This is a genomic window from Furfurilactobacillus curtus, from assembly GCF_045862785.1.
Classification (GTDB): Bacteria; Bacillota; Bacilli; order Lactobacillales; family Lactobacillaceae; genus Furfurilactobacillus; species Furfurilactobacillus curtus.
In genome coordinates this window covers 230685-320276 of the sequence record NZ_BQXO01000003.1, presented here as the reverse complement: position 1 = coordinate 320276, position 89592 = coordinate 230685, and the positions used below count along the sequence as shown (strand labels likewise).

Annotated in this window: 74 protein-coding genes, 1 pseudogene and 1 riboswitch (1 of these 76 cut by a window edge); of the genes and pseudogenes, 61 read left to right on the top strand and 14 right to left on the bottom strand. The window is 44.2% G+C overall.

What is annotated here, in order from left to right; translation table 11 throughout:
• The 3 genes from ACKTR2_RS07290 to ACKTR2_RS07280 all read left to right on the top strand — a co-directional run.
• Positions 1–4739, top strand: a 4739-nt coding sequence (locus ACKTR2_RS07290) for a beta strand repeat-containing protein (RefSeq protein ID WP_407884017.1), incomplete at its 5' end; no start/stop codon positions are given.
• Between the two features lie 207 nt (positions 4740–4946).
• Positions 4947–5597, top strand: a complete 651-nt coding sequence (locus ACKTR2_RS07285) for a hypothetical protein (RefSeq protein WP_407884015.1) — start codon at positions 4947–4949, stop codon at positions 5595–5597.
• A 258-nt stretch (positions 5598–5855) separates the two neighbouring features.
• Complete coding sequence (locus ACKTR2_RS07280; RefSeq protein WP_407884029.1) at positions 5856–6713, top strand: metal ABC transporter solute-binding protein; 858 nt, start codon at positions 5856–5858, stop codon at positions 6711–6713.
• A 634-nt stretch (positions 6714–7347) separates the two neighbouring features.
• Here ACKTR2_RS07280 and msrA read toward each other — a convergent pair.
• The 4 genes from msrA to ACKTR2_RS07260 form a co-directional block, all read right to left on the bottom strand.
• Positions 7348–8169: a peptide-methionine (S)-S-oxide reductase MsrA gene (gene msrA / locus ACKTR2_RS07275; protein ID WP_407884013.1), complete on the bottom strand. Its 822-nt coding sequence runs from the start codon at positions 8167–8169 to the stop codon at positions 7348–7350.
• Between the two features lie 87 nt (positions 8170–8256).
• Positions 8257–9675: a flippase gene (locus tag ACKTR2_RS07270; protein ID WP_407884012.1), complete on the bottom strand. Its 1419-nt coding sequence runs from the start codon at positions 9673–9675 to the stop codon at positions 8257–8259.
• Positions 9676–9698: 23 nt separating this feature from the next.
• Positions 9699–10568, bottom strand: coding sequence for a LicD family protein (locus tag ACKTR2_RS07265; RefSeq protein WP_407884010.1), 870 nt, complete (start codon positions 10566–10568; stop codon positions 9699–9701).
• 106 nt (positions 10569–10674) lie between these two features.
• Positions 10675–12765, bottom strand: coding sequence for a glycosyltransferase family 39 protein (locus tag ACKTR2_RS07260; protein WP_407884008.1), 2091 nt, complete (start codon positions 12763–12765; stop codon positions 10675–10677).
• Positions 12766–12976: 211 nt separating this feature from the next.
• A riboswitch (FMN riboswitch) is annotated at positions 12977–13095 on the top strand.
• A gap of 117 nt (positions 13096–13212) precedes the next feature.
• On the opposite strand from ACKTR2_RS07260, the gene ACKTR2_RS07255 reads away from it, so the two are divergent.
• Together ACKTR2_RS07255 and ACKTR2_RS07250 are read left to right on the top strand one after the other, a co-directional pair.
• On the top strand, positions 13213–13812 hold the full coding sequence (locus ACKTR2_RS07255; RefSeq protein ID WP_407884006.1) for an ECF transporter S component: 600 nt from the start codon (positions 13213–13215) through the stop codon (positions 13810–13812).
• A 368-nt stretch (positions 13813–14180) separates the two neighbouring features.
• Positions 14181–15158: a glycosyltransferase family 2 protein gene (locus ACKTR2_RS07250; protein WP_407884004.1), complete on the top strand. Its 978-nt coding sequence runs from the start codon at positions 14181–14183 to the stop codon at positions 15156–15158.
• Positions 15159–15279: 121 nt separating this feature from the next.
• Here ACKTR2_RS07250 and ACKTR2_RS07245 read toward each other — a convergent pair whose 3' ends face one another.
• On the bottom strand, positions 15280–17334 hold the full coding sequence (locus ACKTR2_RS07245) for a glycosyltransferase family 39 protein (protein ID WP_407884002.1): 2055 nt from the start codon (positions 17332–17334) through the stop codon (positions 15280–15282).
• A 128-nt stretch (positions 17335–17462) separates the two neighbouring features.
• Between ACKTR2_RS07245 and ACKTR2_RS07240 the strand changes: the two genes are divergently transcribed.
• Both ACKTR2_RS07240 and ACKTR2_RS07235 read left to right on the top strand, forming a co-directional pair.
• Positions 17463–18752, top strand: coding sequence for a hypothetical protein (locus ACKTR2_RS07240; RefSeq protein ID WP_407884000.1), 1290 nt, complete (start codon positions 17463–17465; stop codon positions 18750–18752).
• On the top strand, positions 18739–19860 hold the full coding sequence (locus ACKTR2_RS07235; RefSeq protein ID WP_407883998.1) for an acyltransferase: 1122 nt from the start codon (positions 18739–18741) through the stop codon (positions 19858–19860). The genes ACKTR2_RS07240 and ACKTR2_RS07235 overlap by 14 nt, the downstream gene beginning before the upstream one ends.
• A gap of 68 nt (positions 19861–19928) precedes the next feature.
• Here ACKTR2_RS07235 and ACKTR2_RS07230 read toward each other — a convergent pair whose 3' ends face one another.
• Complete coding sequence (locus ACKTR2_RS07230; RefSeq protein WP_407883996.1) at positions 19929–21509, bottom strand: hypothetical protein; 1581 nt, start codon at positions 21507–21509, stop codon at positions 19929–19931.
• A 281-nt stretch (positions 21510–21790) separates the two neighbouring features.
• Between ACKTR2_RS07230 and tmk the strand changes: the two genes are divergently transcribed.
• The 11 genes from tmk (at position 21791) to tsaD (ending at position 30111) form a co-directional block, all read left to right on the top strand.
• Positions 21791–22435 carry a dTMP kinase gene (tmk, locus tag ACKTR2_RS07225; RefSeq protein ID WP_407883994.1) on the top strand — a complete coding sequence of 215 codons (645 nt, stop codon included), beginning with the start codon at positions 21791–21793 and terminating at the stop codon, positions 22433–22435.
• A gap of 34 nt (positions 22436–22469) precedes the next feature.
• Complete coding sequence (locus ACKTR2_RS07220; RefSeq protein WP_407883992.1) at positions 22470–22799, top strand: cyclic-di-AMP receptor; 330 nt, start codon at positions 22470–22472, stop codon at positions 22797–22799.
• Between the two features lie 32 nt (positions 22800–22831).
• Positions 22832–23854 carry a DNA polymerase III subunit delta' gene (gene holB, locus ACKTR2_RS07215; RefSeq protein WP_407883990.1) on the top strand — a complete coding sequence of 341 codons (1023 nt, stop codon included), beginning with the start codon at positions 22832–22834 and terminating at the stop codon, positions 23852–23854.
• Positions 23855–23884: 30 nt separating this feature from the next.
• Positions 23885–24235, top strand: a complete 351-nt coding sequence (locus ACKTR2_RS07210; RefSeq protein WP_407883988.1) for a DNA replication initiation control protein YabA — start codon at positions 23885–23887, stop codon at positions 24233–24235.
• 15 nt (positions 24236–24250) lie between these two features.
• Positions 24251–25141 carry a 16S rRNA (cytidine(1402)-2'-O)-methyltransferase gene (gene rsmI, locus ACKTR2_RS07205; RefSeq protein ID WP_407883986.1) on the top strand — a complete coding sequence of 297 codons (891 nt, stop codon included), beginning with the start codon at positions 24251–24253 and terminating at the stop codon, positions 25139–25141.
• Positions 25141–25929 carry an acyl-[acyl-carrier-protein] thioesterase gene (locus ACKTR2_RS07200; protein WP_407883985.1) on the top strand — a complete coding sequence of 263 codons (789 nt, stop codon included), beginning with the start codon at positions 25141–25143 and terminating at the stop codon, positions 25927–25929. Before rsmI ends, ACKTR2_RS07200 begins: the two co-directional genes overlap by 1 nt.
• 70 nt (positions 25930–25999) lie before the next feature.
• A complete protein-coding gene (gene galE / locus ACKTR2_RS07195; protein WP_407883984.1) occupies positions 26000–26992 on the top strand; it encodes a UDP-glucose 4-epimerase GalE in 993 nt (330 codons plus the stop codon).
• A 305-nt stretch (positions 26993–27297) separates the two neighbouring features.
• Positions 27298–28020, top strand: a complete 723-nt coding sequence (gene tsaB / locus ACKTR2_RS07190) for a tRNA (adenosine(37)-N6)-threonylcarbamoyltransferase complex dimerization subunit type 1 TsaB (RefSeq protein ID WP_407883982.1) — start codon at positions 27298–27300, stop codon at positions 28018–28020.
• Positions 28004–28609, top strand: coding sequence for a ribosomal protein S18-alanine N-acetyltransferase (gene rimI, locus ACKTR2_RS07185; protein WP_407883980.1), 606 nt, complete (start codon positions 28004–28006; stop codon positions 28607–28609). The genes tsaB and rimI (ACKTR2_RS07185) overlap by 17 nt, the downstream gene beginning before the upstream one ends.
• Positions 28596–29081, top strand: coding sequence for a ribosomal protein S18-alanine N-acetyltransferase (rimI, locus tag ACKTR2_RS07180; RefSeq protein WP_407883978.1), 486 nt, complete (start codon positions 28596–28598; stop codon positions 29079–29081). The genes rimI (ACKTR2_RS07185) and rimI (ACKTR2_RS07180) overlap by 14 nt, the downstream gene beginning before the upstream one ends.
• Entirely contained in the window at positions 29065–30111 is a 1047-nt protein-coding gene (tsaD, locus tag ACKTR2_RS07175; protein ID WP_407883976.1) for a tRNA (adenosine(37)-N6)-threonylcarbamoyltransferase complex transferase subunit TsaD, read from the top strand. Before rimI (ACKTR2_RS07180) ends, tsaD begins: the two co-directional genes overlap by 17 nt.
• A 151-nt stretch (positions 30112–30262) precedes the next feature.
• Here tsaD and ACKTR2_RS10660 read toward each other — a convergent pair whose 3' ends face one another.
• Both ACKTR2_RS10660 and ACKTR2_RS10655 read right to left on the bottom strand, forming a co-directional pair.
• Positions 30263–31498 carry an ABC-F family ATP-binding cassette domain-containing protein gene (locus ACKTR2_RS10660; RefSeq protein WP_456237531.1) on the bottom strand — a complete coding sequence of 412 codons (1236 nt, stop codon included), beginning with the start codon at positions 31496–31498 and terminating at the stop codon, positions 30263–30265.
• A gap of 180 nt (positions 31499–31678) precedes the next feature.
• Positions 31679–32119, bottom strand: a pseudogene (locus tag ACKTR2_RS10655) (ATP-binding cassette domain-containing protein); the annotation flags it as partial.
• Between the two features lie 465 nt (positions 32120–32584).
• Here ACKTR2_RS10655 and ACKTR2_RS07165 point away from each other — a divergent pair.
• From ACKTR2_RS07165 to ACKTR2_RS07145, 5 genes are all read left to right on the top strand, one after another.
• Entirely contained in the window at positions 32585–33244 is a 660-nt protein-coding gene (locus tag ACKTR2_RS07165) for a redox-sensing transcriptional repressor Rex (RefSeq protein WP_407883972.1), read from the top strand.
• Positions 33245–33520: 276 nt separating this feature from the next.
• On the top strand, positions 33521–33805 hold the full coding sequence (groES, locus tag ACKTR2_RS07160; protein WP_407883971.1) for a co-chaperone GroES: 285 nt from the start codon (positions 33521–33523) through the stop codon (positions 33803–33805).
• A 60-nt stretch (positions 33806–33865) separates the two neighbouring features.
• The gene (groL, locus tag ACKTR2_RS07155) at positions 33866–35497 is read left to right on the top strand and encodes a chaperonin GroEL (RefSeq protein WP_407883969.1); all 1632 of its coding nucleotides are present in this window, start codon (positions 33866–33868) and stop codon (positions 35495–35497) included.
• A gap of 394 nt (positions 35498–35891) precedes the next feature.
• Complete coding sequence (locus tag ACKTR2_RS07150) at positions 35892–37727, top strand: APC family permease (protein WP_407883967.1); 1836 nt, start codon at positions 35892–35894, stop codon at positions 37725–37727.
• 266 nt (positions 37728–37993) lie between these two features.
• Positions 37994–38884, top strand: coding sequence for a phosphate ABC transporter substrate-binding protein PstS family protein (locus ACKTR2_RS07145; protein ID WP_407883965.1), 891 nt, complete (start codon positions 37994–37996; stop codon positions 38882–38884).
• A gap of 58 nt (positions 38885–38942) precedes the next feature.
• Here ACKTR2_RS07145 and ACKTR2_RS07140 read toward each other — a convergent pair whose 3' ends face one another.
• Positions 38943–39587: a YigZ family protein gene (locus ACKTR2_RS07140; protein WP_407883963.1), complete on the bottom strand. Its 645-nt coding sequence runs from the start codon at positions 39585–39587 to the stop codon at positions 38943–38945.
• Between the two features lie 82 nt (positions 39588–39669).
• On the opposite strand from ACKTR2_RS07140, the gene ACKTR2_RS07135 reads away from it, so the two are divergent.
• The 29 genes from ACKTR2_RS07135 (at position 39670) to whiA (ending at position 74174) form a co-directional block, all read left to right on the top strand.
• On the top strand, positions 39670–41004 hold the full coding sequence (locus ACKTR2_RS07135) for a DEAD/DEAH box helicase (RefSeq protein ID WP_407883961.1): 1335 nt from the start codon (positions 39670–39672) through the stop codon (positions 41002–41004).
• Positions 40989–41681 (top strand): ComF family protein, encoded by a 693-nt coding sequence (locus ACKTR2_RS07130; protein WP_407883960.1) that lies wholly within the window; start codon positions 40989–40991, stop codon positions 41679–41681. Before ACKTR2_RS07135 ends, ACKTR2_RS07130 begins: the two co-directional genes overlap by 16 nt.
• 343 nt (positions 41682–42024) lie before the next feature.
• Complete coding sequence (gene hpf, locus ACKTR2_RS07125) at positions 42025–42585, top strand: ribosome hibernation-promoting factor, HPF/YfiA family (RefSeq protein ID WP_407883958.1); 561 nt, start codon at positions 42025–42027, stop codon at positions 42583–42585.
• 200 nt (positions 42586–42785) lie between these two features.
• The gene (gene secA / locus ACKTR2_RS07120; protein WP_407883956.1) at positions 42786–45149 is read left to right on the top strand and encodes a preprotein translocase subunit SecA; all 2364 of its coding nucleotides are present in this window, start codon (positions 42786–42788) and stop codon (positions 45147–45149) included.
• Positions 45150–45245: 96 nt separating this feature from the next.
• A protein-coding gene (gene prfB / locus ACKTR2_RS07115) for a peptide chain release factor 2 (RefSeq protein WP_407883954.1) occupies positions 45246–46362 on the top strand; the annotation gives its coding sequence in 2 pieces (ribosomal slippage) (positions 45246–45317 and positions 45319–46362; 1116 coding nt in all).
• 212 nt (positions 46363–46574) lie between these two features.
• The gene (locus ACKTR2_RS07110) at positions 46575–47267 is read left to right on the top strand and encodes a response regulator transcription factor (protein WP_407883952.1); all 693 of its coding nucleotides are present in this window, start codon (positions 46575–46577) and stop codon (positions 47265–47267) included.
• Positions 47268–47270: 3 nt separating this feature from the next.
• Positions 47271–48650 carry a sensor histidine kinase gene (locus ACKTR2_RS07105; RefSeq protein WP_407883951.1) on the top strand — a complete coding sequence of 460 codons (1380 nt, stop codon included), beginning with the start codon at positions 47271–47273 and terminating at the stop codon, positions 48648–48650.
• Positions 48651–48853: 203 nt separating this feature from the next.
• Positions 48854–49729, top strand: a complete 876-nt coding sequence (locus ACKTR2_RS07100) for a phosphate ABC transporter substrate-binding protein PstS family protein (RefSeq protein WP_407883949.1) — start codon at positions 48854–48856, stop codon at positions 49727–49729.
• Positions 49730–49750: 21 nt separating this feature from the next.
• Entirely contained in the window at positions 49751–50668 is a 918-nt protein-coding gene (gene pstC / locus ACKTR2_RS07095) for a phosphate ABC transporter permease subunit PstC (protein ID WP_407883947.1), read from the top strand.
• Positions 50668–51555 carry a phosphate ABC transporter permease PstA gene (gene pstA, locus ACKTR2_RS07090; RefSeq protein WP_407883945.1) on the top strand — a complete coding sequence of 296 codons (888 nt, stop codon included), beginning with the start codon at positions 50668–50670 and terminating at the stop codon, positions 51553–51555. The genes pstC and pstA overlap by 1 nt, the downstream gene beginning before the upstream one ends.
• Positions 51556–51576: 21 nt before the next feature.
• On the top strand, positions 51577–52395 hold the full coding sequence (gene pstB / locus ACKTR2_RS07085; RefSeq protein ID WP_407884028.1) for a phosphate ABC transporter ATP-binding protein PstB: 819 nt from the start codon (positions 51577–51579) through the stop codon (positions 52393–52395).
• 50 nt (positions 52396–52445) lie between these two features.
• Entirely contained in the window at positions 52446–53204 is a 759-nt protein-coding gene (gene pstB, locus ACKTR2_RS07080) for a phosphate ABC transporter ATP-binding protein PstB (protein WP_407883943.1), read from the top strand.
• 40 nt (positions 53205–53244) lie between these two features.
• Entirely contained in the window at positions 53245–53931 is a 687-nt protein-coding gene (gene phoU / locus ACKTR2_RS07075) for a phosphate signaling complex protein PhoU (RefSeq protein ID WP_407883941.1), read from the top strand.
• 536 nt (positions 53932–54467) lie between these two features.
• A complete protein-coding gene (locus tag ACKTR2_RS07070; RefSeq protein WP_407883939.1) occupies positions 54468–54815 on the top strand; it encodes a PspC domain-containing protein in 348 nt (115 codons plus the stop codon).
• 7 nt (positions 54816–54822) lie between these two features.
• The gene (locus tag ACKTR2_RS07065; RefSeq protein WP_407883937.1) at positions 54823–55173 is read left to right on the top strand and encodes a phage holin family protein; all 351 of its coding nucleotides are present in this window, start codon (positions 54823–54825) and stop codon (positions 55171–55173) included.
• 14 nt (positions 55174–55187) lie between these two features.
• Positions 55188–56192: an HPr(Ser) kinase/phosphatase gene (gene hprK / locus ACKTR2_RS07060; RefSeq protein ID WP_407883935.1), complete on the top strand. Its 1005-nt coding sequence runs from the start codon at positions 55188–55190 to the stop codon at positions 56190–56192.
• Positions 56193–56194: 2 nt separating this feature from the next.
• Positions 56195–57025, top strand: coding sequence for a prolipoprotein diacylglyceryl transferase (lgt, locus tag ACKTR2_RS07055; RefSeq protein ID WP_407883933.1), 831 nt, complete (start codon positions 56195–56197; stop codon positions 57023–57025).
• Positions 57026–57073: 48 nt separating this feature from the next.
• Positions 57074–58090 carry an NAD(P)H-dependent glycerol-3-phosphate dehydrogenase gene (locus tag ACKTR2_RS07050; protein ID WP_407883931.1) on the top strand — a complete coding sequence of 339 codons (1017 nt, stop codon included), beginning with the start codon at positions 57074–57076 and terminating at the stop codon, positions 58088–58090.
• 56 nt (positions 58091–58146) lie between these two features.
• Entirely contained in the window at positions 58147–59034 is an 888-nt protein-coding gene (galU, locus tag ACKTR2_RS07045; RefSeq protein ID WP_407883929.1) for a UTP--glucose-1-phosphate uridylyltransferase GalU, read from the top strand.
• A gap of 273 nt (positions 59035–59307) precedes the next feature.
• On the top strand, positions 59308–60249 hold the full coding sequence (gene trxB, locus ACKTR2_RS07040; RefSeq protein WP_407883927.1) for a thioredoxin-disulfide reductase: 942 nt from the start codon (positions 59308–59310) through the stop codon (positions 60247–60249).
• 353 nt (positions 60250–60602) lie between these two features.
• Positions 60603–62330, top strand: a complete 1728-nt coding sequence (locus ACKTR2_RS07035; protein WP_407884027.1) for a phospho-sugar mutase — start codon at positions 60603–60605, stop codon at positions 62328–62330.
• A gap of 216 nt (positions 62331–62546) precedes the next feature.
• Positions 62547–64547, top strand: coding sequence for an excinuclease ABC subunit UvrB (gene uvrB / locus ACKTR2_RS07030; RefSeq protein WP_407883925.1), 2001 nt, complete (start codon positions 62547–62549; stop codon positions 64545–64547).
• 49 nt (positions 64548–64596) lie between these two features.
• On the top strand, positions 64597–67464 hold the full coding sequence (uvrA, locus tag ACKTR2_RS07025) for an excinuclease ABC subunit UvrA (RefSeq protein WP_407883923.1): 2868 nt from the start codon (positions 64597–64599) through the stop codon (positions 67462–67464).
• 287 nt (positions 67465–67751) lie between these two features.
• Positions 67752–69092 carry an APC family permease gene (locus ACKTR2_RS07020; RefSeq protein WP_407883921.1) on the top strand — a complete coding sequence of 447 codons (1341 nt, stop codon included), beginning with the start codon at positions 67752–67754 and terminating at the stop codon, positions 69090–69092.
• Between the two features lie 243 nt (positions 69093–69335).
• Complete coding sequence (locus tag ACKTR2_RS07015; RefSeq protein ID WP_407883919.1) at positions 69336–70478, top strand: YibE/F family protein; 1143 nt, start codon at positions 69336–69338, stop codon at positions 70476–70478.
• Positions 70465–71268 (top strand): YibE/F family protein, encoded by an 804-nt coding sequence (locus ACKTR2_RS07010; RefSeq protein WP_407883917.1) that lies wholly within the window; start codon positions 70465–70467, stop codon positions 71266–71268. The genes ACKTR2_RS07015 and ACKTR2_RS07010 overlap by 14 nt, the downstream gene beginning before the upstream one ends.
• A 50-nt stretch (positions 71269–71318) precedes the next feature.
• Entirely contained in the window at positions 71319–72209 is an 891-nt protein-coding gene (gene rapZ, locus ACKTR2_RS07005) for an RNase adapter RapZ (RefSeq protein ID WP_407883915.1), read from the top strand.
• Positions 72206–73213, top strand: coding sequence for a gluconeogenesis factor YvcK family protein (locus ACKTR2_RS07000; protein ID WP_407883913.1), 1008 nt, complete (start codon positions 72206–72208; stop codon positions 73211–73213). The genes rapZ and ACKTR2_RS07000 overlap by 4 nt, the downstream gene beginning before the upstream one ends.
• 16 nt (positions 73214–73229) lie before the next feature.
• Positions 73230–74174 carry a DNA-binding protein WhiA gene (whiA, locus tag ACKTR2_RS06995; RefSeq protein ID WP_407883911.1) on the top strand — a complete coding sequence of 315 codons (945 nt, stop codon included), beginning with the start codon at positions 73230–73232 and terminating at the stop codon, positions 74172–74174.
• Between the two features lie 108 nt (positions 74175–74282).
• On the opposite strand, the gene ACKTR2_RS06990 is transcribed toward whiA, so the two are convergent.
• Complete coding sequence (locus tag ACKTR2_RS06990) at positions 74283–75194, bottom strand: SDR family oxidoreductase (RefSeq protein ID WP_407883909.1); 912 nt, start codon at positions 75192–75194, stop codon at positions 74283–74285.
• A 118-nt stretch (positions 75195–75312) separates the two neighbouring features.
• On the opposite strand from ACKTR2_RS06990, the gene ACKTR2_RS06985 reads away from it, so the two are divergent.
• Complete coding sequence (locus tag ACKTR2_RS06985; RefSeq protein WP_407883907.1) at positions 75313–75888, top strand: TetR/AcrR family transcriptional regulator; 576 nt, start codon at positions 75313–75315, stop codon at positions 75886–75888.
• 214 nt (positions 75889–76102) lie between these two features.
• Here the strand turns inward: ACKTR2_RS06985 and clpP are convergent, their stop codons facing one another.
• Positions 76103–76696: an ATP-dependent Clp endopeptidase proteolytic subunit ClpP gene (gene clpP / locus ACKTR2_RS06980; RefSeq protein WP_407883905.1), complete on the bottom strand. Its 594-nt coding sequence runs from the start codon at positions 76694–76696 to the stop codon at positions 76103–76105.
• A 190-nt stretch (positions 76697–76886) separates the two neighbouring features.
• On the opposite strand from clpP, the gene ACKTR2_RS06975 reads away from it, so the two are divergent.
• Together ACKTR2_RS06975 and ACKTR2_RS06970 are read left to right on the top strand one after the other, a co-directional pair.
• Positions 76887–77804: a prenyltransferase gene (locus tag ACKTR2_RS06975; protein ID WP_407883903.1), complete on the top strand. Its 918-nt coding sequence runs from the start codon at positions 76887–76889 to the stop codon at positions 77802–77804.
• Between the two features lie 593 nt (positions 77805–78397).
• On the top strand, positions 78398–79828 hold the full coding sequence (locus tag ACKTR2_RS06970) for a Na+/H+ antiporter NhaC family protein (RefSeq protein ID WP_407883901.1): 1431 nt from the start codon (positions 78398–78400) through the stop codon (positions 79826–79828).
• Between the two features lie 95 nt (positions 79829–79923).
• Here ACKTR2_RS06970 and ACKTR2_RS06965 read toward each other — a convergent pair whose 3' ends face one another.
• Entirely contained in the window at positions 79924–80877 is a 954-nt protein-coding gene (locus ACKTR2_RS06965) for an aldo/keto reductase (protein ID WP_407883899.1), read from the bottom strand.
• A 305-nt stretch (positions 80878–81182) separates the two neighbouring features.
• Between ACKTR2_RS06965 and ACKTR2_RS06960 the strand changes: the two genes are divergently transcribed.
• The 5 genes from ACKTR2_RS06960 (at position 81183) to ACKTR2_RS06940 (ending at position 86175) form a co-directional block, all read left to right on the top strand.
• A complete protein-coding gene (locus tag ACKTR2_RS06960) occupies positions 81183–81335 on the top strand; it encodes a hypothetical protein (RefSeq protein ID WP_407883897.1) in 153 nt (50 codons plus the stop codon).
• Between the two features lie 262 nt (positions 81336–81597).
• On the top strand, positions 81598–82812 hold the full coding sequence (locus tag ACKTR2_RS06955) for a YhgE/Pip domain-containing protein (protein ID WP_407883895.1): 1215 nt from the start codon (positions 81598–81600) through the stop codon (positions 82810–82812).
• A gap of 185 nt (positions 82813–82997) precedes the next feature.
• A complete protein-coding gene (locus tag ACKTR2_RS06950) occupies positions 82998–83186 on the top strand; it encodes a hypothetical protein (protein ID WP_407883893.1) in 189 nt (62 codons plus the stop codon).
• A complete protein-coding gene (locus tag ACKTR2_RS06945; protein WP_407883891.1) occupies positions 83186–84649 on the top strand; it encodes a multicopper oxidase family protein in 1464 nt (487 codons plus the stop codon). Before ACKTR2_RS06950 ends, ACKTR2_RS06945 begins: the two co-directional genes overlap by 1 nt.
• 125 nt (positions 84650–84774) lie before the next feature.
• Positions 84775–86175: an MFS transporter gene (locus tag ACKTR2_RS06940; RefSeq protein ID WP_407884025.1), complete on the top strand. Its 1401-nt coding sequence runs from the start codon at positions 84775–84777 to the stop codon at positions 86173–86175.
• Between the two features lie 220 nt (positions 86176–86395).
• On the opposite strand, the gene ACKTR2_RS06935 is transcribed toward ACKTR2_RS06940, so the two are convergent.
• Positions 86396–86854: a Fur family transcriptional regulator gene (locus ACKTR2_RS06935; RefSeq protein ID WP_407883889.1), complete on the bottom strand. Its 459-nt coding sequence runs from the start codon at positions 86852–86854 to the stop codon at positions 86396–86398.
• Between the two features lie 299 nt (positions 86855–87153).
• Here ACKTR2_RS06935 and ACKTR2_RS06930 point away from each other — a divergent pair, with 299 nt between their 5' ends.
• Positions 87154–89469, top strand: a complete 2316-nt coding sequence (locus ACKTR2_RS06930) for a glycoside hydrolase family 65 protein (RefSeq protein WP_407883887.1) — start codon at positions 87154–87156, stop codon at positions 89467–89469.
• Between the two features lie 116 nt (positions 89470–89585).
• Here the strand turns inward: ACKTR2_RS06930 and pnuC are convergent, their stop codons facing one another.
• A protein-coding gene (pnuC, locus tag ACKTR2_RS06925; protein WP_407883885.1) for a nicotinamide riboside transporter PnuC crosses the window boundary here: on the bottom strand, positions 89586–89592 show its 3' end. The gene runs 761 nt beyond the window's last position; only the last 7 of its 768 coding nucleotides appear in the window; the start codon falls outside the window, past its right edge; it ends in the stop codon at positions 89586–89588.

Here is an 89592-nt window from a genome sequence, read left to right as displayed (position 1 = left end):
CAGGTAAGTACAAAGTCGTATTGACACAGGCAGGGCTAGAGAAACTTGCAGCAGCTAATGATAACTACGACTTTAGTCACGTTGAACCAACCGATGTGACGGGGCAGTATGTTATCAATAAAGCTCAAGCGACAATTACTGGTAACAATCTGACCCACATTTACGATGGCAATACGGTTCAGCCAACTGCGACAGTGACTGGCGCAGTTAATGGGGAAACGATCACCTATGATCCACTGACTGTGGTTGGACCAAATGTAGGTCAATACAACTTCACCCCAACTGCTAGTGATACTGCGGTGAATAAGAATTACAACTTTACCTACAAATTAGGCACAGTAACGATCACGCAGGCGGCGTTGACACAGACTGATGTTGATTTGACCAGTGGATCGAAGACTTATGATGGTCAAGCCATTACCGATGCAACCACGGTTGTGTTACCAACTGGTTTGACAGTCCCCGAATTAACACAGAATACTGATTATTTGGTGACCGGTACAGATGAACAGTTAATCAATGCAGGTAATTACACCATTACGCTGACGCAAGCGGGATTAGACAAACTTGCGAAAGCAAACACCAACTATGACTTTAGCCACGTTGAACCAAATCAAGTGACGGCTCAGTATGTTGTCAATAAGGCCACAGCCACCATTGCCGGTGTTACAGATAGTAAAACCTATGATGGGCAAACTGCTCAACCACTCGCGACGATAACCGGTGCGGTCAATGGTGAAAAACTTGTTTACACGATTGGCGAAGTTGGACCAAATGCGGGCACGTATGACTTTACGCCGACAGCGGACAAGGATGCAGCTGTTAACCAAAACTATGATATTACGGTGACTGGCGCTCAATACACGATCAATAAAGCTACGGCTACGATTACGGGCGATAATGTGACCCACGTTTACGATGGCAACACGGTTCAGCCAACCGCCACGATAACTGGTGCGGTCAATGGTGAAACACTTAGCTATGATCCACTTGCCGCCGTTGGACCGAATGTAGGTCATTACAACTTCGCCCCAACTGCGAGTGATGTAGCGGTGAATCAGAATTATAACTTTGTGTATAACCCAGGCACGGTAACCATCACGCCAGCTCCGTTAACGCAGGCAGATGTTAGCTTAACCGGTGGCGAAAAGACGTATGATGCCGCGGCTATTACCAATGCAGCTACGGTAACATTGCCAACGGGGTTAACAGTACCGACTTTAATTCAAGGTACCGACTATGATGTGACTGGGCTGGATGCTAATTTGAAAAACGCCGGCTCGTACACCATTACATTGACGCAAGCCGGTTTAGACAAACTAGCTGCCGTAAATGATAACTACGACTTTAGTCAAATTAATCCGGCACTTGTTAAAACAAACTATGTTGTTCATAAGGCAACGGCGACATTGACTGGTAATAGTCAAACCAGTGTCTTTAACGGGCAGCAAGTCACACCAATGGCTACGGTAACTGGCGCAGTCGACGGTGAAACGATCACCTATGCGCCTATTCAGGCAGTCGGTCCAGATGTGGGAACGTATTACTTTATCCCTCAAGCGACTAATGATGCAGTCAATGCTAACTATGATATTAAGGTTGTTGCCGGGACGATTGTAATTCAGCCAGCCATAGTGACCGCTGTCACGCTAGTAGGTAGTACGAAGACCTATGATGGACAGACAATCACGAAAGCCGCCAGTGTCAAATTACCATCTGGCTTAGTCGCACCTGAACTAATGCAAGGCGTTGATTATACTGTTACTGGATTAGATCCAGACTTGACGAATGCAGGCAGCTATACGGTGACATTAACGGCCGCTGGCTTAGCCAAATTAATGGCGGCTAACAGTAATTATGACTTTAGTAAGATCACTGCTAACCAAGTTACGACCACTGCTGTCATTAACAAGGCCAATGCAACGATCGCCGGTAACGATGTCACCCATGTTTATGATGGCAATACTGTAACACCAACGGCGACGGTAACTGGTGCGGTCAATGGTGAGACAATTCGGTATAATGCGCTAGATCCAGTTGGTCCTAATGTTGGTCAATATGCCTTCACCCCAACTGCCAGCGATAATGCGGTGAATCAGAATTATAACTTTACCTATGAAGCAGGGAAGGTAACGATCACCCAAGCGCCGCTACCCCAAGCTGAGGTTGCCTTAAAAGCTGGCGCTAAGATTTATGATGGTCAAAGCATTAATAATGCGGCTACAGGAACCTTACCAGCTGGTTTGACGGCGCCTGAATTAACACAAGGTATTGATTATCTAGTGTCGGGTGCTGACGACCGTTTGACCAATGCCGGTACTTACAAAGTCACGTTGACACAAGCCGGCTTAAACAAACTAGCTGCTGCCAACACGAATTACGACTTTAGCGGCATTGACCCAGCCAAAGTAACTGACACGTATACCGTTAGCAAAGCCCATGCCACCATCACTGGCATTACGGATAGTAAAACTTATGATGGTGGGGTTGGCCAACCAACGGCCATGGTCACTGGGGTGGTGGCTGGTGAGCAACTCGTTTACACGATTGCCTCAGTTGGGCCAAATGCGGGAACGTATGACTGTGTACCAACGGTAGGTGAAGATGCCGTTAACCAGAATTACGAAATTACGGTGGCTGGTGGCCAATATACGATTAACAAGGCCAATGCAACGATCGCCGGTAACGATGTCACCCATGTTTACGATGGCAATACTGTAACACCAACGGCTACCGTAACTGGTGCGGTCAATGGCGAAACCATTCAATATGGTGCATTAGATCCGGTGGGTCCTAATGTTGGTCAATATGCCTTCACGCCAACTGCCAGCGATAATGCAGTGAATCAGAATTATAACTTCACTTATGAAACAGGTACGGTGACGATCACTCAAGCAGCACTAACCCAGGCTGACGTGACCTTGCAAGGTGGCTCGAAGACTTACAATGGACAATCAATTACCAACGCCGCCACGATTACCTTACCAACTGGTCTGACGGTACCGGAATTAACCCAAGGCACTGATTATCTAGTGTCTGGCGCCGACGACCGTTTGACCAATGCTGGCACATACAACGTCACCTTGACGCAAGCTGGATTAGATAAGCTGGCGGAAGCTAATGCTAACTATGACTTTAGCCAGATCAATCCAGCCCAAGTTAAGGGGCACTATGTCGTCAATAAGGCGTTAGCAACCTTAACGACCGATTCAGCTACCAAAGTGGAAGGTAACCATGATCCGCAATTGACGGCGACTGTGACTGGTCTAATCGGTCAGGATCAGTTGAATTACACGGTTAGTCGAGTAGCCGGTGAAAATCCGGGTCAATATCAACTAACGGTGGCAATGGGCGATAATCCAAACTACGATGTGCGGATAACTAACAGCGGCTCGTTGACGATCTTGGCCGCGGTCACAGTGAACTATGTCGATCAAGATGGCAACTCGATTGCTCCGGATCAACGTCAGACACTGACTGGTCAGGTCGGAAGTACGCTGACAATCACAGCACCAACGATCGCCGGGTACACGTTGATGCCAGGTCAACCAACGCGTTACGTGGTGACGAATATGACTGGTCAGACGGTGACCTTGCAGTATCGCCAGAATGCGTCGGTTACGGCTCATTACTATTTGGTTGGCACAACTCAGCAGCTAGCGGACAGTGAGACGCAAACGAGTGGCGTTGGGTTAGCTTATACGACCAAGGCCAAAGCGATTGCGGGATATACGCTGGTCGCTACGCCAAGTAATGCGACAGGACTGTATGCTGGTGAGCCAACGGACGTTAACTACTACTACACCGTTGATTACACGGTCGTTGCGCAAACCCCAGATGGCACTGCTTTGCCGGTTGGGTCAATCTCGGGAACCGGGACGCCAGGGGAAGCCATTACCGGTTTGCCGACGTTATCAGGTTACACGTTGACCCAGACACCGGTGGTTCCGGATCAGCCGGGTCAGGTTGTTGCGATTTATACACCAAATACCGAACAGCTACAGGTTAATTACTGGCTCAACGGCAGTAAAACAGCGATTTTACCAAGCCAAACGGTCAGTGGTCCATTTGACAGCGCTTATCAAATAACGCCGTTAGATATTCCAGGCTATACATTAGTTTCAACGCCAGCTAATGCCAGCGGTACGTTTGGACTGGAAAATGTAGATGTTACGTACTATTACGAACTTAATTACACGTTGCAACCCGTCGATGAAAATCGTCGTCCAATTGATGGAGCGTCCTCAGTTAGCGGGCATGGCATACCAGGACAAAGCATTGATTTATCAACATTACCGTCCATTCCTGGTTACACACTAGTCAGCCAGACGGTGAACGTTCCTGATCAACCTGGAGTAGTTAATGTTCAATACGTTAAAAACAGTGAGCCAATTGATCCTGGCGATGGTGGTCAACCAGTAGGACCAAGTAAGCCTGTTGATCCAAATGAGCCAGTCGGGTCTAATCAATTCGGCAACGGTGGTAGCACAACACCTGGTCAGAATGGGTCTAGCACGGTTTCAACAGGCCATGAAGTGGATCAAATAGGTTCGACTAATCAGGAGCAAAGTGATGTGTCACAGCTGACCAACTTGCCGAAAACGGCAGCGCGTCAGCAAATTAACTGGGCATTACTGGGTGCTAGCTTCATGTTTAGTGGCTTTGCGTTCATTCTGCTAGGCAAACCACGTCGCAAACAGAATCGTCGATCAACCAGAGTAAGCGGCAGTCGGCATTAATACGTCTGTTGTTTGGTCAAAAGTCGAAGTGATTTAAGTAAGTGAGCACCTTTAAGCGGTCGTTATTTCCCAAATTTTTTTGGAAATAGCGGCCGCTTTTTGGCGTTCAATATCAGACTGAGTTGTTGCATTAACTAGCGCTTATCAAACAGTTACTGGTTTAGTATGATAGTTAATGAAGATGATCTTAATTTAATGAGGTAATGAATGATGCGAAGTCAACAACAGAATCAACGACGTACCTGGATATGGGTTTCACTCGCAATTGTCTTAGTCGTGGCTGGAATCTTGATCGGGGTTTTTTTAGGCCGTGAGGGCAATTCATCGAAAACAAGTGCACCGGCAACGTCACAACGTCGCTCAACATCTGCTAGTTCGGTTACCAGTCAAAAGAACTCGGCTTCATCTGAATCATCAACTGCTGAGTCGAGCAGTCCATCTTCAACTGAAAGTGTGACAGCTGGTCCATATTCTGTATCGACGGAAGAGTTGAATGCGATTCGTACCTGGGATTTTCATGGCGTTAATGTGCCACGATCAGTGAATTTGTCATTTAATGACGACTCTGGGGCGGGCACGATTACGATTGTTGGGGCCGGTGGCGGCAGCTTTGGTGCTACCTATGTGGAGATCCCAACAAAAACAATTCGCGTCTTTTCCGCTAGCACGAATGCGATTCGGTCGGTTAAGGTAAATAGTGAATTGCAATTTAATGCAACTACTGCGGATACATTGTCATCTGCGGGTTCTTTATACGCTTTTAAAAATAAGCAAGGCGGCATTTCTTTGGCGACACCGAATTATGCTGGAAATGTTACCAACGATGAAATGGACGTCATGATCGAATTAACCAATTGAATTTTGCATTGATAAAACAGTGACCCAAGTTCAAGGTCACTGTTTTTTTTAGACAGTTTGATTTATACAAGACGCATGTTTATTAAGTTACTCAAAATTTCTCATTAACGTTTCTTTTTTTCTTGCTAGACGGATGAGAGTTCGGTATAGTCTAAAACGTAATCGTTACTGTTTGGGCAAAAGAAAGAAGGCACTAATGTGAAGCATTTCGGACGAATCATTGGTTTAACATTATTAGCAGCCATTGCAGCGGTTGTGATGACAGCGTGTGGAACTAAAAAAGCAGTCACAGACACGACGAGTTCCAAGCCGATTCATGTCGCCGCTAGTGTAGATTTTTATGGGCAAGTTGCACAGGCAGTCTTAGGCGACCACGGGACTGTCAACTCGATTATTAATAGTCCTAGCGTGGATCCTCATAATTTCGAGCCGACGACCAAGGATGGTCAAACGGTGTCGAAAGCCAATGTGGTCTTAGCCAATGGGATCGGTTATGACAATTGGATGACTAAGTTGGCTAAAAGTAATGGAAATGGCAAGCAAACCGTCGTTAAAGTTGGTGAAAATGTCTTGAACAAACGCGTTGGCGACAATGAGCACGTGTGGTACCAACCAGAAACAATGCCGAAATTAGCTAATTATTTGGCCGATAAGTTTGGCAAGATTGCGCCTAAATATAAAAAAGATTATCAACGTAACGCGCAACATTACATTAAGTCCTTACAACCTTTGCAAACCGAAATTGATCAATTGAAAGCCAAGAGCAATGGTCAAAAGGTGGATGTCAGTGAACCGGTGTTTGATTATGCATTGGACGCCCTCGGCTATCAACGCAATAACCACAAGTTTGAACTGGCCGTTGAGAATGGGACCGATCCTTCACCGAAAGAGATTCGTTCGATGGAAACTGACATTAAGCAGCACAAAATTGCCTTCTTTGTGAATAATAGTCAGGCCAGTGATAAAACCGTCAGCGCGATGGTGGCACTAGCTAAGAAAAACCAGGTACCAGTACTGAACGTAACCGAAACATTACCAAAAGGAAAAACCTATGAAGCATGGATGATGGATCAGTATCAGGCCTTGGCAAAAATCCAAAACCAAATTCACCAATAAGGGCTTAATTTTGTTTGTTTAATTCGCTTTTATTACCAGTACATTTAAGGTAACTTAGGCACGGGATACGGAAAATGAAAGTGATCGTCATTAGTAGGGTTGCCGGTGGGTCGTCGTTTGCGATCCCGATTGCGGCGACTAAATGAAACCAAATCCATTATCATGATTGAACGTGGACCAGATATTTCTTGATGTTTGGGAAGCCGGCAAGGAACTTACGGGACACGTCCCTGCAACCGTCTGGATTCCGTTAAGCCAGCTACGAGATCGATTGTTCAGCTGAGTTATCGGCTTGCTCAACTAGTCTATCTGACCCTATCACCCAGGGCTCACCAATTATAACGCTGCTAGTATTGAGGCCAGAATAATTGATGAATTAGGTGAATAAGGTCGAGAGTTTACTGGACTTAAAAGGGTTTGGGACATAACTTATAAAAGGCGTTGCGATTTGTTGTTTTTGTGCACCATGTCTCCATGGTCAAAACGTGCGACAAACGTCTGAAAGCTATACCTAGCAATAAAGTGAGCACCTTCCAAAGTATGGAAGATGCTCATTTTTTCGCTAGCGCTCGCTCTCAATTCGGCGTTATGTCACACTCTTTTTTGATTGTTGCTTAGATTCATTTGGTCCGGTTCACACCCGATGCGTTAGTCGATACGTTTTGTTTTGAAGCCGTTGAAAGGCCAAAAAACGCTTTCGTTCCCGTTCGATGGCACGGTAACGCTGAGGTTGCTTTCGATAGAAGTCTTGATGAAAGTTTTCCGCCGGCCAGAACGTTTGCGCAGGCTGAATTTCCACGACGATTGGGTGATGGTACCGGCCACTGTCGATGACACGCTGTTTGCTAGCCTCAGCAATGGCGCGTTGCTGGTCATTTTGCACGAAAATAATTGGTCGATAGCTGATCCCGCGGTCATTGACTTGCCCTTCGGCATCAGTTGGATCGATGAGTTGCCAGTAAATGTCGACCAACTGGGCGTATGTGATTTGGCGGGTATCAAAGATGATTTCTACCGCTTCAACATGCCCTGTTGTTTGGCTCATCACTTGCTCATAGGTCGGGTGATTAACATGACCGCCGGTATAACCAGAGACGACCGAAATAATGCCAGGTCGTTGATCAAATGGCGAGACCATGCACCAAAAACAACCACCAGCAAAAATAGCTCGTTGCTGGTAGGGAAGATCGTCGGCTTGATGCGCGGATAAATCAAACGTTGCGACGGGACGTGTGGGTTCCACGAGTTGCTGATAGAAATCAGTGACATCTGGTGATAAATTATTGCGAACGGCTAATGGTCGGAGGGTAACTTCTAAATTAGCGAGAGCCTGTTTAGCTGATTGACCTTGCTCAATCGCATTTTTCGCGACCACCAATTGTTGACGTTCAAAGTCGCGTGTTCCGGACGTTAAAATGAGGTTGTATAAGCTACTTAATGACGCTTGATCGGACATAAATTGCTCACCTCCCAGTCAGCTTTTCTTAATTGCTGACATTGTAACCGGTTTGGAGGAAAGTGGCGATCATTTAGATTGAGATGATTAATGTGAACGTAGGTGAGATAAGACTTGGGTAACGCTGTCAGTGCGAAGGGCAAGCAAACCAAGTCCATAAACAAGCGCGCCAATGCTAATCTCCAGCACAAAGTACGGGAGTGTTGCCGGTAGATGGTGCTGGCAAATGATGACAATGACATTCATTACGGCTGCCGCCACTAAGAATTTCCACAGGTTATGAAACAGTAGTGTGAATTTTAACTGATGACGAACGAGTAAAAGCTCCACACCGGTTACAAACACTTCAGTTCCCACAGTTGCATATGCTGCGCCGTAAACGCCAAACCAATGGATGAAACCGAGGTTTAAAAAGACATTCAGTAAGGCCCCAAATGAAACAGCTAGTGTGTAATCTCGTACCCGATTGACCGGAATGAGATATTGTTTTCCAATCGCATTATTCCACGCGATTAGGACAATACAAGGTGCCTGAATCATCAATAAAATGCCGGTTAAGCCAAAGCGCGGTGTTAGCAGCCAGTTAACGATTGGACTGGCGACCGCGTATAGTCCGAAGGCGATCGGGATCGCAATTGCTGAGACATACTGGAAGGAGCGATACAAGCTGCGATGCACAGCATTTAAATCGTGTTGGGCAAAAAGATTGGAGATATGTGGGAGGACGACAGCCGATAGTGAAGTGACGACAATCAAAGCAATGTTAATGATCCGGTCAGAATAATCCATAAAGCCGGAAGCTTGTACGGAGACCATGTGTTTTAAGAAGGTTTTATTCATTAAAATGTACAGTTGCATGGAGGCAGTAGGGACGAAGAGGATTAATGAAGGCCGCAAATGACGCCAAATTTGGAGGCGTTGATGGGGTACATGGGTTAGTAAGTCGTGTAGATAAGGCCATAGTGATAGGTTGCCCAATAAACCGCTCAAGGCTAAAACCAAGATGTAAATCCACAGATCCTGGGGTTGTTTAACCCACGTAAAGATTACGATCAATGAAATAATTCGGACAAAGGCGTCACGCACAACGGTTTTTCGAAAGTCTTCTAACCCCATGAAGAACCAGGAGATATCTACTGCACTACCGATAAGGGTAATTGATTGCAACAAGAAGTAGCTTTGGTATTGCGGTTGAAACCACACAAAAACATAGAAGGCAAGCAACGCCGCCATTGAAATGACGAATTGAATGCCTTCTATTTCCCAAAATAATTGTGAACGCTTTGTGGCGTTGTCCCGCACCATCGCAATTTCCCGGGTGCCATACAGGCTAATTCCTAGCGAACCCAGTAATGCGAAGTAACTCATAATAGAACTTGTATAAGCATTGATTCCGACGCCGGTTGGGCCGAGATGGCGAGCCAAGTAAGGGATGGTCACCAGTGGAATGATAAGGACCAATAATTGATAGGTCACATTATAAAGATAATTTTTTAGAACACGCATCAACTTGTTAAGACGATTAAATCTTACTCCTTCACACTTGATAGTTCATGGTGGATGACAGCTGGTTGAACCACGATTTCAGTGGATGAAATGTGGTTGAGCACGTGAAAGGACTTTACATGATCGGGATGTTGATCGGCAGCCGCTGGGTCTTGTGTAATATCACCATACATTCGTTTTAAGATGCTGTCGGCACCAACTGGAATACGGGCTTGACCATCACCAAAGGGGACGGATTTAAACGCCGCCAGTTCATCAGCCGTTGCCCATTCGTGACCCCAATCAAACCAAGAAGCATAGTTACCATAAACGCGGGTCTTAGATGAATGAGAACTGGTCATGACATAATGACGCATTGCTTTTAAGGTGCGGGTTGGAATCACAGAAAGGACGGTTGTTAGTAAACCATACAAAAGCTTGCCTAAACGATTATCGATATAAAGGTTGATATAGCGAGAATGAACCAGACGGTCTAATAAATGAAAGCTGATTTTTTTCAAGGTTCGCCCAATCACTGAATTGGGCACGGCATCATATGGCACGATATCGAGGAATACGGTCCGCGATGAAAAAGGATAGTCCTCTTCAATCTGCGTTTGTTTATCAATGAGCTTGCACCAAGTGATGCCATAATCCGCATGGGTCATATCACTCAAGATTTCATAACGTGAGTCCTGACCAAACCGCTCCTGCACAGCTTGAATGAACTGTTCTAGATCAGATCTCAGCATGCCGATGTCAAGATCATCATCCCAAGGAACGATGCCAGCATATTTAACCGCGCCCACCATTGAACCACCAGTTAACCAGTAGTTAATGTGCTCTTCATCACAAATCTTAATGACGAGATTGAGTAAGTTATATTCGTATTGTTGAAGTAACTTTAAGTCCAAAGAGCTCACCTTTCCATTTCATCTCAACGCCGACTAGACCTAGATAAAGTATGGATTAAAAACTAATTGTAACCCGAACTGATATCAAAGTAATTTTAACACTTTTTTATAGAATATAATCAGGAAATCGATATCTCAGACAAATTAGTATAGACCAGGCGTAAAGTGACGCTACTAGTAGTAATAGAGTGACTTTATGAATGATTGGCCGGTTAATAATTTTAACAAAACTAAATTGTAGAGAAACTTGTTGTGTAGCAGGTTTGAGCGATCTAACTTGTGGTAAAGATCGGTATTGACCAGATTTTAAGACCGTCAGTTTTCGTGTCGAACCTGTCGGATTGTTAATGACAAGGGTTTGTTTTCCAGAAGAGAAATGGTGCAGTTTTTGCCAAGCGTGATCTTTGGCCGACCATGTTAATCTTTGAAGACCGGTATGGCTTTTAAAAAGGATCTTTAATGAAGCGGGTTTATTAATGATTTGATTGGTGCTTTGAATGCGCAATGCATTTGCTGATGCAGGCAAATTAATTACTTGGGTGACTGTTTGGCCGGGATGAATGACCAAAGTACCATAGCCTTTTTCCTGCTGAACGACAGGCTGATTAAGCGCGGCGGGTCGCGTAAACGACCAACTCGTTTTTAATCCTAAGAAGGCACAAATAGTCAAGACACCTAACACGGTCCAGCGTAACTGGGATTGACGTTTGGGCGTGAGCGTAATCACCGGTTCTGTGGCGATATCAGTCAACCCAGCCGCTGCCAAGCCAATGATTAGTGGTAATACGATTAAACTGTAGCGAGCTTCGACTTCCCAAAAAAATATGTGAAAAGTATAAATACCTAAAAACATTAGCAAGCTGAAGCGGGTGAATAACGTAAATGGCTTGCGCTGTGTGATTAATCGCCAACATTCCACCACGAAACCTAGCCACATGACCGAATACAAGGCTGCTAGCCAAGTGTTTAGCAGACGCTTTTGACTACCAAATAAATAGCTATACCAAGCGTCATAATGCTGGACTTGTTGAAATAAATCAGTGGCATCCAAGGGGCCGTACCCCCACATCAGATTGGTTTTGAAAATGAATTGTTTAGCCAAGCCAACTGGCCCCATTTTAGTCAGACGCTGACGAATGATTGTATTCACTAATTTCTGTTTTTTTGTATAGGTTGGCTGAGCTTGAATGAGATGCGTATCTTGTTGATTTGTAGCACCTTTAGTGGCTGAATTTAGTCCCATCATAGTCCAGGTTAATACCGGCATCTTTTTAGTTGATGGTTGAGTATAACCAAAATGTTGTTTCAGAGTCGGAGTGGTTGAATACGCTAAACCAGCACAAATTAAAATAGTTAATGACAGGGTTATTTTAGTGCGAAGTGGGCGCTTGGCAGTCATTAAAATCCAGATGATGGCGATTACGGTGACAATGTTGTTGCCTTTGATCCAAAAGCCAGCCGCTAATAAAATTCCCAGGCTGATCGCGTTTAAACTAATTGATCGCGGTGTTTTGGCTTGTAATAGTCGAATCGATAACCAGATGGCCAATAACGGAAAGACGTAAGCCAGACCATCTGTATAATAAAATAAAGCAAAAGCATAGAACGGGAAGTAACCAGCACTGATCAGTAGCGTAAGTGTGGCAATCGTTGATGAAGCGTAGTGCTTAACGACTTTGTATAATGCTAAAAAGCCTAAGTCAGCCCACGCAAACATGACTAAATTAATGAATACCCATTGGTTGATATGGAATAAGTGGGCAATTTTGAAAATGATGAACTGAAGAATGGTCACCGGAACATTATTTTCTGCTAAGTTATGGAAATAAGCGATCCAGGTTCGACTCCCGTGGAGCATATTGATTGCCTGAATGCGAATATCCATCCCGTCGTAAATGTTATCACCAAAGATGGTAAAAGCTGACCACAGTTGAATTAAGAGAGAAGCACTGATGATAGTGCCCAAAATCCAGCGACGCTGACGAACGTTCAAATTGGTCATCCAACGGCTAACGACGATCAGTGTTAAAAAAATCGTTAGGGTTAGTAGAAGGATTAGTGGACGACCCAAAAACATTTTTTGATGAAAGCTATCTGGTAATTGTGAGCTATTTAAAATGACGATCGCGATGGCTAATAATGCTGCGCTACCAGCTAAAATTTGGTCGACACGTTGTTGAAAAGTATGAGTTTGCATAGTTTGTCCTGAATTTGTTTAAATTATGTGAAGAAAGTTTCAGTGTTGAGTATAGAGGTTCATCTGGATTTTTGGCAACTCTAATTCACGTAATTTACGAGCACTGTTTTGTCACAATTTTTAATGCATGAGGCTATTAATAAAACGCTTTCATTTGGAGAGGGTTTACATTTAGTAAGTATGTGATATACTTAGCGAGTAATTTAATATGGTTAGTCTTCAGGGCGAGGTGAAATTCCTGACCGGCGGTAAAAGTCCGCGACTCCCATTTGGGATAGATTCGGTGTAATTCCGAAACCGACAGTAAAGTCTGGTATAAAGAAGATTAGGCGCAGTGCGTGCACTGGGCTATTCTGTCTGCGTTTCTGAAGTGAAATGTGGGCAGATTTTTTGTTTATGACGCTCTGAAAATGGCCAAAACTCATTTATTTTCAGGAGGCCTTTTTCATGGGAAGTACTCGTTTACGGCGGTCGATTAGCGTGGCGATTCTTGGTGCGTTATCTGCCATTTTGATGTTCTTACAGTTTCCAATCTTACCTGCTGCACCGTATATGCAACTTGACTTGAGTTTACTGGTGATCATGCTGGGATCAATCTTATTTGGCGCCCGCGATGGGGCGTTGATTTCGTTGATTGCCGTCCTGATTCACATGTTCGTCCGGGGGATGAATCCGCTATATGTGATTGGCGATTCAATTGCATTTGTGGCTAGTTTAGCTTATGTGTTACCACTGTATGGCATGTTGCACGTACACTCGTTAAAAAAGTCATGGCGGGTGGTGATTGGCATTGTGTTAGCAACGGTGTCCTTGACCGTGGTTATGGCAATGTTCAACGGTTGGATTATGTTTCCGATTTATATCCAAGCTGGCGGATTGCCACAATCAACGAATATCATGGCATTGATCACTAGTGTCGTCGTACCATTCAATTTGATTAAGGGTGTCATCATTGGTTTGTCATTCTGGTTAGTTTACTGGCGTCTAGAACCGTGGATGAATCGGCAACAAGCTAGTGTAGCCTTTAAATCGAAGCATACACATTAGTTCATTTCGACTGAGGATATGTTTCAAAAATAATCAATTTTAGTTGAGCGCGGGACTCGGGTCAGTCTGCGATAAGCTCTCTGTGGTTGTCAGATGCAATAATATAATTCATCTGACAATTATGAAGAGTTTATCGCACAAGAAGACCCATGGTCCCGCGTTTTGGCTATTTAGATTTGAAGTGCAGTTTAGATTCTGTTTTTTTCTGAGACTCGATTTTTGTTGGGCCCGGTTAATTAGTAATGACGAATTGCATGACGTTTACTATGTAAAATTGTCTTTTAAGGTTCTGTCAAATCTGCTAGCGTGATATTATTAATCTTGTTGTTACTTACATAACGAGTTATGAAAACTAAGGTAGTTTAAAGATGGCAGAACAAGTACTGGAACTAAGCGAAAAAAGGACACCTAAGCTTGTTATTGTTGTTCCTTGTTACAACGAAGAACCTGTGTTATCAAAAACATTTCAGGTGTTAGAAACGATTTTAAATGATTTAATGGTTAATAGGATGGTCAATGACACGAGTCGATTATTATTCGTAGACGATGGTAGTAAAGATGCTACCTGGCCAATGATTGACGCAGAGCATCATCAGCAGCCGTTGGTGACGGGAGTCAAGCTGAGTCGTAATTTTGGCCATCAAGGGGCCTTACTTGCTGGTTTAACAACTGCCAGTCAAGATGCAGATCTGATGGTGACCATTGATGCTGATTTACAGGATGATCCCCACGCCATTATTGAGATGGTATCTAAAAGTGAAAACGCCGACATTGTTTACGGTGTTCGAAGTTCACGAACAACAGATACATGGTTTAAGCGGTGGAGTGCGGGACAATTTTATCAGGTTATGCATGCGTTAGGGGTAGAAATGATCCCCAACTCTGCTGATTTTCGTCTGATGTCAAAGCGAGCGGTTCAGGCATTGCTATCCATGCCTGAGCGAAATGTGTTTCTACGCGGGATGGTCCCGTTAGTGGGCTTTCCCAGTGCGGAAGTGGAATATGCGCGTCAGCCACGACAAGCAGGAACCTCTAAATATCCGTTACGAAAAATGTTAAGCTTTGCTTTTGATGGAATTACCTCATTCTCCACCGTTCCAATTCGTTTGATCATGAACTTAGGTATTATGATTGTGATCATTGGGATAGGATTGCTTGTTTATTCATTGATCCAACAAATGATGGGACACGTCGTCGCTGGTTGGTCGTCATTAATGATTTCAATTTGGGTAATTGGCGGTATCCAGTTAATCTGTCTGAGTACGATTGGTGAATATATTGGTAAGATTTTTTCCGAAGTTAAGCGGCGCCCGCGGTTTATTATTGAAACGGATACTTATCATTAATAGTTAAGCGTTGCAACGAGTACGTTTAATTTCAGTAATTAAGTAAACATAAAACGATCATCATTTTTCAACTTGAAGAATGATGATCGTTTTATGTTTGACTGATTTAAGGCGAATTAAGTTACTCGATGGATTTGATCGTTTTCCACCAGAGGAAGCCACCAAGGAGAATTGCCAAAAGCGTAATGAGGTAAATAAGCAAGCCTATTGTCCGCGAATAAAGCGGCTGAGGGAATTCTGCATTAATGACATATTTAAGATATTGATGAGGGTGACCACTAATTGAGTCTGGTGCCAGAGGAATGATCGAACTATTGATTACTGGAATTTGAATTGAATGATTTGTCTGGTTTTTAACGACAAGTTGAGCTTGACCAGCTCGAATCGTACTCGTTTTTTCTTCCCGATTGGTTAAAAGACGATCATGACCGTGAGATAGATAAACGGAGATAGATGGTCCTAATTTTTCAAGATCGTTAGTAATCAGTTGATTAGCAGGATGGTTAAGCTGAACTGGCGTTTTAATTTGTTGATGAGGTGATAGCGTCAACGAGCGAGCTTGAAAATAACCAGGGATTGCCTGCTGTGCCACTAATTGAGTAGTTGGTGAAGGAACGGATTCAAAGCGATTATGGAAAGGAATGTAAGCATTGGCGATCACTAGCCCGACTACGACACAGGCAACGAGCCAATGGCTGTATTTTTGTTCTAACCGCCATTGTGGGAAGGTTAGCTGTGCCATATAGCGTAGTCCGTTGGCAGAAAGTGCAATTAAAAAAGGGCTTGTCAAGAAAGCGTAGCGTGATTCGACCTCCCAGAATAAAACATGCAGGAAGAAGATGCCTAATAATGACAGCTGAAATAAACTAGCTAAGAATGGTGTCTGACGCCAACTTAAAGTGATCCCAATTAAGGCAGTGATTAACAGGTTGAGGTAAACCACTTGAGTACCGTTGGCTAAGAGCGCCCGAACTGTTCGTTCATGATGGAGATATTGTTGTGGAATTTTTTGAAAGGTGTCGGGCCAAAATAAGGCACCTTGTGTGCCGGTCGACCACATGGTGGTAATTTTAGTCAATAGCTGATGGATTAAACCGGTAACGCCAAGCTGTTGAATACGATGGCGTAATGCGATTTGAACGGCTTTTTGGTTGGCAGTTGATGAACCTAAGCGACTCGTTTGATTGATATCTGTTTGTGAAAAAGTTCCTTTTGAAGCTGGATTAAGGCCCATTAATGTCCAAGATAGCATTGGAAACGTGAGCGCTGTTTGCTGCCGATAGCCAGTTTGTTCAGCTAAGTGATGACATAATTTGCTACCACCAATGAGTAGACTTAGGCTAAGTACAGAGATTAAGAGCACCTGCCCAACTTTTCTAAGCGTTAGGTGTGTGAAGCATAACCAAGCGATCAGCCCAGCAATACCGAACACGATAGTATTGCCTTTAATGAGATACGCACAGGTAAATGTGATTAAGGTGGCCACTAACCACCAAACTTTATGACCGGTGGCTGTTCGGGCATTGCTAATGAAAGTTGCTAGCAACAATATATATGGTAAAACAAGTGCATCAGTATAGAAGTCTAATCCGTAAAGATAGAATGGGACAAACAAAAAACTACAAATCACAATTAGTAAGCCAGTTAGTGCACCAAAGTATTTACGGGCTAGGCGCCATAATAACCAAATGGTTAGATCAATGTGCGCAAATAACCAACCGTTTAAAAAAATACCGAAACCAATGCCATGAGTGGCATGACAGGCAGTCATCAAGCCAGCTAAAATTAGAGTGATATTAACATTATTGGGATACCAAGAGAAATATGTAAACCAATGATGTGATCCCGTCGCTAAAGCAGCGGCTTGCAGTCGAATAGCCGCTGGATCGAGCGAACCCAACCCCACAACGTTAAGCATGAGCCAGATTTGGAGACCTAATATGAGCCCACCTGTCAGTAGGGTTAGGCGAAAAATCATCCCTTGATGTCGGGTTAACCACCGAGTGAGTCCCCAGAGTAGAAAGACTAATGTTGAACTGGCAATTAATAAACAAGTTGGTGATAACCATTGGATCGGAACCTGGCGGTCAATTGGGTGTAGCAAGGCCACTAACAGAATTATCGCTAGGGCAAGCCAAGTAATAATTGAGATGAGTTGAACAGCTTTTCGTTGCATGAATTTATCCTTTAAAAATAATGACGTTAGGTTGAAGCCTTGTGCTAAGTCAGCCTACAGAAAAAGAATACTCGCAACTTTAAGTTTATGCTATCCTGAATAAAGATTTAGTGAAGGTGTGTGCAATTGTGACTAAAAAGTTCAGTCGAGAGACTCGAGTATTTATCGTCTTATTGATCTGTGTCGCTGTAATCGAGCTCGTGTGTGCAGGTTTGTTTTGGGGAAAATTTGATTTACTTACATATAATTTTCCTTGGTCTCAAGTTGTTGTTAAGAATTGGGCAGGTATGTATCGCCCTAGATTTCAAAATGCCTATTTAGTTAATTATCCACCGCTTATTCCGACATTATTGTGGCCGTTTGGAAAGTTAATTCATCATTTTGGCGTTGCGTTGGTAGGCCAATCTCCGTTACGGACCACATTGGCGTTTCTACTGATTAAGTTACTTCCCTTGATTTTTCATTGGTTGACGGCTATTTTCGTCTACTGGAAAAGTTCGGATAAGTTACATGGTTTGTGGTTAAGTGTGCTCATTTTGGTCAACCCGGCGATTTGGTTCAATGCTGCTTTTTGGGGACAAATGGATTCGGTGTTGGTTTTTTTGATTGTAATTAGTTTTTACTACCTGCAACAACGTCAATATTTGGTGGCCACGCTATGGTTTTCGGTGGGGTGCCTAGCCAAATTACAATTCATTTATTTGGTGCCTATTTTCGGACTTGTTTTACTAACCCAGCTCCCGAGGCGATTGATATTAGGATACGTCAGTTTGGTGATCGGCGTTAATATTGTTAGTTGGTTGCCTTTCATGATTAACATGCATAGTGTGTTATTGCCTTTCAAAGTTATTCTCGGCGGTGCGAACCAATATGATGGGATCGTTGTTAATGCGTTTAATTTTTGGTCCGCAGCGTTAAAGGCTCGAGTCTGGTATAAGCAATTGCTAATCACGGATCATATCCTTGGCCCAGTTACGTATAACATGGTGGGTCAAGCAATTTTAGTACTCATCATCTTGGGTTTAATTGGTTTGTTTTGGGGCATGTGGCGACACCGCTTGCCGGAAATTCCATTGTCGGTCATTGGGCTTATCTATACCGGCGCAATCTTCTTTTTCACCATGGGACAACATGAACGGTACCAAATTCCGATGTTAGCTTTTGAGTTATTATGGTTGATGAGCAATCGTGAGTCAATGCGGTTACAGTCGATAAAATGGGCTTGGTTTGCCGGCTTAACGAGTATGATTTTTATTAATGAAGCATTCCTTTATTTTGCAATGTATGTCAACATGAACCTGGTTCTATGTTACCGTTTGATTCGTCTTGGCGGCATTATTAACACGCTAGTGTTTATTGGGCTACTGGCTAGCCTAATTTGTCAGTATCGGAGGCCAAATCAAAATGGAACAGATTGATCGAACAAAAGTCTCTAAAAGAATTGTTGGTCTAGATTTAATCCGCGTGATTGCCATTTTCTTGGTCTTGTTAAGTCACGCGATTCCTGCTAACACGCATCCAAATACATTGTCAGTGGGTGGGCAGATCATTAATGCAACTTTTGTCAGCATTGGTCACCTCGGCGTACCTATTTTCTTCATGCTATCTGGTTATTTTTTGATTGACCGTGATTATGAGACAACCAGTGCAATTAACTGGTTTTATCGCCATAAAGTTGCTCCGATGGCGATTTGTTTTGTCTTGTGGATTTCGATCTATCAACTCTTTTTGTGGGGCGTTTTGCACCGATCGTTAACATTGATGGGCTGGCTGGAAGATTTGCTGTTTTTTTCACGCCAAGGTGGTAATCCTAATGGGCTGGGAATTTATATTTGGAATGCTTGGTTTATGCCAGCCATTCTAGGACTTTACCTAGCGGTTCCCTTTATCTCTCGAGCCGTGTATCATTTTCCCCGAAGAGGACTGTGGTGGATCTACTTGTTGGTCGTCAGCCAAACGATGGTCATGCCAACGGCGACGCTGTTACTTAATGCTTTTGGTAAGCCAGGGTTTTCTATTTCTCAACTAGATCTTAGTTACTTTGGCGGCATCAGCGCGACTTATTTTTTTGCCGGCTATTTGATCAAAACCAGTCAGCGACAATGGTCAAAGTGGTTATTGATGATTAGCGGTGTAACCTTAGCGGTAGCAATTTGGCTGACTCAGTATCAATTTCAATTTACAGATTATGCAAAATATACGGGTGGCCAATTAGAAATGCCATACCAATTCTTATTGTTGTTACCGTGTGCGGCGGCTTTTGTACAGTTAGCTGCTCGTTGGCATCAATCAACTCATCAATGGTTGAATCAAGGAATGGCTTATTTGTCTGGATTATCTTTTGGTGTCTTCTTGTGTCATCGGCTGATCAGCATTGCACTTGATAAAACGGGGTGGTTGACAGGACAATCATTGACTAAACAAACCTTGCTGAACATGCTGATTCTATTGGCTGGTGGTTACTTAATCGCGATGATCATCCATAAAATTCCTTGGTTAGACCGCTGGTTATTGTTGAACCACTAGACTAAATCAAATTAACGCTGGAATAACCCAATTTCTTTATGCCCAGACGATGGTAGTACAGTGGAACGCTATTTTTTAAGCAGGATGAAAATCCTGTTTTTTTTATCGCCGACGACTGATCCGTTATTTTGAATTGGCAACGTTTTGCTAATGTTTACGATATGATAATGTTGTAAAATCGAGCGTGGAATTTGTCGATCAATTTGGGCGATCGATGTGGGGCGCTGCAAGTCAGTTCGGTAACCTGACCAGCCAAGGTCGTAAACAAGATATTGACTTTGTGCGGTCATAACTGAATGATTTAGACTTTCTCTTTGAATAGGAAAACGTTTGGGATTCAAGTTAGTTTCTTCAAAATATTTAATTTGATGTGAAAGTTTCGTGTACCGACCAACGCCAATATCTAGTGTATTGAAATAAATCAAACTGGCTGGTCGATGCTCATGTTGACTAATGTAGTTGCCGAAGTCTTGTGGCGCATATGGTTGTTTTGTCATCACAAACGGGGCGCTCATGGCAATTTTGTTAGTTGCAAACGGGGCAATGCCAAATAAGGTCACTAAAACAAAAAGCTCAGCTGTCGCCCAACGTTTTGATTGCAGCTGCCTGTTAAGCGCAATTGGTAAAGAACATAATCCTATGGCAGCTGTCGTCAGGAACATATAAGGATAACCGTGCAAAGACCAGTAACTTAATAACAAGTTAAAGGTCATCGTTAAGCTAATGATTAAAAGCAAGGCGTGTGTATTAGGATCCTGTGCTAAAAAGATGCAGGTCAAGGCTCCTACAATTAAGATAAGAGGCTGGTTAATCATGGCAGTAATGATCATTTGTAACACAAGCATTAAATGAGCACCAAGACTAATTGAACTGGTATTTGAATATGCGGTGATATTAGTTAAAAAATAGATATGCCATAATTGGGACAAGCCATGCTGCCACTGGAAATAAATTAACACGATAAAGCAAACTAATAAGCTGCCTAGCAACATTGAACCGAGCTGAAATAACAATTGGCGGGTCTGGTGACGTTGCGCGTAAGTAATTAATATGATGATCCCAAATGCGAACCATGGTGCAATTAACGTATATTTAATCCAAAAAACAATCCCACCACTAACGCCAATTATAAAGGCTTGTCTGAAAGATAGCTGTTGTTGCTTTAGCAAAAAAATAACATAGTAAAGACTTAGAAGTAGCCAAAAAATGGCGAACTCTTCTGGACTCCCACCAGTTTCAAATGATGTTGAACCAACCAATAAAAAAGGCAGCAATAGAGCCAAGCTAGCTGATTTCCAATCTGCAATTGTCGGATAATAAAGGTGGATAATGGCGAACTCGACGACCCAAATACCGATTAAATTGAGGAGCTCAATAACAAATAATCCAAGATAGCCTTGTGTAGCAAGTACATTGGCCAAAAGGTAATAGAGATACAATAGTGGACCACGCTGTTCAAATAGGTCCTTAAAGGGTAGCCGCCCACTTAACCAGCCTTGACCGATAGTAAGCATTGCGTTGGTATCAGGCCACCAATTTCCCCGGCGTAATGGACTACTGCCTAGAAAAACAAGACAAAATAACGTCAGGCAGATGACTGCCATTAATAGTGAGATTAGATGAGGCTTTATTCGCAATTGTTTGGTCATGATTAATTCTCTCCGAATTGAAAGCCATCCATGTAATGATGGCTGATAGACAGCTATTTTATAAGTTTGAATTAAGCCTAGCATAAAGCTAAATAAATGCGGAAATAATATGACACCTTTAAGTGATTATAAACTAGGCTAATGGGGGCTTTAGGTGAGTGTGAATTGTGTTTATGTGGCTTAATAAGGGCTTGCCAGCTCACATTGATTCTGGTTAGACAGGTCTTCATATCTAAAGTACAATATCAGTATTGAAGTTATGAGAATGGAGTAGATTAACAGTGGAGACGAGCGCATTTATTACTTTTGAGGGGCCAGACGGGGCCGGTAAAACCAGTGTTTTGAATGCGCTGATTGAACATTATGTCGTTAAACTAGGTGATCGTTTACTAAGTACACGAGAACCAGGTGGCAACAAAATTTCTGAAGCGATTCGTGCCATTATTATGGATACAGACAACCTTGAAATGGATGCGCGAACCGAAGCGTTATTATTTGCGGCGGCGCGACGACAACATTTGATGCAGACTGTGCGACCGGCATTAATGGCTGGTAAGATTGTTTTTTCTGATCGCTATGTGGATAGTTCCATTGCCTATCAAGGAGCTGGACGACAAATCGGTGAAGTAGCAGTCGCAGAAATGAACCATTTTGCCACTGAAGGTTTGACACCAGATTTGACCATCTACTTCGACATTCCATCAGAAGTAGGTTTGGCACGGATTCATCAGTATCGGGCAGATCAGGTGAATCGGTTGGACAACGAAGCCTTGGCTTTTCATCAACGTGTTCGGCATGCTTTTCTGCAGATGGTTGAGGCACAACCAAAACGAATCGTTTTAGTGGATGCAAATCAACCGTTTGATCAGGTGGTCATCCAAACAGAACGAGTATTGGCCGAACGTTTCCCAACAGTATTTAGTTAAGGTATAAAGCCAGTAAACTAAGGAGTGTGTGGTTATGAAAATGATTGTCGCGATTGTGCAGGACAAAGATAGTAACCGGTTGAGTAATCAATTCATTGAACAAAACATTCGGGCGACCAAGTTATCGTCTACCGGTGGTTTTTTACGTTCGGGTAACACAACTTTTCTAATTGGAATTGAAGATGATCGTGTTGATGAAGTGTTGAATTTGATCAAGGAAACGTCTCATACACGCGACCAGTTTATGACACCACCTGTCAACATGGATGTGTCTATGGACCAGACGGCCTCGTATCCAGTCGAAGTGACGGTGGGTGGAGCGACTTGCTTTGTCTTGCCTGTGGAGGCATTCCAACAGTTTTAAATAGTAAACCTTAGAAATTGCGATGAGGTCTTATGCAAATTAAAAATGAAGTCTTGAAGAATGCTGAACAGCGACAACCCGTCCTGGTTCAGCATTTTCAAAATGTAATTAAACATCGAGAATTGGCACACGCTTACTTATTTGCTGGACCAAGTGGCAGTGGTAAAGCCGAATTGGCCATGTGGATTGCAATGCGACTTTTTTGTATTAATGTCCAAGATGGTGAACCTTGTGGTGTTTGTGAAGAATGTCAGCGGATCACGGCTCATGAACATCCGGATGTCGTGATTGTTGAGCCGGATGGCAATGCGATCAAGGTTGACCAAGTACGCTTTCTTAAAGCCGAATTTTCAAAGAGTGGTGTTGAGGGTAGCCGTAAAGTATTTATTGTTGCGGGGACTGAGACGATGACAGCTAGCGCGGCGAACAGCTTGTTGAAATTTTTAGAAGAACCAGCAGGCGACATGACAGCATTGTTATTGACCACAAATCCACAACTCGTTTTGCCGACGGTTATTTCGCGAACCCAAGTCATCGAAATGCAACCTTTAAGCGAGGATCAGGTGCGCGTCCAATTTAGTAGAGTGGGGCTACCGGCGGATTTAATTGGTCTTACCTTACAGTTGACTCACGATCCCAATGAAGTGGCTGACTGGTTAGTAGATGATTGGTTACAACAAGCAGTTGCTAGCGTCTGGCAATGGTTTAGTCAGGTAGCTAAGCCGGATTTAAATGCCTTCGTTTTGGTTAGCACAACCTTGGTCCCCTTAGCTAAGGACCGGCCGCATCAACGTTTATTGTTAGATATGATGCTAAGTGGTTTTCGCGATTTATTGATGACTAATGTTGCTGATAAAAAATTTACACCACGATTTGCCAAGCACGACAAGGAGTTAGCAATTCTTGCAAGTCAGTATAACGAAACTAATCTTCTGGAAATAACTGATTTAGGGTTACAATCAAAACAGCTTCTTGAACGGAACGTCAACTTTCAAAACATCGCCGAATCGTTGACATTACAGGTTATTGACCGACTGTCAGAAGCAATCACCTAGTAAACTAATCATTTTGATGGAGGGATCTTTGTGGACAAGCGACAATCAATGCTGAGTGATTTCGATCATCTAGAAGAACAGGCGGATGCCATTTTAGGACAGCTAGCCGCGTTAAAAGCACAAGTGACGGCTCTTTCAGAAGAAAATGCGGAATTAACGGTAGAAAACCAACATTTACGTGAATTGTTAAATGAAGAAGATGACACACATGATGAACAACAGCGACTATCCAAGTCTTTGCGGAATTTGGAACGATTGTATGAAGCTGGCTTTCATGTTTGTCGTGAATTTTATGGTCAACGGCGAGAAGCAACGGAATCTTGCGCATTTTGTTTGGAACTGATTTATGGTGAACGTGAGCGGGCCAATAAGGCGAGTTAGGGGATTAAGGGATTTATGACGGCAACTAGCCAACAAAGTTTTAGCATTCATTCTGTTGGGACACTGTACTTGGTGCCAACGCCGATTGGCAATTTACAGGATATGACATTTCGCGCGGTTGAAACGTTGAAACAAGTCGACTTAATCGCGGCGGAAGATACGCGAAATACACAAAAATTATTAAATAATTTTGAAATTAATACGAAGCAAATTAGTTTTCATGAGCACAATACGAATGAGCGCATTCCAGAGCTACTCGATTGGCTTTCACAGGGTCAAGACATTGCTCAGGTCAGTGATGCAGGAATGCCATCGATTAGCGATCCAGGAGAAAAGTTAGTGGCTGCTGCGATCGATAGTGGTATTCCAGTGGTGCCATTGCCCGGCGCTAACGCTGGTTTGACGGCCTTAATCGCGAGCGGTTTGGCACCGCAGCCGTTTTATTTTTATGGCTTCTTGAACCGCAAAACAACGACTCAGGCGGACGAATTGGCTGAGCTAGCACAGCATTCCGAGACGATTATTTTATACGAGGCGCCGCATCGATTGAAAAAAACGCTCCTGGCTATTCAGGCAGCTGTCGGTGACGAACGACCAGTAGTGTTATGTCGCGAGTTAACGAAGCGATATGAAGAATTTGTTCGTGGAACGGTTAGCGAAGTGCTGGTTTGGCTGGCCGAGCACCAACCACGGGGGGAATTTGTGATTTTACTGGGTGGAAATCCGCAGCCAATCACTAATGAAGTGAGCGACCCGTTACTTGGCTTATCCATTACAGACCACGTGGACATGCTGATTGGACAAGGATTAAAACCAAATGAGGCCATTAAACAAGTCGCCAAAGCGCGGGAACTTAAAAAGCAGGCCGTTTACGCTGTGTATCACCATCTGAATGAGGATAATTAATGACCAAGGAAAATCAATTTACTGAAATTCATCAGGTAACTTACTATGAAACAGATTTAACTGGACAAGTGACGCTAGCCATGCTGGTCGATATGGCTGTTCTAGCTTCTTATGATCAGGCAGAAGCATTAGGTGTCGGCACTCAAACAATGCTTAAGCAGGGGCTAGGCTGGGTGATTACCCAGTATGAAATGCAAATCATTCGTTTGCCAAGGGATCGCGAACAATTAAGCATTACAACAGAAGCTGTTTCGAATGATCGATACTTTGCAAACCGGCAATTTTTCGTGCGCGATATTGATGGCAACTTATTGGTGCATATTAAAGCGGTCTATGTCGTCATGGATTTAATGGCGCGAAAAATGATCGCAATCCCTGAAGCAATTATTGCGCCTTATCAAGCGCCAAATGTCAAACGAATTCCACGTCTGGCAAGGCCTCAGAAGATTACCACTGACGAGACTTTGATCACAAATGACTATCATGTTCGCTATTTTGATCTGGATACTAACCATCACGTTAACAATGCTCGTTATTTTGATTGGCTACTCGATCCGTTGGGCGAAGACTTTTTGACCAATCATCGTCTACAGCATGTGACGATTCGGTTTGAGAATGAAGTCCGCTATGGGCATACGATCACAAGTGCTGTGACCACGCCACAAATAGTTGATGGTGCGATTGCCACTAAACATCGAATTATGGGGAATGATGAAGCAAAGGATCAGACGTACGCTGAAGCTGAATTAACATGGCTTGTTGCGGAAACAGTGGACGAACCTGTTTGAGAAACCGTTTTCGTCAATAATTTGGTGTGCTAAGATAGAGTTGTTATTTCAATGTCGGGAGGAAAATTAAATGTCCATTTTAGTCGCAGGTGGGGCCGGTTATGTTGGTTCACATATGGTTGATCGGTTAATTGAAAAAGGAACCGATGTAGTTGTGATTGACAATCTGTCCACGGGTCATCGGGCAGCTATTAATCCAGCGGCTCATTTTTATGAAGGGGATACGCGTGATCGAGACTTTTTGACCGAGGTCTTCACAAAGGAAAATATTGATGGTGTAATCCACATGGATGCGTTCTCAATCGTTCCTGAGTCCATGAAAGACCCGCTCAAGTACTTTGACAACAACGTTTATGGCATGATTACCCTCTTGGAAGTGATGCATGAACAAGGCGTTAAACGGATGGTCTTCTCCTCGACGGCAGCAACGTATGGTGTGCCTGAACGAATTCCAATTCATGAAGATGATCGTAAGGAACCAATTAACCCTTATGGTGAAAGTAAGCTGATCATGGAACACATGATTCACTGGTGTGATGTGGCTTATGGGATCAAGTGGGTCGCTTTGCGATATTTCAATGCGGCAGGCGCCAAACCAGATGGCTCAATCGGAGAAGATCACCATCCGGAAACCCATTTATTGCCAATTATTTTGCATACTGCACTTGGCGACCGGGATCATATTGATATGTTTGGTGATGATTACGATACACCTGATGGTACGAATGTTCGCGACTATGTTCATGTCTTTGATTTGGCTGACGCGCACATCTTAGCACTCCAATATTTGGCAGAAGGTAATGAGAGCCGTGCCTTTAACTTAGGTTCATCTACTGGTTTTTCGGTTAAACAAATGGTTGAGGCAGCGCGCGATGTTACCGGTCGTGAGATTCCTGCCAAGATTGGCCCACGGCGGTCTGGGGATCCGGATTCCTTAGTTGCCGATTCAGCGGATGCTCGGAACATTTTAGGTTGGCAGCCTCAGTATGATGACGTTCATGAAATCATTAAGACAGCCTGGGCATGGACCCAAAAGCATCCTCGTGGTTATGAAGATAAGTAGCCTTTACTATAACGAAATTGTTAGCTGAGTTTTAACATAAAACGTCTTGTCGAGCAGTACGCTGCTTGGCAGGACGTTTTATGTTAGCCGCTCGTCATTGAACGGCGAAGCAAGATGCTGATTCAGGTGATTTTGATTTGACTGAGTTAAGTGATGCGCCTGACCGTTATCAAAAGTTGTTGTGATTAACCTACGTCTCACGCAGACTCTGATTGTGTCTAACTAGGGCAAACGCTGGTTTTGTGTTAAGATAATGGCTGTTTAAGAAACTATGTAAATGGAAAGTTAATTGATGAAGGAGATCCATGAAGGTATTAGCATTTGATACGTCCAACCGGCCAATGAGCGTGGCTTTATTAAATGACGATCAGGTGGTGGCAAAGCAAACGACGGCCACGCAACTTAATCATAGTGTCCAGCTGATGCCAACGATCTCGGCGTTAATGGCTGAACAAGGCTGGCGCCCGCAGGATTTAGATCGGGTGGTTGTCGCGGATGGTCCGGGTTCTTATACGGGATTACGGATTGCGGTGACAACTGCTAAAACACTGGCGGCCACGTTAAGCCTTGAACTGGTCGGTGTTTCGAGTTTAGCGGTTATTGCAGCTGGTGCGCCAGCAACTGAACAATTGATTAGCCCGATTTTTGATGCGCGGAACACGCAGCTGTACGCTGGCGTTTATCGATTGATTGATGGACAATTGACTTCAGTAGTTGCCGATCAACATACGGATATTGCAAGTTGGCAGACGACGCTACATCAGTTAGGCGAGCCAGTCACCCTAATTGGTGAAACCAGCCGCTATCAAACAACCCTCGATGAGGCGCTTGGCGATCAAGTAACTTACGTGTCCGGTGATGCCAATTTACCTGATGCCGGGCGCCTCGGGTTATTAGCGCGGCATCTGCCACCAGTGCAAGATGTGGATCAATTCATTCCAAATTATTTGCGGCTCTCGCCTGCTGAAGCCCAGTGGGCCGCTGCTCACCCAGGAGAAAAGCACACGGATTATGTTGAAGAAGTGTAAAACTGCATTGGAACAATGGTATCGGCACCACTTTGCCCGAGAAGTGCAGGAACAGCAAGCTGAGGATCTGGATATCAAGAACCATCATTTGACGATTCGTGACACCCAGTATTTTTTAGGACGCGCTCAGTTTCCTGATGTGCCGGAAATCGTCGAAGTGGAACGGGAAGTGTATGATGGTAAGACACCATGGGATGCTCAGGCGTTTGCTAACGAATTAAAACGAAAACAAGATCGTTTGTATTTGGTCATTCGTAAAAATGATCATTTATTGGCTTTCGCGGGCTGTTCTTTCGATCTACAGCGGCAAGATGCTCACATTACCAATATTGCGGTCTTACCTGATTGGCAAGGCAATGGTCTGGGTGAATTTTTGATGCGTACGTTAGTTCGTAAAGCTCGCCATATGGGGATGCGACAAGTAACCCTTGAAGTTCGGAAGAGCAATTTGCGTGCCCAACAGCTTTATCAAAAATTGGGTTTTAAACAGACTGGCATTAAACGTGGTTATTACTTTGGGGATCATGAGGACGCCTTGGACATGCGATTATCGCTCAGTCCGGCGGTTGAAAATCATGACCAAAGCTAGGGCACAATTGACTGTATTTAAACCAACTGATCCATTAGCTGACGCAAAAACAATTTTTGAGCTCGCTCAGGCGGCTTACACAACGGGGGCACCATGGCCACTGGCCGTGATTGCCGAAAATCTTGTAGCGCCGACGAGTCAATATTGGCTCGCCCAAGTGGCTAATCAACCGGTGGGATTTCTCAGCGGTGGTTTCGTGATTGATGAAGCCGAGTTGACTAATGTTGGCGTGGTTAAGGATTGGCAAGGTCATGGGATTGGTCGACAGCTTATTTTGCAGTGGCTGACAACACTACCTAAAAATACGGTTGTTACGCTCGAGGTTCGAGTGCACAATCGAGCAGCAATCGGCTTGTATCAAAGTTTGGGATTCAGCAAAATTGCAACGCGAAAGCGCTATTATAATCGACCGGTTGAAGATGCACAGATTATGCAACTCATCCGAAAGGAGCATCATGTTGGAGACAAATGAACGTGAATTGATTTTGGCTTTTGAAACTAGTTGTGACGAAACCAGTGTGGCGGTTGTCGAAAATGGCAACCGCATTTTAAGCAATTTTGTAGCCACCCAGATCAAGAGCCACCAACGCTTTGGCGGTGTTGTTCCTGAGGTGGCTAGCCGCCACCACATTGAGGAAATTACGATCGGCATTCAAAAAGCGCTTATTGAAGCACAAGTCACACCAGCCGAGCTGACGGCGGTTGCCGTAACTTATGGACCCGGATTGGTAGGATCATTACTAATTGGGGTGACTGCTGCGAAAACATTTGCTTTTGCTCATGAGCTACCGTTAATTCCGGTTAATCATATGGCTGGTCATATTTATGCGGCTCGCTATGTGGAGCCATTGGTGTTTCCATTATTAGCGTTACTTGTTTCCGGTGGTCACACCCAAATCGTGTACATGAAAGCGGCCAATGAATTTGAAATCATTGGTGACACGAGAGATGACGCAGCTGGTGAAGCTTATGATAAGGTTGGCCGCGTGCTTGGCATCGCGTATCCTGCTGGTAAAGAGTTGGATCGTCTGGCTCATTTAGGTCAAGATACATTTAAATTTCCACGGGCGATGATTCACGAAGCCAACTACGACTTTAGCTTTAGTGGTCTTAAAAGTGCGTTTATTAACACGGTTCACAATGCGGATCAACGTGGCGAAACGCTAAATCGAGAAAACCTAGCGGCGAGCTTTCAGGCCAGTGTGGTGGATGTGTTGGTAGGCAAGGTGATAGCGGCTGTGCAACGTTATCCCGTGCAACAATTAGTTTTAGCAGGCGGTGTGGCCGCCAACCATGGTCTTCGCGAAGCTTTGAGCGAGCAATTGCCTAAAGTGGTGCCCAACACACGATTAGTGGCGGCACCATTGGCTCTGTGTGGCGATAATGCTGCTATGGTTGGGGCCGCGGCACATGTGGCATTGGCACAAGGTGTTCGAGCAGACATGACCTTAAACGCTGATCCAAGTCTAGAATTTCCTTGGGCAGCTGGTGTGGAAGCATAGTCATCGCCGTTTCTTGCAAAAAAGGATGAAACCACGGATTTACTCCGAGATTTCATCCTTTTTTGGTCGAATGAGTGATTGAATCATTTGAGTCTAAAAACTTCGTAACTGGTAAAATTTGTGAATCACTAGACATCTGTTGAACGGGTGCTTAATCTAAATGATGATTTTGGTTAAATTGTTCCAACGTCTCACTGGCCACTGTCCACTGTTGTTCGATTGTTTCATTTTCTTGATTAAGGGCGTCTAGTTTATGCTGTAAATCGGTCAGCTTCCCGATATCAGCTGCGTTTTCAGGCGCTTGCATTGTGGTGGTGACCTGACGTATTTCGGCATCTAGTTGGTCAATCTGTTCTTCCAATGTGTCGACTAAGCGTTGATGCTTTCGCTGCTCACGTAGGTCGGCTTTGCTAGCTTGGTAGGCCGTGTTAGCAGCGTTAGTCGTGGGTTGTTGATTAAGCTCACTTGGGGTTTGCTGACTCAAGGCAGCTTGATAGTCATCATAATCACCCTCGAACCAGCGCGTACCACTAGCAGATAGTTCAACGACTTCGGTTGCGACTTGATTAATGAAGTAACGGTCATGTGAGACGAATAAGACGGTGCCCATAAACTCATTGAGCGCTTCTTCAAGCACTTCTCGTGAATCGATGTCTAAGTGATTGGTGGGTTCATCTAGAATCAAGAAATTGTCGTGATCGAGTGACAGCTTGGTTAAGGACAACCGCGCTCGTTCACCCCCACTTAATGCGCTAACAGGTTTAGCAACATCATCACCAGTGAACAGAAAACTGCCTAATAGTGTTCGAATTTCACGTTCTGCCATGGTTGGATGGTCATCCCAAATTTCATTTAAAACGGTCTTTTCATCATGGAGAACGGCTTGTTCCTGATCGTAGTAACCAATGGTGACATTGGCTCCAATTTTGATCGTGCCTGCTAAAGCTGGTCGCTGCGATAAAATTGTTTTTAAAAGCGTCGACTTACCAACGCCATTTGGTCCGACAATACCGACTGCATGCTGTTTAATGACGTTAAGGTCAATATGATTCGCTAATGGCATCTCGGCAGTATAGCCAATCTGCAAATCAGCAACTTTCAAGACTTCTTTGCCACTGTCATGCTCAGGCTGGAAGCGAATGCGAATTGAACGATCATCATCCTTTGGTGCTTCTAGGCGATCCATTTTGGCTAATTGTTTGCGACGGGCCTGTGCTCGTTTTGTTGTAGAGGCGCGCACGATATTTTTATTAACAAAGTCTTCCAATGCACTAATTTGGGCTTGCTGTTTGTCAAACGCACGTTGTTGTGTTTTGATACGCGCTGCTTTTTGTTGTAGATAAGCAGAATAATTTCCTTTGTAGTGAGTGAGGGTGCCTTGGTTCATGTCATAAATAGTCGTAACCACATGGTCCAGAAAGTATCGATCATGAGAGACAATCAGGACAGCTCCGGGATATCCCTTAAGATAATCTTCCAGCCAAGATAGGGTTTGAATATCTAAGTGGTTGGTCGGTTCGTCTAAAATCAGTAAGTCTGGTTGCTGCAATAAGTACTTTGCTAAGGCTAGCTGTGTTTTTTGACCACCTGAAAATTGCGTGACGTTGCGATCATACGTATCTTCATCAAAGTGAAAGGCATGTAAGACACCGCGGATCAGGGCTTGATAGCCATAACCATTGTGGTCGCTAAAATTTTGTTGTAGTTGATCATATTCGCTTAAATAACGGTGGTAAGTCGTACTTTGATGATCTGCTGTGGGATCCGCAATCAGCGCTTCTAATTCGTGTAATCGATGTTCTTGTTGACGCTGTAAACTAAATACAGTGAGCATCTCGTTCCAGACAGTATTATTTGAAGTTAGCCCGGCATCTTGGGGGAGGTATCCCACCGTAACTGCTTTACCAGTGGAGATGGTGCCAGCATCAGGTTCATTTAAGCCTGCAATCATTTTTAATAAGGTTGATTTGCCAGCGCCATTGCGACCAACTAAGCCGACACGTGCGTGATCTTCAACCGTCATAGAGACATTTTCAAATAAGGTATCGGCGCCGAAACGACGTGCGACTGCTTGTACTTGGAGAACATACATAGTCGAAAACTCCTTCACTCATCAAACGATTTCATAACTACCATTCTAACATGTCGAGCAATGAAGCGGCATGGGTTACCAAGCGGCTGCGCTGATTGAGCTTGTGAAACAAGTGGTTGGTAAAGGATTAATGACGATGATTATAAAAGTTCGTGATTTTAATTAATATCAACAGTACGAAGTTTTAGGAAAAAGACAGTCGATTCAAAAGCTTTCAGATCAAGGTAAATCAGGATTTTATTAAGCCAAACGGCAAGAAACTTTGTGAAAGAAACAGATAAAAGAATGAAATTTACTTCACAATAAGTGACCCTATGCTATAATTGGTCTACACATTAGTTTCACAAGCGATACTAATCGAACAAAAAGGAGTGAACCGTCGTGGCCGAACAACGAATTCCACGTGCGACAGCAAAACGGCTGCCGATCTATTACCGTTATTTAAACATTTTATTGGATGCGGATAAGACCCGCGTTTCTTCAACCCAGTTATCGGAGGCGGTTAAAGTCGACTCTGCAACTATTCGTCGCGACTTTTCATACTTTGGTGCCCTCGGCAAAAGAGGCTACGGTTATGATGTTGCAAAGCTCATTGAGTTCTTTAAAAAGATTCTGAATCAAGATCAATTGACCAATGTTGCATTAGTTGGGGTGGGGAATTTAGGCCATGCATTATTGAACTTTAATTTTCATCAAAACAGCAATGTTCGTATCAGCGCAGCCTTTGATGTTAACGACAATATCGTAAACACAGTTCAAAGTGGTGTGCCAATTTATCCATTATCAGAAATGGGCCGTCAATTGCAGGATCAGCAAATCTCGATCGCCATCGTAACCGTTCCAGAACGTACAGCACAGGATGTGACGGAACAATTGGTTAAGGCCGGAATCAAGGGGATTCTGAACTTTACGCCACGTCGCTTGTCTGTACCTGACTCAGTGCGGGTTCAAAACGTTGATTTGACTAATGAATTACAGACACTCATTTATTTCATTGATCATTATGCTGAGATTCTACCAACTGAGGGTGAACAAGGATAAACAGTTGTGATTATTAGCTGAATACAAAAGGATGAACGTCGGTTGCTTTGCGAAGTGACTGACGTTTTTTTAAGCATCGCCCAGCTTAATCCTTATGCCTTGTTGACAGCTATCAATTAGCAGTGTGGGTCCGGGGCTGCTAATTTTTTTGACTAAGTTTGACCAAAAGCCTTGCATTCAGAATCGGGGATGGTTATTATAGACCTTGTTGTTAGCACTTAGACATTAAGAGTGCTAAAAGCGTTTATTTCAACGAAAATTATTGGAGGGATTAACGTGTTAAAACCATTAGGAGATCGTGTTATTTTACAAGCTTCTGAAGAAGAAGAACAAACCGTTGGCGGTATTGTCTTGGCAAGTAATGCGCAAGAAAAACCAACGACTGGAAAAGTTATCTCTGTCGGTGCTGGCCGTGTATTGGACAACGGTGACTCTGTTGCACCATCCGTTAAGGAAGGCGACACAGTAATGTTTGACAAGTACGCCGGGACCCAAGTGACTTATGACGGTGCAGATTACCTAGTTCTCCATGAAAAAGATATTGTCGCAATTGTTGAATAATTTTCGACCTAAATTGCGTAAATAAAGACGAAATAAAAAATAGTTGAGGTGGAAATTCACATGGCTAAAGATCTAAAGTTTTCTGAAGATGCCCGCAGCTCAATGCTTGCTGGGGTTGATAAATTAGCGAACACGGTTAAAACCACACTTGGACCAAAAGGTCGCAACGTTGTACTTGAACAAAGTTATGGTTCACCAACCATCACTAATGATGGTGTAACGATTGCTAAAGCAGTTGAATTGGCTGACCATTTCGAAAACATGGGTGCAAAGTTGGTTGCTGAAGTTGCTTCTAAGACTAATGACATCGCTGGTGACGGGACGACAACTGCTACGGTGCTCACACAATCCATCGTAAACGAAGGCATGAAGAATGTGACTGCCGGTGCCAACCCAGTTGGGATCCGGACAGGGATTGAAAAAGCGACCAATGCAGCCGTTGATGCTTTACACAAGATGAGCCACGACGTCAAAACTAAGTCAGACATTGCTCAGATTGCTTCGATTTCGGCTGCAGATCCAGAAGTTGGTGAATTGATTGCTGACGCAATGGAAAAGGTTGGCAATGATGGCGTTATCACCATTGAAGAATCTAAGGGGATCGAGACTACTTCGGATGTAGTTGAAGGGATGCAGTTTGACCGTGGATACATGAGTCAATACATGGTTACCGATAATGACAAGATGGAAGCTGACTTGGATAACCCATACATCTTGATCACGGATAAGAAGATTGCTAACATCCAAGACATTTTGCCATTACTGCAATCAGTTGTTGAACAGGGCCGTGCTTTACTGATCATCGCTGATGACATTACTGGTGAAGCATTGCCAACGTTAGTCTTGAACAAGATGCGTGGTACGTTTAACGTCGTTGCTGTTAAGGCCCCTGGCTTTGGTGATCGGCGCAAAGCGCAGTTGGAAGATATTGCTGCTTTGACTGGTGGTACTGTGATTACTGACGACCTCGGCTTGAACTTGAAAGACACGACTGTCGAACAGTTGGGTCAAGCTGGTAAAGTTACTGTTACCAAAGATAACACGACGATCGTTGAAGGCGCTGGTAACAAGGCCGACGTTGACGAACGGGTTGCCAACATTCGAACTGAGTTAGAAGCAACGACTTCAGACTTCGACAAAGAAAAGTTACAAGAACGTTTAGCTAAGTTATCTGGTGGGGTTGCCCGAATTAACGTCGGTGCTGCAACTGAGACCGAATTGAAGGAACGTCGTTACCGGATTGAAGATGCGTTGAATGCGACGCGAGCCGCAGTTGAAGAAGGCTTCGTTTCTGGTGGTGGTACTGCATTAGTTAACGTTATCGAAGCAGTCGCTGCATTGGAAGAAGAAGGCGACGTTCAAACGGGAATTAATATTGTTCTGCGTGCGCTTGAAGAACCAGTGCGTCAGATTGCTGAAAACGCTGGTAAAGAGGGCTCAGTGATCGTTGAAAAGCTGAAGTCACAGAAACCAGGGATTGGTTACAATGCTGCAACTGATGACTGGGTGGACATGGTTGATGCTGGGATCGTGGACCCAACCAAAGTAACACGGTCAGCCTTGCAAAATGCTGCGTCCGTTTCCTCCTTATTATTAACGACCGAAGCCGTTGTGGCTGAAGAACCAAAGCAGGATAACGGTGCTGATGCAGCAGCTGCTGCTCAAGCTGCTCAAATGGGCGGTATGATGTAGGCTAAAACGCCAACCGTTGATTGATTAAGACTGTTTAATAAACAAGGTGCTCACCAATTTTAGTTGGTTGAGCACCTTGTTTGCATTTATCACGTAATCTGTTTAATTTGGACTAGCTCTTGTCTAACACCTTTTAATTTAGTCGAAAGGGAATATCTAATTACGATTGTTTCTATTGCTTATCAGTGTTCGACAACAATGACTTGTTTGACACTAATTTTTCACATGGCCTTTATGCAAAATCTAGTGTAAGATAAGTTAGCTGAAAGCCGCAGAATATTGCTGGCTTTTTTGACGTTTGTGGGCGAGAAATTTGTGACGCAAATGTCGTTGTCAGTAACTTTAATTTATAGAAGGTAGGTGCAATGTTGTACCTGCCAAAGGGAGTTTCAAAATGTGGCGGTATTTAAAGCGATTGCTCATTGGTAAACCGCTAAAAACTTTGGATGAAGGCGGTCAGGCACTGACCAAATTTAAGGCCTTGGCGTTGCTTTCATCAGATGCATTGTCCTCTGTTGCGTACGGGACTGAACAGATCACCACGGTGTTGGTCACATTATCGGCAGCAGCTATTTGGTTTTCTTTACCAATTGCCGGCATTGTCCTCATTTTGTTGTTGGCGATCACGTTGTCTTATCAACAGATCATTCACGCATACCCATCAGGTGGGGGCGCCTATGTGGTTGCGACGACTAATTGGGGCCGTCCAGCTGGGCTAGTGGCTGGTGGATCCTTATTGGTGGACTACATGCTGACCGTGGCCGTTTCGGTAACATCAGGTACCGAAGCGATCACCTCAGCAATTCCAGCCTTATATCATCATCAAGTAGCAATCTCGATTGTTATCGTGTTATTTGTGATGACGCTGAATTTGCGTGGTATGAGTGAATCAGCCAACTTCTTGACGATTCCGGTATATTTCTTTGTGGTCATGATTTTAATCATGATTATCGTGGGAATTTATAATATTGTGACTGGTCAAATTACCTATCATGCCACTGCGGCAGTCGGGGCTCCCGTCCAAGGAATGACGGCGTTACTCTTTATTAAAGCCTTTAGTTCAGGTTCGTCTTCATTGACTGGGGTGGAAGCAATCAGTAATGCGGTGCCAAACTTCAAGAAACCAAAAACGAATAATGCAGCGGCGACATTAGCCATCATGGCCACGATTCTTGCGTTCTTCTTCGGGGGGATCACCTTTATCAACTACTGGTTAGGGATTAAGCCGATGGCGACTCAAACCGTGCTTTCACAAATTGGTGTCGGCATTTTTGGTCACGGCTTGATGTATTACTTGTTACAAACAGCCACTGCGATGATTTTGGCCGTTGCAGCTAACACTGGGTTTTCAGCGTTTCCAATTCTGGCCTTTAACTTGGCTAAGGATAAGAACCTGCCACATGCCTACATGGACCGCGGTGATCGACTAGGCTATTCCAACGGAATTATCACCTTGGCCGCCGGTGCGATTGCATTAATCGTGATTTTTAATGCTCAGACGACGTTGCTAATTCCGCTTTATGCGGTCGGGGTCTTTGTCCCATTTGCGTTATCACAATCAGGCATGATTATTCATTGGCGTCGAGAGAAGACTGGCTTTTGGCAAGGGAAAGCCTTTATTAACTTTGTCGGGGCATTCATATCTGCAGCCATTGCGATTTTCTTATTTGTGACTCGTTTTGGCAATGTTTGGCCTTACCCGCTGGTGATGGCCTTGCTTATGTGGGTTTTTCATAAAATTCATCAGCATTACAAAACGGTTGCTGAACAATTAAGGGTTGCCGAAAATATTGAAACAGCTCCTCATCACTACGATGGTGCGACCGTGATCGTTTTGGTTTCTAACGTTACTCGAGTTACCAAAAATGCGATTGACTATGCTGAATCAATTGGAGACTACGTCATTGCGATGCACGTGTCCTTCGATCAAAATCCAAATAAGGAAAAAGAAACCGTCACGGAATTTAAACGGGATTTTCCTAACGTCCGTTTCGTTGATATTCACTCATCGTATCGCTCCGTTTCTGGGCCGGTTTTGCGTTTCTGTGATGTTATTGCCAAACGAGCGGCTGAGCGTAATTATACGACGACTGTTTTGGTCCCGCAGTTTGTACCACGACGACCCTGGCAAAACATTTTGCATAACCAAACAAGTTTACGGTTAAGGTCTGTATTGAATTCACGCGAAAACATCATCGTTTCAACCTACAACTATCATTTAAAACAGTAAGCATTTGCCTGATTAAATCAGGCAATAAGTTTGGTGCTGGGGATGCTTATCAAAAAGCGAGCGGGACATCAGCCGGTAAACGACTTATGTTCCGCTTTTTGGTGGTTTAGCACTTGTTTTTGTCTCAACCGCCTATTTAGCGATATTTACGTATTGTTTACGTAAACAATACAGCTTCATCATGATCATTTTACATTGCCTCAGTATGCTTAATGTACCGAGTCAGTTGTCGCTGATTTCGGCAATAAGAGAGAAGAGGTTGAACCATGAAAAAAGCAGTTTTAGCGAGTGTACTTGGGTTAAGCTTAGTTATGACGTTAGCAGGGTGCGCATCAGACAAAAAGAGTAGTGCAGCCCAAGCTGATCAAAAGCTGTCGGGGAAAGTGGTTGCAGTTGGATCAACCGCTTTACAACCATTAGTTGAACAAGCTGGTCAAACCTTTCAAGAAAAAAATAGCGGTGTTACCATCAATGTCCAAGGTGGCGGTTCTGGCGCCGGCTTAGGTCAAGTTCAAAAAGGAGCAGTTAACATCGGCAATTCAGATTTATTTGCCGAAGAACAAAAAGGACTTGATCGGACAGGGATGAAGGACCATAAGTTTGCGGTTGTTGGGATGGCTCCAGTTGTTAATAAAGATGCCGACGTGAAAGATATTAGCAAACAACAGTTGATTGATATTTTTACCGGTAAAATCACGAACTGGAAAGAAGTTGGTGGGGCTGACCAAAAGATTGTGGTTATTAATCGGGCCAAAGGATCAGGCACCCGAGCAACATTTGAAAAATATGGGCTCGATGGTGCTCAAGCAATGCAAAGCCAGGAACAAGATTCTAATGGAACCGTTCAAAAGATCGTTGCTACGACGCCTGGGGCCGTTAGCTACTTAGCCTTTTCCTATGTCAAAGACACGTTACAACCGTTGTCAATTGATCGTGTCGCCCCAACCGATGCCAACGTTGCAACAAACAAATGGCATATTTGGTCGTATGAACACATGTACACCAAAGGCAAAGAAAGTGCGACGACTAAGGCCTTCCTGACCTACATGACGAGTTCGTCGGTTCAAAAGGGATTAGTGAAAAAATTAGGCTATATTCCATTGACGAGTATGCAAGTCAATCGAACTGTTGACGGCGCGGTGCAAGATCGTAAATAAATCGCTTTAATTTAAACCAAAAAACTGATCATGTGACTTCGGTGAAGAAATCACATGATCAGTTTTTTGATTGATAAGGGATCCACGCGGTGGTTGGCATTGTCTCGAGAATTTGTGCGCGACCGTTGGTTTGATTCATTAAATCAGTTTCAAAAGTGTCGTCGGACGATTCGAGTAGAAGTGTTAAGGTAACGGCTGCGCCATAATCGACATGATCAATGTTGACGACCCGCTCAGTGAGCCAATTCATCAGCGGCTCAGCTTGATCATAGTTGAGGGAGATTTGATACGCAGTTAATGATTGTCGTTGCAAACGCGGGGCTTGATTGACTACGAGACTAGCTGAGCTACCGTATGCACGAATCAGGCCACCAGCGCCTAGTTTGATGCCGCCAAAAAAGCGCGTGACAATGATAATGACGTTGTGCAAATTGTCATTCGTTATAACATTTAACACTGGGGAAGCAGCTGTGCCACTTGGCTCACCATCATCGCTTTGCCGGGTAATTTCATTGTGGTCGCCTAAGACATAAGCGTACACGTGATGGGTTGCTTTAGGCAGTGATGACTTAACCTCGTTAATGACTTGATTGGCGGCAACTTCAGAGGAAATTGGTGCAATGGTAGCTATGAAACGTGATTTCTTAATCGTTTGTTCGATGGTTGTTTGTTGAGCAACGGTGATTAAAGTGGGTTGATCCATTGAGATTTTCTCCATCAAATTAAGTTTGTTTTCCGTATGTCATTAGGTAGCCAATAGTCTGAAATTGGGAGGAAAACTTGATATGCAAGCTGGATTATTATACGGGCGCCAGTTGACCGCCATTGATTTGCCCCAAGATGCTGATGTGACAAGATTTAACCACCGTCCAAGTATGATCGAACATGGTCGCTGGATTATTTGTCAACGTTGCCATGAACGCTCATTGAAACAACAAGTTCGTTTACCGGCAGGCGGCTATTATTGTCCCGCTTGTTTCTTATTAGGCGCTGTTCATAGTCAGCAACCGTTGTTTTCGTTACCGGAGCCTAATTATTTCACACCGGTAGCTCAACCGCTATCGTGGCGCGGAACATTGACCCGGTTACAAAAACAATGTGCGACTCAAATTAACGATGTGTTTCGGCAAAATCAGCAGCATCTATTATGGGCGGTAACAGGAGCAGGTAAGACAGAAATGCTTTTTTTAGGACTAGCTGATGCGATTCGTATGGGTAAGCGAGTTGCGATTGCTTCACCACGAGTGGATGTTTGTTTAGAACTGTATCCGCGCCTGCAGGCAGCCTTCACTGAGGTGCCCATTGCATTATTGTACGGCCATCAGACGGAACCGTATCAATATCGACAGGTCACCATCTGCACGACCCATCAGCTATTGCGATTTTACCACGCCTTTGACGTACTGATTGTTGATGAGGTGGATGCTTTTCCGTTTGCACAAAATCCCCGTTTGGGTTTTGCAGTTCAACAAGCCGTAAAGCCACAATCAGCTTTACTCTATCTAACAGCCACGCCCAGTCGCCAACTTTTGTGGGAAGTTCACCGGGGGAAATTGTCGATTAGCTATTTGCCGCTGCGATTTCATGGTCATCTGTTACCAGAAATTCGTTTGCGATTGGCTTTACGTTGGCGAGCTAATTTAAAACGAGGAAAATTACCTAGGCAGCTGTTGATGGCGATTAAGCAATGTTGTGAACAGCACCGCCGTTTTTTACTATTTGTTCCCCACGTGAGCCAATTGGCACCGATAGCAGCGGTTATTCGGCAAAAATTGCCAATGGCCGAGTTTGCGACCGTTCATGCTAGTGATGAGCAACGAGCGGTCAAAGTAGTGCAAATGCGCGAGCAAAAGCTTGATTTTTTGATTACCACCACGATTTTAGAGCGCGGGGTAACTCTACCAGAAATTGACGTTTTTGTCTTAGGTGCCGATGATGATGTGTTTTCAAGCGCAGCACTGGTCCAAATGGCCGGACGCGCTGGTCGCAGTGCAAAAGATCCGACCGGGCGCGTTATTTTCTGGATTGCCGAGCAAACGCTCGCACTCAAACGAGCGCGTCAACAGATTCGGCTCGTGAACCGAAAGGGGCGGCGATTACCAGAATGTCAGTCTGCTTGATGTGTCAGCGGCCAATTCAAACACTAGTTTCCTTGCAGATGTTGCTGCACTGGCAAAAATTGGTTCAGCCGACTATCTGTGATACCTGTTGGCAGCAATTCACTCAAATTAATCACCAACCACTTTGTCCGCAATGTGGCCGTGTGCAAGATTCGCCAGTGATTTGTTATGATTGTCGGCGCTGGCAACAAGTGTTAGCGGAGCCGATGATCAAAAATCGGGGATTATTTATTTATGATACAGCGATGCATGATTTTATGGTGCAGTATAAGTTTCGTAGTGCATTACATTTAGCTGCCGTTTTTACCGAAAAAATTGCCCAAACGATTGCGCAACAAGCGGTGGACTTAGTGGTTCCCATGCCGGTTGCAGAAACAACTTTTACGCAACGGGGGTTCAACCAGACGATAGCACTGCTAGCCCAATGCCCTAACGTTGTTTCAGCTTTAGCCGTGATCGACCAGGCAAAAGGCCATCAGGTTAGGCGCAACCGGCAAAATCGAATGAGCGTGCAGCAACCATTCGGGTTAGTGGCTGATCTCCGTTCAAAATTACGCAATAAGCGCGTGCTAATCTTTGATGATGTATACACAACCGGTCGCACCATGCAATTTGCTGTCCAAGCAATCAGACCCGCTCAACCCCTATCAATCACAGCTCTGACGCTGGCACGATGAACTTGCTCTTTGAAGATGAGATGGACTCGGTCTCATACGCTTTTGTAAACGCGCTCGCCAGACCTGAGCCCTGTGCACAACGGACAATTGCAACCATGCAAAACCTGCCTAACTGCGATTGTCCGTTGTTACGCGGGCTCACTCGGTCTGGCTCACGTTATGAGAACGATATTAATTGAGTGTTCATCTTTGGTTGGGTATAATGGGGTTACAGATAGCGATAGAGTGGTCCTAACGTTATCGGATCAATTGCCACAAAAAAAGACAATTGAATTGGCGACGCGACATTCGCGTTTAAGCCTCCGCGAAAGCGGGAACTTAGTTCGGAAGGGAGCGAAGTTTTATGTTAGATGTACAGACTCGTGGAGAAAACATCTCAGTAACCGATGCACTCAGAGACTATGTTGAAAAAAAGGTCACCAAGTTGGAACGGTACCTGGATCCTAACGTAAATGCGGTTGCCCATGCAAATTTACGGGTGTACCCAAATAAAACAGCGAAAGCTGAAGTTACCATCCCACTTCCATATTTGACGTTACGCGCTGAAGAAACATCGGATGATCTATACAAGAGTATTGATACGATGTCCGATCGGCTTGAACGACAGATTAGAAAGTACAAGACTAAGGTAAACCGTAAGTCCCGTGAGAAAGGTTACAAAGGCTTAGACTTCCGTCCAGAAGAAGAAGCTGCGATGACGGCGCAACCAGAGACTAGATTTGACGTAGTTCGAACCAAGAGCTTGCAACTAAAGCCAATGGATAATGAAGAAGCTATTTTACAAATGGACCTGTTAGGTCATGACTTCTTTATTTACGAAGATGCAGAGACGAATGATGTCAATGTCGTTTATCGGCGCAATGATGGTCGGTATGGTCTGCTGCAAGCAGGCGCTAATGAATAATTCAAATAAATTAGGAGCTGCGGTTGATTGCCGTGGCTTTTTTTATGTTAATGAATAAGAAAGAATTGCTTGCGTCGCTCAACGCATTTACCTCTGATTTTAAATTGTGTCACTTTTCATTCGCCGACGAAAATGATAAACTTAGAATTTGATATACTGCATTATTTGTAACGTTTAATGAGGGAAGGAAAAGTTACAACATGCCAAATGTCTTACAGAGATGGGTTGAATCTGACACCCGTAAAATCCGGCGGCTCGGCCATGTGGCTGATCAAGTGATGGCCTATGAGGATGAGTACGCAAAATTAAGTGATGAAGAATTACAAGCTAAAACACCAGCGTTTCAAGAACGTATTAAAAATGGTGAATCTTTAGATGATTTATTGCCAGAAGCCTTTGCTGTTGCCCGTGAAGGGGCCAAGCGGGTCTTAGGCTTATTTCCATTCCGGGTTCAAATCATGGGGGGGATTGTTCTCCATCGTGGTGATATTGCCGAAATGAAGACTGGTGAAGGAAAAACATTAACGGCGACGATGCCCGTATACCTCAATGCATTGGGTGGCAAGGGTGTTCACGTGGTGACAGTTAATGAATATTTGTCAGCTCGTGATGCCACAGAAATGGGTGAGCTCTATAATTGGCTTGGCCTGACAGTGGGGATCAATTCATCAGAGAAATCGTCTGAAGAAAAACGGGCGGCTTACAATGCTGATATTACCTATTCCACCAATGGGGAAATTGGTTTTGATTATCTGCGTGACAACATGGTTGTGTACAAAGAGGATCAAGTTCAGCGCGGCCTTAACTTTGCCATCATCGATGAAGTTGACTCAATTTTAATTGATGAGTCGCGGACCCCATTGATTATCTCTGGTGGTGCCACGACCAGCTCTAGCTTGTATGAACGAGCGGATCGCTTTGCCAAAACACTGCGAGAAAAGAGCGATTTTAAGGTCGATTTGGAATCCAAGACAGTGTCTTTGACGGATGAAGGGAATCGAAAAGCTGAAGAATACTTTGATTTAGATAACCTATATGATACGGAAAACACTGCGTTAACGCATCATATTGACCAAGCTTTACGGGCTAACTACATCATGTTCAATAATATTGATTATGTGGTGCAGGAAGGCGAAGTCATGATCGTGGATTCATTTACTGGACGGATCATGGAAGGCCGTCGCTTCTCTGATGGCCTACACCAGGCCTTGGAAGCGAAAGAACACGTTGAGATTCAAGAAGAGTCGAAGACGATGGCTAACATTACGTACCAAAACTTATTCCGGATGTATAGCAAACTTTCAGGGATGACTGGGACGGCGAAAACCGAACAGGAAGAATTTCGTGAAATTTACAATATGGAAGTTGTGACGATTCCGACGAACCGCCCAGTCGCACGTAAAGATGAGCCTGATTTACTTTATCCAAGTTTGAAGAGTAAGTTCAAAGCGGTTGTTGAAGAAATTCAGCGCTTGCATGAAAAAGGTCAACCCATGCTAATTGGGACGGTGGCTGTGGAAACATCTGAATACCTATCTCATCAATTGGACGGGTTAAAGATTCCCCACAATGTATTAAACGCGAAGAACCATGCTCGTGAAGCCGAAATTATTATGAACGCGGGACAAAAGGGCGCGGTTACCATTGCGACGAACATGGCCGGACGTGGGACTGATATCAAATTAGGACCTGAAGTCAAAGAACTAGGTGGTTTAGCGGTCATTGGGACTGAACGGCATGAGTCGCGACGGATTGATAATCAATTGCGGGGCCGTTCTGGTCGTCAAGGTGATCCGGGCTTTTCACAATTTTATTTGTCCTTAGAAGACGACTTGATGTTGCGATTTGGTTCTGAACGGGTCAAAGCCATTTTGCAGCGGATGAATGTGGAAGATGACGATGCGGTGATTAAGAGCCGTTTGATCACCCGCCAAGTTGAGTCAGCGCAAAAACGAGTTGAAGGGAATAACTACGATTCGCGGAAAAACGTGCTTCAATATGACGATGTGATGCGTGAACAACGGGAAGTCATCTATAAGCAGCGTCAATTAATCATTACCGAAGCGGATGACTTGAAGTGGGTCATGATGCCGATGATCGAGCGGACCGTTAACCGGATCGTCGATATGCATACCAACGGGGACCAAAAGAATTGGGAACTGGACAATATCGTCGATTTTGCCACAGCGGCGATGGTTAACGAAGATGTTATTACGACAGAAATGTTAGCGGGAAAGACTGCCGACGAGATTAAGGCCCTCTTGATGGAACAGGCCAACCGGGTCTTTGAAGAAAAGCAACAACAACTCTACGATCCTAATCAGATGCTTGAATTTGAAAAAGTGGTCATTCTACGTTGTGTGGACTCACATTGGACCGATCATATCGACACATTGGATCAATTGCGTCAGTCGATTCAGTTACGTGGTTACGGTCAATTGAACCCGTTAATTGAGTATCAAAGTAATGCGTTTACGATGTTTGGGGAAATGATCTTTGATATTGAATATGATGCGACGCGTCTGTTCATGAAGAGTGAAATTCGCCAGAATATGGAACGTTAATTTAAGCATATGAGGCAACCGGAGACTAGATTACTTGAGGCTCCGGTTGTTGTGCAATTAAGGGTCAAAAATTCATAGAAATAAGGAGTGGTTGGAATGGAATTAGCCGAAGCTCGGCAAAAATTAGCTGACATGCAACAACAAATCACGAACTTTAGGGGGTCACTTTGACCTCGAAGCCTTGAATGAAAGCATTTCAGAAAACGAAGCTAAAATGGCTGAACCAGATTTTTGGAACGACAACGTCGCTGCTCAAAAATTGATCGATGCGAATAACGCGTTAAAAGCGAAACATGACACATTTATGGAGTTACAAGAAGCAGTTGAAAATTTGGCGGTTACCATCGAGTTATTAGAGGAAGATGACGACCCTGAAATGGCTGCTCAACTAGATACTGACGTGGCGGATACTGCCAGACGGCTGCAGGCGTACCGGTTAACTCAACTGCTTGATGAACCTTACGACGCAAACAATGCAATTTTAGAAATTCACCCTGGTGCGGGGGGAACTGAATCCCAAGATTGGGGTCAAAACTTGCTACGTATGTATACGCGGTGGGCTGAACAGCATGGGTTTAGCGTCGATATTGAAGATTATCAGGCTGGCGATGTTGCCGGTTTGGATAGTGCGACGGTGTTGATTTCAGGTACGAATGCCTATGGCTATCTACGTAGTGAAAAAGGCGTTCATCGATTTGTCCGCATCTCGCCCTTTGATTCGGCTGGGCGTCGCCACACCTCATTTGTGAGTGTGGATGTGATGCCAGAGCTAGATGATTCAGTGGAAGTTGATTTAAATCCGGATGATATTCGGATGGAGGTCTTTCGTTCCAGCGGAGCTGGTGGGCAGCACATTAACAAGACATCATCGGCCGTGCGACTGATCCATGAGCCGACTGGTATCGTGGTTTCGTCACAAGCACAGCGGTCACAATTTCAAAACAAAGCGACGGCGATGGCGATGTTGAAAGCGAAACTCTACGAACGTGAGGAGCAAAAGAAGGCCGAAGAAAAGGCCAAACTTGAGGGAACTCAGATGGAAATTGGCTGGGGGTCGCAAATTCGTTCGTATGTTTTCCAACCCTACACCATGGTGAAAGACCACCGTACTAATTATGAAACGGGTAATGCGCAGGCAGTGCTTGATGGTGACCTTGATCCATTTATTGATGCCTACTTGCAGTGGAATTTAAAGCAAAAGAATCCTGAATAGCTTGATTGAGAGAGCGGGACACGAGTCACTTGACTTGTGATCCCGTATTTTTGACGATTTAGGTTGGAAGTGATATTTAGATTTTAGCTTTGTCCTAAACGCTTTTTGTTGACCCGTTAATGCTCAGGATCATCCCAGGCTGGTTCCACTCTGAGTTTATTGCTATACTCTCTGCAGAAGCACGCATGGCACCAATAAGAGAGGATCAAAGCATGAAACGAATTTTAGTGGTTGATGATGAACCAAGTATTGTGACGTTGCTGCAATATAACTTGGAACAGGCAGGTTATGCAGTTGATACTGCCGCCACAGGAGCGGATGCCTTAACTAAAATCACCGCCAACGCATATTTTTGTGTGTTGCTCGATTTAATGCTCCCTGAGTTAGATGGTATGGAAGTCACCAAGCGCGCGCGACAGGCGGGTAATGACACACCTATTATTATTGTCACAGCCAAAGGAGAAGAATTTGATCGCGTTTTTGGACTGGAAATTGGAGCCGATGATTATGTCACCAAACCATTTTCGCCGCGAGAGATCTTGGCGCGGATTAAGGCCGTTACGCGACGCAGTGAACGTGTTACACCAACAGAACAGCAACTCGTTCGGAAAATCACAATCGGAGATTTGTCGGTTGATGAAGATCGCTTGCGGGTTACACGATCTGGTGAATCAATTGTTTTAACGCCAAAAGAATTTGAATTATTAGATTATTTAATCCATCGGCAAGGCCGTGTCTTAGATCGGGAAACTTTGTTAAACGGCGTGTGGGGATTTGACTACGCTGGCGACACGCGGATGGTAGACATGCATATCAGTCATCTGCGTGAGAAAATTGAAGCCGATCCTAAGCACCCGCGATATTTAAAAACGGTGCGGGGCTTTGGGTATCAATTTGGAGATTAAATCATGCGAACGTTTAAATTACGATTATTGGTAATTGCCGGACTGATGAACTTTATCTTGCTGGCAAGTTTATTGGCCACCATTAATGATGGGCAGTCCAGTCAACGTGGCTGGGTGATCGCCGGCCTGGTTATCGGAGCCATGTTAATTGAATTGGGGATTATTTGGCGATTAGTGGCTGCCCAAGAACACGTCGTACATGACCTAACAACCCAAGTTATGAAACTAACCGCGCCGGACCAAACGCATCGTATCCTACTGCCCGCCGATCATGCCTATGCAGATTTGGGCCAAGCAATCAATATGGCTGCGGAAGCGTTGCGTCATCAAAGTCATGTCTTTCAGCGTCAAGAAAATGAACTAGATAATTTATTGAAATATCTACCGGTGGGGGTAATGGTCATTGATCGACGTCGGCAAACTCAGTTAATGAATCCAATGGCCGTCCAATTACTTGAAACCGAGCAATTGCCATTACCACATTTGTATACGCAAGATATTAAACAATTTGATTTAACTGCCCAAATTGAGGCGGCGTTACGAGAGCAAGCTAATCGTCGCCAGACTTTAACCCTCACATTACCGGCCACCAAACGAACGTTAGAGGTTTCAACGATTTTTACAGAACCGCGACCCTATCATCCACAAGTGTTGGTTCTGCTTTATGATTTAACCGAGGTTGCACGGATTGAGCAGATGCAGGTTGATTTTGTGGCGAATGCTTCTCATGAATTAAAAACCCCGTTAACTGCAATCACGGGCTTTTCAGAGACTTTATTAGCTGGGGCGGATATGGATCCACAAAAACGTCGCGAGTTTTTGACAATCATTAATGATCAAGCACATCAGCTGATGCTATTGATCGAGGATGTTTTGTCTGTTTCACGATTGCAGAACCCAACCAAACGAGCATTGGTCATGACAAAAGTTGACATTAAGACGTTGATTGATCAACAGATCCAGTTACAAAGTCAATCGATTCGCCGCCGTTCATTAACTGTGGTGAATGCCATTTCGCCACAGTTCAAAGTTCAAACTGATGCGGCTAAATTTGATCAGATTGCAAACAACTTGCTGTCAAACGCGATTAAGTATAATCATGATGCTGGCCAGATTACCATTAATGCCACGGCAACGCCAACTGGCTGGCAGCTGACCGTTACTGACACCGGTCAAGGAATGACTGTTGAGCAACAAGAGCGAATTTTTGAACGTTTTTATCGAGGAGATCCTTCACGCAATAAACAACGAATTCCTGGTACAGGGCTGGGGCTAGCAATTGTCAAAGAGTTGACAGAGTTATTAGGTGGGCACATCGTCGTTAGTAGCCGACCTGAGGCGGGGACAACCATGACGGTTCAATTTCCAGAAAAAATTAAGTAATAATTTCCCAGTGATTTTAGCGTTTGCGCTAGCATTTAGTCAGAAATGACAAAGCTAGCCCAGACGCTTTTTCATATTTACAAAACCTTTACATAACGTCCTTAGCTTCTTTACATTGGCCCGCTAGACTTAGTTAGAGTTGATGGGGAGCAATACGTTGGCGCCAAACGTGTTCATTTCCGCATTGATTTCAGGAGGGTACTATGAATAAACGACAGTTTTGGCTGGTTGTGTTAGTCGTTGGCATTGCAGGACTTTTAACCGCCGGCTACCAGACACGCCAGCGCGCCATGCGCGACGGTTCAATTACCGTCGTTGGTTCGACCGCGTTACAACCATTAGTCGAAGCCGCCGGTGAACAATATGCAGGCGATCACTTAGGCGTATTTATCAATGTCCAAGGTGGTGGCTCGGGAACAGGACTGAGTCAGATTCAGTCCGGTGCAGTAGCCATTGGGAATTCTGATGTCTTTGCGGAAGAACAAAGCGGGATTCAGTCAAAACAACTCGTCGATCACCGTGTCGCGGTGGTGGGGATCGTGCCAATTATTAATCCTAAGGTTGGTGTGACTAATTTGACAACGACGCAACTGCAACGAATTTTTGATGGTACCTATACGAATTGGCGCCAACTTGGTGGTACCAACGTTCCTATTACCATCATTAACCGAGCGCAAGGTTCTGGAACACGGGCGACGTTTGAACGTTGGGCCTTGGCTGGGCATCAGGTTAAAACGGCGCAGGCCCAAGATTCGTCGGGAATGGTTCGCTCGATTGTCAGTTCTACGCCAGGCGCCATTAGTTATGTTGCTTTTTCCTACGCAGATAAATCAGTGAAGAAGGTCGCTTTAAATGGTGTTAGCCCAACCAATCGCAATGTCACCACTGGTAAATGGCCAGTGTGGTCTTATGAACATATGTACACAAAAGGGCAACCCACCGGTGTGACTAAATCCTTCCTCAACTATATCCAATCACCGCGGATTCAAACCACGCTGGTTCAGCAACTAGGGTACATTAGTATGTCTCAGATGCAAATCAAACGCAGTGTTAGTGGTGAAGTGACACCGGTTCGCTGACAAATAAGGGGTAAGAGTGAAATGGATAAAATCAAAACAGCCTTACAACAGACTTCTCAAGCGACACGAACCGAACGCCGCGGGCGAGTGATTAGCTTTTTAGCTTTATTGTTAATTCTGGTGGTGGTGGTTGCCATTTTCTGGTTCGTGGCGGCCAAGGGGTTAGCAACTTTTTTTGAAAATCATGTTAACCCATGGGACTTTTTAACTGGAAAAACATGGGATCCATCGGTCTCGGTTCACGGAAAACCCCAAGTTGGTGCGTTACCGATGATTGTTGGCTCATTTTTAATCACGCTATTATCAGCCGTCGTTGCCACCCCATTTGCAATCGGAACGGCTGTATTCATGAATGAGATTGCACCGAAAAATGGCGCCAAGATTCTCCAACCAGTCACTGAATTGTTGGTTGGCATTCCATCAGTGGTTTATGGATTTATCGGCTTAAGTGTGGTTGTTCCGTTTGTCCGTCACACATTTGGTGGCAGTGGTTTTGGTATTCTATCGGGAACATTTGTCTTATTTGTCATGATTCTCCCAACAGTAACCTCAATGACTGCAGATACGTTAAAATCAGTCCCTCGTTACTATCGTGAAGCGTCATTGGCGCTAGGTGCGACCCGTTGGCAAACGATTTACAAGGTCGTTTTACGGGCAGCCACGCCGGGGATCTTAACGGCAATTGTCTTTGGCATGGCGAGAGCTTTCGGTGAGGCGCTGGCAGTTCAAATGGTTGTTGGGAATGCAACGTTATTGCCACATAACCTTGTTTCACCGTCATCGACATTAACGTCTGTGCTGACGGAAGGAATTGGTAATACAGTAATGGGTAGTTTGCAAAACAACGCCTTGTGGTCACTGGCTTTGGTCTTACTCGTTATGTCACTGGTCTTTAACGTTGTTATCCGTTTGATTGGTCGGAAAGGGGCACTTCGCTAATGAATGCAAAGACAGCAGATAAAGTGGCCACTGGCATTTTTTATGGTATTGCGGGAACTGTGATCCTTATCTTGATTTTCTTACTGGGCTATATTCTATTAGCCGGTTTTCCCAAACTCACTTGGCAATTTCTCACGACACCGGCCAAAGCTTTTAGTGCTGGCGGGGGCATTGGCATTCAGCTCTTTAACTCATTTTATTTACTCATCTTAGCGATGCTCATCTCATTTCCAATCGCATTAGGCGCAGGCATTTATTTGAATGAATATGCGCAGAAAAATTGGGTGACGACATTGATTCGCTCCGCAATCGAAATTTTGAGTTCGCTGCCATCCGTGGTCGTTGGTTTATTTGGCTTCTTACTCTTCGTCGTTCGGTTCAAAATGGGCTTTTCAATTCTTTCTGGTGCTTTAGCGCTAACATTCTTCAACTTACCACTGCTGACTCGCAGTATCGAAGGCTCCTTGGCAGCAATTCCCAACTTGCAGCGAGAGGCGGGATTAGCATTAGGGCTATCGCGATGGGAAACGGTAACTCACATCATTTTGCCCGTAGCGGTACCCAGTATTTTAACTGGTGTTATCTTGAGCGCAGGTCGCGTTTTTGGTGAAGCTGCCGCTTTGATTTATACATCTGGCCAATCAGCGCCAGCTTTAAATTTTGCGGATTGGAATCCATTTAACATCGCCAGTCCATTGAACCCAATGCGTCCTGCCGAAACGTTAGCCGTTCATATCTGGAAAATTAACTCAGAAGGCATCATGCCAGATGCCAGCGCTGTTTCAGCCGGCTCTTCAGCGGTTCTAGTGTTGGCAGTGCTACTATTCAATGTTTTAGCTCGTTGGGTGGGCCAACGCGTCTATCGACACTTAACGGCGGCGGATTGATACGAGGAGGAAATGGTTATGATGACCGAACCATCAGCATCTACAACGCAAGCACCTGAGCGAAACATTTTTCAATTTGATGAGCAACAACATGAAATCGCACTCTCAACACACAATTTACATGTTTATTATGGTGACAATGAAGCACTCAGCGAGGGCGATCTACAGTTTGAACGCTACAAAATCACAGCCTTAATTGGCGCGTCAGGTTCAGGGAAATCAACTTTTTTGCGATCGCTTAACCGGATGAACGATGGTGTTGCCCGGGTTGACGGACAAATTATGTATCGTGGCTTAGACATTAATAGTAATCAAATTGATGTGTACGAGATGCGGCGGCACATTGGGATGGTGTTTCAACGACCAAATCCATTTGCTAAGTCGATCTACGACAACATCACGTTTGCATTAAAGCAACGTGGCTTACGAGATCGTCATCAACTTGATGAAATTGTCGAAACGTCCTTACGGCAAGCCGCGATGTGGGATCAAGTCAAAGATGAGTTGCATAAGAGCGCCCTTGCTTTATCGGGCGGGCAACAACAGCGTTTGTGTATTGCTCGCGCAGTTGCGATGAAACCGGACATTTTATTGCTAGACGAACCGGCAAGTGCGTTAGATCCCGTGGCGACCTCACAGATTGAAGATACGTTACTGAAATTAAAAGAACACTATACGATTATTATCGTCACGCATAACATGCAACAAGCCGCCAGAATTAGCGACTTCACTGCTTTCTTTCATCTAGGCAAGGTATTGGAATATGATGAAGCGCGTAAAATCTTCACCCGCCCTAAGGTTGCCATCACTAACGACTATATTTCCGGTAACTTTGGCTAAGTTGTAACTGACTTGATTGAAATTGCAGGTGGTCATGAGAGGAGAATGACATGGCAACACCCATCATTGAGACTGATAATTTACATTTATTTTATGGGCAAAAAGAGGCACTAAAGGGAATTAATTTGTCTTTTCAAGAAAAGGGCATTTCGGCTCTAATTGGTCCGTCAGGTTGTGGTAAGTCGACTTTTTTACGTAGTTTGAATCGAATGAATGACCTCATCGATGGGGTGACGATTACCGGCAATGTCCTTTTTAAAGATCAAAATATTTATGCGCCCGGGGAAGATATTGTGGCGCTCCGAAAACAAGTTGGTATGGTCTTTCAACAACCCAATCCGTTTCCCTTTTCGATTTATGAAAATGTGGTTTATGGGTTACGCTTAGCGGGCGTGCGTGACAAACAGGTTTTGGATGAAGCCGTGGAAAATAGTCTTAAACAAGCGGCCATCTGGGATGAAGTTAAAGATGATCTCCACAAGAACGCGTTGGCACTTTCCGGTGGGCAACAACAGCGAATTTGTATTGCGCGGGTCTTAGCCGTTTCTCCGGATGTCCTTCTACTGGACGAACCGACCAGTGCGTTAGATCCGGTTTCAAGCCACGTGATCGAAGAAACTTTATTAAAGTTAAGGTATGACTACACAATCATCATGGTGACGCATAACCTGCAGCAAGCGTCACGGATTGCAGACCGCACCGCCTTCTTTTTACAAGGTGAACTCATTGAGGTTAACGACACAAAAACGATGTTTATGGAACCAGCGCGACAGGAGACTCAAGATTATATTTCAGGGCGGTTTGGTTAAGGCGGAACCCCCTAAATAAGGGGATAGAGGTGCAAAAACGATGAGACGACTATTTGATGATGAACTAAATGATCTAGACACTGGGTTTACAGAGTTAGGGATGTTAGTTTCAGAAGCGATTGGAAAGGCAGTAACGGCGTTTGTTAACCACGATCGCACCGTTGCTCAAGCTGTCATCGATAATGATCATCAGATTAATGATCGAGAGGTTAGCTTAGAAAAAAAATCGTTTGAAATGATTGCGTTATATCAACCTGTGACAACAGATCTACGGGAGATTGTCACCATTTTGAAAGCTGTATCAGATTTAGAACGAATGGGTGATTATGCGCGTAGTGTTGCTCAATCAACGATTCGAGTGAAAGGCAATAAACGCGTGGCTGTCATTGAACAACATATTTCTGAAATGGGCCGGATTGTTCAGCAAATGGTCGCTGATGTTTTAGATGCTTATGTGAAAGATGACGATCAGCGGGCTCGACAAATTGCCTTAGTGGATGCTAGAGCTGGCGATTATTACCAATTGATTTATCGAGAGAGTATCGATCAAATGCGACAGGATCCTGAAGTAGTTGTGGGTAGTACAGATTACATGGCTGTCGCTCAATTTTTGAAACGGATTGGTGATTACGTGACCAATATTTGTGAATGGATTGTCTATTTACAAACCGGAAAGATCGTAGAATTAAATCCGCGTAATACAACTGACACACCAACCGACGAGTAATCGATTTTGATCAAATTTAACAATCTGTAAACTAACAAGCTACCGACCATTAATTTTGGCGGTGGCTTTTTATTAAATATCGCCAGGCTTGTAGGCTTCTTTTCGTTCAATTAAAATATTTGATAATTTGATCAGGAGCCCATATTAAGTTTGATGCCGATGTGAGACGATTTAGATGGGTGAGTCGTGGACTTTATGTAGGACGCATACCTTGTTAAAACACGTTCGCCAGACCTGATCCTAGTGCCCAACCAACAACCATAACTGGGTGAAAACCACCCGAGTGATCTTGTCCGTTGGCGTTCGGGATCACGCGGGTCTGGTTCACATTCTGGTCAAAACGCGCTTGTCATCACGGAAACCTGGGCCCAACCAGAAACCCTGCTCGGGCCAAGAACGCCCGCTCATGATTTCCCGTTGGTGCTTGTCTTCACCCGTGATGGCTCACGCTCTAGTTTTGAAAAATTGGTCAGATGACTTTTAATGCGATAAAATTAGGACATTCAAATTTATGAGGAAACATTGAGGTGATTAACGTGGCGCGAGAAAAATTAACAAAGTCAGCAACTGATCGGTGGATCGGTGGTGTCTTCGGCGGTTTGGGTCGCTTTCTTCATATCAATCCAACCATTTTACGGATTGGCTACTTGCTGCTAGCTTTATTTTTACCTCCACATGGACTAATAACCTTGCTAGCGGTTGTTCTTTACGGCGTTTTACTTTGGTGGATGCCAAGTGATCAACGTACGAGTGATGCTAGCGTCTTTAACTTATTTGGCGATTTATTTAGTGGGCAAAATCGACCTAAGGACTCTCCACGGCCTCGGGGTCGTAAAGAGATTCATGCTGAAGAACACGACGTCCACGACCACCGAGAAAGGTAGGAATGGCATGAAATTTTGGCAACGAATTTTGATTGATGCCTTGTTATTCTTGGCAATTGCCGGCTTTTTTAGAAACAGTTTTCAAGTTTCAAGTGTTTGGTACGCTTTAGTGGCCAGTCTTGTTTTAGCAATTTTAAATGCCGCCATCAAACCATTTTTAGTGATCCTGTCCCTACCGATTACGTTTCTAACATTGGGCTTGTTTTCAATTGTGATTAACGCCGCCATGTTGGAACTAACCAGCTTTTTTGTTGGCGCACAGAATTTTCAAATTGCGAATTTTGGCATGGCAATGTTAGCGGCAGTGATTATGTCGATCTGTAACGCAATCATTTCTAGTTATTTTAATGCAGAATAAGGAGGCGGTTTGTTATGGCAGATAGTGTAACGGTTCGTGAATTGGTCGAAAATGCCCGCCTCACCGTTTATGACGGGGCTGATTACCTTGATGAACGGCGGATTACAACCCCGGATATTTCGCGGCCGGGTTTGGAGATGACCGGATATTTTAATTATTATCCTCCGGAAAGAATTCAGTTGTTAGGCATCACGGAAACCTCATTTTCTAAAAAAATGAGTCACGATGAATTGCTCATGATTATGCGAAAAATGGCAGATCCAAAAACGCCATGTTTTGTTGTATCAACGAATATTGAACCGCCGGCAGAACTTATCCAAGCGGCGGATGAAGCACATATTCCTGTTCTTGGTAGCAAACAAACTTCATCGCGAATTTTGTCGAATATGTCGATTTACCTTAGTGGTGTTTTAGCAAAACGACAATCAATTCACGGTGTATTGATCGATATCTATGGTTTAGGGGTCTTGATTACCGGTGACTCAGGCGTTGGTAAATCAGAAACAGCATTGGAATTGATTCGTCGTGGTCATCGATTAATTGCCGATGATCGGGTAGACGTTTTCCAACAAGATGAACAAACTCTCGTCGGGGAAGCACCAAAGATTTTAAACCACTTGATGGAAATTCGCGGGATTGGGATTATTGATGTCATGAATCTTTATGGTGCTGGTGCTGTAAGAAGTTCGGCAAAAATCCAACTCATTGTGCACTTACAAAATTGGACCACAGATGCACAATTTGATCGACTTGGGAACGCCGAAGATGAACGACAAATTTTTGATGTGCAAGTGCCAATGATTTCAATCCCCGTTAAAACAGGACGTAATTTGGCAATTATTATTGAATCGGCAGCGATGAATTTCCGTGCTCGTTCGATGGGCTATGATGCGACCAAGACGTTTGACCACAATTTAAATCAGTTGATTCAGGAAAATTCTAAACGAGATGAAGCTGCTGCCGGGGATCTACCAACATCCGCTCAGCCCCAAGATGATCAGAAAGCCCAAGGTCACTAAAGATGCAGCAATTAATAATGGGAGCATTGAACCCAATTGCGTTACAATTAGGGCCTTTACAGATTCATTGGTATGGCGTCATTATCACAACTGGCGTATTTATTGCCTTGTGGCTTTCCGTTCGTGAGTCTAAACGGCGAGGCATTGATCCTGATGATCTGTATGATTTTTTGTTATGGGCCTTGCCAGCTGCGCTGATCGCGGCGAGGACTTACTATGTGGTGTTTCAGTGGTCTTACTACAAAGATCATTTAAACGAAGTCATCGCCATTTGGGATGGCGGTATTGCGATCTACGGCGCGCTGATTGGGGCCGCCATCGTGGTGGTTTGGTTTACCCATTCTCGTGGAATCCCGACATTTCTATTTTTAGATGTGTTGGCCCCGACCGTCATTATGGCCCAAGGAATTGGCCGCTGGGGCAATTTTATGAACCAAGAGGCATTTGGCAAAATAACCACCTTGGCCCATTTACAAGCACTCCATTTACCAGATTTTATTATTACCCAGATGAATATTGAGGGTGCTTATCGAACTCCTACTTTTTTGTATGAATCGCTATGGGATTTAATTGGTTTTGTTTTGTTGATGGCCACCCGACATCGAGAAGGCTTATATCGTCAAGGTGAGGTCTTCTTCATGTACGTTATTTGGTATTCGTTTGGTCGCTTCTTCGTTGAAGGGATGCGGACAGATAGCCTAATGCTAGGGCCAGCTCGTGTGTCCCAATGGCTATCTGTGGTGCTGTTTGTTGGCGCATGGTGCTGGCTGATTATTCGCCGACGCCGCCAAGTCCCACTGTATTTAGCAGGCATCAAATCAACTGTAAAGTAACTTTTTTAGGAACCGTGTGGCAAGTGATCACATTAAAAGGAGGAAGTTATGGCATCACGAATCGCAGTGTTAGGCGCCGGCTCTTGGGGTAGCGTGCTGGCCAATTTATTGACCGAGAATGGGCAAAATGTCACGCTTTGGTCACATAAACCTGCTCAAGTTCAAGAATTAAATGAGCGTCATACAAACGCCGCTTACATGCCAAACTTTGAGTATCAACATCAATTAAAAGCAACAACTGACATGAAAACTGCGATAACTGGTGCAGAGGTTGTTTTGTTCGCAGTCCCAACTAAGGCTATTCGTGAGGTTAGCGTCCAAGCTGCCAAAATTTTAGTTAGCAATGAGCAAGCAGTCACTGTCGTTCATGCGACAAAGGGCCTCGAACAGAACACGTATAAGCGTGTTTCAGAGATGTTAGCTGAAGAAATTCCGGCGGCTCAACGTAATGCAATCGTGGTATTGTCGGGGCCAAGTCATGCAGAAGATGTGGCTAAAAAGGATATCACGTTGATTACCGCGGCTTGTGAAAATGAGGATGCGGCAAGAAAAATTCAAAAACTCTTTATGAATGCATATTTCAGGGTTTATACTAATACTGATGTAATTGGTGCTGAATTTGGTGCAGCGTTGAAGAACATTATCGCGATTGGTGCAGGGGCCTTACATGGTCTTGGCTACGGCGATAATGCGAAAGCTGCCTTAATTACTCGAGGACTGGCAGAGATTAGTCGGCTCGGACAGACATTTGGTGCTAATCCATTGACCTTCATTGGCTTGTCAGGAGTTGGCGATCTGATTGTTACAGCGACAAGTGTTAATTCACGCAATTGGCGAGCTGGTAATGAGCTAGGTCAGGGGCAGACGCTGGACGAGGTCATTGAGACCATGGGCATGGTTATTGAAGGTGTGGCAACGACGAAAGCCGCTCACGAATTGGCGATTAAGCGACATGTTGAAATGCCAATTACCGATGCCATTTACGATGTTTTGTATAATGGTGCGGAGGTTCGTTCTGTGATTACGGGTCTCATGCAACGCGACGGGCGTGCTGAACTCGGTTAATATCGCCAGTCAAAACCGGTCGATCATCGACCAAAACACGAAAGGAATTTGTTGTTATGCAAAAAGTTAGGAAAGCCATCATCCCTGCAGCGGGTTACGGTACGCGGTTTTTACCAGAGACGAAGGCAATCGCTAAGGAAATGCTGCCAATTGTTGATAAGCCAACGATTCAATTTATCGTTGAAGAAGCCCACAAAGCTGGCATTGAGGAAATCTGTGTCGTGACTGGGCGGGGCAAACGCTCGATCGAAGATCACTTCGATTCTGCACCTGAATTGGAAGCAGATTTGGCGAATAAAGGTAAAGATGCCATGTTGGAGGCAGTTCAATCGAGCAATGACAGCAATCTTTATTTCATTCGGCAAAACCATATGCGCGGTTTAGGGGACGCGGTCCTGACTGCCAAAGACTTTATTGGTGACGAACCCTTTGTTGTGTTACTTGGTGATGATTTAATGGAAGACCAAGTGCCATTGACTAAACAATTGATTGATCGGTATAACGAAACAGGTGAATCAACCTTAGCTGTCATGCGGGTTCCCCATGAAGAGACTAACAAGTATGGGGTAATTAACCCAGCTCAAGAAGTTAGCGACGGTCTGTTTGAGGTAAAGAACTTCGTTGAAAAGCCTAAGCCTGAGGATGCGCCATCTAACTTAGCAATCATTGGTCGTTACTTGTTAACACCACAAATTTTTGATGCATTGGAACAAACACCTTATGGCAAAGGCAATGAGCTACAGTTAACGGATGCCATTGATTTGTTGAATAAAACGCAACACGTGTATGCGCATGAATTCAAGGGTGATCGCTTTGATGTCGGTTATAAATTTGGTTTGATTCGGACCAACATTGAATTTGGTTTACGTCATCCAGATGTGAAGGATGAACTGCGGGATTATGTCTTACAGTTAGCTGAGGACATTAAAGCGAACAAGCGTTAATTCAAGCGAGATTTAATTTAATTAATACGCCCCTTCTACGAAAAAGGAAGAGACGTATTTTTCATAAAATGATGTAAACATGCACGCCAGACCTGCTTCCTGTGCCCAACCAACAAGCACGATTGGGCCAAAATCACCCATTCATGCCTGTCCGTTGATGCTCAGGATCAAAGCGGACTGGCTCACGTGCTAAACAAAATGATTGTGTTACTTACAAAAAGATAGTAAGATGGATGCACTGATGAGCAGGTAGCTGCGGAAAGGAAGCACAGTATGGCAAATAATTATGATGTCATTGTGATTGGCGCTGGCCCTGGCGGCATGACGGCAGCGTTGTATGCCTCAAGAGCAAATTTATCCGTTTTACTGCTTGATCGAGGCATTTATGGTGGTCAAATGAATAATACGGCCGCGATTGAAAATTATCCGGGCTTTAAATCCATTCAAGGACCAGATTTGGCGAGTGCAATGTATGAAGGTGCCACTCAATTCGGAGCTGAGTACGGTTATGGTGCGGTTGAATCGATCACAGACCATGGTGATACCAAGACCGTCAAAACGGACACAGATGAGTACACTGCTAAGGCGATTGTCATTGGAACAGGTTCGCAGTATCGCAAACTTGGCATTCCAGGTGAAACTGAATTTTCGGGACGCGGTGTTTCCTACTGTGCGGTATGTGATGGCGCATTTTTCCGCAATAAGCATGTGGTGGTCGTAGGTGGTGGTGATAGTGCCATCGAAGAAGGCATCTATCTGACGCAATTAGCTGATAAAGTGACGGTGGTACATCGACGGGATCACTTACGTGCTCAACAGGTTGCACAGGATCGAGCGTTTGCGAATGAAAAGATGGAGTTTGTCTGGAACACCGAAGTGACCAAAATTGTCGGTGACGATATGAAGGTAACTGGTGTGGAACTCAGTAACAATCAAACGGGTGAAACCACCACAATGTCCGCAGATGGTGTCTTTATCTACGTCGGTAATTTACCGATGACAGCACCATTTAATGGATTAAGTATCACTGATGAAATTGGTTGGATTCCAACGGACGGCGAAATGCATACAAAAGTACCGGGAATCTTTGCGATTGGTGATGTTCGCCAAAAAGATTTGCGCCAGATTACCACAGCAGTTGGGGATGGTGGGGTGGCTGGTCAACAAGTCTTCAAATATTTGGAAGACTTGAAAGCCAAACACGCCGTTGTTTAATAACTGGCTGCATTTAAAATGATTATCAATTTAATTTAGCGGGGAACATCGTGTGTTTACCACGGTGTTCTTTTTTTCGGGCAAAATTTATTTGTCGATCTCCATGACTCTGATTCTTGAACCTAACCAGCCAGCGTTAGTCTCCCGGTTTATTCCTTGATATTACGAATATATTTAATGTGTTTGATCCGAAAAGTAATTAGCTTTTACAGCTGTCCCAAATGATTGATTGGCCGACGTTTGTAGCTTAAGCCCAGATCGTAATAGAATTGTCTGGCTTGTTTCGCGCGAGGGACTTAATGCGGTATACTGAAAACGCATACGAAAACAACATCATGAATGGAGATGCGATTGTGGACTGGAAAGAAACTTATCAGACTTGGACGGCTCAGACCGATCTGGAAGCTCATTTAAAAGCGGAATTAACTGCCTTGGCAGGCAAAGATGAAGAATTAGAAGATGCCTTTTACCAACCAATGAGTTTTGGGACGGCTGGCATGCGTGGCGTGATGGGTCCTGGTATTAATCGGATGAACATCTACACGGTACGGCAAGCAACAGAAGGCTTAGCAACTTATATGGATACTTTGGGTGAAGATGTTAAGAAGCGTGGTGTGGCCATTAGTTTCGATTCACGGCATCACTCCACGGAATTTGCTCATGAAGCGGCACGTGTTTTAGGCCAACATGGCATCAAAACCTACATCTTTGAAGGCTTACGCCCGACACCCGAATTATCTTTTACAGTTCGGCATCTACACACGTTTGCGGGAATTATGATCACAGCTAGTCACAATCCCAAGCAATTTAACGGTTACAAGATTTATGGTGAAGATGGCGCCCAAATGCCACCCAAGGATTCCGATTTAATTACCCAGTACATTCGTCAGGTGACCGATTTGTTTGAAATTGCGACCGCTGATGAGACCAACTTAATGACTACTGGCTTGGAAACCGTTATTGGTGAAGACGTTGATCAGGCCTATTTGGATAACGTTGCCACAGTGACCATTAATCACGATTTGGCCAGTGAAGAGGGTAAGGATATGACATTTGTCTTTACGCCGCTCCATGGAACCGGTCGAATGCCTGGGGAGCGTGCTTTGCGTAACGCTGGATTCCAAAACTTTATCACGGTCCCGAGTCAAGCAGAGCCAGATGGCGATTTTCCGACGGTTGATTTTCCTAATCCTGAATTTCCTGAAGCCTTTGATGAGGCCATTAAATTAGGTAAAGCACATCAAGCAGATATTCTAATTGCGACCGATCCTGATGCTGACCGGCTGGGGACAGCCGTTCGTCAACCTAACGGAGATTACCAACTGCTAACCGGTAATCAGATTGCCGCGTTGATGTTGCATTACATTTTAGCGGCCAATCAACAGGCTGGTACGCTACCATCCAATGGGGTGGCGGTAAAATCGATTGTTTCAACGGAATTTGCCACGAAAATTGCCGCCAGCTATAATATCGATACCATCAATGTATTGACTGGCTTTAAATTTATTGCCGAACAAATTCAACATTTTGAAGATACCGGCGATCATACCTTTATGTTTGGTTTCGAAGAGAGCTATGGCTACTTAATTAAGCCATTTGTTCGTGATAAGGATGCCATTCAGGCCTTAACGCTACTCGCCGAAATTGCGGCCTATTATCGTCAACAAGGACAGACCCTCTATGATGGTTTAGAGGCGCTCTATGCCGAATACGGTTATTTCCGGGAACAGACATTGCAGCAAACATTTGAAGGTATTACTGGTCCACAAAAGATCGAAGCAATTATCAATAAATTCCGTACGCAAGCTCCCAAGCACTTTGCCGGGATTGACGTTGCTGCAACAGACGATATTGCTAGTGGAATCAAGACTTACGCAGATGGCCATACCGAAGCACTGGCGTTACCTAAAGCTGAAGTTTTGAAATATTGGTTAGTTGATGGCACTTGGATTGCGGTCCGCCCATCTGGTACGGAACCTAAAATTAAGTTCTATATCGGCACGAATGGTGCGACGTTATCAGCAGCTAATCAGAAGCTGCAAAATTTTGTCGATGCAATCAATGCATTTGTCGCTGATTGAGTCGATCAGTTAAAATAGCTTTGCGAGGTCAAACGACTGTCGCAAAGCTATTTTTAGCAGTGAAGTGAAAATTTCACTGTTTTGAGATCCGGATCGCGTGCGAAAGTATGTTCGGTATGCTAGAATAGTTTCGCTATGTTACCATGAACAACTTAATTGTGAATTATCAATAAAGTAGAAGAAATACAACCACTCACGCAAGGGGGATGGACAGCCATGATTGAACGACAAGCCGATCGGAAGTTTGATCTTGTTTCAAAATATCAACCAACAGGTGATCAACCACAAGCGATTGAACAATTGACTGATGGGATTGAATCTGGGAAAAAAGCGCAGATTTTACTGGGGGCCACGGGGACCGGGAAAACATTTACGATTAGCAACGTGATTGCTAATGTGAACAAGCCTACCTTAGTTTTGTCGCATAATAAAACGCTGGCTGGTCAACTCTATGGTGAATTTAAGGAGTTTTTCCCCAACAACGCAGTGGAATATTTTGTTTCCTATTATGATTATTATCAGCCTGAGGCTTACGTGCCATCCTCTGATACGTACATTGAGAAAGATTCGTCCATTAATGATGAAATTGATAAACTACGTAATGCGGCAACTAGTTCACTCTTAGAAAGAAACGACACGATTGTCGTTGCCTCTGTGTCCTCGATCTTTGGTTTAGGCGATCCTCATCAGTATAAGGATCACGTCATTTCGTTACGTGTGGGTCAGACCATTGAACGTAACGACTTCATGCGTAAATTGGTGGATATTCAGTTTGAACGTAACGATATTGACTTTCAACGTGGTCGGTTTCGAGTGCACGGAGATGTAGTCGAAGTATTCCCTGCGTCAGAAGATCAACGCGCTTTGCGGATTGAATTCTTTGGTGATGAAATTGATCGAATGCGTGAAGTTGATGCCTTGACCGGTGAAGTGGTGGGCGATCGGGATCACGTCACGATTTTTCCGGCAACCCACTTTATGACTAATGATGCCATTATGGATCATGCAATTGAAACAATTGGTAATGAATTGGATGATCGGTTAAAGGTCCTAAAAGACCAAGGCAAACTACTGGAAGCCCAGCGTCTCGAACAACGCACCACCTATGATATGGAAATGATGCGTGAAATGGGTTACACCAGCGGAATCGAAAACTATTCACGGCATATGGACGGTCGGCAACCAGGTGAACCGCCATTTACGCTGTTGGATTTCTTTCCGAAAGACTTTTTGCTGGTTGTGGATGAAAGCCACGTAACCATGCCTCAAGTTCGCGGTATGTATAAGGGGGATCGCTCTCGGAAGCAAATGCTAGTCGATTATGGTTTTCGTCTGCCCAGTGCTTTAGATAACCGGCCGCTTAAGATTGATGAATTTGAGCAACATGTGAATCAAGTCGTATACATGTCCGCCACACCAGGAGATTACGAACATGAACAAACGGATACGGTTGTCCAACAAATTATCCGACCAACTGGATTGCTGGATCCGACGATTGAAGTTCGTCCGATTATGGGCCAAATTGACGATTTGGTCGGAGAAATTAACAAAAGAATCGAACAACATGAGCGAACATTTGTGACCACGATGACCAAGAAAATGGCCGAAGACTTGACTGATTATCTAAAAGACCTCGGCATTCGTGTGCGATATCTTCACAGTGATGTGAAAACCCTGGAGCGGACACAGATTATTCGTGATTTACGACTAGGTAAATTTGACGTGCTTGTTGGGATTAATTTGTTACGAGAAGGAATCGATGTACCTGAAGTCTCACTAGTTGCGATCTTAGATGCAGATAAGGAAGGTTTTCTTCGTAATGAACGATCGTTGATCCAAACAATCGGTCGAGCGGCCCGGAATGCTCACGGTAGCGTCATTATGTATGCTGATTCGATTACCGGGTCGATGCAAGCGGCTATCGATGAGACCAAACGGCGGCGAACAATTCAAGAACGATATAATGAAGAACATCACATCACACCAACGACAATTGTGAAGGCCATCCGCGATAACATTACGGTCGTTACGCCAAGTGGAAAAGGGCAAAAGGAAAGCTCACTTAGCGAAGATGATTTTGACAACATGAGTAAGACCGATCAAAATGCGATGCTGGCAGGCTTAAATAAGCAGATGCAAGAAGCCGCCAAGAAACTTGATTTTGAAGAGGCAGCGACATTGCGTGACACCATCATGGAATTGAAAGCTAAACAATAGTGTGGTAAGCAACCAACAGTGAATTTTTAACGAGGCGGGACACGTATACATGGCAAATGACAAAATTGTGATTCATGGAGCACGAGCTCATAACTTAAAAAATATTGACGTGACCATTCCCCGAGACAAATTAGTGGTAATCACCGGGTTATCCGGATCAGGAAAGAGCTCGTTAGCGTTTGATACGTTATATGCGGAAGGGCAACGGCGGTACGTTGAAAGTTTATCCGCGTATGCGCGCCAATTTTTAGGCCAAATGGATAAGCCTGATGTTGATTCAATTGACGGGTTGAGTCCGGCTATTTCGATTGACCAAAAAACAACGAGTAAAAATCCGCGATCAACAGTTGGTACGGTCACTGAGATCAACGACTATCTGCGTTTGTTATGGGCCCGAGTTGGGACGCCGGTTTGTCCAAATGATGGTACGATCATTACCAGTCAATCGGTTGAACAGATGGTTGATCAAGTGCTGGCTTTGCCTGAACGAACCCGGCTTCAAATTTTGTCGCCAGTCGTGCGCCGTAAAAAGGGACAACACGCTAAGATCTTTGAAAAGATTAAACGTGAGGGTTTTGTTCGCGTTCAAGTGGACGATGCAACGTACGATGTTGACGAGGTGCCAGAGTTAGATAAAAACAAATATCACAATATCAATATTGTGATCGATCGGGTGATTGTTCGTCCTGATAGTGACAGTCGCAGTCGGTTATTTGATTCGTTTGAAGCTGCGTTGCGGCTAAGCGACGGCTATGCGACCGCCGACATAATTGATGGACAACCACTCCAATTTTCCGAACATTATTCTTGTCCAGTCTGTGGTTTCACGGTTGGTGAACTAGAACCGCGACTCTTCTCATTTAATGCCCCAGTAGGCGCTTGCCCTGATTGCGAAGGACTAGGTGTGAAACTTGAGGTGGACGAAGACTTAGTTGTCCCAGATAAGACAAAGACCTTAGCAGAAGGGGCAATTGAACCGTGGAATCCAATCAGTTCCATGTATTATCCTAGTATGTTGGCTCAATTTGCTGAACAAAACCAGATTGATATGGACACGCCTTTTGCTGATTTACCCAAAAAACAGCGTGATTTAGTCCTCTATGGCTCTAAGAAGTCTTTTCATTTTCACTATGAGAACGATTTCGGTGGCGTCCGCGATGTAGACGCAGAATTTGAAGGCGTAATCAACAATATTTCGCGGCGTTACCGTGAAACAAATTCTGATTTTACTCGTGACCAAATGCGCCAGTATATGACAGAATTGACTTGTCAGACGTGTCACGGCTATCGGCTCAACCGACAAGCCTTATCGGTTAAGGTAAATGGCCGACACATTGGTGAAGTATCCGCCATGGCAATTGGTGACGAAGTGCCATTTTTTAAACAGCTTGAGTTAAGTGAACAAAATCGCGTGATCGCTGAACCGATTGTCAAAGAGATCAGTGATCGTTTATCGTTTCTGGAAAATGTCGGTTTAGATTATCTAACAATGAGTCGCTCAGCGCGTACCTTATCTGGGGGCGAAGCGCAACGGATTCGTTTGGCGACCCAGATTGGATCTAATTTATCGGGTGTATTGTATATCCTTGATGAGCCATCAATTGGCTTACATCAACGCGATAATGATCGATTGATCAGCTCGTTAAAGAAGATGCGTGATTTGGGTAATACGTTAATCGTCGTTGAACATGATGAAGATACGATGCGCGCCGCCGATTATTTGATCGATATTGGCCCTGGTGCCGGCGAAAATGGCGGCCAGGTGATGGCTGCAGGGACCCCCAAGCAAGTTGAACGCAGTCGCAAGTCCTTAACCGGGAAATACTTATCCGGCAAAGACTTCATTCCCGTTCCATTAAAACGTCGAGCTGGCAATGGTAAGGCGATAGTCCTAAAAGGAGCTGCTGAGAACAATTTACAAGATATTGACGTGCGCTTTCCGTTGGGTGAATTAACCGTCGTGACCGGGGTCTCTGGTTCTGGCAAATCGACATTGGTTAATTCTATTTTAGAAAAAGTATTGGCTCAGAAATTGAATCATAATTCTGCTAAGCCTGGTAAGTACAAGAGTATTGCTGGCGTGAATAACATTGAAAAAATTGTCGACATTGATCAGTCGCCAATCGGACGGACGCCGCGCTCTAATCCAGCCACGTATACTGGGGTCTTCGACGATATTCGCGATTTGTTTGCTCAAACAAATGAGGCCAAACTCCGCGGATATCAAAAAGGGCGTTTTTCGTTTAACACAAAAGGCGGCCGGTGTGAGGCGTGTCACGGGGATGGCATTTTGAAGATTGAAATGAATTTCCTACCTGACGTTTATGTGCCATGTGAAGTTTGTCATGGATCACGTTACAATTCGGAAACCCTTGAAGTGACTTATAAAGGTAAAAATATTGCGGATGTGTTGAACATGACAGTGTCCGAAGCGTTGGCCTTCTTTGGCGCCATTCCTAAGATCACACGGAAGCTACAAACGATTGTTGATGTTGGACTAGGTTACGTTCACCTTGGTCAATCAGCAACCACCTTGTCTGGTGGAGAAGCGCAGCGGATGAAGTTGGCGTCAGAGTTACACAAGAAGGCGAACGGACGCAATTTCTATATTCTAGACGAACCGACGACTGGTTTACACACCGACGACATCAAACGCCTATTAGGTGTGCTTCATCGATTAGTTGATAATGGCAACACGGTTTTAATCATTGAGCATAATTTAGATGTGATTAAAACAGCAGATCACTTGATTGATTTAGGCCCAGAAGGTGGTGCCGGTGGTGGATCAGTGATTGCAACGGGAACGCCAGAAGAATTGGCTGAGGTTTCAAATAGTTATACAGGACAGTATTTGAAACCTGTTTTGAGGCGTGATTTAGAGCGTACTCGTGAAGCTATGGCCAAAACTAAAAATTAAGGGTGCAGCTGAATTAAGTTATTTTAAGACTGTTTTTCGAGTATGGTAAGATCAGGCGATGAATGACAAGCTAATAAGAGCGAACTTCGAATAGTGATGATCCATCACTGCTTGAAGTTCGCTCTATTACGTTGTGCGATCCGCATGTGTGGTCCCACTTTTATTGATTCGATTGATGGTTTTTATCTTTACCCAGTTCGCACATATGCTTGCATCGGGCGTTTAGTCTCTGATAAACTTATTTTGATTAAGTTTATATAAGCATTTAGGGAGAGAATACTAATAAAATGCCATCATCTACGCAACTACGACGTTCTTTGGGGCTTTGGTCGGCCCTAGCGTTGGTCATCGGTACCGTCATTGGATCTGGAATTTTTTTCAAGCAGGCCTCGGTATTGCAACTGACGGGTTCAACCGATTTGGCCATGTTAGCCTGGCTGTTGGGCGGATTAATTACACTAGCAGATGGATTGACGTTATCTGAAATCGGTTCACAAATTCCAACGACTGGTGGGTTATATCAATATATGGCCCATATTTATGGTGAGTTTTGGGGATTCTTATCCGGATGGATGCAGGTAATTGTTTATGCACCGGCCATCGTTGGCTCGATTGCTGGCTATCTAGGACTGTTGGCCGTAAACTTTTTTGGATTATCCGCCAGTTGGAAAGCCCCGATCGCGATTGGGACGATTGCCTTGATTGCGGCCTTAAATATGTTAGCTAATCGTTACGGGGCTACTTTTGCCATCGTGACTACCATCTGTAAGTTGTTACCAATCATTGCGATTATCTTTTTTGGGTTATTTTTTGGTCATGAGCAAGCTTTTGGGGCAACAGTGTCTGGAATCCATCATAGTGTTGGTAATTTTGGTGTAGCCGTTTTAGGAACAATTTTCGCTTATGACGGGTGGATCTTGATCACCAATTTGGGTGGCGAGATTAAACGACCAGAAAAGCTGTTACCATTGGCCATTATTTTGGGAATTCTGATTATTATTGCGCTGTACTTAGGCGTTACTTGGGGAATTTTTTCCTCATTGGCGGCCAATAAGATTAATGCGTTGGGACAGAATGCGACCGCTTATTTTGCTTTAAATGCGTTTGGCTCAATTGGCGGACGACTGGTCAATATTGGCATTATGATTTCTATCATTGGTGCCTTGAATGGTAAAATGATGTCCTTTCCCCGAATTTACTACGCAATGGCAGTTAAACGGCAGTTACCTTTTGCTAAACGATTTAGCCATTTGAACCGGGCCACACAGACACCTGTGTTTGCGACGGCAACGTTGTGGGTGATGACTAGCGCAATGATTTTGTTGGTTGATACGGATCGATTATCAGAACTTTGTATTTTTGTGATGTACAGTTTCTATATTGCGGCCTTTGTCGGCGTTTTTGTTTTGCGGCATCGGCAAGGTGGCCGGCCAAGCGGATTCAGTGTACCTTGGTACCCGTTGGTGCCAATTCTGGCCATTATTGGTACTGGTTTTGTCGTAATTAGCGAGCTGGTTTTTGACATTGTTGGCACCGTTACCTCGATGGGGTTTATCGCTTTGGGGGTGCCACTGTATTATTGGCTTAAACGTCACTATCAGGGAAAAACGTTTGATTCAACTTTATGATTGACAATTTGGAGTGGGGCATAAGTCGTCGGTAAGTGATGCGCAATAAAACGCGGCATTACGGGGCTTATGGCCTGCATTTTAGTTATATAGATTTGAAAATAAAATTTACTTTTTGCTTTTGACCAGTTGGTTGCTTGGTTGAAGGACTTTAATTTTGGTAACAAAAGCGGTCGTATGGATAATCGTCGTTTAGCTTGGTGGTAGAATGGGAGCCATCTTAAGCGAGGTGAGGCCGGAATAATGAAAGAAGAGCAGGCTCATTTTAATTGGCGGCGTTGGTGGCTAGTCGGCCTTGTGATTTTAATTGGTGGCATTGGCGTGATTGCGGTGCATTTTGATGCGCGGCTATATCAGCAACCCTTGGCACGAATTACACGGGTGACGAATCATCGGCCGGTTAAACAAACCGATGAATTTGAAAATCAGGATAGTCAAACTAATCAGCAATTAACTGCGGTGTTGATTAATACACAACATCGTGGTCAAAAATTACACATAACTAATACATTCAGTCGATCAGCGGCGATGGATCAAGCCTATCATGTTGGTAATCAAGTTTTTGTAACCTTACCCACTCATCATAATCCGAGTGTGATTAAGGGAATTAAACGCGACACGACTGTGGCATTCTTAGTCTGGATCATTTTCAGCTTTTTGTTGATCTTTATGCCTCGCGCCGGCGGGTTGGCAGTGTTGTCTGTCTTATTGAATGCGGGATTATTTTTTGGGGCAATTGAACTGGATTTAACTTTAAAAAATGCTAATGTCTTTGTGATTTTCAGTTTTGTTGCCATCATTTTTGCTTTTTTGACGTTGTGGTTAGTCTTGGGTTGGCGCAGACAAATGTTGATTACATTTGTTGCAACCTGTTCAGGCACCGCCTTAGCCATGCTTATTAGTCTGAGTGTCTTTGCTTTGACTCATGAGCGTGGTATGCATTACGAAGGGTTACAGTATGTGACGACCCTACCAAGGCCCCTATTCTTAGCGGAAACCTTGCTAGGCTCTTTAGGCGCGGTAATGGATGAGTCAACCGATATTGTCGCGACCCTCTTTGAATTACGCCGTGAGCGCCCCAGCATTTCCGCACGACAACTATTTATTTCAGGCCGTAATGTTGGTCGATCAATCATGGGTCCGCTGATTAATGTCTTGTTACTGATTTTTGTCGCAGAAACATTTCCTATGACCTTATTGTTTTTAAAGAATGGTAATAATTGGGGCTATACGTACATGATGAATATGTCATTAGGTGTTATTCAAACCTTAATCAGTGGTTTAGGGATCGTCTTAGCGATTCCGGTGGCGAGCTTTGTGGCCAGTCGATTAATGTCTCGAATAATTCCGGCCAAAGACAAGGGGGGGCATGATGACAACATTTAGTGGATTAGCCTTGATCTTACTCTTAGCGATGTGGCTGGTGGGTGGCAAACAAGGATTTTTAGCATTTATCAGTTTAGGTTTCAACTTTGCTTTGCTGTTTATGACCATTGTCCTCATTCAATTTCATCTGCCGCCGTTGCCAGTTACTCTCGTGATGGGGGTGATTATTTTAGCGGTCACGATTTTCTTTGGTAATGAAGATGATTATAGTACGACAACCGCCTTTTATGCTGCCGTGGTGGTCATGGTATTGTTGATGTTACTAATTATTCCAGTCGAGCACTGGGCTAGTGTTGCTGGTTTTGGTGAGGAAGACAGCGATGATTTAGAGGGGATGTCCTTGCTGATTGGTATTTCGTTTGTAAAAGTCAGTATTGCCACTGTGATTCTCAGCACACTAGGAGCCATTGCTGAAGCCGCGATGGCGATTTCGTCTGGTCTATCAGAAATTGAAGAGCAACAACCCTCAATTACGGGCAAACGCCTGTTTAACGATGGGATTAACGTGGGTAAACAGATCATCGGCACAACTTTCAACACGTTATTCTTTGGTTTTTTTGGTGGCTTTCTAGCACTGTTCATCTGGTTTGCGGGTCTGCACTATTCATGGGGCATGATGCTTAATGATAAAGTGTTCGTCGCCCAATTGACGACGGTCTTATTATCATTTGTTGGTGTGTTAGCGACTGTTCCCATTACTGCAGCTGTTGCAGGCTGGCGATGGGATCATCGCTCAGTGGAAGTAAAGCGAACTTTAAGCGTACAGCCCAATCAGGAAAAGGAAAAATGACACACCCGGTATGTTATAATGTTAGAAACAGTGAAAGGGAAGGATAACGCATGGCCCAACAGCTAGACTTAGTGATTATTACAGGAATGAGTGGTGCTGGTAAAACGGTTGCCATGCAAAGCTTTGAAGACTTAGATTATTTTGTGATGGATAATATGCCACCGAAATTGTTGCCAAAATTTTGGGAATTAGTGAGACAATCCGGTAAGGTTAACAAGGTCGCGTTAGTTGTTGATTTACGTTCTCGCGAGTTTTTTGATGACTTACAAGAAATGCTGGCGATTTCGGCCAGCACAGGATCGGTGCGCACTTCGGTTCTGTTTTTGGACGCGTCTGATGGTGAATTAGTGGCCCGTTATAAAGAAACTCGGCGCGCGCATCCACTGGCAATGGAAGGTCGCGTGCTTGATGGCATTCGTCAAGAACGGGCATTATTATCAGAATTAAAAGAACGCGCCGATCTGGTGATTAATACTGATGCTCTGACACCGCGGCAATTACGAGAAGAGATTTTTAGCCAATATGCAGATGAACAGGGACCAGCCAATGAATTTCATATCGAAATTCTGTCTTTTGGTTATAAGTATGGGTTACCAATCGACGCGGATATTGTAATGGATGTACGTTTTTTGCCTAATCCGTATTACGTGGCTGCGCTGAAACCACTAACTGGCCTAGATCAGCCAGTTTATGACTACGTGATGGCTCAACCGGCGACCACGCCTTTTTACCAGCAATGGTTAAGCTTATTACAACTTGTTATGCCAGACTATCAACGGGAAGGCAAGACGAGTTTAACCATTGCGATCGGGTGTACGGGAGGTCAACATCGTTCAGTGGCGATCGCTGCTCGGCTTGGCAAGGATTTGGCCGCGGATCATCGCGTTCACGTCAGTCACCGAGATATCAATAAACGAAAGGAAACGGTGAATCGATCATGACGCAAGCTAATCAACGCCGGCCCCGCGTCGTTGTCATTGGTGGCGGCACAGGTCTACCAGTGGTATTGGATTCCTTACACAAGCAAGATGTTGATGTAACAGCGGTGGTGACAGTTGCTGATGATGGTGGTTCTTCAGGAATTATTCGCAATTATATTAACGTCGTGCCACCTGGTGATATTCGTAATGTGATGGTGTCCTTATCGAGCTTATCTCCGTTAGCCTTGCGGGTTTTTCAATATCGTTTTGAAGCTAATGACAACTTTTTCTCTGGTCACGCGATTGGTAACTTAATTATTGCCGCGCTGACAGAAATGGAGCACGGAGTATTTGGGGCGGTTCAAGAGTTGTCACAGATGATGGCCGTGGATGGTCACGTTTATCCAGTCGCCAATGAGCCGTTAGTGCTGCATGCGGAATTTGCCGACGGGGCAACGGTTGCTGGGGAAGCGGAGATTACGGCGGCTCATCGCCAAATTAAACGCGTCTGGGTGACCCCACAGCCTGACGCTGGTACCACTGTTGCAACAGCAATGCCAGCGGTTGTTGACGCCATTTTGGCTGCGGATTTAATTGTCCTAGGTCCGGGTAGTTTATTTACGAGTATCTTACCGAATCTGATGGTCAGTAACGTCGGCCAAGCCATTAAGACCACGACGGCTGAAGTCGTCTATATTTGTAATATCATGACCCAAAAGGGTGAGACGGATCACTTTACCGACGCTGATCATGTGCGGGTGTTAAATGAACATGTCGGTGCCAATTTTGTGGATACAGTATTAGTGAACACGGCTAAGGTACCAGAAGATTATATGGATTGGAAACGGTGGAACGAGGTTTCCACGCAAGTGACGTCTGACCCGGAGGCGCTGGAAAAGATGGGGACAAAGGCAATACGTGCCAATTTGTTGAAGCTGCGTGATGCGGGAGCCTTTCACGACGGTGCCAAAGTTGTGGCTGAGTTAATGAAGTTATTAAAGCAAAAAGATCTGAGTGAAATTTAGGAGCGGTGGTAGCCAAATGTCATACGCAAGTGATGTCAAAAAGGAACTGACCGGGTTAACGGTGCATGCTGCCAATGGCAAGGCGGAATTGATGGCATTAATTCGCATGAACGGAGCCGTTAACCTAGTGAATCATGCGTTTATCTTAAATGTACAGACAGAAAATCCGGCAATCGCACGGCGAATTTATTCGCTTTTAAAACAATTTTATCGATTAGAAGCAGAATTGATTGTGCGGAAAAATGTCAAGTTGAAGAAGAATAATATGTACGTTGTTCGGTTACGAACGGGAACTCAGCAAGTGTTACATGATTTACATGTGATGGGAACCGCGGGTATTGAAGAAGTGGTGCCTGAGGGGACACTAAATGATGATAGCGAATTTCGTTCATATTTACGTGGCGCCTTTTTGGCCGGTGGGTCTGTCAACAATCCTGACACAAGTCGCTATCATCTAGAGATTTACTCTTTATATGAAGAGCAAAATGAACAAATATGTGATTTTATGAATCGCTATGAACTCAATGCCCGGATGACAAATCGGCGCAGTGGCTTTATCACATACCTTAAAGAAGGCGAGAAAATTTCCGATTTCTTGACTTTAATTGGGGCCACCAACGCGATGTTGAAGTTTGAAGATGTGCGGATCATGCGAGATATGCGCAATTCGGTTAATCGATTAGTGAACTGTGAAACGGCCAACATGGAAAAGGTGGCAACGGCTAGTTCAAAGCAAATCGAGAATATTGAGTACATTCAAGCTCGGGTAGGATTAGGGCAACTTCCTGATAAACTGCAAGTGATGGCCGAAACACGGCTTGCCAATCGAGAAGTGAGTTTAAAGGAATTAGGCGATTTAATTCCGGGAGGCCCGATTTCCAAGTCAGGCGTTAATCACCGACTACGTAAAATAAATGAGTATGCTCAAAAACTACGTGACAACAATGACCTCTCAGCCTAGATTTACTAAGGCAATACTAGTTGCTACCAATCAGAAAAGGCACCATTTCCACAAAATTGGAAATGGTGCCTTTTAATCAATCTGGACAAGTCATTCATGTGTTTTTATTTAGTGCGCAGTCAGATGGGCGACGTTTTCAGGATTATTTAAGAATGTTGCGAGATCAGCTAAGAGACCAGGATGAGTCGGATGCCAATTGAGCGCGTTTTGAGTCCAGTCACTACTAGTTGGATTATCTTGCTGAATTCCATTAGTAAACCAGCCAAAGTAAGCCTCAGCATCGGCTGGTGTTAAAGCGGTAATCGGAAGTTTCAAGGATTGACCAATCGTGGTTGCGATCGCTTTAACCGTAATCCCAGTTTCAGCGGCTGCGTTGTAAACGGCGCCAGCTTCGCCATGTTCTAACGCAGCAACAAATAAATCAGCAGCATCCAATCGATGAACCGATGGCCATCGCGTCGTTCCTTCGCCGACGTAAGCTGCTTGACCGTGTTGGACGGCTAACCCAGCAAGTAATGTGCCAAAGCCCTGCCGATGCTCATCGTGAACCGTTGGCGACAAACGAACAGCCATGCCTCGGACACCTTCCTGAGCTGATTGGCGTGCCAAACTCTCTGACACGGCCCGACCAGTTAACGGAGCAGTGTCCTGTTCTGTTGCACTGCGTCCTAAATCAGTAACCATTAAAGTTCCTGACGTGTTCACAAATGGTTTATTACTGCCAGCTAATGCAGCAAGCATGGCTTTAACTGCAGCAAGATCTTGTGCCACTGCTTCGTCGTAGTGGTTGAAGTCATTATTATAGCCTAGGTGGAGAACGCCATCAGCCTGTTGCGCGGCTTCAGCTAGGGTTGTTAAATCATCCAAAGTTCCGCGTAATGAGGTAGCGCCTAAGCCAGCTAATACTTGATCACCGTGTGTTGATCGAGATAAACCAGTAACCTCATGTCCGTGTGCAATGAGCTTTTTTACAACAGCCGATCCGATAAAGCCTGTACCACCAGTCACAAATAATTTCATTTTCATGTACCTTCTTTGATTTAATTTTAAATGATAAGTTTATCGGCAATGATTATAAACGATAGATCTATCATAATCAAGCATTGACTTTCAAATAAATCCTAATTATATTCAAAACATGAAAAAGAAAAGTCAGAAAAAGTATGAGGCGATTTTGGATGCGACGGCTCAATTAATCCTCAGTAAAGATGTTGGCGATGTTTCCACAACCGCAATTGCGCAGGCCGTGGGAATTCCTCAATCTAGTATTTATACCTACTTTGATAACCGAGCTGCATTATTAGCCGCATTATTTCTTCGAGAAATAAAAGCATTATATCAAGCTGATTATGACGTTGCTTTGAATCAACCAATCGCTTCGTTATTGCAGCATTATTTGACGAACTTATTTAAATTCGCGTTAGAACACCCAGATAGCATGACCGTGATTGAAAAGCTAAAGTCTGAAATGTGGATTGATGTAAAGACAGTTGCACAAGTTGAAGAGTGGGTGAGCCAAACGCCAATTCAGCAGCTACTCGCAGCTAATTTACATAATGGGACTTTTAGATCGGTTGATATTTCATTGGTGCGCAATTTGTTGTTTTCGACGATCAAGATACATGCCGATAATATTTTAAACGGAGTGTACACCCAAAACGAGCGACCGTTTAGTGAAGTGTGCGAGTTATTAATCGCAGCCTTAATGAAATGAAGTTAGCTGTGGAACGCTGATTGACAGCACTGACTAAAGCACAAAACCCGTGTTTCCTGAAAATGGAAACACGGGTTTTGTGCGTGTGGCGAGCTACACCAGCCCGTTACCTGTGCCTAGCCTAGCCCGATCAATTGGCAAAGATCGCCAACTGCTCAGGCTTAGCTAGTGCTCGATAACACCCGGCAGGTTTCGCTCTGAATTATTAAATGAATTACTTCATTTCACTGGAGTTCGTCATGATGTGATCAATCAAGCCGTAGTCTAAAGCCTGTTGAGCCGTCATGTAATTGTCGCGTTCTGTATCACGGTTAATGGTTTCGATGTTCTGACCCGTCTTTTCAGCCAGTAATTCGTTAATCATCTTCCGCGTCTTCAGAATTTCTTCTGCGACGATTTCAATTTCAGTCTGTTGACCTTGTGCACCACCAGAAGGTTGGTGAATTAGGATCTCTGAGTGTGGCAGAGCGAATCGCTTGCCCTTAGTCCCAGAGGTGGCCAGAATGGAAGCCATTGAAGCGGCCATTCCCATGACAATTGTTTGAACGTCGGATTTAACGAAGTTCATTGTGTCATAGATCGCCATCCCAGAAGTAATGACACCACCAGGAGAGTTAATGTACATGTAAATATCTTTATCTGAGTCTTGGGCATCTAGGAACAACAACTGAGCGATAATGGCATTGGCCATGTCGTCTTCAATTGGCCCAGAAACCATGATGATCCGGTCCTTTAACAACCGGGAGTAAATGTCATAGGCGCGTTCACCGCGGCTGGACTGTTCAATAACAGTTGGAATTAAAGCCATGATTGAGGCCTCCTTGTAATTTGCGTTGTGAGTTAGTCAGCGTTAGCACTTGAATGCTTGCTCTGCTAATCAACGTAACTGTAGTTTAAACCTTTGGTCAAAAAAGGTCAAACAAAATGCGAACAAACTAACTAATTTTTTTTGATTAGTTGTGGTAGCCTTAATACATCAAGGGTTGAGGAGTAAATTGATGAATAAAAAATGGTTAACTTGGTCGGTATTTGTCGAATTGACGGAAATTTATACCGCGCCGTTGAATATTGTCTGGTTTGTCTTAGGAGCAGCGATTGCACAATATCATTATGGGGTCGTCAATTGGATTAATGTTTTGTTGTGTCTGATTGATGTCTTTATCTTTGACTTGGCAGTGAATGTTTCGGATAACTATTATGATTATGTCCATGCTACAGATCGAGAAGGATATGCGTTACATACGAATCCGCTAGGCCGGCTTAAATTGCCATTGAAAGGTGTCTGGTGGTTAGGAACCATCCTGTACTTAATCTCAGCGATTCCAGGATTAGTTCTGGTCACGCGCACTGGCTGGCCGGTCCTGATTTTTGGGCTCATTGGTTACACCATTGGTATTTTTTATACAGCCGGACCGTGGCCTTTAAATGCTATGCCAATCTGTGAAGCGGTAGTGGCGTTGTCGATTTCTTATTTGATTCAACTAACCTGTGTCTACGTTAGTATCTTCGGGCAGCGTCCATTTAATTTCAGCGTGATCGCGACGACATTTACTTTATGTCTACCACTGACTCTAATTTTCTTTTTGGTGCAGCTCGCCAATAACACCGCTGATTTAGATGAAGATATTAAAAATCATCGACACACACTAGCTTATTTTATTGGTCGTGGTAACGCGGTTAGTCTGATGCGAGTGTTGTTGGTCCTTGGGTCCATTTGGCCACTTGTTAACTTTTTCGGACACTTGGCACCATGGGAAACATTATTGAGTTTGCTTTTATTACCAGTCATGTGGCGGGGAATGCAACCGTTTTTTGCGGTACAAGATAAACGCAAGACCTATATGAGTGTCATCAAGAGTACTTCATTGTTCTTTTTAGGTTATACGTTGTTGTTTGCTGCCGGAGTCTGGTTATAAATTTTGCAGGAACCCGCCCAATTAGCCTTGTCCGTTGTTGCTCGGCCTCAAAACGGTCTGGTTCACACTCTTTCTTAAACGTGCTCGCCAGACCTGAGTCCTGCGCCCAACCAACAACCACAACCGGGCAAAATACGCCCAATTGCGCTTGTCCGTTGTTGCTCGGGCTCACACTCTGATTAATAAAAAAACATTGACAAGGAATTAAAAAGCTGGTATCTTTCTAATCAACATTTAATCATTTGTTTTCATTCCAAGTAGGGACTCGTCTGGGCGTCAGGAAGTCGGTGGTTGCTGCGAACCGATCAGGGCTAGTTTACGAAATACTTGAAAACCACAATGAACGGGCAACTCTGGACCGTTATCCCAGTGAGAGTGAGGCTTTTTGGTGGCGCCATCAAAGAACCTAAGCTGGGTGGTACCACGGTTAAAAAATCGTCCCTGTTATGCAATTGCATAACAGGGACGATTTTTTTGTGAAAAGGGGGCTGCCAAAATGAATGTTGGGCATTGTGGGGGTAATCCGCGATATTAGCGCTTTACAATCAAAATTAATGGTTGGAAGCTAGTTAGTCAAAAGCGGGGTTAATCAAATGAAAGAACAAACAGCCTTTAAAGTAGGTCGCAACGAAGCACTCATTGTTTTAATCATCATGTTAATTATTATGGGAACTGGGGTCATTGCCTTTGGTTTATCACCACAAGTTCCGGTGATGCTGGTGATGGGATTATTAATGGCTTGGGGGGTAATCCATCGCCTGCCTTGGTCACATATTAACGATGGTATTAAAGATGGTATTCAAACTGGAATCGTGCCGATTTTTATTTTTATTCTTGTCGGTGCCTTAATTAGTACCTGGATCGCAGCAGGAATCATTCCATCATTGATGGTGTTTGGCTTTCATCTGATCAGCGTGCAATGGTTTGTACCCTCGGTTTTTGTGGTATGTGCGTTAGTTGGGAGTGCGGTTGGGAGCGCCTTTACTGTCATTTCTACAGTGGGAATTGCTTTCTTCGGTATGGGGGTCACGATGCACGTTAATCCGGCTTTGGTCGCTGGTGCCATCATTTCTGGAGCGGTTTTTGGTGATAAATCATCACCATTATCTGAATCTACTAATCTAACCGCTGCGGTGGTGGACGCGGATCTGTTCAAACACATTATGAATTTAATGTGGTCCACGATTCCAGCATTTGTGATTTCACTGATTGTTTTTGGCATTATGGGCAGTGGTGAAAAAGGGACGAGTTTGGCCAGTATCAATCGGGTCATTAATGTTTTAGGTGCGCATTTTACCATCTCTGCATGGGCCATTGTCCCGATTGCTTGTATGTTTATCTGTGCTTGGCGTCGGGTACCAGCAATTCCAACGTTATTCTTAAACATTGGCGTTTCACTAGTAATGTTGCTCATTGAACATCCAGGGACGAAACTCACACAGATCGCAGCTATTATTGAGACCGGTTTCGTGTCGCACACTGGCAATAAGGAAGTCGATTTACTGTTATCTCGTGGTGGGATCGCCAGCATGATGGGGACTGTCTCATTAATTGTCCTGACCTTGTCGTTAGGGGGGATGCTCATGGAGTTTGGCTTGATTGATGCAGTAATGATTCCATTTTCTAAGCATCTAAATACGGATGGTAAGCGAATTACAGCAGTTGTCTTATCTGGGATTGGCGTTAACCTGTTCATCGGGGAACAATTTTTATCTGTTATTTTACCTGGTAGAGCCTTTAAAAAGACATTTGAGGATGCAGGTTTAGCTCCGGTGGCCCTAGGCCGAGCACTTGAAGATGGGGGTACCGTGATTAATTACTTAATTCCGTGGGGGGTTGCCGGAGTATTCGCGGCCAATACCCTAGGGGTAGCGACGATGGCTTTTCTGCCTTTTACCTTGTTTAGTTTGCTATCGCCGGTCTTTTCAATCTTAAGCGGCATAACCGGAATTGGACTAAAGCATCAAGTTATCGAACCTTCACCGACAAAGTCCTCGACAGAAGCAACCTCGGCAGCCAACTAATTTTTCTTTCCAAATCAATAATCAACGCCTCAGCAAACTTAGAGTTGAACGTTTGCTGGGGCGTTAAATAATTAGTTGGTAGATTTAATGAAACATTATGGTAAATCGTTACCAGCAGCTAAATAAAGATCATACCATTCTTGAGCCGTGAGCTTAACTTGCTCAGCAGCGACAATTTCCTTGAGCCGATCGGGATTCATAGAACCCACGATGACTTGGATATTGGCCGGGTGCCGCAAAATCCAAGCGGTTGCGATAGCGTTTTTGGTCACTTGGTATCGGTCCGCAACTTTTTGCATCATCGCATTTAATTCAGGAAATTTCGGGTTATCAATAAATACCCCAGCAAACATACCATACTGATAAGGTGACCAAGCCTGAATTGTTATGTTGTGGAGTCGCGTATATTCTAAAATGCCATTGTCGTGATTGATACTCCGGTCATCAGCCATATTAACATGCATGCCAGCATCAATCATGCCTGTGTGCATCAAAGAAAATTGTAGCTGGTTAACCAATAGCCTTTGATGAACGGTATGCTGAAGTAGTTCGATTTGTGCCGAATTTTCATTAGAAACACCGAAATGACGGGCAGTTCCATCTGTTTGTAAGGTATCTAAAGCAGAAGCAACCTGGTCTGGTTCCATCAGCGGGTCAGGTCGATGGAGTAATAAACTATCAAAATAGTCAAGCCCCATTCGATTTAGTTCTTGATGAGCCGCGTCGACTAAATGATCCCGACTAAAGTCATAACGGGCCCCAAATACGAGGCCATCGTGAGAGCGCTGTGGATCAACTACAATGCCGACTTTGCCTTGAACATAAATATCAGCCCGGTTAATGCCGACCTCTTTTAAGGCCTGCCCAAAAATTGTGTCGGACTTGCCTTCTCCGTAAATATCGGCACCATCGAAGAAATTAATGCCTAATTCAATAGCCGTTGATAACACTTTGGCGGCTTGTGAAACGGACAATTGATTCATACGCATAATGCCAAGACCGATGTTCGATGCGTGCAAATCACTGCGGCCTAAGTTAATATAATCCACGCTGATCACTCCTTTTCCTTTAATACCATTAGTGTAGCACGAATTAAGGATGCCTGACTTTGGCGTGATTCTGAAACTTGGTGTGGCCATTTCAAAGGTGGGATGATTTGTGGGAAACATCCGCGAAAGTCACGATTTGTGTGAATTAATCAGTCATTATTGCTGACCAGGCTTACCTGGGCTTGTTCGCACACTGATTTATTGGCGAGTGATTCTTGTGCTGCACTGATTTTTACCTTGCTCACGTCTGATAAAGCTGGTATAGTGTTACGTGTTATGAACACAGTATTGAGAGGAGAAGGACCATGGCAGAAAAGAAACCATTAAATTCATTCGCCGGTACCCGTCCCGTTGCTAAGCGTCAGCGGCGGATTCGTCGCGAAAAAGAAATTGCCGCAATCCAACGTTGGGCTGCTGGCAAGACGGACACGATCGAAGCAGCGCCAAAAGCAAAGTAAGTTCAGTTATGAACGCTTTTCTGATTGGCTCTCATTTTTACATCAAGAAGCAGTTAGTTTCGCAACGTCGTTATGGCGTTGCTTTTTTTGTGCTGGCGTTCTTGACTGAGCTGAGTGAGGCTTCGTAAGCGTTGATGTATTTTTGAGCTAATTTAAGAAATTTGGTACAAAAGGTGCTGATCTGTTTCAACCACGTTTACAATTGGACAGGCTGATGAAATAGTAGTAGTTCATTTTGTTTTGGAAAAAGGAGACTAGGCAAATGCTACTAAAGAAGATGCTGCAAAATCGGTTTGTTTGGGTCGCCGTGATTATGGCGATCATTTACCAGTTGGCAATGGTCGGTTGTTATGTGTGGGGATTTAGCCAAGTCTCAAAAAAGTCAGCGCAAATTAACACACAAATTGTGAATCAAGACGCTGGGCCGTTGGGTCAGCGAGTTGGCCATGAACTAGTTAAGCGTCTATCGGCACAGTTAACGCGGGATAGCTTGACAAAAATTCGGCAACAAATGCGGGATAATCAAGTAGATTTGGCCATTATTATCCCGAAACATTTTTCTAATCAGATTACTCGGGGAAAAGTTATTGAATTAACCGAACTCAAGAATCAAGGGACGCAAATGATTGTCGCTGGGACGGTGCGTGGAATTACGGATACGTTGCCAGAAATCTTAGCCACGACGTTAACTGAACAAAGGACGCAGCGAAGTTTAACCCAATTGGTAACGCCTATTGTCCGGAAACGATTAGCTGATCAAGGGCTGCCCGCATCAGCACAAGTCACAATGGCTCAACCCATTGTTAAAAAACAGGTGCACCATATTTTTAAACAGATAAATGCACAAGTCCAGGTGAAGACTCACCGCCTTGATCGTGGCCGGAATCAAGCTAGTTGGCAAATGGCGCCGATGTTTTTGACAATGGCGGTTTATCTTGGCGGCATGATTGCGACGATGACTTTTGTCAATGTTTTCAATGGATTTCGGGTGCATTATTCGAAATGGCAAACTTTCGCAGCTGTTGTGGGGTGCCAAGTTGTGATGGCTGTGACCTCGACAATTGCTGGCGTGGGATTATTAATGTGGTTGCTCAAGTTTTCATTGCCAATTTTTGCTCAATTATATCTGCAAATGATTCTCTTACAGTTGGTCGCAACCAATTTTGCACTCATTCCTAGTATGTTGTTTCAGCCGGCCGGCTTGTGGATCAACATCCCGTTATTGATGGCAGGGGCAATCACTGGAACAGGGACGTTACCACTGCCAATGTTACCAACCGGATTGAGCTGGTTTCATGCCATCACGCCGTTGTATCCTGCGGTCAAAGCGACGAGGCATGTCTTATTTCAAGCCGGTCCTGTGCTAGACTTTGATCGACAATTGTTGGTGATTGGCCTAGTTTCAATAGGAATTTTACTTTTGATCTTGCTGTATTTACCAGGGGAACCTGAACGGATCGACCCTGAGCATGCTTAAAATTGGCCCGTACTAAGTGAATTTTGTTCAAATTATGGCGGATTTGGGATGGTTACGAGTGCATAGAGCCGTTTTATGATGTTAGGCCGTTTTAACCAGCGGACCATAAAACATGGCTAAATTTTCTGAGAATCGCCGTGACTTTTTAACTTAGAATGAATACAATGTAGCAAGGGGGTGAAGAGATGGGAACTGGGTCAAAGTCAATTTCATTATTCTTTTTAGTCGTATATGGTTTTTTGATTTATTTGGTCTTTACCATGCAAAATATGTTAGCTATGGAAGTTATGGCTGCTGGCATGTTTTTACAAGCATTGATTGATTGTTGGTGTGCGTTTAGAAAACCAAAAGTACATATTGAGGAGGAGTCATAATGGCTGAACAAAAAGTTTACTCCGATTATTTTTTTGATGAGCCCGTTTTTGATTTACATGATGGTGGGTATGTACCGCTATCACTTCCAGATGTCCCGGAAAAGCCGTTAACGATTCCAGCGGTCTTGCAACCAGATCGTGTTGAAGGCAATGACGTCTGGTATACCGTGACCGCTCGCGCCGGTGAAACCCAGATCTTGCCCGGCGTTAAGACCAAGACCTGGGGTTACAATGCTGATTTATTGGGAACAACCATCGTTTTAAAAGACGGTGTACATTATCACGTGCATATTGAAAACCAACTGCCAGAAGTCACCACATTACACTGGCACGGGTTAAACGTTCCTGGACCAATCACGGATGGTGGTCCCCATGCACCGGTTTATCCAGGTAAAAGTCGTGACATTGACTTTACGCTGGATCAACCAGCGCAAACTGACTGGATTCATCCTCATCCTTGTCCAAATACGGCGCGCCAAGTGTGGAATGGGTTGGCCGCTGCGGTGGTCGTCCAAGATGAGATTGAAAGTCAATTGCCATTTCCACGAAACTATGGGGTGGATGATATTCCAGTGATCCTCCAAGATCGTACTTATCACGAGAATCAACTCGATTACGAGGCTGATTACGATGTTGATGGAACCTTAGGAAAATATCCACTGGTTAATGGCACGATCAATGGGGTTTTCCAAGTTACGACACAGCGCGTTCGCTTACGCATTTTAAACGGTGCAGATCGGCGCGAATTTCGGCTCCACTTTGGCGACCAGCATCAATTTACTCAGATTGGCTCTGATGGTGGTATTTTACCAGCCCCAGTGCACTTAACTAAATTGATGTTAACTGCCGCAGAGCGGGCCGAAGTCATCGTTGACTTTGGTGAGTATAAACCTGGCGACCGTGTCCAATTATTCTCTGATGATGTGCCATTGATGACGTTTGAAATCGGGACCTTTGCGCCAGATGATACGGTATTGCCAGAACACTTAGTTGATATTGCCGATTGGCAACCGACATCTGGATTAGCGATCGAAAAGACGGTTATGTCTGGGATGGATGATGAAGTTCGTCTAGATGGCAAGTTGTTTGATATGCAACGAATTGATCGCAAACAAAAGCTCGGTGATGTGGTCGACTGGGAAGTAACGAATACCAATGAAATGGATGGTGGAATGATTCATCCATTCCATATGCATGGTTGTCATTTCTTAGTCTTATCACGTAATGGGCAAGCTCCGTATCCCAATGAGCATGGGTTTAAGGACGTGGTTGGAGTTAATGCGGGTGAAACAGTGAAAATCCGCGTCCTCTTCGATGTACCGGGTGTCTTTATGTATCACTGCCATATTTTGGAACATGAAGACACAGGGATGATGGCCCAAATTGAAGCCTACGATCCGGATCATCCACAGACTTATCATTTATTAAGTATGGATGAGATGAATCATCCGCATCAAGCTTAAACGTTAATGATGGCCAACGAAAACGCGGCGCTCAGAGCATCGTGCTCGGCACCGCGTTTTTACTTGGCGCAAATTTAGAATTGAACGAGAGCGGAAGTGAATGAAAATTGACAGTAAATGCAGTTATGTCCATGGATAATCAGGGACATCCTTACCACAGAACGGCTTTTATGATCACTTTATTGATGGGTACTTTTAGTATGTCGATTAGCCAATCCTCATTATCTACGGCTTATCCAACCTTGATGCGAACCTTTGGCATTAGTGCGTCGGCAGTTCAGTGGATGACGACCGGCTTTATGCTCGTCATGAGCATTATGATTCCAGTTAGTCCATGGTTGTTAAATAACGTTCGTTTCAGCACGTTATTCAGAGCAGTTACCGGGCTGTTTGCTCTAGGAACGTTATTGTGTCTGGTCGCCCCAACGTATCCGCTACTGGTCGCTGGCCGACTAATTGAAGCGTTAGGCGTGGGCATTATTTTTCCATCATTTCAAACAGTTTTACTTACCATTACACCCGAAGCTCAGCGAGGTTCAACCATGGGAACGGCAGGTTTGATTATGGGATCTGCCTTGGCGACTGGACCGATTGTCTCCGGGATTATGTTGCAGTTGACCAGTTGGCGGGGGCTCTTCGCGTTATTCTTAATTTTAGTCGGCGGTGTTTTTGTGGCGTCTTTATGGTTTATTAAAGATGTGATGCCAAAGCACGCCACTAGTATTGATGGCTGGTCGATCGGATTATCGCTAGGTTTTATTGGTCTGTTATTTGGATTAAATCAGTTAGGTATAAATGGTGTTTCTAATTTCGAGTTGGGTTTATTGGTTATTAGCGGGTTGGCGATTATTGGATTTTGTTATCGTCAATTTACACATGCGCAGCCTTTATTAGAATTACGCGTATTTAAAAGTCGTTTGTTTACGGTCGGAGTTTTGCTGACCGGGATCTCATATGTTGCATTGATCGTGACAACGGTTGTGTTGCCATTGTTTTACCAAAATATTTTAGGCCTCTCCGCATTTGCCTCTGGATTGGCTTTAGTGCCAGCAGCGGTAGGGTTAAGCTTATTGAATCCTTGGGCTGGTAAATTAATGGATCAGCTCGGTCCGCGGTTGGTCATTTTAACCGGAATGTGCTTAATTATGCTTGGTTTTGGTTATCTAACATTAGCGGCGCACCATTTAACGTTAATAACTGTGATTTTGGCGTCACTGGTGACTGAAGGAGGAAATGCATTTGTGATGATGCCAGCGGTAACCCTGGGAGCCAATTCATTACCGGACACATTGATTTCTCATGGAACAGCAGTGACAACAACGGCGCGCCAACTACTTGGTTCAGCCGGTGTCGCAGGGGCTACGCTAATTTTGAGTCGGGTAACTGTAGGCAACCAGAACAGGCTGGGGTTTCACCAAGCAAGTCTTGCTGGTTATCAGGCAACCTTTGCGACTTTTCTATTCATTGGTGGGATCGGGTTATTGCTTGCACTTACCTTACCGCACGGGCGGCAAACAAAGGCTTAATTGTGAACTAATGCTGGTAGTGATAGCTAAAAAAGCGCGGGACACAAGTCAATTGCGACTTATGTCCCGTGCTTTCTGCTATTTAGATTGGAACTAAAATTTTGTCGTTCATTTTGTCCAAGTCCGGTTTTAACGAGACAGATTTTATCTCATACTGCCGCGTTCGACTAATTATGCAGACCATGACGGCCAAGTTTGCGGCCAAAAAGATTATAAAATATCAATTAATTGGTGTTTGAGCAGTTAAGCCTAACTTCTTCTGGCAGTCTGGACAGTATCCATACAGTTCAATATGATCTTCTGTGATCAGGTAGCCAGACTGTTTGACGGCGGCTTGTTCTAAATTACTGAAATCATCGTAGAAAATATCCGTAATTTTGCCGCAATTTTGACAGACGGCATGAAAATGTGGCCGGCCAAAATAGTCATAATGAGTACCAGCATCCCCATTTTCCAGTTCAATCACCAGGCCAGTCTCGACAAGTGTATTGAGGGTATTGTAGATGGTGGCGAGACTAAGATCTTGATGAGCAGCCTTGAGATCATTAAAAAGTGTGCCGACATCTGGATGATTGTGGTGGGTCATTAAATAGTGAAGGACAAGTTGCCGCTGTGGCGTCACGCGCAACTTGTTTTGTTTGAGCATCTGAACAGCAGCTTCATCAATAATTTCTGCCATGGCGATTTCCTTTCTTAGATTATTTCTAAACTTATATTAAACCACTTTAAGAGGAAAAAGCCAATAAATCGCTGATAAAACAGGTAGCATTGGGGGAAAACGGCCCGTTGATGAGGAAATAAGAATTAATTGTGCTAATTTGGTCTCGGCCATTTAGTTAAGTCACAATAAGTTGGTGTAAAACTGGCAAGCTAGCTTGGTCATGTCGAACATTAAGTCAGTTCATGTCACATTAAGTTTTGCACTTTAGAAAATTTGCTTTATGATGGGGTCATTAAAATGGTTCGGGAGACATAATCATGGCAATTAGTGAACAAAAACGGACGTTTCAATTACATTTGCAGGATTTAAGCGATCATAATCCAGCCTTTTTGGAAACAATTTACGCATTAGCTAATGGACACTTGGGGGTCAGGGCAAGTGACCCGCTGCAAGGAAACTCGCATGCAGTTACGGGCATGCCAGGTCTATTTGTTAATGGGTTTTATGATCTTAGTCAAATTTCCTATGGCGAAAAGTACGCTGGCTATCCCGAAAATAATCAGACGATCGCTCAGTTACCTGATCCACGATATCTGGTGATTGAAATCGATGGGCAACGTTCTGATGAAGCTACCTTTACCACGCGACTAGTAGATAAAAACCTCGATTTAGAAACGGGGTTATTAAATGAATTATTTGAGATCACTACGCCTGGGGGCAAAATGTTGCAACTTTCATTGTCCACCTTTGCCTCGCAGGCGGATGATGCAATTTTTGGTGAAAGCTACACGGTTCGACCACTGAATTTTAGCGGTTCAGTGAAGCTTTATAAACAACACCCGTATATTGATCAAGTCTTTGATCGAGAAAGCGATCCACGAGCGGTGGTGCGTAAAAATGGGTTAGATCGGCAGTATTTAAGTGCAGATTTTCCAGCGATGCAAATTACCACACAACGTTCGCAACTGGGATTAGTTTTGATGTGGCGCTATTTAGGTGAGGATTCGCTAGTTCATTTTGATCAGAATGATGGGATGCCACGTTACGTGATGGACCTCGATTTAGAACAGGGATTGGCTGAGTCGTTTGATTTTGGCTATTCTGTTGGTGATATTCACAGCTTAATGGACGTTGCGATGAATCATGCGACTTACTTAAAAGAGGCTAATAATCATCTAGAACATCATTCATTTTCCTCGTTGTTCACGGAATCAGCGCGACAGATGCAAGCCTTTTGGCGTGATGCGGATATTCAAATTGAAGGGGACCCAGAATCACAAAAGGGGATTCGCTTTAATCTATTCCATTTGCATCAATCTGCCGGCCACGATGGGCATACAAGCATTCCAGCTAAAGGACTCACTGGCGCTGGATATGAGGGACATTACTTTTGGGATACTGAGATGTTTATGTTGCCGGCATTTATCTATACAGATCCCGATCGTGCCAAACAGATTCTAATGTATCGGTTTCAGACACTGGATTCTGCTCGTCAACAAGCGCGTGATTATGGGTTGGATAGTGGCGCTTTATTTCCGTGGCGAACCATTAATGGATCAGAGGCTTCACCGTACTTTCCGGCCGGTTTAGCCCAGATGCATATTAATGCAGACATTGCTTACGCGGTGGCAGAATACGTTGCCGTAACTGATGATCAAACTTTCTTGGCGGAAGCAGGATTTGAAATAATTTTAGAAACGGCTCGCTTTTGGCAGCGTATGGGAAGTTTCGGTGTTGATGGTCCTCAAGGTGGTCATTTTGTTTTGAATAAAGTCACTGGTCCTGACGAATATACGGCATTGGTGAATAATAACTACTATACTAATCGACTTGCACAACATAATCTGAGACTGGCAGTGATTTTTGCCAAACAATTACAGGCGGTTGGATCAGATAAATTGGAAGCACTAGGCGTCACAGATAAAGAGTTAGCTGACTTTTCCCATAGTGCTGATGAAATGTACTTGCCATTTGACAAGGAGCTCGGTGTGAAAATGCAAGATGATGGCGCATTTAACATGCCGATTTGGCCATTTGACCAAACACCACGGGATGATTATCCACTGCTCTTGCACTATCATCCATTGCGCTTGTACAGTCATCAAGTTAATAAACAAGCAGATACTCTGATGAGTGATTTTCTTTTTCCTGAGGACCAAGACATTGAACAACTCAAACGAGATTTTGATTATTATGAACCAATTACTACCCATGATTCATCGCTATCCCGCGCTATTTTCAGTGTTCTAGCTAACCGAATCCGCGCCCATCATAAAGCCTATCGGTATATTGCTGAATCGATGCTGACGGATCTAAATAACAGTCAAGGTAATTCCCAAGATGGCATTCACGTAGGTAATATGGGAGCTAGTTGGATGGAAATGGTCTTTGGTGTTGCTGGAATGCAGCGAACTAAGAGCGGACTGGTTTTCAGTCCGCATTTACCGACGCAATGGATGGGCCTGGGCTTTAAAATTAAGTATCGTGACGAACAGGTTGAAGTTCACGTTACCCGCAGTCAGACTCAGTTTACGTTAGTGCATGGCAATGGTTTGACCTTAACGTGTGACGATCAGAAGGTGACGTTAAATGAATCGACACCAACCGTTGTTGTGGACTTAGTAGATAAGTAATGTAGAAGAACGATAAATTAAAAAAATGATCCGTTCAGGGTACGCGGCGAAGGTGCGCACAACGCTCTGATTGGATCATTTTTATTGATCAAAATTTATGATTTAAGCCTAGCAAGCTAATTA

What these genes read in the sequence shown, in the direction of transcription:
- ACKTR2_RS07285 (WP_407884015.1), top strand. Translation starts at nt 4,947, where the DNA reads ATGATGCGAAGTCAACAACAGAATCAACGACGTACCTGGATATGGGTT.
- ACKTR2_RS07280 (WP_407884029.1), top strand. Translation starts at nt 5,856, where the DNA reads ATGACAGCGTGTGGAACTAAAAAAGCAGTCACAGACACGACGAGTTCC.
- msrA (WP_407884013.1), bottom strand. Translation starts at nt 8,169, where the DNA reads ATGTCCGATCAAGCGTCATTAAGTAGCTTATACAACCTCATTTTAACG.
- ACKTR2_RS07270 (WP_407884012.1), bottom strand. Translation starts at nt 9,675, where the DNA reads ATGCGTGTTCTAAAAAATTATCTTTATAATGTGACCTATCAATTATTG.
- ACKTR2_RS07260 (WP_407884008.1), bottom strand. Translation starts at nt 12,765, where the DNA reads ATGCAAACTCATACTTTTCAACAACGTGTCGACCAAATTTTAGCTGGT.
- ACKTR2_RS07255 (WP_407884006.1), top strand. Translation starts at nt 13,213, where the DNA reads ATGGGAAGTACTCGTTTACGGCGGTCGATTAGCGTGGCGATTCTTGGT.
- ACKTR2_RS07250 (WP_407884004.1), top strand. Translation starts at nt 14,181, where the DNA reads ATGGCAGAACAAGTACTGGAACTAAGCGAAAAAAGGACACCTAAGCTT.
- ACKTR2_RS07245 (WP_407884002.1), bottom strand. Translation starts at nt 17,334, where the DNA reads ATGCAACGAAAAGCTGTTCAACTCATCTCAATTATTACTTGGCTTGCC.
- ACKTR2_RS07235 (WP_407883998.1), top strand. Translation starts at nt 18,739, where the DNA reads ATGGAACAGATTGATCGAACAAAAGTCTCTAAAAGAATTGTTGGTCTA.
- ACKTR2_RS07230 (WP_407883996.1), bottom strand. Translation starts at nt 21,509, where the DNA reads ATGACCAAACAATTGCGAATAAAGCCTCATCTAATCTCACTATTAATG.
- ACKTR2_RS07220 (WP_407883992.1), top strand. Translation starts at nt 22,470, where the DNA reads ATGAAAATGATTGTCGCGATTGTGCAGGACAAAGATAGTAACCGGTTG.
- holB (WP_407883990.1), top strand. Translation starts at nt 22,832, where the DNA reads ATGCAAATTAAAAATGAAGTCTTGAAGAATGCTGAACAGCGACAACCC.
- rsmI (WP_407883986.1), top strand. Translation starts at nt 24,251, where the DNA reads ATGACGGCAACTAGCCAACAAAGTTTTAGCATTCATTCTGTTGGGACA.
- ACKTR2_RS07200 (WP_407883985.1), top strand. Translation starts at nt 25,141, where the DNA reads ATGACCAAGGAAAATCAATTTACTGAAATTCATCAGGTAACTTACTAT.
- galE (WP_407883984.1), top strand. Translation starts at nt 26,000, where the DNA reads ATGTCCATTTTAGTCGCAGGTGGGGCCGGTTATGTTGGTTCACATATG.
- tsaB (WP_407883982.1), top strand. Translation starts at nt 27,298, where the DNA reads ATGAAGGTATTAGCATTTGATACGTCCAACCGGCCAATGAGCGTGGCT.
- rimI (WP_407883980.1), top strand. Translation starts at nt 28,004, where the DNA reads ATGTTGAAGAAGTGTAAAACTGCATTGGAACAATGGTATCGGCACCAC.
- rimI (WP_407883978.1), top strand. Translation starts at nt 28,596, where the DNA reads ATGACCAAAGCTAGGGCACAATTGACTGTATTTAAACCAACTGATCCA.
- tsaD (WP_407883976.1), top strand. Translation starts at nt 29,065, where the DNA reads ATGTTGGAGACAAATGAACGTGAATTGATTTTGGCTTTTGAAACTAGT.
- ACKTR2_RS10660 (WP_456237531.1), bottom strand. Translation starts at nt 31,498, where the DNA reads ATGAACCAAGGCACCCTCACTCACTACAAAGGAAATTATTCTGCTTAT.
- groL (WP_407883969.1), top strand. Translation starts at nt 33,866, where the DNA reads ATGGCTAAAGATCTAAAGTTTTCTGAAGATGCCCGCAGCTCAATGCTT.
- ACKTR2_RS07150 (WP_407883967.1), top strand. Translation starts at nt 35,892, where the DNA reads ATGTGGCGGTATTTAAAGCGATTGCTCATTGGTAAACCGCTAAAAACT.
- ACKTR2_RS07145 (WP_407883965.1), top strand. Translation starts at nt 37,994, where the DNA reads ATGAAAAAAGCAGTTTTAGCGAGTGTACTTGGGTTAAGCTTAGTTATG.
- ACKTR2_RS07140 (WP_407883963.1), bottom strand. Translation starts at nt 39,587, where the DNA reads ATGGATCAACCCACTTTAATCACCGTTGCTCAACAAACAACCATCGAA.
- ACKTR2_RS07135 (WP_407883961.1), top strand. Translation starts at nt 39,670, where the DNA reads ATGCAAGCTGGATTATTATACGGGCGCCAGTTGACCGCCATTGATTTG.
- ACKTR2_RS07130 (WP_407883960.1), top strand. Translation starts at nt 40,989, where the DNA reads ATGTCAGTCTGCTTGATGTGTCAGCGGCCAATTCAAACACTAGTTTCC.
- hpf (WP_407883958.1), top strand. Translation starts at nt 42,025, where the DNA reads ATGTTAGATGTACAGACTCGTGGAGAAAACATCTCAGTAACCGATGCA.
- secA (WP_407883956.1), top strand. Translation starts at nt 42,786, where the DNA reads ATGCCAAATGTCTTACAGAGATGGGTTGAATCTGACACCCGTAAAATC.
- ACKTR2_RS07110 (WP_407883952.1), top strand. Translation starts at nt 46,575, where the DNA reads ATGAAACGAATTTTAGTGGTTGATGATGAACCAAGTATTGTGACGTTG.
- ACKTR2_RS07105 (WP_407883951.1), top strand. Translation starts at nt 47,271, where the DNA reads ATGCGAACGTTTAAATTACGATTATTGGTAATTGCCGGACTGATGAAC.
- ACKTR2_RS07100 (WP_407883949.1), top strand. Translation starts at nt 48,854, where the DNA reads ATGAATAAACGACAGTTTTGGCTGGTTGTGTTAGTCGTTGGCATTGCA.
- pstC (WP_407883947.1), top strand. Translation starts at nt 49,751, where the DNA reads ATGGATAAAATCAAAACAGCCTTACAACAGACTTCTCAAGCGACACGA.
- pstA (WP_407883945.1), top strand. Translation starts at nt 50,668, where the DNA reads ATGAATGCAAAGACAGCAGATAAAGTGGCCACTGGCATTTTTTATGGT.
- pstB (WP_407884028.1), top strand. Translation starts at nt 51,577, where the DNA reads ATGACCGAACCATCAGCATCTACAACGCAAGCACCTGAGCGAAACATT.
- pstB (WP_407883943.1), top strand. Translation starts at nt 52,446, where the DNA reads ATGGCAACACCCATCATTGAGACTGATAATTTACATTTATTTTATGGG.
- phoU (WP_407883941.1), top strand. Translation starts at nt 53,245, where the DNA reads ATGAGACGACTATTTGATGATGAACTAAATGATCTAGACACTGGGTTT.
- ACKTR2_RS07065 (WP_407883937.1), top strand. Translation starts at nt 54,823, where the DNA reads ATGAAATTTTGGCAACGAATTTTGATTGATGCCTTGTTATTCTTGGCA.
- hprK (WP_407883935.1), top strand. Translation starts at nt 55,188, where the DNA reads ATGGCAGATAGTGTAACGGTTCGTGAATTGGTCGAAAATGCCCGCCTC.
- lgt (WP_407883933.1), top strand. Translation starts at nt 56,195, where the DNA reads ATGCAGCAATTAATAATGGGAGCATTGAACCCAATTGCGTTACAATTA.
- ACKTR2_RS07050 (WP_407883931.1), top strand. Translation starts at nt 57,074, where the DNA reads ATGGCATCACGAATCGCAGTGTTAGGCGCCGGCTCTTGGGGTAGCGTG.
- galU (WP_407883929.1), top strand. Translation starts at nt 58,147, where the DNA reads ATGCAAAAAGTTAGGAAAGCCATCATCCCTGCAGCGGGTTACGGTACG.
- trxB (WP_407883927.1), top strand. Translation starts at nt 59,308, where the DNA reads ATGGCAAATAATTATGATGTCATTGTGATTGGCGCTGGCCCTGGCGGC.
- uvrB (WP_407883925.1), top strand. Translation starts at nt 62,547, where the DNA reads ATGATTGAACGACAAGCCGATCGGAAGTTTGATCTTGTTTCAAAATAT.
- uvrA (WP_407883923.1), top strand. Translation starts at nt 64,597, where the DNA reads ATGGCAAATGACAAAATTGTGATTCATGGAGCACGAGCTCATAACTTA.
- ACKTR2_RS07020 (WP_407883921.1), top strand. Translation starts at nt 67,752, where the DNA reads ATGCCATCATCTACGCAACTACGACGTTCTTTGGGGCTTTGGTCGGCC.
- ACKTR2_RS07015 (WP_407883919.1), top strand. Translation starts at nt 69,336, where the DNA reads ATGAAAGAAGAGCAGGCTCATTTTAATTGGCGGCGTTGGTGGCTAGTC.
- ACKTR2_RS07010 (WP_407883917.1), top strand. Translation starts at nt 70,465, where the DNA reads ATGACAACATTTAGTGGATTAGCCTTGATCTTACTCTTAGCGATGTGG.
- rapZ (WP_407883915.1), top strand. Translation starts at nt 71,319, where the DNA reads ATGGCCCAACAGCTAGACTTAGTGATTATTACAGGAATGAGTGGTGCT.
- ACKTR2_RS07000 (WP_407883913.1), top strand. Translation starts at nt 72,206, where the DNA reads ATGACGCAAGCTAATCAACGCCGGCCCCGCGTCGTTGTCATTGGTGGC.
- whiA (WP_407883911.1), top strand. Translation starts at nt 73,230, where the DNA reads ATGTCATACGCAAGTGATGTCAAAAAGGAACTGACCGGGTTAACGGTG.
- ACKTR2_RS06990 (WP_407883909.1), bottom strand. Translation starts at nt 75,194, where the DNA reads ATGAAATTATTTGTGACTGGTGGTACAGGCTTTATCGGATCGGCTGTT.
- ACKTR2_RS06985 (WP_407883907.1), top strand. Translation starts at nt 75,313, where the DNA reads ATGAAAAAGAAAAGTCAGAAAAAGTATGAGGCGATTTTGGATGCGACG.
- clpP (WP_407883905.1), bottom strand. Translation starts at nt 76,696, where the DNA reads ATGGCTTTAATTCCAACTGTTATTGAACAGTCCAGCCGCGGTGAACGC.
- ACKTR2_RS06975 (WP_407883903.1), top strand. Translation starts at nt 76,887, where the DNA reads ATGAATAAAAAATGGTTAACTTGGTCGGTATTTGTCGAATTGACGGAA.
- ACKTR2_RS06970 (WP_407883901.1), top strand. Translation starts at nt 78,398, where the DNA reads ATGAAAGAACAAACAGCCTTTAAAGTAGGTCGCAACGAAGCACTCATT.
- ACKTR2_RS06960 (WP_407883897.1), top strand. Translation starts at nt 81,183, where the DNA reads ATGGCAGAAAAGAAACCATTAAATTCATTCGCCGGTACCCGTCCCGTT.
- ACKTR2_RS06955 (WP_407883895.1), top strand. Translation starts at nt 81,598, where the DNA reads ATGCTACTAAAGAAGATGCTGCAAAATCGGTTTGTTTGGGTCGCCGTG.
- ACKTR2_RS06950 (WP_407883893.1), top strand. Translation starts at nt 82,998, where the DNA reads ATGGGAACTGGGTCAAAGTCAATTTCATTATTCTTTTTAGTCGTATAT.
- ACKTR2_RS06945 (WP_407883891.1), top strand. Translation starts at nt 83,186, where the DNA reads ATGGCTGAACAAAAAGTTTACTCCGATTATTTTTTTGATGAGCCCGTT.
- ACKTR2_RS06940 (WP_407884025.1), top strand. Translation starts at nt 84,775, where the DNA reads ATGTCCATGGATAATCAGGGACATCCTTACCACAGAACGGCTTTTATG.
- ACKTR2_RS06935 (WP_407883889.1), bottom strand. Translation starts at nt 86,854, where the DNA reads ATGGCAGAAATTATTGATGAAGCTGCTGTTCAGATGCTCAAACAAAAC.
- ACKTR2_RS06930 (WP_407883887.1), top strand. Translation starts at nt 87,154, where the DNA reads ATGGCAATTAGTGAACAAAAACGGACGTTTCAATTACATTTGCAGGAT.